Source organism: Nonomuraea sp. 3N208 (genome assembly GCF_052245935.1).
Taxonomy (GTDB): domain Bacteria; phylum Actinomycetota; class Actinomycetes; order Streptosporangiales; family Streptosporangiaceae; genus Nonomuraea.
This window is the reverse complement of the sequence record NZ_JBQQBR010000006.1, coordinates 286,529-391,079: the sequence shown is the minus strand read 5'-3', so window position 1 is coordinate 391,079 and position 104,551 is coordinate 286,529. Positions and strand designations below refer to the sequence as shown.

Genomic DNA, 104,551 nt, shown 5'->3' with positions numbered 1-104,551 from the left:
CGGTGAGGGCAACGGTCTGTCCACAGGACTCGAAGATCGGTCCAGCGTCCGGGAGTGCTCACTCACCAGCGGCCACCAGGCACCGAGTCTGCCCGATCAGCGGACTCGGTGGTTCCCATTAGCGTCCCCCAGGGGGCTCCGCCCCCCTCTGGTGCCCACCCGTTGCCTGGCGAGGTAGTCGAATACCCAGCCGGCCTCTGAGGAACACATCACCATCAACCGTGCGGGTAAGACACCCGTCAAGCGCCGCTCACCCCGAGGAGCCCCTGCCTAGATCAGCCCACGCAGCTCATGAGATCTCGAATTGTTGTGCCGTCAAAAGCCATCGGACCACGTCCGCGCTCACCGATATCCCCTTCTCCCGAGGATCGTCGGGACCGCGAAACTCCTGCACTACGATCAGCGACGCCTCCCAGCCCTGGTCTCTGCCGAGACCGCACAACGGCGGAGATATACGTGAAACATGCCGACATTCTCATCCAGGGGAGACACCGTCCGCCCGGGAGCGCAGGGCAATATGGATCATGCCCGTGATCCGTGCGATGCTCGGCGGCATGACCTTACCGAGTCAGCGCACCTACGCGGTGGGATTCCTCGGCACGGCAAGCATGTTCCTCGGCGTCCTCGCGCTGTCGGCCTCCGGCGGCCAGAGCCACTATCTGGCGTTCAGCGCGTCCCTGTGCACGGGGGGTGTGGTCCTCGCCTGGCTCGGCTTCACCGGCCGCCGGGCCGGCTGGGCGGCCTGGTCTGTCACGGCGGCCCTCGGTACGGCCGGCTTGTTCCTTAGTCTGTTGGTGGTACGCGAAACCGTGTGCTGCATGTTCGGCTACCACCGCGGAATGGGCTATCCGTGGGGCTGGCTGGACAGCGGCGCCTCCGCGGAGACCATGGAGCAGATCGACGCACTGCGGGCGCATCCCTGGCGGCTGGAGAAAACGGTCGACTGGCCGAAGGTAGTACTGGACGGCCTGTTCTGGTGGCACATCGCGGTCGCGGTCACCATGCCCCTCTCCCAGGCCTCTTCACTGGTTGCGCAGTGGCGGTCCAGGCGGGAGGCGCGGATGGCATCCTAGAACGACGGCGATCACGAGGAGATCATCAAATGCCCCACAATTTCGGCACACAGCCCGCGCCCCAGCGCACCCCTCTCAGCCCGGAAGAGAAGGTCCGGGCCGAGGCGAACTTCTCCCCCTTGGTCGCCGAGCAACTCCTCGCCAACGGCCGGTTCAGGGTGTCCGCCGACACCCCGGAGATGGTGGAGCTGTTCCAGGGGGTCGCTCGCAGGGTGGGTGACCTGCTCGGGCGGCCGGTGGTCAGCTACGCCAACGGCAGGTACATCGTGATCACCTTCGGCCAGGAGGAGGCCCCCGTCCTCACCGGCTGAGGTCTCCGCTCCAGGCCGACCCAGTAGGACGTACCCGCCTCATCGTTGGTGGCGCAGGGTGGCCTCGGCGAGGCGGTGGGGCGTGAAGGTCGCCGCCGCCACCCGAAATTGCGGATCGAGTGCCTCCCATAGCTCGTCCAGCAGTTCGCCCTGGTCAGCGGCCGTGGTCAGGCCTTCGAGGAAAGGCTCTCTTGTGACGATGCGGTGGCCGTCGGAGATGTACGTGGTCATCAGCACGGCATCACCGGGGGCCAGGTCCCGGACGGAGAGGGTGAGCACGTTGGCCGATGTTCTGTCGCTGAGGCTCCGGCGGGCCGCCCCGAACCAGGCGTCCGTAGGAGAGTTCACGTCCACGATCACGGTGATCCGCGGCGTGAAGATCGGCGGGTCGGGCTCGTAGTCCAGGCCGTCCAGCGCGACGGCTGCCGACTGCCCCTCCAGCAGGCGGTCCGCGACGGTGGCCACCTGCTCGCCGTTGCCGAACACCAGCCAGCCGTCACGTTGCATGGCGGCGACGTAGTGACGCAGCGGATCATTCTCGGCTGGACCGGTCGGGCCGACGATGAGCTCCTGATCGCTCAGACGCAGGGCTCGTTCCCGCGATGCCTGGCTGCGGCCGGTCAGCAGGTAGCCGCCGCACATCGCGCCGTCGAGCGTTCTCGCCCACACCACACTCCGGCCTGGATAGCGGTTGGCCTGGAAAAGGTTACGTAGCGACGGCACGGACATCCTCATCGGCAGGGCGTTCCACTCTGACATATGTCGTCATGCGGGGCGGTGGAAGGTGGCGCGCCAGCGGTGCCGTTCCCCGTCACGCAGGTCCTCGATGGTCCCCTTCTCCAGCCCGTCCGTCGCGAACGCCGCGATCTCGGACGGGGTCAGCGGCCACGGCGGCGCGAACACCGGCCCGTCTTCCTCCCGGCCGGAGGCGATCACCAGCAACGTGCCTCCAGGCCGGACGAACTCGGCGATCCGCGCGCTGGCCGCGGCGTGCAGCTGCTCGGGCAGCGCCTGCACGGTCATGATCTCAACGACCAGGTCGAAGGCCTGCCGCCACTCCGCGGGCGGGTCCAGCAGGTCCGCGGCCTCATACCGCACCGCGCTCTCCGGAAAGCGTTCCTGCGCCAGCCGTACGGCCGACTCACTCACGTCGAACGCCACCGTCTCGTAGCCGAGCCCCGCCACGTATTCGGCGTCGTCCCCCAGCCCGACCCCCACGACCAGCGCCCGTCCCGTCCCGAGGACGCCCCACTCGGCCAGCAGGAAGTGCGGCGACCGCGAGTCCCACGGCACGATCGCGTCCCCGTTCGCCGATTCGGCGTAAAGCCGCTCGAACCAGCCCACCGGATCTCCGGAAGCCAGCGACTCGGCGGCCAGCCTGATGGCGTCCTCGTCCGGGTCTCTCCCCGTCATCCATGCCCCCAGCAGGATCCCGTACGGTTCGCCACGCTCCGCTTTCGCTGCCAGTTCTACCAGATTGACCCGATCGCCCAGCGGGCCGACCAGCTCTCGCTGGGCGAACGGGTGGGCGTGCACATATCCCTTGCGCCGCAGGGCCACGTCGAGCATCCGCGGGCCGCCCTGAACGAGTCATAGGACCGTTGCGGTCATACCTTGAAGATGGAGGTGTCCAGCTCGGAATCGACCGGGGCGGGCAGCTTGATCGGTGTTCCCATGTCCACCTTGAGGATCGTCCTATAGGTGTCGTCCTTGATGTCACTGAACACGGTGACGGCTGGAGTCTTGCTGACGGGATCGATCAACAGGTAGATCGGCACTTGACCCACCGCATAGAGGCGAACCTTCTCCTCACGATCGGTGTGTACGCTGCCGGGCGAGACCACCTCGGCAACCATCAGCACCCCGGACGACAGCAGCTCCCCCGCGCCCCACCGCGGGCAATCAGGGGGCGCGAGGACGAAGTCGGGCACGAGAGAATCTCGGGGGCCCTCGATGCAGATGTTCAGGCCGCCGGGGGCTCCACGCCATCCTCGCTCTCGGTAGACGGGGAAAAGGGCATGATCCAGTTCTACTGCCATCCAGGTGTGTTCCGGACTGCCCATCGGACTTACAAGCAGGTTCCCTTCGACGACCTCAACCCGGAGACCGGGGAGGGGGGGCAAGGCATCGAACAGCTCACGAGCGGTCTGCGGTAGGTGCGAGAAGCTCGCTTGGATTGATTCCGTGTGGTGCTCTTCTTCCACCATGGCGACCATGGAATCTTTCCCTTCGTATTCGAACGGACACGCTAAGTATTCCAGCTTTCGAGCACGCCCGCCACAGAAAACCGATAGCCGCAGCCGACGCGGGCGGTCCACTCACCCGCCAATCGACCGGGTAGGAACCCTACGCGTGGAAGGTGTCCTTAGTCAGGCGCCGCAGCCGCGTCTCGTCGACGTCGTGGCCGAGGCCGGACTGGGTCAGGGGGACGGCGATGACGCCGGCGTTGGCGCCCACGATCGGGGAGACGATCTGGTTCTGGCGGGGCGGCTGCGTCACGTCGCACGGCAGGGTGCAGCCCGGCAGGCTGGCGACGGCCACGGTCGCCGCCCTGGCCAGCCCCGCGCCCTGGCCGCCCGTGCACTGGATGTCCCAGCCCGCCGCCGCGGCGCGGTCGTGCGCCCGGCGGGCCTCGCTCAGCGACGGGAACGACGCCGGCCGCAGCAGCAGGACGCGCCCGGCCCGCAGCGTCAGGTAGTCGTCCAGCTCGGCGGTCGAGCCGACCTCGACCGCGATCGACGCGGCCACCTGGTCCTGCAGCGCGGCGTGCGCGTAGGCGTCGCCGGCGGCGAAGGGCCGCTCGATCACCTCCAGGCCGTAGGAGTCGAGCGCGACGAGCTGGCCGAGGTCGGTGTAGGAGTTGCCGCAGTCGACGGCGAGGGTCAGCGCCGGGTACGCCTGCCGCACCGCCCGCACCGGCTCCACGTCCCAGCCGGGCCTGATGTCGAGCGTGACGTGCCCGTATCCGGCGCAGACCTGCTGGTTGACCCGGGAGACGAGGCTCTCGGGCGACGGGTCGGGCGTCAGGCGCACGGTGGCCATGAGCGAAGTGCGGGTGCCGCCGATCGCCTCCGCGAGCGGCACCCCCCGCATCCTGGTCCACAGGTCCCAACAGGCCATGTCCACCGCGGCGTCGCCGCTCGGCACCGTGTCGGGGTGCTCCCAGTCGACCCCGATCAGCAGGGCGGCCAGCGTCTCCTCGAGCCTCGACCAGGTCTTGGGCTGAGGGGAGACCGCCTCGCCCCAGCCGGTCATGCCGCCCTGGTCGGTGAGCTTCACGAGCAGGGTCTCCGACCTCTTGCCGAACGGCAGGACCAGCCGGAAGACCTCAAGCTCCCGCACTCGCGGCATGTACCCCCCTTTTATGACGCGGTTACCTCCATACTGCCTGCTCGTGCCGAACGCACCAAACGCGGGGCCAGGAGGAAGGCCAGGAACGCGAGCGCGACGGTGGAGGCCAGGCCGATGGCGTAGTTCTCGGCGGTGGCGGTGAACAGGGCGCCGCTGCCCGCCACGGCCACCACGGTGAACACCGACTCCCCCACGCCCACGGCCGCGCTGTTCTGGCCTTCCTCGCCCTGCGGCGACATCTCCAGCACCAGAACGGACACCGTCGGGTGCAACGCGCCGATGCCGAGCCCGGCCACGGGCATGGCCACGTACGCGAGCGCGATCGGAACCGCGTCGATCAGCACGAGCGTCACCAGCGCGAGCCCGAGCGTGAGCAGGGCGGCGCCGCCGCGGATGGCTGTCATGTGGCTCATGCGGCCGCGGCCCTTGATCCAGGAGCCGGTGGACCAGCCGAGCGCGCCGACGGTGAGAACGACGCCCGCCCCCGTGGCGCTGAGCCCGCGCTCGTTCATCAGCATGAGCGGGATGAGCACCTGGGCCGCGGTGAGCGAGCCGAACGCGAGGCCGCGCAGCACGGGCGCGGTGGGCAGGCCGGGGGCGGCCCTGAGCGAGCCCGGCAGGAGCAGCTTGGGCAGGACCACGGCCAGCAGGACGACGCCGGCGGCGAGGAGCGGCAGGCCTGCGAGCTTCAGCGCGCTGCCGTACTGGATGAGGGCGGCGGCGACGGCGGTCAGCGAGGCCCAGACGAGCTTGCGACCGAGGCCGGGGGCCGGCTCGGCGCTGCCGCCACTCAGCTCACGGCCGGCGGTGCCGCCGCCCAGCTCACGGCCGGTGGTACCGCGCCAGAGCAGCAGCGCCGCCGGGACGACGATCAGCGAGACGCCGAGGAAGATCCATCGCCAGTCGGCGTTCTCGACCACGAAGCCGGCGATCGCGGGCCCGACCATGGACGGCACCACCCACGCGGCCGAGAACAGGGCGAACACCTTGGGATGCAGCGCGCCCGGATAGACCCGCGCGACCAGCACGTACAGCGCGACCTGGGTCGCCCCGGCCCCGAGCCCCTGCACGAACCGGCCGGCGACGAACATCTCCATGTTCGGCGCGAACCCGGCCAGCAGCAGCCCGGCCACGAAGGTCACCACGCCGGCCGCGATCGGCTCCACCGGGCCCCGCCGGTCGCTCCACCGCCCGCCCAGCACCGTCGCGATCACGCTGGCCGCCAGGGTGGCGCTGAAGGCCAGGTTGTACAGGTGCATGCCGCGCAGCTCGCGGGCCACCACGGGCATGGCCGTCGCCACCGCCATCGCCTCGAACGCGAGCAACGTCACGATCGCGACCAGCCCGAAGCTCAGCGCCCGGTACGGGGCGGACACCACGCCCGCCGTTTCCGATCTCTCAACAGTCGTCGTCATGGCGGGCACGCTATGGCCAGGCCACGGGCCGGCACATCGGGCGCGGGACCTAGACAGTCCTGGGCCATTAGCCCTACGGCATGCGGGCCGCGATCTACGGCATGCGCGCCTCGATGCCGTCCAGCAGCAGCTCCAGCCCGTAACGGAAGCGGTCCTCGCCGTCGTCGGCGATCAGCTCGTCGACGAACTTGCTCACGGTCGGGAACCGCTCCACCGGCAGCTCCCGGTAGTAGGCGGCGATCTGCCCGGCGAAGTGCTCGAAGTACTCCCTGGGGTCCGTCAGCCCGGCCGCCCGCATCCGCGCGTAGTGAACGGTGCCCTCGTAGGCGTCGCCGACGACGTACAGGGAGAGCCGGTCCATCGCCAGGGACGCCTGGCGCGGCGCCATGCCGGCCTCGATCAGGAGCCCGAAAACGAACTCGCCGATGCGGACCGAGTTCTCGCCCGTGGGGATGTTGGCCAGCGCGATCCTTGCCACGTCGGCGTGGGCGGCGAGCACGTTGTGCACCTCCATGGCGTACGCGCGTAGTTGCTCCTTCCACCGCGCCGGATCGCGTTCGGGCAGCCGGACCTCGCCGAGCACCCGGTCGTAGACGAGCTCCAGCAGCTCGTCCTTGTTGGCGACGTGCGCGTAGAGCGAGGCGGGGCCGGTGTCGAGCTCCTGGGCGACGCGTCTCATGCTGAGCGCGTCGAGCCCTTCGGCGTCCATGATCCGGAGCCCGGTCTCGACGATCAGCTCCTGGCTCAGCTGCCGCTTGGGCGGCGCCGGCGTGCGTGACTTGCGCCAGGGCGGCGCCGGCACGCTTTCTGTCCTCTCGCGATCCATACGAACAGCGTACTTGACACGAACGGCGTTCGTCACTAAAACAGTGTTCGTAACGAACAGCGTTCGCCCATAGAACACCGTTTTGACGAAGGAGTCCCCATGACGACCACCGCCTCTGTGGCGGCGACCGAGGTCCAGCCCTACCGCTGGCGCTGGGTCGCGCTCTTCGTGATCCTGGCCGCCGAGGTGATGGACTTACTCGACGCGCTCGTGACCACGATCGCCGCCCCTACCATCCAGAAGGAGCTCGGCGGCTCCGACAGCCTCGTGCAGTGGCTGGGCGCCGGCTACACGCTGGCCATGGCCGTCGGCCTGATCACCGGCGGCCGGCTCGGCGACCTGTACGGCAGGAAGCGCATGTTCCTGATCGGCGCGTTCGGCTTCACCGCCGCCTCGCTGCTGTGCGGGGTCGCGGTCAGCCCGGCGATGCTGGTCGGCAGCCGGGTGTTGCAGGGCCTGTTCGGGGCTGTGATGATCCCGCAGGGCCTGGGCCTGATCAAGGAGATGTTCCCGCCGCGCGAGCTGGGCAAGGCGTTCGGCATGTTCGGCCCGGTCATGACGATCTCGGCCGTCGGCGGTCCCGTGCTGGCCGGCTGGCTGGTCGACGCCGACTTCTTCGGCACCGGCTGGCGCATGATCTTCCTCATCAACTTGCCGATCGGCCTGGCCGCCGCGCTGGCCGCGATCCGGTTCCTGCCCGAGTTCCGCCTCTCCAACGCCACCAAGCTCGACCTCGGCGGCGTGGCGCTGGTGTCGGTGGCCGCGTTCCTGCTGATCTACCCGCTCATCCAGGGCCGCGAGCTGGGCTGGCCCGCGTGGACGTTCGCGTCGATCGCCGCCTCGATCGTCATGTTCGCGGTGTTCGGCCGCTACGAGTCCCGCCGCGTCTCGGCGGGCAAGGACCCGCTGGTCACGCCCGGGCTGTTCCGCAAGCGGGCCTTCACCGGCGGACTGGTCGCCGGACTGGCGTTCTTCTCCGGCATGATGGGCTTCGGCCTGGTCTTCAGCCTCTACACGCAGATGGGACTCGGGTTCACGCCGCTGCAGGCCGGGCTGGCCGGGCTGCCGCAGGCGGTGGGCGGCGTGCTCGGCTTCGGCCTGGCGATGTCCGGCCTGCAGGAGAAGCTCGGCCGGGGCCTGCTGCAGATCGGCGCCGTCGTCATGGCGGCCGGTGCGGCCGTGCTCGCCCTGACCATCCACCTGGCCGGCGTCGACGTCACCGGCTGGCAGCTGGCCCCCGGTCTCGGCCTCGTCGGCATCGGGATGGGCCTGACCATGGCGCCGTTCTTCGACATCGTGCTCGCCGGCGTCGAGCCGCACGAGTCCGGCTCGGCCTCCGGCACGCTGACCGCGATCCAGCAGCTGGGCGGCGCGCTCGGCACCGCCGTGCTGGGGACGTTGTTCTTCAACCTGCTCGCCAGCGAGTGGAGCTTCGGAGCGGCGATGCAGGTCACGGTGTGGGTCGAGGTCGGGCTGCTGGTGCTGACGCTCCTCCTGTCGTTCCTGCTGCCCCGCCGGGCCCGGCCAGAACAGGCCGCCCACTGAGCGTCACGAGACCGCGGCCCCGATGCGGGGCCGCGGTCTCACGCGTTCATGTGCCGCTCGGCCCACTGCGCGATGTCCCGCCGCTCGATGGCCGCCGCCATCAGGTCGGGGAACGCGTCCGGCGTGCACGCGAAGGCGGGCACCCCCATCGCCGCCAGCGCGGCGGCGTTGTCGTGGTCGTAGAACGGCGCGCCCTCGTCGGACAACGCAAGCAGCACGATCACCTGCACACCGGCCTGCGTCATCGCGGCCACCCTGCGTAGCATCTCCTGCCGGACGCCGCCCTCGTACAGGTCGCTGATCAGGATGAAGATCGAGTTGGCCGGCCTCGTGACGAGCCCCTGGCAATAGGCGATGGCCCGGTTGATGTCGGTGCCACCGCCGAGCTGGGTGCCGAACAGCAGCTCGACCGGATCGTGCAGCCGCTCGGTGAGATCCACCACCGCCGTGTCGAATACCACCAGCGACGTCTTGAGCGAGCGCATCGACGCCAGCACCGCCCCGAACACGCTCGAATACACCACCGAGGCCGCCATCGACCCGCTCTGGTCGATGCACAGGACCACCTCGCGCTGCACCGACCGCTGCCTGCGGGCATAGCCGACGAGCCGCGACGGGACGACGGTGTTGCGCTCCGGAAGGTAGTTCTTGAGGTTCGCCCTGATCGTCCGGTCCCAGTCGATGTCGGCCACCCGCTTGGGCCGGTGCGTCCTGGCCGCGCGGTCGAGCGCGCCCGTCACGGCCGCCCTGGTCTTCTGCGCGAGCCTGCGCTCGAGCTCCGCCACCACCCTGCGCACCACCGCCCTGGCCGACTCCCGAGCCTGGTCGGGCATGACCTTGTTGAGCGCGAGCAGAGTGCCGACCAGATGCACGTCCGGTTCCACCGCCTCGAGCATCTCCGGCTCCAGCAGGAGCCTGGTGAGGTTCAGCTTCTCGATCGCGTCCTTCTGCATGACCTGGACGACCGTGGAGGGAAAGTACGTCCTGATGTCGCCCAGCCAGCGCGCCACCCGCGGCGCCGACGCGCCCAGCCCTCCCTCCCTGCCGCCCTCGTCGTAGACCGCGGCCAGAGCCGAGTCCATCTGCAGGTCGGCGCCCTGCAGGCCGACCCCGGTGCCGTCCGCGTCGCCACCGCCCAGCACCAGCCGCCACCGCCGCATCCGCTCACCGGCCGCGCCCATCCCGTCGGATTGTTCCAGCGATGCGCTCATCCACCCGCCTCCCTGCCGGACGTGCTCCCGATGATCGTCAGCACGGTGGCGACGGCCGCCGCGGCGCGCCGCTCGTCCACGTCCTGCTCCCCTTCCGCTTCCACCTGCCCGGCCGAGCGGACGCGCTCGCCGATGGCCCGGCGCTCCGGTACGGCGAAGCTCCCGAACGTACGGCGCAACAGCGGCAGCACGTCGGTGAACTGGTCATCGGACAGCCCGGTGAGCCAGCCGTCGACCAGGGCCAGCAGCCGCTGGTCGTGCACCAGCAGCAGCCCGCCCCCTGCCAGGAATCCCTCGACCCAGGCCGCCGCCCTGGCCGGCGTCTGGCCCCGGGACATGGCCCTGGACATGCGGTCACCGGCGTCCTGGAGCTCGCCCGAGTCCAGCAGGATCCTGGTCAGCCGGCCTTCGATGAGCCCGTGCAGGTCCTGCCGGTCGCTGATCCCGCGCAGCGTGACCAGCCACCGGCTCCGCGGCGCCGCCCCGGTTTCACCGCCCTCGGATGACACGCCTTCAACGGCAGGCGGGGCCGTCTCGGCGGGTGGAGGCGGGTCGGGGAGGAGGGCGACGGCGGCGTGTACCGCGTCCACGTGCTTGAGCAGGTCGGCCGCCGCGTCGTCGTCCAGCCCGGCCACCGCCACCGGCAGCCCGACGCAGATCCGGTCCAGCATCGAGCGCACGATCACCGCCAGTCCCTCGGCCGAGGTGCCGCGCACGTCGCCGTACCGGTGGGCACGCACCATCGCGGGCAGGGCCGCCATCAGGTGCGTGACGTCGGTGTCCAGCGCCGCCTTGGCCGACAGCGCCGCCAGCACCTCGGGCAGCGCCGCTGACAGCTCGGCCAGCAGGCACTGCTCGACCAGCGACGTCAGATCCGCCAGCGCCGCCACCGGCGCGCCCGCCAGGTCCCTGGCCCGCTGCGCGGCGGCGGCCCCCACGGTGGTGCCGAGGGCGGCGTGCTCGATGAGGGCGAGGTCGTGCTCCGGCCGCCACTGCAGTGTCCACGTCTCCCTGAACGTCCCCTTGCCGCGCGCCTGTCCCGGTGTGCCCCAGCCGACGCCGAGCAGCCGCAACCGGTGCAGCAGGTGGCTGCGATCGAGGTCGAGGGGCTTGCGCAGGTCGAGGTCGATCTCGCGGTCGAGCGCCTCCGGCTTGAGTTTCAATCGCCGCTGCTGCTCGCGCAGGTCACGCTGGAGCGGCACCATCGGCGTGCCGTCGGAGACGTGTCCCAGCCGGTCGCCCACGACCATGCGCCGCTGGATCAGCTCCACGGCCAGGTCGTCGCCTTCGCACAGCACGGCCCTGGCCGCCTCGGTGACCTCGCTCAACCCCGCCAGCGGGCGGCCGCGCAGCGCGGCGAGGCCGGCGGCGAGGCGTACGGACTCGATGACGTGCGCGGACGACACCGCCAGCCCTTCGTCGCGGAGCACCGCGGCGGCCGCGGCCAGCCATCGCTCCACGGGCCGGTCGGGCGCGGTGAACAGGTGGTGGTACCAGCCCGGCGAGGTGATGCCCGCGCCGTAGCCGCTCCACGAGGCCAGCCGCCCGTACGTCCACGGCACCCAGGTCAGCTCGGCCTTCACCTTCGGCAGCCCACGCAGGAGCGCGTTGTCCGCCGTCGCGGGCGGCAGCGGCCCGGCCAGCGCCGGAACGTGCCAGGCCCCGCAGACCACCGCGATCTTGCCGTAGCCCTGCTTGAGCGCCGCGCGGAGGGTCTTGCGCATGTGCGCCTCGCGCCTGGCCTCCCCTTCGTCCGGCTCGTAGCCCTCGCGTACGGCGGCCATGGCCTCGGCGATCACCTCGAAGGGTGTGTCGCCGCGGTGCTCGACGACGTCCTCCCACCAGCGTTCGGGATCGTCGTATCCGGCGGCCGTGGCGAGCGAGCCGATCGGGTCGGCGCGCAAAGCGGATATTTCCCGATCCCGGTCATCGGCCAGCGAGTGGGCCGCAGGCAGGTCGCAGAAGCGTACGGGGACGCCGGCAGAGGTGCCGTACAGGATGGCCTGCCATTCCGGCGAGAACCCGGCGAACGGCCAGAAAGCGGCATTGGCGGGTGCGCCCGGCACGTGCGCGAGCAGCGCGACAGGCGGCTCCAGCTCCTGGGCGAGCGGGATGAGCGGGTCGGCCTCGGGCGGGCCCTCGATGAGGATCACGTCGGGGCGCAGGCGCTCCAGCTCCACCCGGACGGCCCGTGCCGAGCCCGGCCCGTGGTGCCGCACGCCCAGAACATGAACACTCATGAGACCTCGCGGCACGCGCGGTAGAAGTCGCGCCAGTCGGAACGCTCCCTGACCACGGTCTCCAGGTATTCGCGCCACACCACCCGATCCGACACCGGCTCCTGCACCACCGCGCCCACGATGCCGGCGGCCACGTCGGACGGGCGCAGGACGCCGTCGCCGAAGTGGGCGGCCAGTGCGATGCCGTTGGTGAGGACCGAGATCGCCTCGGCCGTGGACAGGGTCCCGCTGGGCGACTTCACCTTGGTCCTGCCGTCCTCGGTGACGCCCGTACGCAGCTCGCGGAACACCGTCACGACCCGCCGGATCTCCTCCAGGCCGGTCGTGGTCTCGGGCAGCTCCAGCGCCCGGCCGAGCTGGGTGACGCGGCGGGCCACGATGTCCACCTCCTCCTCGGCGGTGGCGGGGACGGGCAGCACCACGGTGTTGAAGCGGCGGCGCAGCGCGCTGGACAGCTCGTTGACGCCCCGGTCGCGGTCGTTGGCGGTGGCGATGACGTTGAAGCCGCGCTCGGCCTGCACCTCCCGGTTGAGCTCGGGAATCGGCAGCGTCTTCTCCGACAGGACGGTGATCAGCGCGTCCTGGACGTCCGACGGCATGCGGGTCAGCTCCTCGACCCTGGCGATGCGGCCCTCGGCCATCGCCCGCATCACCGGCGACGGGGTCAGCGCCTCGAACGAGGGGCCCTCGGCCAGCAGTCTGGCGTAGTTCCAGCCGTACCTGATGGCCTCTTCCGCGGTGCCGGCGGTCCCCTGCACGAGCAGCGTCGAGTCGCCGCTGATGGCGGCGGCCAGGTGCTCGGACAGCCACGTCTTGGCCGTGCCGGGCACGCCGAGCAGCAGCAGCGCGCGATCGGTGGCCAGCGTGGCGACGGCCACCTCGACGATGCGGCGCGCGCCGACGTATTTGGGGCTGACGCGGTCGCCGTCGCCCAGGATGTAGGTGGTGACGGCCCACGGCGACAGCTTCCATCCCGGCGGTCTGAGCCGGTCGTCGTCCTTGGCCAGGAGGGCCAGCTCCTCGGCGTACTGGTCCTCCGCGTGCGGGCGCAGAACGGTCATGCGGTCTCCTTCAATTCCCTGTACATGTCGGTACGGAACCGCAGCAGCGCGGCGACCTGCTGGATGGACTCGACCGGCGAGTAGCTCTCGGCCAGCGGGAACAGGGCCGGGTCGATGTGCTCGCCGGCCAGCTTGACCAGCTCGCCGAGGTTCCACGGCTGCGTGGTGGCCACCTTCACGATCTTGCGGAGAACGGCGGTGGCCAGCCCTTCGCGCCAGTGGGACGACACGCCGCCGAGGACCATGATGAGCTGGCTGTCCAGGTCGTGCGTGCGGACGAAATCGGCGGCGAGCTCCTGCTGCTCCTCCGGCGGGAGGGACTCCAGGAGGTCCGCGATCGGGTCCCACCCGAACATCGCGCGCGCCCACTCCGGGTCCTTCTGCAGCACGGCGGCGCGTACCCAGGCGGCCTTCACGTCGGCGTCCCAGTCCGGGATCCTCATCCGGAGCAACCGGGCGGGCGGGTGGCCCCACACCGTGAGCGGCGCGCGGGCGATGACCTGCTGGAGCCACCAGGCCCGCTCGCCGAGGCCTCTGGGCGGTTTGGGCCGGACGCCGTCGCGTTCCATGGCCTTGTCGCACTCGCGGGGGGTCTCGATGGCGATGACGTTGCCGGCGATGGTGACGCATGCCCGCACCCGCTCGGCCATCCGCTGGGACAGGCGCGAGCCGGGGAGGCGGGCGAGCAGGTTGGCGGCGGCCTGGCGCACCTCTCTGCGGCGGTCGTCCAGCGCCGACTCCAGGAACGGCTCGTCGGCCATGCTCAGCCCGTCGGCCAGCAGGTCCACGAACTCGGCGCGGTCGTCGGGCGTCTCACGCTCCCACGTGCTCTCCAGCAGCCGCCTGGCCTGGGCGGGGTCCGCCGCTCTGAGCTCGCGCAGGTGTGCCCGCCGATCGGCCGCGCCGCCCAGCTCCCACGTCTCCCCGGTCGGCTCCTCCAGCAGGTACGCCCACCCGGGGTTCTGCCCGGCCAGCCACCTGCCGCGTTGCCCGGCCAGCACGCCGAGGTGGATCCGGATCGAGCGGTCGCGGCGGCCGCGTTCGAGCAGCTCGGGCAGCACGTAAGGAGGCACCCGCCGACCGGTCCCGGCCGCCGCGGCCAGCCATTCGGGCAGCAGCCTCTCGTGCTCGCCACCCATGATCCTGACCAGGCGCTCGGCCGCCCGCCTGGCGACGGCGGGGCGCTCCTCCTCGGGCGCGGGCGGCGCCACCTCGCTCAGGCGCCGGAGCCCTCGCCCGGCCCGCCGCCTGGCCACCGCGACGGCCGCGTCCTCCAGCAGCACGCCGTGGTACGGCCTGCGGTCAGTGCCCACGAGCGCCGCCGACGCCAGCTTCTCCCACGTGCTCATCAAAGGATCACCGCCGTTCCTTCGTCGTCCCAGGTGGTCAGGGGGCGCAGGCCTTGTGGAGTCCACTCGGCGACGACCGTGAGCGGGTGTCCACCCGAGACGGCGATCAACCGCCATGGGTCACGGGACCTGGGGTGCAGCGGAAGGCCCCCGAGCGAGGTCCGCTCGGGCACCACCCGTGCGAGCACGAGCGGCCAGGACTCGGTCCACGGATCCTCGGCCAGCGCCCCTGCGACCTCATCGAGCGCCTTCTCCGGCGACATGCCAGGAGGAACGGCGGCCTCAGAAGCGGCGCCATGAGCTGCGAGGGTGCCGTGGCGGGTGGCGACCAGGCCGCGCAAGGGGGCCGCGCCCGGGTAGAAGGTCACGTCGGCGTCGATGGTGGTGCCGGTGACCAGGGAAGCGTCCAAGGGCTGGCCCTGCGGGGCGAAGGACAGGATCAGCGCCGGCCGGCCGGTGCGGCGGCCGCGGAGCCAGACGCGGCGGGCCGTCAGCCGGTCCTGCATCTCGTCGCGCCCGCCCAGCACGTCCCACTGGTCGCGTACCGCGGGCCCGGCCAGCACCTCTTCCCTCGTGATCGGAAAGCCGGTGCGGATGAGGACGGTCTGGGCCAGCGGGCCGGGCAGCTCGGCTCGCCGCCGGTAGGCGACGGCGAGCAGATTGATCAGGGCGTATTCCTCTAGGAGCCGCCCCGGCCAATCGTCCTCCGCCCGCACCCGGGCAAGGCGGGAGACGATGCCCGCGACCCCGGGCGCCTGGGCGTCGATGAGGCGCTTGGCCAGGCCGTCCCAGTCGTGCTCGGCAGCCCCCGCCAAGCCCTGCCGCACCTGGTCGGCCAGCCATCGCTCCACTTCGGCCAGCCCGGACGCGACCCGCGCGTGGCGCGGCGACTCCGCGCCCGAGGCGCCCGGCCCTGCGGCAGCCTGCCCATCGGCCGGAGTGGAGCCGGCGGGCTTGGCACGGGCGGCATCGAGGCGGGCCGCCGCCTTGGCCGCGCGGTCCGCCCGCGCCTCCTGCCACTCCGTCACCCACTGCGGCGCCACCTGCGTGTCCGGTACCCCGTCGGCGGACCACATGAGCAGCAGCCCGAGCGCATGCTTGCAGGGGAACTTCCGGCTCGGGCAGCTGCACCGGTACGCGGGCTCGGTCAGGTCGACGCACGCCAGGTAGGGCTTGGCCCCGCTGCCCTTGCACTCGCCGTACACGACCGTGCCCGTCGTGCCGCGCGACGACCACTTCCCTGGCGCCGCGATCCCCTGGGCAGCCTTCTGGGAGGAGGCGTCAGGGGCGAGGGCGAGCACCTGATCCCGGCTCCACCGTTCGATCACCTGCTGCAGACTAGCCAGCCCGACCGACATTTCGCCGCGAGTCGTGGAGATCACCGGACGGGTTGCCATCGTTCCCGATCTCTATCCCTAGAATCGGCCGAGTGGAGTTGAAGATCTATCCCGACGGCCCGTCGATCCAGGTGCCCGACGAGGCCGCGGCCCTGGCCAGCCCTCTGGAGGGGCAACTCGTCCTCGACGGCACCCGCTTCCTGCGCCGCGACGTCACGGGTGCCCCGGTCGCGTTTGTCGAACGCCCGCCCGTCGCCGCCGCCCTCGATCTGCTCCCCCACCCGGAAGGCGGCTGGTTCAGGGAGACGTGGCGCTCGGCGGTGACGTTCCAGCCGGACGGGTACGACGGGCCGCGGGCCAGCGCCACCGGCATCTACTTCCTGCTGAACCCGGGCGAGGAGTCGGTGCCGCACATGGTCAGGTCGGACGAGGTGTGGTTGTGGCACCGCGGCGGCCCACTCAGCCTGACGATCGGCGACGCCACGATCATGCTGGGCCCGCACGTGGAGGACGGACAGGTGCCGCAGGCGGTCGTCCCCGGCGGGATATGGCAGTCGGCCCGCCCGGCAGGCGACGAGCCCGTCCTGGTGAGCTGCATCGTGTCCCCGGGCTTCGATTTTGCCGATTTCACCGCATGACCGGGGGGCCGTAGGGAAGCGCGTGTGGCCATGGAAGCAAAAGAATGGAACGTGCGCATCCTGCTGACCGAGGACGGCGACGACACAGCGGCGCGGGCGGCGCTCACCACCGACGACGACACCGTCATCACGGGCAACGGGCGTGCCAGGCGCAACCCGTCCGACCCATCGGTGCCCGAGATCGGGGACGAGCTGGCGGCCTCACGCGCCCTGGCCGACCTGGCCGAACGGCTGGCGGTCATCACCCAGCGGGACATCGCGAGCTCTGCGGACTCTCCCGCCCCGAGCCGCTCTTGGTGAGCACGTTCCCGCCCCCGGCGCCGGGTCGCCGAGCTCATCCTGCTCAACGAATAACGAGTTGACGGGCGACCTGCAGGAACGCTGGTATGGCGGTCCATGGGCAAGATGCACGACGACGAGGTGGAGACCGACGAGACCCTCGTCCGCCGGTTGGTGGGCGCGCAGTTCCCGCATTGGGCGGACCTGCCGATCGAGCGCTTCCCCTCGCCGGGCACGGTCAACGCCGTCTACCGGCTCGGCGACGACCTGTCCGTACGGCTCCCCCTCGTCGAGTGGGGCGTGGGCGACGTGGAGAAGGAGCAGCGCTGGCTGCCGCGGCTGGCCCCGCTGCTGCCGGTCGCCATTCCTGAGGTGCTCGGCGCGGGCGTACCCGGTGCGGGCTTCCCGTGGCCGTGGTCGGTGTGCCGATGGCTGCCCGGCGCCAACCCCGAGAGCGCGGACGAGCCCCTCGCCAACGATCTGGCGGCGTTCGTGGCCGCGTTCCGGCAGGTGGATCTGCCGGACGGTCCGACAGCGTACCGGGCAGGGCCGCTCAGCAAGCTGGACAAGGCGACCCGGCACGCGATCGGCGAGCTGGACGGGCTGATCGACACGACTGCGGCGACGGCCATCTGGGACGCGGCAGTACGCACGCCGGAGTGGGCGGGCCCGCCCGTGTGGACGCACTCCGACCTGATGCCAGGCAACCTGCTGGTCGAGAACGGCCGGCTCACCGGCGTGATCGACTTCGCCACGGCCGGCGTAGGCGACCCGGCCTGTGACCTGATCCTCGCGTGGAACCTGCTCACACCGGACGCCAGAGACGTCTTCCGCGCCGGTCTCGACGTGGACGACGACACCTGGGCGCGGGGCCGTGGCTGGGCGCTGTCCATGGCGGTCGGCCAGCTCGACTACTACCAGCACACGAACCAGGCGATGGCGTCCAACGCGCGGCACACGATCCATGCGGTGATCGCCGAAACCGCCTGAGGTAACGTCGGCACTCTCCCATCACGTCGATCAAGGAGTGTCGCATGGTCCGCAAGGCCGTGATCCCGGTGGCCGGCCTGGGCACCCGGCTGCTGCCCCTGACGAAGGCCCTGCCGAAGGAGATGCTGCCCATCGGCGACAAACCCGTCATCGAGCACACCATCCGCGAACTCGTGGACTCCGGCATTGACGAGATCACCATCGTCACCTCGGCCCGCAAGGACCTCGTGCAGCGGCACTTCGCGCCGGACGCCGACCTGGAGCTGCAGCTGCGCGCCGCCGGCAAGGACGACCTGGCCGATGCGGTGGCGGAGCTGTCGTCGCTGGCCCACATCACGTACCTGTACCAGAACGGCCCCTACGGCAACGGCACGCCCGTGCTCAACGCCGCTCGCGTCATCGGCGACGAGCCGTTCATGGTGCTCTGGGCCGACGACGTGTTCGTGGCCGAGGTGCCGCGGGCCAAGCAGCTCAAGAGCGCGTACGAGGCCACGAAGGCCCCGGTCCTGGCCCTGATGCCGATGGCGGTCGAGGACGCCTCCCGCTACGGCGTGCCCGTCGTCGAGGAGGACCTGGGCGGCGGCCGGTTGCGGATCTCGGGCCTGGTGGAGAAGCCGTCCCCAGAGCAGGCCCCGTCCCGGTACGCCGCCATCGGCGGCTACGTCGTCACGCCCGGCGTCGTCGAAGAGCTGGAGGCCGCGACACGCAGGTGGCACGAGAAACCCGAAGGCGAGGTCTACCTCACCGACGCCCTGCACCGCCACGCCGCCGGCAACCCGGTGTTCGGGCAGGTCATCGACGGCACCTGGTGGGACACGGGCTCGCCGCTCAACTACCTCAAGGCGCAGTTCGCCGCGGCCCTCGCCGATCCGGCCTACGGCCCGGAGCTGCGTAGGCTGGCCATGGAGAGCGGCTGAAAGTTGGGTTTCTTGCGGCGGGATGATTGTCTGTCCCGGAGAACCTATGAGGAGGGCCCCGGTGAGCCGACAAATCGTTTCCATCGTGGGCGGCAAGGACGCCGCCGCCACGACCACGTACGAATCGACCAACCCCGCCCGGCCGCGCGAGGTCGTGGCACGGGTCGGCATGGCCGACGCCGTCGCCTTCGCCGCCGCCTGCCGCACCGCCAAGGAGGCCCAGCGCGAGTGGGCCAGGGTGCCCGCCCCCGTGCGCGGCCGGGTCATCGCCTCCATCGGGCGGCTGGTCGAGGCCAACACCGAGCGGCTGGCCAGGCTGGTGACCGAGGAGATCGGCAAGCCGTACGCCGAGGCGCTGGGCGAGGTCCGGGAGATCGTGGACACCTGCGACTTCTTCCTCGGCGAGGGCCGCAGGCTCTATGGGCAGACGGTGCCGTCGGAGATGCCGGACAAGAACCTCTTCACCTTCCGCAACCCGGTCGGCGTGGCGGCGGTCGTCACCGCGGGCAACTTCCCCGTCGCCGTGCCGTCGTGGTACCTGGTGCCGGCCCTGCTGTGCGGCAACGCCGTCGTCTGGAAGCCCGCCGAATACGCCGCCGCCTCCGCGCACGCCATGTTCCAGCTCTTCGTGGCGGCCGGGCTGCCCGACGGCGTGCTGAACGTCGTCTTCGCCGACGGCGCCGAGACCTTCCGCGGCCTGGAACTGGCCCTGGAGGAGGGCAGCGTGAACAAGGTCGGCTTCACCGGCTCCAGCGAGGTGGGCAAGAAGATCGGCGAGCTGACCGGGCGGCACCTCCAGTCGGCCTGCCTGGAGCTGGGCGGCAAGAACCCGATGGTGATCATGCCGGACGCCGACCTGGACCTGGCCGTCGAGGGCGCGTTGTTCTCCGGCTTCGGCACCGCCGGCCAGCGCTGCACCAGCCTCGGCACGGTCATCGTGCACGAGAGCGTGCACGACGAGTTCGTCGAGCGGTTCGCGCGGGCGGTGGGTGCGGCCAGGGTGGGCGACCCCACGCAGGACGTGCTGGCCGGCCCGCTGCTGGACCAGAAGTTCGCCGACCGGTACGAGGAGTACTTGGCCTGGATCCAGCCCCACCACAAGGTCGTGTCCGGAAATACCGGAAAAATCACTAGGGACAACCCGCGAGGCGACTTCGACGGTGAGGGCGGCCTCTACTACCACCCGGTCGTCGTGGACGGCGTCAAGCCCGGCGACCGCCTCTTCATGGAGGAGACGTTCGGCCCGATCGTGGGCGTGACCACGTTCGGGACCCTGGACGAGGCCGTCGACCTGGCCAACCTGCCCGGCTACGGCCTGTCGAGCTCGATCTACACCACGAACCCGAAGAACGCCTTCCACTTCCGCGAGGGCATCTCGGCCGGCATGGTCAGCGTCAACAACTCCACCTCGGGCGCGGAGGCGCACCTGCCGTTCGGCGGCAACGGCAAGTCCGGCAACGGCAGCCGCCAGTCGGGCGTGTGGGTGCTCGACCAGTTCACCCGCTGGCAGGCCATGAACTGGGACCACTCCGGCCGCCTGCAGAAGGCGCAGATGGACGTCGCGGAGATCGTTCCGGACCTCGGCTTCCGCCTCTCATGACGAAAGGGGGCCCCGTGGGGCCCCCTTGGTCACAGCAGCGGTCAGACCTGGCCGGCCTTCTCCAGGGCGGAGCAGCAGGTGTTCACCAGCAGGCGGGTGACGACGTACGGGTCCATGTTGGCGTTCGGGCGGCGGTCCTCGATGTAGCCCTTCTTGTCCACCTCGACCTGCCAGGGGATACGCACGGAGGCGCCGCGGTCGGAGACGCCGTAGCTGTACTTGTTCCACGGGGCGGTCTCGTGAGCGCCGGTCAGGCGGGCCTCGACGCCGGCGCCGTACTGGGAGATGTGCTCCAACGGCTTGTCACCCTCGCCGAGCGACTCACAGGCGGTGATGATGGCTTCGTAGCCCTCGCGCATGGCCTTCGTGGAGAAGTTGGTGTGCGCGCCGGCGCCGTTCCAGTCGCCGCGGGCGGGCTTGGGGTCGAGCGTGGCCTCCACGCCGAACTCCTCGGCGGTGCGGTAGAGCAGCCAGCGGGCCACCCACATGTGGTCGGCGACCTCGACGGGGCCGGCCGGGCCGACCTGGAATTCCCACTGGCCGGGCATGACCTCGGCATTGATGCCGGAGATCTTCAGGCCGGCGGCGAGGCAGCGGTCGAGGTGGAGCTCGACGATGTCGCGGCCGAAGATGGCGTCGGCGCCGACACCGCAGTAGTACGGGCCCTGCGGGGCGGGGAAGCCACCCTCGGGGAAGCCGAGCGGGCGGCTGCCCTTGAAGAAGGTGTACTCCTGCTCGATGCCGAACCAGGATTCCTGGTCGGCGAACTGCTCGGCGATCGGGCGCAGCAGGGCGCGGGTGTTGCTGACGTGCGGGTCGCCGTTGATCTCCTCGACCTCGGACAGGACGAGGACGTTGTCCCCGCCGCGGATCGGGTCGGGACAGACGAACACCGGGCGGAGCACGCGGTCCGACGAGTGCCCCTCGGCCTGGTTGGTGCTGGAGCCGTCGAAGCCCCACACCGGAGGCTCAGCCCCGTCGGCAAGGATCTTGGTCTTCGAGCGCAGCAGAGCCGTGGGCTCGGTGCCGTCGATCCAGATGTACTCAGCCTTGTAGCTCACGGCGGTCCTTTCAGGGTTCCTTCAGCCACGCCGAGTCTTATGGACAGCCGTTTCCCGGTTTTTGCCCGCATGTGAACGCCGTGTTAATCAGCGAAGGTTTTACCAAGCCAAACGCCTGTGCCCGTCATGAAGCCGTCACGATGCCGTCGCCTTCCATGGTCAGCACGGGTTCGGCCCGCCCGCGCCGCAGTCGGGCCCGTTGGGGTAGTGCAGGCGCGGGGTGACCTCAAGCATACGTTCCAGGACCTGCTCCCCCTCGGCGTCCTGCAGTGCCGGCCGCACCCGCACCGGCCAGGGTGCCGGCGGCCCTGCAGACCCGATCGGCCGAGCAGCAGGTGAGCAGGGCGCACGCCAGGGCGAGCCAGACGAGCCGATGCATGACCCGTAAGACGCGGGTCATGCGTACCGGGTCGGCCCCGCCATGCGACCATCTACTCAGGGGGATGACTCATGCACGCTCTGTATGACAAGGACAGCCGGCCCGGGACGGGCGTGTGATGGGAGTCTCGCAGCTGGTGTGGTGGCTGACGATCGCGGGGATCATCGGGCTGCTGCTGTTCGACTTCGTCTTCCATGTACGCCGGGCGCACGTCCCCTCGCTGCGCGAGGCCGCGATCTGGTCGGCGCTGTACATCGGCATCGCCCTGGTGTTCGGCGTCGGCGTGTGGATCTTCGGCGGCCCCGGTCCAGGGACGGAGTATTTCGCCGGCTACATCACGGAGAAGGCGCTCTCGGTCGACAACCTCTTCGTGTTCCTCGTCATCATGTCGAGCTTCAAGGTGCCGCGCGCCAACCAGCAGAAGGCGCTGCTGTTCGGCATCGTGTTCTCACTGCTGGCCAGGACCGGGTTCATCCTGCTCGGCGCGGCGCTGATCAACTCCTTCGCCTGGGCGTTCTACCTGTTCGGCCTGATCCTGCTGGTCACGGCGGGGCACCTGCTCAAACCGGAGAGCGAGGAGAGCCACGACACGGACAACGTCATGGTGCGCCTGGCCCGCCGCCTCCTCCCGGCCACCGAGGCCTACGACGGCGACCGCCTGTTCACCGTCCAGGACGGCAAGCGGGTCGTGACGCCGATGTCGCTCGTCATGATCGCCATCGGCGGGACGGACATCATGTTCGCCCTCGACTCCATCCCGGCCATCTTCGGCCTCACCCAGAACATCTACATCGTCTTCACCGCCACCGCGTTCTCCCTGCTGGGGCTGCGGCAGCTGTACTTCCTCCTCGACGACCTGCTCGACCGGCTGATCTACCTCGCCTTCGGCCTCGCAGCCATCCTGGGCTTCATCGGGGTCAAGCTCGTCCTGCACGCGCTGCACGAGAACAACGTGCCGTTCATCAACGACGGCGAGCCGGTGCCGGTCACCGAGATCAGCACCGGCCTGTCCTTGTCCGTGATCGTCGGCGTTCTCTTCGTCACCGTGATCGCCTCGCTGACCAGCGCCAAGGGCCGCGCGCAGAACGCCGTCTCGGCGGCGCGGCGGCACGCCCAGGCGTACCTGGAGGTCGAGCACGACCCGGAGCTGCGCGAGGAGCTGTTCGGGAAGTTGTGCGCCGAGGAGGAGGCACTGAAGAAGCTGCCCGAGAAATACCGCAGGCGCATCCGCGAAGAGGAGAAGCTGATGACCCTGCTGCGCAGGGTCCACGAGGAGCACGGCCGGCGCTGACCACACGCCGGTCGTGCGCCACGCTCAGGTACGGCCGTCGCGCCCGTTGCCGTCGTAGCCGAGCAGCCGCATGGCGGTGTCCGGGTCCATGGCCGCCGCCAGGAGCTGGGCCCGGGCGTGCGCCTCGTCGCGCTCGCGTTCGGCCTTGGCCTGCGCCGCGCGTACCCCCTTGATCGCCACCAGCGCGAGGCCGGCGCCCACGATCACCGCGACGATCACGACGAACAGCAGGAACAGCAGGCCCGGCGAGGCCACCATGGACGAGCCCGCCGCGTTGGCGCCGTTGCCGCCCGTCACCGCCAGCGCGGCGATGATGGACAGCACCACGAGCCCGAGCAGGCTGGCGATGACCAGCCAGACCCGGCCCGGGCTGCGCCGCTTCGGTGGCGGCGGCGCGGCCGGCTCGACCACGACGGGCATCGGCGGCGGCACGGGCGCCCGCGGCGGCTCGGGCGCCCACGGCACGAATTCCGGCCGATCGGCCTGATCGGCGGCCGAGGCCGGGGTGACCGCCGCGGGCGGCGGCGCGATCACCGGTGGCTGGATGGTGGTGACCGGCGGCGAGGACGGAGGGCCGAGCTGGACGGCGTTGACGCCGGGAACGCTGTAGGAGGCGAGCACCGGCTCGGCCTCCTGCTCCACGACGCCCGGCAGGTCACGCTCGACGCGGCTGTGCTCCTTGTGTGCCCTGGCCGCGTCCCGGTGGTACTCCTCCAGCTCCTGGTAGAGCTCGTCGGAGGCGTAGATCGTGCCGTCGATGAGCGGCCCCGGCTCCCGCCGGATGATCGCCACCACGTCGTCGCCGTTGAGCGTCTTGTGCGTCTCCAGCGCATGCGCCACGCAGAGCACGTCCCTGCGGTGCTCCAGTAGCAGTTCCCCGGTCTTCTCCAGCAGCCGCACCAGGTTGAACTCGATCCGCTCCCCCAGCACGTCGGGGGTGAGGTCCGGCTCCTTTTTGCTGGGCTCCCTTTCGGTGATGCCGATCGAGCCGCCGCCGGGGAGTGGCTTGCGCACGGCCTTGCCGCCCATGATCTCCAGCTCCTGGAGCGCGGGCAGCGAGGTGACGCCGGAGCCCATGCCCCAGTACGACTCCATCATCGCGGTGAGGTACGTCGCGGAGAACAGGTCGCCGGACACGCCCGAGGAGTTGTCCTCGCCGAAGAACATTCGCTCCCCGGCCAGCGACGCCAGCGAGACCATGATGTCGGCCTCGTGCTCCGACTTCCACCGGGTGAACTGGTCCTCTGGCTTGATCGAGGCGACCATGCCCAGATAGTCGGCGCCCTTCTCGATGGTGGCGATGTCGATCTCGAGGTGGAAGCGGGTCACGTACGCCACGACGGCGTGGCAGGCCTCGTGCACGGCCACGGCATGCCGCTCGCGCTCGATGTACTCGACGTCCTCGGGCGGGCCGAGCTGCTTGAGCCGCTTGGCGCGCAGCACGTCCGACCAGGTGATGATCTCGCGCCCGTCCCTGATGGCGGTGATCAGCGACTCGTTGACGAGGTCCTTGATCGTGGCGCCGGTCGCGTAGGGGGTGATCGTGGCCAGCTTGTCGACCTGCTCCGCGGTGAGCGCGTGGTCGACCTTGTCGAAGTAGCCCTGGTAGGTGCGCACCCGCCCGGCCTTGGACGGGTAGCCGACCTTGTAGATGCGGTCGATGCGGCCCGGCCGCAGCAGCGCCTCGTCCAGCGCGTCCGGCCGGTTGGTGGCCATCATGACGAGGATGCGGTATTTGGGCGGCGGCTTGGGCCGCATCCCGAGCAACCGCCTGACCAGACGGTTGAAGAACCCGCGCGGCTTCTTGAGCCCGGACAGCTCGGTGAGCAGCGCCTGCAGGGTGCCGGGGTCGCCGCTGCTGTTCATGCCGCCGCCCATGAAGAAGCGGTTGCGCGTCTGCTCCGGCTCCTCGCGCCGGGCGCGGAAGGCCAGCACCTGGCGGGTCTCCTCGGACAGGTAGCTGAACCCGTGGCAGCCGTGGACATCGGACATCCCGGAGAAGCCACCGCCCGGCACGTTCGGGCCCTGCTGGGCCAGCCTCCCCCGCTTGCCCAGGGAGTCGGCCTCGTCGAAGAAGACGATCACGCCGCCGTACCGGAGCGCCAGCTTGCGCAGCTTCCTGAACAGCCCCTTCACCTTCAGGATGCCGATGCCCATGAACATGTTCGTGAACGCGCCCGGATCCACGAACACGTACGGCTTGCCGGTCTCACCGGCCACGGCCTCGGCCATGAGGGTCTTGCCGGTGCCCGGCGGACCCCACAGCAGCAGGCCGCTGGGGACGTACCCGCCGCGCTTCTCGATCTCGTCGGGCTTCTCCAGGAAGACGATGTTCTCCCTGACCCGCTCGACCACGTGGTCCTGCCCCCACACGTCGCGGAAGCGGGTCTTGATGTCGTCGGGGAAATACGTCTCGACGCCGCCCCTGGACAGGAACCAGAACAGGCCGACGAACTGGATGATGATGAAGAAGAACAGGAAGATGATCTGGAGGAAGAACGGCAGCGCCTGCCAGATCAGCGCGGGCACCTGGAACAACGCCTGGAACGGGCTGACGTCCAGCACCGCCCCCAGCACCAGGGCGATCAGCACGACGAAGAAAGCGATCTTGAGTGCCCGCGAGAGCCGGTACCTCGTCCAGTCGTCGAAACGCCGGTGCGTCCAGTGTTCGAAGCCGCCGAAGACCTTCTGTTTCCAGAAGCGGTGGTAGGCCGACCAATGCTCACTGATGAGGAAGTGCAGCTGGCGGACGACCTCCACGCCGAGCAACCAGAAGATCCACTGGTACTCCTGCGCGATGGCCCGTGCGGCCTCGGGGAAGGTGACGATGCCCTCGTAGTCGGCCATCACCTTCCAGGTGAGGATGAGGTAGGCCGCCAGCAGAGCGATGAGGAATTTGCTCCGATCCCAGAACTGCATCTTCTTCCTGGTCACGGATTCGGGGTCGGAGGGCCCGCTGCCAGGGGCACGCAGCCCTTCATGGTGAATGGTCGTGGTCAATGGTGCTCCCTCATCCAGGCAGCCGGAGCAGCTTGAAAGAACTGGCGATCTTGTCGAACTCGCCGGCGCGCTTCCTGAAGCAGAGCGACTGGCAGCCGATGAGCATGACGGAGACCGTGGCACCCTTCTCGTCGAGAATGGCGGTGTGGTCGAACGTCTGGACGTCGTTGCCGATCTGGTAGTTGAAGCGGACCCGGACGCCCCGGGCGCCGGCGTCCAAGGCCAGGACCTCGTCGCTGAGGAGCTCGAAGTGGTGGAAGGTCGGCGGCTGGCCGGTCGCCACCGACTGTTGCGTGTAGGCCTCGCGCATCTGCTCGGTGACCGGCAGGACGAAGTCGCGCAGCCTGTTGAGCGAGATCGTGTCCCGCTGTTCCTCGGTCAGCTGGTGCACGGTGGCGTAGACGAAAGGATCCGCCGAGCCCAGGAGATGGTTGACCGACGGTTCCGTGGACTGGTCGAAGGCCGTCGACCAGACCTGCTGCGCCCGCAGCTGCGCCGCCTGCGAGTTGGGGTGGTCGCCGGACAGATACATCTCGATGTCGCTCGCGTTGAGCTGTGTGAACGAGGCCGGCACCTTGAAGTACGTAGTGCCCGTCCGGTCCCGGACGTAGGTGAATTCCGGCTGTCCGCACGCCGACAGCATGAAGATCGCGACTAGGAGCGCGATCGAAGCCCGTGTCTTTTTCACCAGGGCTTACCTCCGCATTTACGGACCAACGGAGTTGTTGTGCCCGCTTTCAGGCGGAATGAGCCCCTTGCAGGGTGAGAAATCTTGACCAAATCTTGGCCAAGGGTTGGCTTTACTTGTTACAGATCAAAAAGCCGCACGTCCGGGGGTCGTCTCTCCGCGCGTCGCTCGCCCGTACAACGTTCATGCAACCCCCATTGGTTCAACTCAGGAAGTAGCTAAAGATATGAGGATCCGTATCGACATCGGAGCATGCGATGACAGAACCCGCTATGGAGACCGTGGACTCCTTCGGCATGTCGGCCGAGCGCCAGTTCGCCGACCTCTGGTCGAGGACGGTCCTGTCGGTCAGGGAGCGCCGCCTGCTCCTGCTCGGGCTGCTCGTGGGCCAGGGCCTCGACCAGTTGACGGAAATCCAGCTCGACCTCGCCCTGCGGGCCGGCGAGCTCAGTGAGACCGAATTGCGAGAAGTGGTGGTCTTTCTCGCGCACTACGCGGGCTGGGCCCGCGGGGCGATGCTGAACGACCAGGTGGAAAGCTTGATCGAGCGCGTCAGGCAGGCTCGATCCGATACAGCGGGCCCGCCAGGCTGAGCGCGTAGAGCTCGCCGTCGTGCCCTTGGCCGAACGATGACAGCTGCTCCACCTCTCCGATCTCGGCCGCCTTCTCCAGCTCGTCGACGGGGGCGGCTTTGATCCATCCGGCGCAGAAGTCGCCGTACAGGAACTGGCCCTGCAGCCACTGGATCTTCTCACCCCGGTAGACGTGCCCGGCGATCACCGAGCAGTTGCCGCCCTGGTTGAGCGGGTAGACGATCACCGGGTCGACCAGCTCGCGCCCCTTCTCGCCGCGGAAGGACTTGTCGCCTTCGCGCAGGCTCCAGCCGTAGTTCTCGCCACCTTCGGAGCCCGCCGGCTGGTAGTCGACCTCCTCCCACGCGTTCTGCCCGACGTCGCCGATCCACAGGTCGCCGGTTTCGCGGTCGAAGGTGAACCTCCACGGGTTGCGCAACCCGTACGCCCAGATCTCGGTCTTCGCGCCCTCCTTGCCGACGAACGGGTTGTCCTCGGGCACCTTGTAGGGCCGTCCGCCCCGTGAATCAACCCGCGGGTCGATGCGCAGGATCTTGCCGAGCAGCGTGCCGAGGTCCTGGCCGTTGCCCTCGGGGTCGCCCGCGCCGCCGCCGTCGCCGAGCGCGATGTAGAGGTAGCCGTCGGGGCCGAAGGCGAGCTGGCCGCCGTTGTGGTTGGGGAAGGGCTGGTCCTGGGTGAGCACGTCGCGCCGGCCCGTCGCCTTCGAGCCGTCGTAGGCCCACTCGGTGACGTGAGTGCGGCCCTGGGCGTCGGTCCAGTCGAGGTAGACCCACCGGCCGGACGGGTGGAACGCCACGCCCAGCAGGCCCTGCTCGTTGCCGCCGCTCACCTCGCCCGACAGGTCGATCACCGTCTTGCCGCCGGAGGTCCGCAGCCGGCCTGTCTGCTCGGCGACGTACATACGGTCATCGCCCTCGCGTACGGCGAACGCCACCGGCTGCTCGAACTCGCCGATCTTCCTGAACCGCAGCTCGCCCCGCTCGGCCGGGGTGGTCCGGGAGGTCTCCGGGGCGGCGGTCGTCGCCTCGGAGCCGGTCGTCGCTTCGGCACCGGTCGTCGCTTCGGCACCGGTCGTCGCTTCGGCACGGGGCGTGAGCGGCCCGGCGGGCGGCGGAGCCTCGGGGGAGCAGGCGGTGACAATCACCACGAAAAGGAGCACAGCCACGACGAGGCGCACGTCGTCCATCCTGCCACGGGCGCTAGGGTTCAGGCATGCCCACCGCATTGATCACCGGCGCCACCGCCGGCCTCGGCGCCGCCTTCGCCCGGCGCCTGGCCGCCGAGGCTTACTCGCTCGTCCTGGTGTCGCGGGACGAGAGCCGGCTGGCCGAGGCCGCCGGCCAGCTCAAGCTCAGGTACGGCGTGAGCGTCGAGGTGCTGCCCGCCGACCTCGCCACCGACGACGGGATCGCCGCGGTCGAATCCCGCCTGCGCGACGGCGTCGACCTGCTGATCAACAACGCCGGATTCGGCCACCCTGGCCGCTTCCCCGACGTGCCGGTCGCGGACGAGGTCCGCATGCTCAAGGTGCACTGCGAGGCCGTGCTCCGGCTCACGCTGGCCGCGCTGCCCGGGATGCAAGAGCGCGACCGGGGCGCGGTGATCAACGTGGCGTCCGTGGCGGCGTTCTTCACGCGCGGCACCTACAGCGCGTCCAAGGCGTGGGTGGTGAACTTCAGCGAGTCCGCCGCGGCCGAGGTCGGGAACCCGCGCATCAAGATCATGGCGCTGTGCCCCGGCTTCGTGCGGACCGAGTTCCACCAGCGAGCCTTCATGGACACCTCCGGCATTCCCGGCTTCCTGTGGTTGAAGGCCGACAACGTGGTACGGGACGCGCTGCAGGATCTGGCGCTCGGCAAGCGGGTGTCGGTGCCGGACGTCCGTTACAAGGCCATCGTGGCGATCGGCAGGCTGGTGCCGCGCGGCCTGCAGAGCCTCGTGTCGGGCAAGATCGGACGCTGACGGTCCGCGCCCGCGGGCAACCGGCCGGACAAGGCGTCCCCTGAAATGGAAGGGCCCCCGCCGCGGGAGGGGGTCGCGGTGGGGGCCCAGCGGTCGTGAGCGGGGCTCACGACCGAGAACTGCGGCTTGGCCGTCAGCGGTTGGCCTCGTGGCCGATCGCGAGGCCGGAGGCCGGGTCGAAGAAGTGCAGGTTGTGCGTGTCGACGACCAGGTCGATGTTCTGGCCGGGACGGACGTGGCTGCGGGCGTTGACGCGCGCGGTCCACAGGGACTTGTCACCCACGAGCGGCAGCGCCGACTCGTCCTCGTCGCCCGTGTCAGCGGCGGCGACGGTGTCCTTGTGCTCGACCGGCGGGGCGTCGATCAGGAACAGCACGTTGATCTCGGAGCCCAGCTCCTCGGTGACCTCCGCCTTGACCGGCAGCGTGGCCCAGCCGTTGGCGTGGGTGCCGGCGGAGGTGGCGTCCTCGAAGTCCGACGGGCGGATACCGAGGATGATCTTCTTGCCGATGAACTGGTCGAGGCCCGGCTTGTCGGAGAAGGTCGAGTCGGGGATCGGCAACTTGATGTCGGCGAAGGTGACGGCGGCGCCGCCGTCGCGGACGAGCTCGGCGGTGACGAAGTTCATCGAGGGCGAGCCCATGAACCCGGCCACGAACAGGTTGACCGGCTTGTCGAACAGGTTCTGCGGGGTGTCGACCTGCTGGAGCAGGCCGTCGCGCAGCACGCAGACGCGGTCGCCGAGGGTCATGGCCTCGACCTGGTCGTGGGTGACGTACACGGTGGTGACGCCGAGGCGCTCGTGCAGCGTGTTGAGCGAGGCGCGCATGGAGACACGGAGCTTGGCGTCCAGGTTGGACAGCGGCTCGTCCATGAGGAAGGCCTGCGGCTCACGCACGATGGCGCGGCCCATGGCGACACGCTGGCGCTGACCACCGGACAGGGCGGCCGGCTTGCGCTTGAGGTACTGCTCCAGGCCGAGCATCTTGGCGGCGTCGTTGACCCGCTTCTGGATCTCCGCCTTGGGCATCTTACGAAGCTTGAGGCCGAAGGCGAGGTTCTCCTCGACCGTCATGTGCGGGTAGAGCGCATAGTTCTGGAAGACCATCGCGATGTCGCGGTCCTTGGGCGGAAGGTGGTTGACGACCTTCTCGCCGATGGAGATCTCGCCGCCGCTGATGTCCTCCAGGCCCGCGATCATCCGGAGCGCGGTCGACTTACCGCAACCGGAGGGGCCGACCAGGACCATGAACTCGCCGTCCTTGATCTCAAGGTTGAGCCCGTTCACGGCCTTTACGCCACCGGCGTAGACCTTGTCGACGTTCGTCAGAACGATGGATGCCATGACATTCCTTCGCGCTCCAGGGCGGTAGCCCGGACGTTATTACCGTGTGCCCACTCACGTGGATACGTTTTCAAGCATCTCACCCGAAACGGACATCGGTGTCAAGGGCTACCGTGTGACCAGCCCTTGTCGCGGTGCACGTCTTCCCCTCCGGTGAAAACCATGATGGAATCGTTTCCATGGACAGGCGCGCGACGATCAAGGATGTGGCCGAGGCGGCCGGCGTGGGCGTCGCGACCGTGTCCAGGGTGCTGTCGGGCGGCTCAGCCAGTCCGCAGACCAGGGACCGTGTCCTGGCCGTCGCCGCGCAGCTCGACTACCGCCCCAGTGCGCTTGGCCGCAATCTGCGCCAGCGCCGTACCGGCGGCATGGGGCTGCTCATCCCCGACCTGACCGACACCTTCTACGGCCAGCTGGCGGAAGGCGTGCTCGCCTGCGCCCGCTCGGCCGGCGAGCCGGTCATGCTCGGCTCGACCGGTGGCGATCCCGAGCAGGAGTCCGAGCTGATCGGCATGCTGCTGGAGCAGAGCGTGGACCGCCTGATCGCCGTGCCGTCGGGCGACGCGGAAACCTGGGCCCCGGCGATCCGCGCGGGCATGACCGTGATCTTCGCCGACCGCCTTCCCTCCCATGCCACCGAGGAGGACACCAGGGCGGCGGCCCTGGCGGATCTTCTGGCCATGGACGGCCTCTCCCCCGCTGCGCAGCCCCGCCCGCTGGACGTGCCCGCCGTGGTGGCCGACGACCGGGCCGGCATTCGCACGGCCGTCCGCTACCTGCGGGGCCTGGGCCACAAGCGCATCGCCTTCCTGGGCGGCCCCGGCCACGACCGCCGGGCGGCGGCCTTCAGGGACGCGGTGGGGGCGCCGGTGGACGAGGAGCTGGTGGTGTTCGGCACCGGCAGCCGCGACTCCGCCTACGCGGCCGCCTCCGGCCTGTTCCAGAGCCGCCCCGACCTGTCGGCCGTGGTGGCTGGGGGGAACGTGCTCGGGGAGGCGGCGGTGCTGGCGGCCAGAGAGCTGGACCTGCGGGTGCCGCGGGACGTGTCGCTGGTGATGTACGACGACGTGCCCTGGGCCGAACTGTGCTCACCGCCCCTGACGGTGATCGCCCAGCCGGGACGGGACATGGGGTATCGGGCGGCGGAGCTGGTGCTGCGCGCCGGAAGCAGAAAACCGCGCAGCGTGGTCCTGCCCACCGAGCTGATCATCAGGGGGAGCTGCGGGCCGCGCCGCTGACGGGGTCAGCGGGGCACGATGCCGAGTTCCGCCAAGAGCCGCCACACATCCGTCGAAGGAACACGATCGAGCACCTTGCACTGTGGCCCATGCCCATGTTTTGCATCGCAGACCATGCTCGCACAGTTGTTGATCAGCGACCTCGCCCGGCCGGCGGCCCCGGTCTCGTTGCCGTTCAGCGCCGCCAGATGGACGGCGTCGAGACGCTTGTCGAAGGTCTGAAAGGCCCGGTGTGCCGCTCTCAACCGCTCCTGTACGCTCTTCGAGTTCTGCGCGCCCGAGAGCGCCGCCGTGAAATGGAGCAGCAACCAGAGCTCGAAGCACGGGTGTGAGAGGGCCACGTTCACTCCCGCAGCCTCGGCTCGCGTATAGGACTCCTCGACCCGGCTGTGATCGTCCCTGTCGAAGAGCGCCCACACCTGCTCCCGCCGTGGATCGTCTATCTCACGGAGCTTGTCCAGCGCCCAGTCCACCACCTCGTGCGGCTTCAGGCCTCTCCGCTTCCACAGAACATGGATTTCGAACGCGGGCGGGTCGCCGCCGAACCGATCCTCCAGGTAGCCCAAATAGTCGCGTTCGGTGCTCTCTCCTTCGACCACGGCATAAACGACCTTGCGCTTGCGGCCTTCACTCACCGCACGCGGCACGCGGGCGCCTCCGCTAGGTGGGCCTTTCTTTCGTACGCGACTCACGCGTCGCCCCCCGGGGCATGCCTTTCAACCTCCAAAGCCATGCCTCCGAGCCCGATGCGGGGCACGCCTCCGTACCGTCCGCGCAAGTATCCACGTTCAAGGCTCTCGTCCGCGCGAACGCCCACCGACGTCAGCGGATAGAGCTCCGACTCGCCGATCTTCCGCTTTTCGGTGATCCACACCTGCTCGCGGTCCAGCGGGCGCTCGACGTGCGCCTTGCTGAGCAAGGTCACGTCGTGTCCGGTGAAGACGAGCTGCGCTCCGCGCGCATTCGCGACCGGATCCTCAAAGAGCCGGACGACCTCCGCCACCAGCAACGGATGGAGGCTGGAGTCGAGCTCGTCGACGAGCAACATCGCTCCATCGTCGAGCGCTTCGATGAGCGGCCCCAGGAAGGCGAACCAGGCAAGTGTGCCGAAGGACTCCTGTTGACGCATGTCAAACGGAACGGGCCCATCCTTGCCGAGGTGAATGAGGGAGACCTCCGGTGTCTCCTCACCTCTGTCCTGGACTTCCAATCCGATGATCCCGAGATCGGCGACGGTCAGCAGCCCTTCGACGCGCTCGCGGAATCCCGGGCGCAGCAGCGCCCATCTCATGCGGGTGTCACGCTGCAGCAGGTCATCCCCCAGCCTGACGAGCCAGAGATTGTGCTTGAACCAGTCATGCAACGGCGCCAGTTGCTTCATCTGAAGCGATCCCGCCGCCGTAAGGAACAGCGCGTTCGGTCTGGTGTAGTCGATCAAAGGCCGCTTCGCGCCCTTCAGCCAGTCGCTGGGAAAGCGGTATTCCGGCTGACCGTGCTCCGGCCGTTCGGCGTCTCGCTCGAACCAGACCTGCCGGCGACGGCTTCCGCCCGGATAGATGTGAAGCCATTCGGTCTCCACCCGCACGTCCGACACCTCGAAGCCGTAGACGTACCTGTCCCGCCCGAGGACGACGTCCACCTCGAACAGGGAGGTTTCGTTCGCGGCTTCACGCTCCAGAGCGAAAGGCCGTCTGGGCACGCCTTCGACACGCGCCCAGTCGGCCACCGAGTCCAGCACCGCGTGGCGCATCCAACGCATCGCCTCAAGAACATTGGTCTTGCCAGAGGCGTTGGCCCCGAAGACCGCGGCCACTGGAGAGATGCTCAAACCCGCGGCCGTGCGCGCCGCACGATCGCTCCCGTCCGGAGCAAGGAGCGACAGCTCCAGCTCTCCGCGAAACGACAGCACATTAGCGGCCCGAAATCCCACCAGCATGCCGAGTCCCCTACCTACACAGGATCTGGGACCCTACTTTACGCCCACTTCGGAGAAAAACCCACTCGAACGGCCCTGAAATCCGGGCTACCTGCTGATCACTTCATGCGGGCGCCGGTGTAGCGGCGAGGCAGGATCATGACGGGGTTGTCGTCGAGGATCACCTCCGGTGGCCCGAACGCGGCGGCGACCTCGCGGATCTCCGGCTCATCGAGCATCAGCAGCCGCCCGCGCTCGACGAACAACTCATCGTCCACCAGCACGGTGGGCCGGTCGACCTGGCAGTCGCAATGCGCGAACCCGGGTCCCGTCGTGACCGGCACCCCGTCCGTCAGCCCATCGAGGCCGCAGTAGAAGGCCCCTGCATGCTTCTCCCGCTCGAACTGCGTCCCTCCGGACACTCGGACCTTCGGGTTGAGCCCGAACAGGCCGTGCCGCATGTAGTAGCCGCCAGGTGCGTACCGTCGCAGTTGCGCGGCGGCCGCCCCGCCCTCGATCTTGCGGACCAGGTTGCCCTCCAGGGTGACCCGGACGAGTTCCTCCGGCACTCCGGTGACCGTGCAGTCTTCGATGACGAGGACGCCCTCGGTGTCGGTCGGCCAGAAGTTGGCGCCCCCGTACGGGAAGGGCCGCCAGTCGCCGGGCCGCAACGCGCCACCCGGATTGGACTCGAACGTCAGCCCGGAGAACGTCACGTCGGTTCCCCGCTCGGAGGTCACCCGAATCGACCGGGCTCCCGACAACTGCCGCAGCGCGCGGCCCAGCAGCGCATAGAAGACCTCCGTGGGCAGCCGTCCTCCGGTGAGCAGTGCTCCGGCCGTGGCTGTCATGTGCAGGGACAGGAACCGGGCGGAGCGGGACTTGATCTGGTCGAAGAAGAGCGGCGCCGTGTGCACTTCACCCCACCACGTGCCGCTGATCACGACGTCGGCCTCCTGGAACGCGGCCGTCTCAATCTGCAGCGGCGCCTCCCTGTCCCACCCACCAGGGCTGAACGGCGCCACCGACAGGATCCGCACGTCGGCGTCCCGGTACGCGGCCGCCGCGGCGATCGCCTGGACGACGACCGGGTCGACGGTGTGCTCCATGAGCAGCAGCACCCGCTCCCGGGCCCGCAACCCGACGTACTCCAGCAGGTTGCGAACCCCGGGCATCAGCTCGACGATCGAATACGGCGCCGCGGCCGGCTCGGCGACGTAGCTGAATGGCGATCCTGCGTACGGGTTGATCGTCATGCCGGAGCTGATACCCAACGTCACACATTGTATGCAATTGATTACTCTTTGATGGTCAGGCCCATGGACCGGGCAGTACCGGCGACGATCTTGACCGCCTGGTCCAGATCCGTGGTGTTGAGGTCGGCCAGCTTGGCCGCCGCCACCTCTTTGAGTTGTGCCATGGTCACGACACCGCCACTCTGGTGCCCCGGCCGCGGGCTCCCGCCGTTCAGGCCGGCCACCCTGCGAATGAGCGACGCCGTCGTCGGCTGCTTGACGCGGACCTCGAAGGACCGGTCCTCGAAGACGGTCACCACGGCGGGGACGACATGTCCCCGCAAATTCGCGCTGAGCGCGTTGTACTGCTTGCAGAACTCCATGAGGTTGATGCCGAGCGGGCCGAGGTCCTTGCCGACGTTCGCCGGGTTCGCCTCCCCGGCGGCCAGATGCAGCGTGACGGTCCTGGCGACCTTGTTCTTTGCCATGCGCGGTACGCTAAAGTCTCCCGTTACTGGAGACTCAAGTGCATTATTCGATCGGCCAGCTGGCCGCCCTCACCGGGCTGCCGGTCAAGACGATCCGCTTCTACTCGGACGAAGGCGTCCTGCCCGCCCCCGACCGCACCCCCTCCGGCTACCGCCGCTACACCGAGGAGCACCGGGCCCACCTGGAACTCGTACGCACCCTGCGCGAGATCGGCCTCGACCTGGCGACCATCCGCTCCCTGGGACACCGCCGCCTCAAGGACGTCCTGGCCCTGCACCTGAAGGTGGTCGAGACCCAGATCGGCGCGCTTCAGCGGACCAGGGCCGTCCTACGCGCCACCCTGGACAAGGACGACCCGGCCGAAGAGGACCTGCGAAGGCTGCACGCGCTCGGTCGGGTGGGCAAGGCCGAGATGGCCAGGCTGCTCGACGCGTTCATCGACGAGGTCGGCGGCAACGTCGCGGCACGCCGCGAGTGGCTGGCCGGCATGCGCGAGGCCATGCTGCCCGACCTCCCCGAAGAGCCCACCACCGCGCAACTCGACGCCTGGCTCGAACTCGCCAGCCTCCTGGCCGACCCCGGCTTCCAGGAGAACCTGCGCACGATGAGCGAGGACTTCTGGGCGCGGCCGCGCGAGGACCTCGACGCCTGGCGGCGCGCCACGGCCACGCTGCTCAACGAGGTCGCCGCCGCCCTCGCCGCGGGCATCGCCCCCGACTCCACCGAGGCCGACCCCATGCTCGAACGCGTCCTGGAACTGACCGGGCAGAGCGGTGAGGAGATGCTGCGCGGGTTCGACGAGCATGATCCGCGGTCGGAGCGGTTGTGGGAGCTGGTGGCGATCGTCCGCGGCATGGAGCGGCCATGGCCCCAGGCGGCCGCCTACGCGTGGATCGAGCAGGCCCTGCGCGCCCGGCTCTGACGGCGTGAGACCTCGGTCAGAGGAGCTTTTCGATGGCCGCGGTGATCGACGGGTCTTCTGGCGTGGTGCGGGGGCGGAAGCGGGCAACCAGATTGCCCTCCCCGTCCACCAGGAACTTCTCGAAGTTCCACTGGATGTCCCCGGCCTCGCCGCCAGTGTCCGGCAGCTGCGTCAGCTCGGCGTAGAGCGGGTGCCGGTCGGGGCCGTTGACGTCGGTCTTCTCCAGGAGCGGGAAGTCGACGCCGTACGTCGCCGAGCAGAACTCCTGGATCTCCTCCGGCGAGCCGGGCTCCTGCCCGGCGAACTGGTTGCACGGGACGCCGATCACCGTGAAACCGCGCGGGCCGTACCGTTCCTGCAGCTTGACCAGGCCCTCGTACTGCGGGGTGAGGCCGCAGCGGGAGGCGACGTTCACGATGAGGACGGCCTTGCCGGCCGACAGCTCGCCCAGGGTGGTCGGGGCGTCCGTGAGGGTGCGGAGAGGGATCTCGCTAAGGGTCATGAGGAGACCTTACAGAACGAGTTGCGTCGAAAATGAGACGCAGACCACATTTATCCGACAAAACCCCAGAAACAGCTATATATCGGAATCTTTACTGACGATCTTCATTCTCATGGTCAATTCACTGTAAAGCGATCCTATCGGGCACGGTGGCGCGGTCCATGTCCCCCTTCGAAAGGGAACCCGCATGCCCATGCTCCGCCGTACCGGCGTCCTGGTCCTGACCGCCACGCTCGTGGCGGCAGGCGGCGCCTCGGCCGCACAGGCGCAGAGCTCCCAGACGAGCGCGAGCAGCAGGAACAAGTCGATCGCCAAGCCCATGGTGGCGGCGCGCGGCTGGAACAAGGCCCAGTTCAGGTGCCTGGAGAGGCTCTGGGCCCGCGAGAGCGGCTGGAATCACCGCGCCGGCAACCGCTCGTCGGGCGCCTACGGCATCCCTCAGGCGCTCCCCGCCCACAAGATGGCCTCATCCGGCCGCGACTGGCGCACGAACCCCCGCACCCAGATCAAGTGGGGCCTGTCCTACATCAAGAAGAGGTATGGCACGCCGTGTCGCGCGTGGGCGCACTTCCAATCCCACCGTTGGTACTGAGCCAAACCTCAGACTTGCCTGATTCTTACGGCAAACGCAGGCCATATGCCCGGCGGGCCGGGCAATCCCGGCCCAGCGGGCGGGCCTTATATCCGCAACGATCACACAAACACCTGTCCTTCGCGTGTCGAGATGTATGACCCACGGTGACAGCGCGTAATAGGAATCGTGCTAAAGGACACGTCGCGGAGCCCTCCGGGCCGCCCAGCACGATCGGGCGGAGCAGGATCCCGGAGGGCCGGGCGGACCCTCCACGTCCGAGCCACGGACGCGGACGAGCAGGGCGCGAAGGCTTCTGCGCCTGTCCGCACGCGACCCGACAGCAAGGATCGTTTTGGACAGCAAACGTGTACTCAGCGGCACTCTCATCTCCATCACCGCGTTCACCGCGTTCGGCGCAACCACGACCGCTTGGGCGGAGTCGGCACCGTCGATCAGGACCGGGACCTGGACCACATCAGCGAAACCGGACATCCCGGCCATCCGGCCGGACAACAGGAACAAGAAGATCGCCCTGGACCACGTCGTCCAGCGATCATGGAACCTTCAGGAGTTCCGCTGTCTGGACAACCTGTGGACCAGGGAGAGCAACTGGAACCACCGCGCGCTCAACCGCTCATCGGGCGCATACGGCATCCCACAGGCCCTGCCCGCGGGCAAGATGAGCGGCGCGGGCCGCGACTGGAGGTCCAACCCGGAGACGCAGATCCGGTGGGGCCTGGCCTACATCAAGGGAAGGTACGGCAGGCCGTGCGGTGCCTGGGGCCACTTCAGGTCGCACAATTGGTACTGAGCCTCATCGGCTGCGCGCCGAGTGCGCCACGATGGCCTGGATCAGCAACTCGAGCCCGAATTCGAACTCGGCCTCGTGGTCGCACTCGTCCAGCAGCGGCGCCAGCGCGCTGACCTCAGGAAACAGAGCGGCATCGACGCTGTCGGCCTTGATCGTGCTGGTGTGGACGGGCGCGAACGTCGGGGTCACCCCGACCTCGCGCAGCAGCGAGCCCACGATGTACGCGATGAACATCCGCAAGATCCTGACCGCGTCCGCCCCTCCGAACCCGGCGCTGCGCAGCGTGGCCAGCGCCCGCTCGACGGGGAGCAGGCCGGCCGCGGAATGGAGCTGGCGGCTGACCACCACCATGGTCGACCGCGGGTAATGGTGGGCGATCTGCCGGAACGCCCGCGCCTGCATCCGCACCCGTTCGGTCCAGTGCGCGTCGGGGTCGTCGGTGAACTCGATCTTGCTCAGCACCGACTCGGCCACACCTTCGAGCAGAGCGTTCTTGCTGGGCACGTGGTTGTAGAGGGACATCACGCCGACGCCCAGGTCGGCCGCGATGCGCCGCATGGAGATCGCGTCGGCGCCCTCGCGCTCGATGAGGCCGATGGCCGCGGCGACGATCCGGCCGCGCGAGAGAGGCTCCGTGGGCATAGCTCATTCTATTGACGGACGTACGCCGTACGTGCAAGCTCGAACCATGGACGTACGGTGTACGTAACCCCCTGCGGAGGTCCGATGTCGACGCACGATCTCTACACCATCCCCGCCGAGCTCTCCACGTGGGACGTTCAGATGGCCGGCAGCAGCCGGTTCAGCTGGGAGTACGACGACGGCCGAGATCGCATGCTGGCCCTGTACCAGAAGGGCAAGGACAAGCAGTGGGACTCGACCAAGCGCATCGATTGGGACCTGGAGGTCGATCCGTACAACGTGCTCGGGATCCCCGACCAGACGATCGCCATTTACGGCACCCCGTTATGGGAGCGGATGAGCGAGCAGACCCGCCAGGAGGTCCGCCGGCACGGCGCGGCCTGGCAGTTCTCCCAGTTCCTGCACGGTGAGCAGGGCGCGATGATCTGCTCTGCCAAGATCGTGGAGTCGGTCCCCGACCTGGACTCCAAGTTCTACGCGGCCACGCAGACCATGGACGAGGCCCGCCACGCCGAAACCTATGCCCGGTTCCTGCAGGAGAAGGTGGGCCTGGCGTACCCGATCAACGAGCATCTCAAGGTGCTGCTGGACAGCACGCTGACCGACTCGCGCTGGGACATGCCGTACCTGGGCATGCAGGTCCTCATCGAAGGGCTGGCGCTGGCGGCGTTCGGGGTGATGCGGGACATCACGGCCAAGCCGCTGCCCAAGCAGATCCTCGCGTACGTGATGCAGGACGAGGCCAGGCACGTCGCCTTCGGCCGGATGGCGCTGCGCGACTACTACAGCAGCCTGTCGGAGACGGAGCTGCGCGAGCGCGAGGACTTCGTCATCGAGGGCTGCTACTTAATGCGCGACCGGCTGCGCGGCAAGGAGACCTGGGAGAACCTCGGCCTGTCGAAATCCGAGGTCGACGAGGCCATGGAGGCCACCGAGCACTCGGAGTACCTGAGGTTGTTCCGGTCGCTGCTGTTCAGCAGGATCGTGCCGTGCGTCAAGGACATCGGGCTGTGGAGCCCGCGGCTGCAGCAGGCGTACGCGGAGATGGGCGTGCTGGAGATGGCCGGCCAGTCGCTCGAGGCGCTGATGAACCAGGACGAGGAGATCGCCGACAAGCTCGACGCCGAGCGCTTCGCGCAGGAGGAGACCGAGCGGCACAGCGAGGTCGCCGACACGATCGCCCTCGGCAAGGAATCCTGATCAGCCCGTCGGCCGCTCGCCGATTTCGGCAGACTACTTCGTGTGCGGCCATTACTCAGCTACCGCGATGCCGTCGCCCTGCTCGGCGGCGGCAGCGCGCTCACCGATGTCCTGGACAAGGCGTCGTCCTTGGCGCTGTTCGGACTGGGCGGCATCGACCTGTTCGACGCGCGCGCGGAGGCGGTGCGGCTGGGTGACGGGCTGATCCGCCGCCTGCGCGACCAGGTCAAGGGCCTGAGCCGGTACGACACTACGCAGCGGCTGGCGGCTGCACACGCGGTCATCGTCATCAGCGCGTACCTCGAGGTGCTGGGCGAGGTGGGCGTGCTGCGCGAGCTGACCCGCGAGGACCAGGCACGGCTGACCGGGCTGGGCGACGGCCCTCTCACATCGAGCCTGCTCAGCCTGCCCCTGCCCATGCCGACGCCGCAACACCCGCACGAAGCCGTGATCGAGGCCCTGACAGACCGCTATGTGTGGATCACCGAATCACTCGTCGATCTCCTCGGCGGGCTGGCGTGCTGGGACGACTGGGACGAGACCGAACGGACCCGCCTGATCCGTGACGTGCCGGAGCGGGCGCTGCGCCGTTACGAGGAGCTGTTCCGCCGGCTCGTCGCCGACTTCCCGGAGGTCGCGTGCTGGTCCGATCTCGTCGGACACCAGGCCACGAGGGCGGAGGTCAGGCGACTCGCCCAGGGCCTGACGGGAGTCCAGGAGCAGCTGTCCGTGATCGTCTCCAATCGCGGGCCGTCCGACCGGCTGAGCGCGCTCATCCAGGCGAACCGGGCCGCGCTCGCCGCCCCGATCGTCGCGGCGGCCGACGTGTCGCGCGGGATGGACATCCCATCACTGGCGCAGGGGTACGTCGACCCCGCCTTCCGCGTGCTCCCGGCGGAGGACGGCCTCCAGGTGACCTCGGAGCAGGGGTGGGCAACGCTCGCCCGCCGTAACGACCTTGCCGCCTTCTTGTCAGGGCACCTCACGTTGCCGCAGGCCACCGAGGCGCCGCTGCTCGTGCTCGGCCAGCCGGGCGCGGGCAAATCGGTGCTGACGCGCGTGCTCGCCGCCCGCCTGCCCGCCGCCGAGTTCCTCCCGATCAGAGTGGAGCTGCGCGGCGTGCGGGCGGACGCCGACGTGCTGGAGCAGATCGAGCACGGCATCAAGGACGCGCTGGACGAGAAGATGTCCTGGCCGGAGCTCGTGCACGCGGCGCAGGGGGCGCTCCCGGTGGTCGTGCTCGACGGCTTCGACGAGCTGCTCCAGGCGACCGGGGTGAACCAGACCGACTACCTCGAGAAGGTCGCCCAGTTCCAGCGCCGGCAGGCCGAGCGAGGCCGGGCGCTGGCGGTCATCCTCACCTCGCGGACGGCAGTGGCGGATCGGGCGCGGATTCCCGACAAGTCGATCGTGCTCCGGCTGGAGCCGTTCGACCAGGACCGGGTGCGGCAGTGGGTCACCATCTGGAACCACGGCAATCAGCGCTTCTTCCAGGAACGTGGCCTCGAACCGCTGTCCGTGGAGAGTGTGCTGACCGTGCCCCACCTGGCTGAACAGCCTCTGCTCCTCCTCATGCTGGCCCTGTACGACGCGGACGCGAACGCCATCCGCCTCGTGCGGGAGGAGATCCACGAGGCGGACCTGTACGAGCGGCTGCTGCACGGCTTCGCCACCCGCGAAGTGCGGAAGAGCGGCGATGGGCGCTCCGACGCCGACCTGGCGCGGGCGGTGGAAGACGAGTTACTGCGGCTGTCGGTCACAGCGTGCGCCATGTTCAACCGCGGCCTGCAATGGGTCCGTGAGCACGACCTGGAATCCGACCTTCGGGCGCTCCTCCCGCAGACCGACCAACCGGCACATGGCCTGCGCCGCGCATTGACGCGCGCGGAAGGCGTGATCGGGCGTTTCTACTTCGTGCACACGACGCAGGCACTGCGGGAGGAGGAGCGGCTCAAGACCTACGAATTCCTGCACGCCACGTTCGGCGAATATCTGGTGGCCCGCCTCGTGGTGCGGGAGCTGGCCGACATGGCGGACGAGCTGGCCTTCGCCGCCTCTCGTCATCGTCCCGCGAAACCGGACGACGCGTTTCTCCACGCGTGTCTCTCCTTCGCGTCGTTGGCCGTCCGCGGCTCCGTCGTCACGTTCCTCGAGTACGGCATCAGGAAGCACACGCCGCCGGACCGGCGCCCCCTGCTCACGCGGCACCTGTGCGAATTGTTCTCCGGGTCGCTGATGTCCAGGCCAGGGTCGAAGTATGACGGCTATCAGCCGGTGGCGGCGGAGGCGCCGACCCGCTACGCCGCCTACAGCGCCAACCTGCTGCTGTTGGCGGTGCTCTCGTCGGACGAGCCGATCCCGAGCACCGATCTGTTCGCCACCGATCAGCCGGAGAAGGCGAACGAGCTGTGGCGCAGGATTTCCCGGCTGTGGCACTCCCAGCTCACCAGGGCCGAGTGGAGTGCGCTCATCAACACGGTACGGGTCCGCCACTTTCTCCGTGACGGAAGCCGGAGGATGGAAGCATGGCTCGACGGCGGGGAGCCCTTCGTTCTGAAGGACCTGGTCTTCTTCACGTGGCCCGAAGAGCGGGTGACGGACCATCCCTACGATGATCTGCGAATTACGGGCGATGGACCGATGGCGACCTTGATGCGCGAGATCGCCTTTCGCGACGACACCACGCTCGGGCACCTCTTCGTCGATCTGCTTCCCTACATGATGGAGGTCGAGGAAACACTCGAGGCCCATCCAACGGCCCCGGTCGCCGACCTACTGACGATCATGCTGAGTGCCGATCGCCAGATGCCCGCCTACAGAAACGCCTTGCGTCGTTGGGTGCCCGCCGGGTTGTACTCGGCACACGTATTGAGGCGGCTCGAAGCCGACTGCCACAGGCTGCCGGCGGACGACGTGCTCGAGCTTCTCGATATCGCCGCCAAGCGATGGCCCGATCCCAACGCTCTCGAGCGTATCCTCCGCAGCCTGGACGGCAGTCCCGAGGTCACTCCCATGGCTTACGAGGAAATGGCGGAGCGCATCGCGTCGATGAAGGCTCAACCGCCACCGTAGAAGCGGCGGTGCAACTCGTGCACCTCGTCCGCCAGCTCCGGCACCGGCCCCTCCACCACGACACCAGGCGCGACGTCGTTGACCGGCAGCGTGCGGACCGGCGGCGCGGGCACGCCCAGCTCGGACAGCCAGGCGCCGAGCTGCTCCGACGACGCCACGTACACGATCCGTCCCAGCCCCACCCAGGCGTGGGCGGCCGCGCACATCGGGCAGTGCTCACCAGAGGTGTAGACGGTGGCCGCGGCCCGCTCCTCCGGGGTCAGGTGCGCCGCCGACCAGCGGGCCAGCGCGAACTCCGGATGCTGGGTGCGGTCCCCGGACGCCACCCGGTTGTGGTCCTCGGCCAGGACCGCGCCGTCGCCGGAGACGAGCACGGAGCCGAACGGCTCGTCTCCCACTTCCAGCGCCCGCGTGGCCAGCTCGACACAGCGGCGCAGGTGCGGCATGTCTGATTCGTAGATCATGAGTTCATCATCCTAGGCCTCATCACCATGAGCGTAACGGCCCGCCCGAAAGAGCATGATTTCTCACGTTTTCCCACGTCAGGCACGGGAAACGCACCTCCGCGCCACCAAAAATGGGTTGATCTCACGTACTAATCTAGAAGCGATGCCTCCCGATACGCACATACCTCGCCGTCCCCTGCTGTCTTCCCACTCCCTGTGGCGGATGAAGTCCTACCTCCGCCCCTACGTCACCAGATTGGTCTTCATCTGGCTGGCCGCGATCGTCGGCATCGGAGCCGGCATCGCCCTCCCTCTGATCATCGAGCAGGTCATCGACGGCCCCATCGCCGACGGCGACTCCGCCGGGCTGCTCCCGCTCGGGCTGCTCGCGATCGGCGTAGGCGTCGTCGAGGCCCTGCTGATCCTGCTCAGACGGTGGGCCCAGGTCAAACCGGTGCTCGGCCTGGAAACCGCCATCCGCGACGACCTCTACGAGCATCTGCAGCGCCTGCCCATGGGCTTCCACGGAGAGTGGCAGTCCGGCCAGCTGTTATCTCGGGCCACGACCGACCTGTCCACGATCCGCCGCTTCCTCGGCTTCGGGATGCTGTTCCTGGTCATGAACATCCTGCAGCTGATCACGGTGACCGTGCTGCTGCTCAACAAGTACTGGCCGCTCGGGCTGCTGGTGCTGGCCTCATCCGTGCCGATCGTGTGGACGTCGCTGCGGTTCGAGAAGCGCTACATCAGGATCTCCCGCCAGGTGCAGGACGAGCAGGGCGACCTCGCCACGCTCGTCGAGGAGTCCGCGCTCGGCATCCGCACGATCAAGGCGTTCGGCCGCCGCCACCACGTCTATGACCGCTACGACGACGCCGCGCTCAAGGTGTACGGCACGTCGATGGACAAGGCGCGCCTGTCGGCGAAGTTCTTCGCCTTCCTCGAGGTGATCCCCAACATCACGCTGGCCATGGTGCTGCTGCTCGGCGCGCTGGCCGTCGGTTCGGGCGCGCTGACGCTGGGCGCGCTGGTCGCGTTCACCACGCTGATGTTGCAGCTGGTGTGGCCGATCGCCAGCCTCGGCTACATCCTGGCCATGGGCCAGGAGGCCATGACCTCTGCCGACCGCCTCATGGAGGTCATGGACACCGTCCCGGCCATCGAAGGCGGGACGGACACGATCGACAAGCCGCGCGGCTTCCTGCGCTTCGAAGGCGTCGGGTTCCGCTTCCCCGGCGCGGACCGGCCGGTGCTGCGCGACGTCTGGCTGGACGTGCGCCCCGGCGAGACGGTGGCGATCGTGGGCGCGACCGGCGCGGGCAAAACCACGCTGACGGCGCTGGTGCCGCGGCTGATCGACCCCACCGAGGGCCGCGTCACGATCGACGGGCACGACGTGCGCGACCTGGAGCTCACCACGCTGCGGTCGGTGGTGGCCACCGCGTTCGAAGAGCCGACGCTGTTCTCGATGAGCGTGCGCGAGAACCTCACGCTCGGCCGGCTCGACGCCACCGAGGAGGAGTTGGCCGACGCCGTCCAGACGGCGCAGGCCATGTTCGTGTACGACCTGCCATGGGGCCTCGACACCCGCATCGGCGAGCAGGGCCTGTCCCTGTCCGGCGGCCAGCGGCAGCGCCTGGCCCTGGCCCGGGCCGTGCTCAGCAAGCCGCGCATCCTCGTGCTCGACGACACCCTGTCCGCCCTCGACGTGGAAACCGAGGCGCTGGTGGAGGAGGCGCTGCGGCACGTGCTGCGCGACGCCACCGGCATCGTGGTCGCCCACCGCGCCTCCACCGTGCTGCTGGCCGACAAGGTGGCGCTGCTGCGCGACGGCACGATCACGCACGTCGGGCAGCACCACGAACTGCTGGCCGAGGTGCCCGAATACCGGCAGCTGCTGGCCCAGGACGCCGACCTGGACGACGCGTCGGAAGGAGCATTGCGATGACCGCGGCGACATCACCGACTGCGCCGACGAAGACGGCGTCCTGGCGCGGCGTCGCCTCCGAGGACCAGGACGAGGTGCCGGAGAAGGTCTCCATCCTGCTGCGGGAGCGCTCCCGCAGGTTGCTCGGCGACCTGCTCAGGCCGTACCGGAAGAAGATCGCGCTGCTCGTGGCGATCATCGTGGTGTCGAACGCGGCCGGGCTCGCCATCCCCTATCTGGTGTCGGTCGGCATCGACCAGGGCATCCCGCCGATCACCCGTGGGTCGGGCCCTGCGGTCCTGCTGACCGTGGTCGGGGTGATCCTGGCCGCGGCCGTGACGCAGGCGCTGACCCGGCAGGCATTCCTGCGGCTGTCGGGCACGATCGGCCAGAGCACCCTGCTGGAGCTGCGCAGGAGGGTGTTCGACCACTTCCAGCGGCTGTCGCTGAGCTTCCACGAGCGATACACCTCCGGCCGCGTCATCTCACGGCTGACCTCGGACATCGAGGCCATCGCCGAGCTGCTGCAGTCCGGGTTCGACGCGCTGGTCAAGGCTGTGCTGACCATGGTGGGCACGGCCGTGCTGCTGCTGATCCTGGACGTGCACCTGGGCCTGGTTGCGCTGATTCCGCTGCCGCTGCTGCTGTTGTTCACGCGGTGGTTCCGGCGGCAGTCGGCGATCGTCTACCGGCGTACACGGGAGACGGTGGCGCTGGTGATCGTGCACTTCGTGGAGTCGATGACCGGCATCCGCGCGGTGCAGGCCTTCCGCAGGGAGCCGCGCAACCAGGAGATCTTCCAGCAGCTGAACGACGACTACCGGGGCGCGAACGCCAGCGGCATGCGGCTCGGCGCGACGTTCATGACCGGCATCAAGCTGATCGGCAACCTGACGATCGGCGGGGTGCTGCTCTACGGCGGCTGGCTGGCGCTCCAGGATGAGGTCAAGGTGGGCGTGCTGGCCGCGTTCCTGCTCTACCTGCGCCAGTTCTACGAGCCGATGCAGGAGGTCAGCCAGTTCTACAACACGCTGCAGTCGGCGGGGGCGGCGCTGGAGAAGTTGTCCGGCGTGCTGGAGGAGGAGCCGGCGGTGCCCGAGCCGCGCAAGCCTCAGCCGCTGCCGCAGGGCAGGGCGCGCGGCAAGGTGCGCTTCGAGGGCGTCAGGTTCGCCTACGTCGAGGAGATGCCGATCCTGCCGGGCCTCGACCTGACGATCCCGGCCGGGCAGAGCGTGGCGCTGGTCGGGGCGACGGGCGCGGGCAAGACGACGCTGGCCAAGCTGATCTCCCGCTTCTACGACCCGACCGAGGGCCGAGTGTTGCTGGACGGTGTGGACCTGCGGACGCTGGACGAGCCGACGCTGCGCCAGGCGGTGGTCATGGTGACGCAGGAGAACTTCCTGTTCAGCGGCACGGTCGCGGACAACATCAGGTTCGGCAAGCCGGACGCGACCGACCGGCAGGTGCGCGAGGCGGCCAAGGCGATCGGCGCCCACGAGTTCATCTCGGGACTGCCCGACGGGTACGACACCGAGGTCGGCAAGCGCGGTGGCCGCATGTCCGCCGGCCAGCGGCAGCTGGTCGCGTTCGCCCGGGCGTTCCTGGCCGATCCGGCCGTGCTGATCCTGGACGAGGCGACCTCCAGCCTCGACGTGCCGAGCGAGCGCCTGGTGCAACGCGCGCTGCGGACGATTCTGGCCGACCGCACGGCATTGATCATCGCGCACCGGCTGTCCACCGTGGAGATCGCCGACCGCGTGCTCGTCATGGACCGGGGCGAGATCGTCGAGGACGGGCCGCCGGCCCGGCTCATCGCCGCCTCGGGCCGCTTCGCCGGCCTGCACCAGGCCTGGCTGGACAGCCTCAGCAGCTAGTGGTGCGGGTTGGCCGCGGCCACGATGCTCGCGTACAGCTCATACCCGACGAATAACGCCACCGGCACCCCGATCGCGACCAGCAGCCGGCCGGTCAGCGGCGTCCCCTCAGCGGGCGCCCTGTCCGGCTCGGCCGCCGGCGGCAGGCACGGTTCGGGCTCCGGGTCCGGCACGGGCACCAGCTCGCGATGGCGATCCAAATACCCGGGCGGGAACGAGGTCGCATGGTAGGCGCCGCAGCCGGGGCAGCAGGTCCCCGACCACGGCGGCTGCACCACCACTCCCGAACTGAGCCAGATCTGCCTCTCGTCGCCGTGGGCGTCGATGAGAGTGCGGACGACGAAGTCCGCCTCCCACACGTGCAGGCAACGCAGGCATTCGTAAGGCCATGACACACGGGTTTCGAGCCAATCGGGCACGAGGACCACCCCCGGCTGCGGATCGAGGTTCGACCCGAGTGTCCGCCCGGCCGCGCATTTCCTCGCAAGACGAGCTTGCGACACTCGCCGTTAGGCAATCCTTACCGTGTGTCAGGTTGCCAGTAGACTGGACGCGGCACCGGGCTGAGCAGCGGGGTCGGATCGGGCGCCGCCGGGTTCTCCGGCGGGATCAGCTCCGGATGGCGCGACAGGTAGCCCTCAGGGAAAGTCGTGCTGTCCTGGTGGCGGCACCGCGGGCAGATGGCGCCCGGCGACGGCGGCGGCACGGGCACCCGATTGCGCATCCAGACCTCCGCTTCGTTGCCGTGCTGGTCCTCGACCCGCCTGACCAGGTATTCCTCTTCCCAGACGTGCCAGCAACTACGGCACTCGAACGGCACGATCCTGCGTTCTTCTTCCAACGAGGTCACCCCCTTGCTTCGAGTTTCCGCCTGCTTGCCGGAATCTCGCAAGCGGACTCACCGAACGGTGAACACAAAGGTCAGGGCACCCGCGACCACGCTGAGCGTGCCCAGCCAGGCGAGGACCACGTCGAGCCGGGCGTCCAGCGGCCTGCCGCCGTGCAGTGCTGTCTGCACCCGCCGGAACCGGGTCCTGGTCCTGATGAGCAGCACGCCGCCGCACAGCGCGGCCAGCGCGAAGACCACCACCGCGAGGGCGGGCAGGCCGTGCCTGGCCGCCAGCCCGGTCGCGCCGAGTCCGCCGGTGGCCAGTGCCACGGCCGTACGCACCCACGCGAGCCTGGTGCGCTCGCTCTGTAGCCCACGATCCCAGACCTCCTCTTCAGGAGTCATCCTCACCGCCTCATGCTGAGAGGATGATGAGAATCAGGGCGATCACGGCCACGGCTGCCACACCGTACCCGAACACGGCGGCGAGCGCGGGCGGTGGCAGCGGTGCCTGGTTGCGCAGCGCCCGCTGGATGTTGCGCCAGCGCGGGTAGGCCATGCCTGCGGCCAGCGCGGAGAGCGTGACGAGCACGACGGCGAGTGTGGTGCGAATCCATGGCACGAACACGTCGGCCGGCACCGCCGCCATGGCCACCCCACCCGCGCTGAGCGCCAGCGCCGTGCTCAGCCAGGTGAGGAACGTGCGTTCATTGGCCAAGGTGAAACGCGGGTCGGGTTCCATGGGAAAAACAATATTTCGTCCCCATTTCCCCTAGAGAAGTCGGGGATCAGCCGGTGCAGGCCTTGGTGACTTTCTCCACGTACGCGGCGCCCTCGGCGGTGACCTTCTGTGCCGCGTCGACGGCGTCGTTGGCGTCGTTGACGGTGATGCCGCTCAGGGTCTTGGCGAGGTCGTCGGAGGCTTCCTTGATCGTGGTATTGGCAGCCTTGTCGGCCACGTCGTTGAGCTTGGCGGCGGCGTCGTCCAGGGCCTTGTCCATGGCCTGGGGGTCGTTGGTGAGCTGGGCGATCTGTGCGCCGAGCTCGCTGATGATCTTCGGTGCCTCCAGGCACGCCTGGGCCTTGTCGATGGTCTGGTTGACCTCGCCGCAACCGGCCACGACGACGCAGAGGGCGAAGGCGGCGAGGGGCGTGAACCGGCTCTTGTGGAGTCGCATACTTCGACCCTACCCAAGAGTCCCAGTTCAGCCGGGTGAGCGACGCGACTGATCACATCCGCACGATCGGCGTGCGGTTCCGCGTGGACGAGTTCGGCGCGGACGGCACCACGCGATCGCGGGTGCATCATCCGATGATCACCTCGGAAGTCCTCGACATGACGGCCGCGGTGCCCACCGGCGGACGTTCCACCTACCTGCGGCCGTGACCTGCACTGATACCGGAATCCATATCATTCGATTTCCGATATCGCTATTAGACATACGGAGATCTCATCTGCTTTGCTCCTGACCTCTGACAGGCGAGAGCAAGGACCCATGACATGCGAAATCTCCGCGCCCGGCGGCTGGCGGCGGCCACCACTCTGGCGATCTCTCTTCTGGCGGGCGGCACCACCCTCGGCACGAGCCCGGCCTCCGCGACAGCCGTGGCGGCGGTGGTCTCCAGCGAGGCCCAGGTCAGTGTCAGGAAGGAGTTGCGGGCGCTGGAGAAGGCCTTCAACGGCCGCATCGGCGCGTACGCCGTCGACACCGCCACGGGCAAGACCGTGACGTACCGGGCGGGTGAACGCTTCCCGCTGCTGTCCACGTTCAAGGCCATGGCCTGCGCGGCCGTGCTGCACAAGGCCCGCACCTCGGAACCGGGGCTGATGGACAAAGTGATCCGCTGGTCGGCCGACGAGGTGCTGGATTACTCCCCGGTCACCGAGAAGCACGTCAAGGACGGGCTGACCGTGGCCCAGCTGTGCGAGGCGACCATCACGCTGAGCGACAACACCGCGGGCAACCTGATTCTGAAGCAGATCGGCGGCCCTGCCGGTCTGACCAAGTACTTCCGGTCGCTCAAGGACCCGATCTCCCGCCTGGACCGCTACGAGCCCGGGTTGAACGACTGGACGCCGAAGGACAAGCGCGACACCACGACCCCCGCGGCCATCAGCCGTGACCTGCGCGTGCTGACGAGCGGCACCGCGCTGCACGCCAAGGATCGCGAGCAGCTCAACGCCTGGCTGATCGCCACCAAGACCGGCGACAAGCGCATCCGGGCCGGCCTGCCCAAGACCTGGACGATCGGCGACAAGACCGGCACCAACTCCACGGGATTCGGCGGTGGGAACGACATCGCCGTCATCTGGCCCGAGAAGGGCGCCGCTCCCATCATCATGGCGATCTACACCAACCGCTCCCCCGGTCTCGCCACCGACGACAAGACGATCGCCAAGACCGCAACGGTCCTGGCCCGCGGGCTCGGCAAGCTCTGATGTCCGGTCGGGGGACGAAGATCGTACGTCTCGCCGCCGCGGGCGCGGCGGCGGGCGTGCTCATGGCCGGGATCGCGGTCCCGGCCGTCGGGGGCGCGGGCTTCGGGCTGGTGGCGGCAGCCGGGGAGGTCGATCTCGCGCCGGCCGACCTGGTGGAGCCGCCGCCGGCCGAGGTCACGATCGTGCGTGACGCCAAGGGGAACGTGATCGCGCGGTTCTACGAGGAGTACCGCGAGATCGTCGGTCTCGACGACATCGCCGAGGTCATGAAGACCGCGATCGTCGCGATCGAGGACTACCGCTTCTACGAACACGGCGCCATCGACATCGAGGGCACGCTCCGCGCGCTGGCCACGAACCTGCAGGCGGGCCGGGTGAGCCAGGGCGGTTCGAGCATCACGCAGCAGTACGTCAAGCAGGTGCTGCTCAACTCCGCCGGCACCGAGCAGGAACGGAACGCGGCGCTGGAGGCCAGCTACGCGCGCAAGCTGAACGAGCTCCGGTACGCCATGGGGGTGGAGAAAAAGTACACCAAGGACCAGATTCTCGAGAAATATCTGAACATCGCGTACTTCGGCGCCGGCGCGTACGGGGTCGAGGCCGCGGCCAGGCGCTTCTTCGGCGTACAGGCGGCGGACCTGACGTTACCGCAGGCCGCGGCGCTGGCCGGGGCCGTGCAGGACCCGAACGCCACCGACCCCAACCTTGGCAGGAAGCACCGCGAACGCCTGCGGAACCGCCGCGACGTCGTACTCGACCGCATGGCCGAGCTCGGCAAGATCACCCCCGCCGAGGCGGCGAAGGCCAAGGCCACCAAGCTCGGCTACAGAGGCACAGAGCTGCCCGGCGGCTGCGAATCCAGCAAATATCCCTATTTTTGCTTGTACGTTCGCCAGGAGATCCTCCACAATCCCGACTTCGGAAAGACCGCGAAGGCCCGCCTGGCAGCACTCAACCGCGGTGGCCTGACGATCACCACCACGATCGACCCGGCCATGCAGGCGGCCGCGGACCGGGCGGTCCGGAGTCATGTCCACGCCTCCGACGGCCCGGTCGCCGCCGAGGCGCTGGTCCAGCCGGGCACCGGTGCGATCAAGGCCATGGCCGCCAGCAAGCCGTACGGGCGGCGCGCGGCCAGGGACGAGATCTCGTACAACGTGGTGGCGGACGCCGCGCACGGCGGCGGGATCGGATTCCAGGCCGGGTCCACGTTCAAGACGTTCACCCTGATCAGCGCGCTGAAGCAGGGCATGAAGGTGGACGACGGGCTCACCGCGGGCGCCGGCTACCGCGCGCCGGGCTACGCGACGTTCACGAACTGCGCCGGCGAGAACGTCGGCGATCCCACCCACACGGTCACCAACGACGAGGGCTCGCCCGGGTGGAAGACGTTGCGAACCGGCACGTGGGGCTCGGTGAACACGTTCTTCATGGAGCTGGAGCGGCGGGTCGGTCTCTGCGAGACCGTCGAGACGGCCAGGTCCCTGGGCATCCGCCGCGCGGACGGGCGCAAGCTGCAGGAGTACGAGACGTTCACGCTCGGCATCAACGAAATGGACCCGGTGACGGTGGCCAACGCGTACGCGGCCATCGGGGCGCGCGGCACGTACTGCAGGCCGATGGCGATCACCCGGATCACCGACCGGGACGGAAGGAGCACGACGTACCGGCCGGCGTGCCGCCAGGCGCTCGACCTGGCGATCGCGGACGCGACGGCAGACGTGTTGTCCGGCGTGTTCACCAAGGGCACCATGCGGAGTGTCGGCGGGATCGGACGCGACGCGGCCGGCAAGACCGGCACCACGGACGACTATGCCACCGCCTGGTTCGCCGGGTTCACGCCTGACCTGGCGGGGGCGGTGAGCATCGGCGACCCGCGCGGCTCGCAGCAGCACAAGCTGGTCGGCGTGACGATCGGCGGCCGGTACTACGGGGCGGTGGCCGGGGCGAGTCTGCCCGGGCCGATCTGGCGGGACACCATGATGGCCGCGCTCGAGGACGTGCCGCCGTCGTCGTTCACGCCCATCGATGCGGTGCGGTTCGGCGGTTGTGATCGATTCTGCCGCCGGCAGTAAGGGTCGCATGGTGTAGGTGGGCCGGACCTCACCCACCGTGACCCGATTACGTGGTCGGCTGACGGGATCCCGCCCCGAGAGGTGCTCGCTCCGCTCGCGCTCCCTCCCAGGCGGGCTGCCTGCCCGCCCCCTGTTCGTCCTCGCTGTCGCTCGGGCGCCTTTCCAGGACGCTTCGCCGGCTCCTGGACCATCTCCGCCGGGTTCAATCTGGGACGGTCACAGATCATGCAGCAGATCGACACTGCGACCTTCGGCGGCGAATGTCGTTGACGACTGTCGGTTGCAGATGAAGCTGTCGGTGTCCGCGTGTTGTTGTCGGTGCTCGTGTCGGTGTCCAGCGTGAGTTGTCGGATTCGGCTTTCGGCTTCGATCTTGGTGGTGCAGAATGCTCGGCCCCTCGGCGTGCTGCGCGGCGATGTCGGCCTTTGTCGTGCCCGCGGCCATGGCAGGCGCCCGGTTGACCGCGTACGCCAGGAAATGCCGCCCGACGGCTCTCCCATCGTCCCGGGCTCTATGCGAGCGCCTATCCCGCGGGGTTGACGTGCTCCGTGCTGGACCACCGCAGCACCAGCAGCGGCTTTCCCGCGCCCGCCGTGTTGTACGGCAGGCCGTTCTTGAGCGTGCCTTTCTCCATCGCTCACCTCATTTCGTACCTGACTGCCTATTCACCCGCGCCGGGCGCCGATCGGAACACGTACCGCCCCCTGTCGAAGTCCAGCGTCCATGCGTACGCCTTGAGGAAGCCGTGCGACAGCAGGCCGTCGACGCATACGCCGCCGAAGGACTGCCACGGCGTCGTCCGGGACCTCGCGACGGCCACGAGCGGGTCCCGCTGGGTGAGCGGGCCGAGTGACACCGGCTCGGGGCTGTCGAAGTGCGGGCGGCCCGTCAGGTGGCGCGGGACGCCCCAGGCGCGGTAGTGGCGGGGCGTGGTCAGCAGGCAGGCCTGACGTGGCGGCTCCACGGCGTCGTCCACGTAAACCAGGCCCGAGTCGATGAAGAAGGTGAGGTCGTCGCGTGGGCCGAAGCCGCCGCGCGCGAACATGAAGTGATCCGCCCACAGGTAGAAGCCGAACTCCGCCGCCACGGGGCTGTCCGCGAGGAGTCGGGAGTGTTCGGCGGCGGCGTCGGGGTGGCGCCTCGGGGAGAGTATGAGGCGGTTGTGGGGGTGGTCGACGGTGGACAGGAACTGTTCCAGGATGTTGGTGCCGATGATCACCAGGTCCTGGGGGCCGACGAGGGTGGAAAGCACCTCGACCGGCACGTTGGTCAGCGACGCGGCGCCCAGGCGCAGCTCGGCGATGGTGCCGTGACGTAGCTCGGCGCGCTGCAGCCCGTGAGAGCTGGTGCCCCCCGGAGTGGTCACCACGCCTGCCTCCGTAGCGCGTCGTGGTCCCATGACGACGAAGGTGCCGCCGGTGTCGAGATGCGCCAGTACGTCGACGCCGTCGATGGTCGCCGCCACGGCCGGAAGGTAGGGCGCGAGCTCGTGGTCGGCGAACGGAAGCGCGGTGGCGCCGTCGAGCCGCACCCCCAGCGGGCGGGTCAGCCTCGGGTCGAGCACGCGCAGCGCCTGCTCGACGGCCCGCGGCCGGGCGTCATGGCGCCGCCGTACGTGCTCGACAGCCCGATCGGGGCGGCCCAGGTGCAGCCAGGCCTCAACGACCAGCTCGTCCAGCGCCCTCGGCGCGCGGCCGACCGCGGCGAGGGCGTCGTAGTGGGACAACGCCTTCTCGTAGGACTGCTTCACGGAGTGGCACAGGAAGAGCAGGTGATCCCGGGAAGGGCCGGACAAGGTCTCGGCGTGGCGCTCGCAGCCCTCCACATCGCCCCTCGACCAGGCCCGCCACACCGGCCGTGAAGGGGCGTCCAGTAATCCGCCCAGAGCGCTTCTCATTCGGCTTCCTCCTGGGGTGACTCGGCGGTGCCGAGATCCATGGCGACGGCGACGATCGTCATCAGCGGCACGACGGCGTGGGGCGCGATCGCGTACTCGCCGCGCCGCGGCTGGATGAGCAGGCCCGCGCTCTGCAGGTCCTTGAGGTGGTGGTACAGGTGCCCGGTCGACGTCTCACCGAGTGCCTCCTGAAGCTCCCTGCGCGTCCGCGGCTCCTTGAGGAGGGCGGCGAGCAGGGCCAGACGCGGCCCGCTGCCGAGGCGTTCGAGCAGGGCCGCGGCCCGGGCCCAGTGCGCGTCCGCCACCTCGCCGGCCGCGTGCTCCATCGCCCACATGTAGTGGCGGTCCTCGAAGGTCACCGCGCCGCCGTACATGACCGTGTCTGGTCGGGCCTCCCCTCCGGCCCTGGACCGGATCAGATCGAGCAGGTCGAGCGGCGCGTCGGCGATGGGGCGCGGTGGAGCGTCCGCGGGCGGTGGCCGGCGGGCGGGCGCCTCCTCCAGGAGGGCGACCCGGCGCTCAAGCTCCGCGATCCGTTCTTCGATCAGTCCCATGGGCATCCCAGCTCTCGTTATTCCGCATTTCCGGAATAACCGAACTATATCCGCCCCGGGAGCTTCATGCAGTAACCCCTGAGTTCCTCCAACTGTCTTCGGCCTCTCTAGCCGTGTTGAGCGGCATGATCGGCCCCGCCGACAGGTAGATCTGAACAACGTCACCTGCAACCGTCCGGAACAAGATGTCGTCCCCAGGTCAGCGCGCGCCCCTTCCGACAACTTCATACCAGCGACTTTCACGGACTGTCGCTGGCGTGCCTGGTAGCCGCCGACCGGTTCCATCACCTGGCGGAGGAGATCCAGCCCGCGCTGGCTCGTGGCGGGCTCGTGCTGTGCGACCGGTACGTGCCCTCCTCCTACGTCTTACAGGTGCTCGACGGCGTGCCGCTGGAGTACGTCCGCCACCTCTACGCGCCCGCGCAGCGCCTTGACCTGGCGGTGATCCTTACCGCCGCTCCGCACGTGCTGGAGGCCAGGCTGCGCGAGCGGGGCACGCACTCCCGATTCGAGCACGACGGCTCCAGCGACCCGGAGGTGCGCCTGTACGACGAGTTGGCCAGCGTGCTGGCCGAGGACGGCTTCCCCACGTTCAGATTGGACACCGGGGAGTTTTCACCGCAAGCCGCCGTCCAGGCCATCAACTGCCGCGCCAGTGCGCTACTGTCACGCAACCAAGCGGAGTAGCTCACAGAGGTGATTAGCCATGACGCAGCGGTACAAGGTGGTCGTCGATGTCCACGTGATCCTCGAGCGCGGCAGCGACATCCTGCTGTGCCTCCGAGATGGCACTGGATACCGCGACGGCTGGTACTGCCTGCCCTCGGGTCACCTGGAAGAGGGTGAGACGGTGGTGGACTGCGCGGTCCGCGAGGCTCGAGAGGAGGTCGGCGTCCACCTGGATCCGGCCTCCTTGCAGCCTGCCACCGTGGTCCACCACCTGTCGCCAGAAGGAAAGCCGCGCATGGGCGTGTTCTTCGCCGTCGACTCCTGGAATGGCGAGGTGTTCAACGCCGAGCCGACCAAGTGCGCCGAGCTGCGCTGGGTCCCCGCCAAGCAACTGCCGGACAACACCGTCCCCTACACGGCAGCTGGAATCAGCCTCTACCTCGACAGCGTAGGCATCGGCCTGCATGGCTGGCCCGAGCTCGCCTCCCAGTAGACACGCGCCAATGGTCTAACACAACACACGACCCGCTGCACTACCCCTCGGTGCACTTCGACGTCGAACACGGGAAAGCGAACCTGTACATCGACGGCATCTTCACCGCTCACAAGATCAGCAAACTCTCTCACGACATGGCGAACCAGATCATCTGCGATGTGGCAGGTGAAGGACGCGAATGCCTCGCGGGCAGAAACGTGTGGGGTGTCTTCGGCATCCCCACAGACAAGGCCGACGAGCTAGCGCGGCGCCTGGTCCACCTCTGGCGCGCCGATTCGGGGGTTGGAGCAGCCGGACCCTCAGCCGCAGGGGGGAAAGGCTCGCACGGCCAGCTCGCTGGTGTCGAGCGGATCGACCAGTATGCACAGGTCTGGGTCATCTCCAATGACCTGGGAGTCGGCCCCCGGAGGCGTGACGTAGGACGGGATGATCTCGCTCAGCAGTTCCCGGTAGCGCGCGTGCATCCACAGGTCGCACTCCGACAGGAAGTTGTCGGAGTGACGCAGGTGGCACTCTCGGAGCGGTTGCACGAAAGCGCGGCCTGAATCAGCCGGGGCCGGATCTTACTGAGCACCTGGGCGACCAACTTGGCGAGGCTATTGGCAAGGCCGGGGGAGGGAGAGGTTGTCACGTTGGGCCGCCGTGCTACTCTGCGAAGCTCTAGGGCGGCTCGGTCCAGGGCCGAAGCGTTCTCACGTGGTGAAACCGAGTAGCTGAAGACCGTCTGAGGGATGGCTGCGGTAGTGGGTCGGCGGCTGCGGCGATGTTGGTCCAGCCGATCAAACGCTCCGAACGCTAGCCTGGAACGTCCTGGTACATCACCGCAGGAGCCCAGCTGTGACGTGCGGAAATCGGGCTGCCGGCACTCAAAGCATGCCATAGCCACTTAAAGCGATCTCTCGATTACTCTCCGCGCAGGATGGCTTTAGTATCCGCGAGCATGAAGTGGTTCGGGCGAACGATCAAGATCGCCAATGACGAGATACTCACGGAGTACGGAGACAGTGAGCGGCCGATCAACGGCAAACCATTCAAGGACCGTCCGGTCCGTCCACATATCGCCAACGCCGTCTCACTGATGCGAGGCAAGCTCACGGTCGATGAAGCTGTAGCGAACTTCCCAAATCGGACAGCGAGTGCCCATAAGGGCGAAGGTGTCCGCTACACGACGGCGGGCAGATTACGCGAGCAGGGCTCTCGGGTCACATACACGCCGAGCAGGTGGAACGAGCTCCACGTTTCGGTGGAGAATCTAGACGCGAAGCGGGAATGGACTAGCGATGACAGCGTCCGTTTCAATGGATGCTTCGGCCAGCCCGAGTGGAAGGAGGGCGGGGATGAGTGATCAGATCCATCTGCGGATCGGTGCCGAACCGTGGTGTCCAGCCGACACTGCGAAGATCGACAAGATCCTCAACCACTACGACGTTCCACTCGCCGGGATCATCCAACAGCACCGCAGGTACTACATTTTCGAGTGCCTGGATGGCCACGGGAACACCTCGAGCCTGTGGGCCTATGCGGAGATCAGCCGACAGGAACGACGCCAACTCCTCAAGGCGAGAGGCCCGGGCGAACTCTCGCGCCTGTTCGCCTCGATCCTCAAGTCCCGGTCCTTCACCGCTGCCGTGGCCATCGACCACGGACTGGAGATGGCGGCGACCGTCGATCAACACGATCGTGCGCCAGTGAAGGCAGCATCGACGGCGATCACGCGTAAAGCCGACATCGTTCGTGCCGTGGATGGCCTCGCCGCTTGCTGACCGAGTGCACTTGCATGTCGGACGCCTGATCTGCGCCCGGGCGAGTGTGCGAACGCTGGCCTAGGAGGTCCCTGTAACTATTGCGGGAGCCACACCTTGAGGTGCGGAAACCAGGCAACGTCCCTGAGGTCTGGGGATCGGAAGATCCCCAGCCTGGGGGTGTGGGGGCGGGGCCCCCACACAGCGCAGCCCGAGCTCCCGTCGCGCGAAGCGCGCCCCCGTGAGGCCCGCTCGGGGCGGGCTCCCGTCAGCCCACTCGGTAATCGGGTCCCGGGTGGGTGCTTGTCGGGGGGTCGAAGGGGAGCGCGAGCCCCTCTGGGAGGCGCTGCCCGGAGCCCAATAGCGCGCAGCGCCCCCTGCGGAGGACCTTGCAGTTGGCCCCCCGGACCCCGGGCTACAGCTTGGTGAAGCAGGGCCCGTCGAAGGTGTACGACTTCGCGGTCTCGCCCGTGAAGAAGTCCTTGACGATCGAGACGCCGGTCGGCGCCTGGTCGTCAACCTTGTTGATCAACGTTTGGCGGAAGGTCGCCGTGTTGGCGTCGTCCGCGAAGTTTCCGGCCTCCGGGGGCAGCATGCCCTCGTAGTCCACCGTCTTCAGCGTCTTCACGGCCGCCAGCAGGCCCTTCCTGCTCACGTCGCCGCTGGCCACCATCTTGTCCAGGGCCGCCTTCAGCGGGTACGCCCAGGCCCAGCCCGAGGTGTAGCCGTCATTGGCGGTCACGTTCGGGAACGCCTCGCGCATGGCCTTGTGGCCCGGTGTGTCGGCGGCCCAGGGCTTGCCGGGGGCGGACTGCTCGTACAGGGCCTTCAGGGCCGGTGCGGCGGGCGACTTCAGCAACGCGGGGTTCCAGGTGGGGCCGGTGCCGATGAAGCGGCCCTTGTAGCCGGCCGCGGCGGCCTGTCCGATGATCGTCGCGGCGTCGGCCGGGCCCGTCGTGAGGATGACCAGGTCTGGTTTGTTCTTGGTGATCTCGGTGATGGCGCGGCCCTGTTCGTTCGCGCCGCTCGGGGTCTCGACGCTGGTGAAGGTCAGGCCGTTGCGCTCGGCGGCGATCTTGGCGCCGGCGGCGGCGTCCGCGCCGTAGTCGCCGGCCAGATGGACGGCCATGACCGACTTCGGCTTGTACGTCTCCATCGCGTAGTCCACGGAGTTCATGGCCTCGACGCAGTAGTTCGACCCGGATTCGATGATCACGTCCTCGAATTCCCAGGCCGAGGTCCAGGAGGCTGGGGCGGCGACGATGTTGTTGGCCTTGAGGTCGCCGATGATGGCGGCGGTCGTGGGTGAGCCAAGCGTCTGGGCCAGGCCGAGCACCTGGTCCTTGATCTCGTTGTAGACCTGCCGGTGTACTTCGGGGTTGTACTTGTTGTCGCGGACGTAGCGGGTCACGTCCACCTCGTACTTGCCGCCGACGCCGCCCGCCTTGTTGACACGGGCCCAGAACGCCTTCTGCGCGTCGGTGATGGGGACGGCGAGCGCGGCGAACGGGCCCGAGGTGAGGTCGGAGATGGAGCCGAGGTAGATGCAGCCCTTGTTGCGGTCGACCGCGTTCGGGCAGGGCTCCGCGGTGACACCTGGAGCCTGGGCGCCGGCCTTGCTGCCCTCGTCGTCCCCCCGGAAGACGCCGCATGCGGACAGAAGTGCCACCAACGCGGTGAACGCCACCACACAGCGACTCTTCATGAAAAATCCCTTCTCAGTATGAAAAAGGCCAGGATTTCCAGTAGTTGCGGATCCGGATCCACAGACCGAACAGGCCGCGCGGCTCGAAGATGAGGAACAGCACGATCAGCAGCCCGTACAGGACGGTCTCGACCTGGAACACGTTGGGGGTCTGCGTGGTGTCGCCGCTGACGAACGGCACCAGCGAGGGCAGCGACCTGGTGAGGGGCTGCAACAGCGAGATGAACAACGCGCCCGCGATGGCTCCCGAAACGGTGGCCACGCCGCCGATCAGGACCATCGCGATGAACTGCACCGACATGAGCAGGCTGAACGAGCCCGGCTCGACGTACCCGGAGATCGTGTAGAGCAGGCCGCCCGCGCACCCGGCGTAGAAGGACGAGATCCCGAACGCCAGCACCTTGTTCCGCGTCAGCGGCACCCCGATGACCTCGGCCGCGATGTCGCGGTCGCGGATGGCGGCGAAGGCGCGGCCGATGCGTGAGCGGGCCAGGTTGCGGGCGGCGACGGCGAAGGCGATGAGCAGCACCAGCATGAGGACGTACAGGGTCTGCTCCTTGGTGCCGAGCGGGCCGTCCTGGTCCAGGCGGGTGCCGAAGAGCTGCGGGATCGCGGCCTCCCGCCCCACCCCGGGGCCTCCCGTGAGCTCCTGCCACTCCTTGAAGACGTGCTCGCCGAGGAAGACCAGGCCGAGCGTGACGACGGCCAGGTAGAGGCCGCGCAGGCGGGTGGCCAGCGGCGCGACGAGCACCCCGGCCGCGGCGGCGACCAGCCCGGCGGCGGGCAGCCAGATCCAGATCTCCGCGATCCCGTAGCCGAGCCGCTCGCCATCGACAGGTCCGGACAGGGCTGCCGCCGTGTAGGCGCCGATGGCGACGAAGAAGGCGTGGCCGAGGGAGACCTGGCCGGCGTACCCGGTGACGATGTTGAGCCCGATCGCCCCGATGGCCAGCACGTACGCCCCCGCCAGCACCTCCAGCGACCGGTCCTGCAGCAGCACCGCCAGCGCGAACGCGAGCAGCACCAGCACCCCGGTCCACACTCGCTTGGCCCGGGTGTCGAGCAGCGCCATGTCCTGCGCGTAGGAGGTGTAGAGCAGCGGTCGGCCCCGCACCTTTCGAGACCGGCCGGTCGGTATGTCAGGGGCGGCAGGGGCCGCCGCGGAACGCGTCTCGGTCATACCCGCTCGACCTCCCGGGTCCCGAACAGGCCGTACGGCCTGACCAGCAACACGATCAGCATCACCATGTAGGGCGAGACAACCGCTACGTTCTGCCCCAACCACGGCGCGAACTCACCCTGGTACGACTGGAACAGCGACTCCACCACCCCCACCACCAGCCCGCCCACGACGGCGCCACCGAGCGAGTCGAGCCCGCCGACGATGATCGCCGGCAGCGCCTTCAACGCGATCACCCAGGTCAGCTGCTCGATGCCCTGCCCGGTGCCGACGAACATCCCGGCGATCGCCGCCAGGAACCCGGCCAGCCCCCAGGACAGCGCGAACACCGTGCCGACCGACACGCCCTGCGCCAGCGCGGTCTCCTGGTCGAAGGCCGCCGCCCGCATGGCCAGGCCGTACTTCGTGAAGCGGAAGAACGCGAACAGCAACCCGACCAGCACGGCGGTGACCAGCAGCATGGCCAGCCAGCGCGACTGCACGACCAGAGGCCCGAGCGAGACCTGCGTGAACCCCCACGGATCGCCCATCTGCCGCACGTCCCTGCCGATGAAGCCGTTGACCACCACCCGCACGACCACGTCGATGCCGAGCGTGATGATCGCCACCACGAACACCGGTCGCCCCACCATGGGGCGGATCGCGACCCGCTCGATGCCCAGCGCCACCCCCGCGATGAGCAACGCCGACAGCAGCACGGCCACGTAGAACCCGGTCACCTCGGCCAGGTAGCTCACCGCGACGGCGCCGGCCAGCATCAGCGCGGGCTGCGCGAAGCTGATCACCCGCGTGGCCTTGTAGATGATCACGAACCCGAGCGCGAGCAACGCGTACACCGACCCGTTGCCCAGGCCCCTGATGACCGACTCCAGCAGCCCCTTCACCGGGCATACATCCCTTCCACCAGGTCCTCGAACAGCTTGGCGATGGCACTGCGCTTGACCTTCTGCGTGGCGGTCAGCTCGCCGTCCTCGTGGTCGAGCTCTTTCGGCAGGAACGCGAACCGCTTGACCTGCTCGACCGACGCGAACCGTTCGTTCACCTCGTTGACGATCCCCCGGACGAGATCCCGTGTCTCCGGCTTCTCCGACAGATCCCGATAGGTGGTGTACGGCAGTCCGCGCTGCCGCGCCCACTCCCCCACCGTGTCCGGCTCGATCCCGATCAACGCCACCAGGTACGGCCGCTGATCCCCGATGACGACGGCCTCCTTCAGGTACGGCGACGCCTTCAGCGCGTTCTCGATCTCGCTGGGCGCGACGTTCTTGCCGCCGGCCGTGATGATGATGTCCTTCATCCGGTCGGTGATCCGCACGTGCGTGCCGTCCACCCACTCGCCCACGTCGCCGGTGTGCAGCCAGCCGTCGGGGTCGAGCACGTCGGCGGTGGCGCGCGGGTTGCGCCAGTAGCCGGCGAAGTTGCCGGGATGCCTGGTCATGATCTCGCCGGTGGCCTCGTCGATCTTCAGCTCGATGCCGGGGTGCGGCTCGCCGACCGTGCCGAGGCGCACCCGGCCTGGGCGGTTGGCGGTGGCGATGGCGGTGTTCTCGCTCATCCCGTACACCTCGTGCATGGGGATGCCGATCCCCATGTAGAACTTGAGCACGTCGGGCGCGATGGGCGCGGCGCCGGAGGCGGCGTAGCGCACGCGCCGCATGCCGAGCCGCTCGCGTAGCGCGCGGTAGCAGAACACCCAGCCGATCCCGTACGCCAGCCGCGTCCCTGCCGTGTGTCTGCCCCCGGTGCGTACGAGCGTGTCGCCGATCCGGTCGGCCACCCGCAGCCAGAACCGGGTCGTCGCCCGCTTCACCGGCGAGGCCGACTCCAGCTTGATGTTGACCTGGGCGAGCACCTTCTCCCAGATGCGCGGCACCCCGAACAGGATCGTGGGCTGTACCTCGCGCAGGTTGGCCTGGACGGTGTCGATGGACTCGGCGAAGTTCACCTGCACGCCGGCCGCCGAGTTGAACCACACGGTGAACGCCCGCTCGGCGACGTGGCACAGCGGCAGGTACGACAGCGCGAGGTCGCGTTCCGACGGTGGCGGCGAGGTGAAGCCGCCGCCCGTGACGAGGGTGTCGACGGCGAACTCGACATTGCGGAGGGTGAGCATGACGCCCTTGGGCGGTCCGGTGGTGCCCGAGGTGTAGATGAGCGTCGCCACGTCGTCGGACGCCGCTTCGGCCATGCGGCGTTCCACCGCGTCCGGGTGCGCGGCCCGGTGCTCGGCGCCGAGGGCGAGCAGCTCCGGCCAGGACATCAGGACCTCGTCGTCGTAGCGGCCGCGGATGCCGCGCGGCTCGATGTAGACGATGCGCCGCAGGTCGGGGCATTCGTCCAGAACGGCCAGGGCCTTGTCGACCTGCTCCTGGTCCTCGGCGATGAGGATCTTGGCGCCGGAGTCCGCCAGCAGGTAGGCGACCTCGGCGGGCGGGTTCGTGGGGTAGAGGCCGACCGTGATGCCGCGCACGGCGACCGTGCCGAGGTCGCCGTACAGCCATTCCGGACGGTTCTCCGAGTGGACGGCCACCCGGTCGCCGGGCTCGACGCCGAGCGCGAGCAGGGCGTGCGCGACCAGCTCGACGTGCGTCCAGTACGCCGCCCAGGTGACCTCCTGCCAGATGCCGAAGTCCTTGTGCCGCATGGCGACCGCGTCAGGCGTCGTTCTGGCCCGCTCCCACACCCTGTCCACGATCGTCGTCATGCCGTGCCTCCCAGGTACGCCTCGATCACCTTGGGGTCCCGCTGCACCTCGGCCGGGCTGCCGAGCGCGACGGGGCGGCCGAAGTCCAGCACGAGCACCCGGTCGGCCAGGTCCATGACGAGCCCCATGTCGTGGTCCACGAGCACGATCGGAATGCCCAGCTCGTCACGGATGTCCAGGACGAACCTGGCCATATCCTCGGTCTCCTCCAGGTTCATGCCGGCCACCGGCTCGTCGAGCAGCAGCAGCCGCGGCTCCATGGCCAGCGCCCGGCCCAGCTCCACCCGCTTCTGGATCCCGTACGGGAGCAGCCGCACGGGATGGCGGCGCCAGGCCTCCAGCTCGAGGAAGTCGATGATGTCCTCGACCTTGGCGCGGGCGGCCAGTTCCGCGCGCCGGGTGCGCCCGTACCAGAGGAGGGCGGAGAACGCGCCGTAGCGGAAGTGGTGGTGGCGGCCGAGCATGAGGTTGTCCAGGACGGTGAGGTTGTGGAACAGCTCAACGTTCTGGAACGTCCTGGCCAGGCCCATCGCGGCGATCTCGTGCGGCCGCTTGAGCAGCAGGTCCTCGCCGAGGAACGTGACCCGGCCGCGCTGGGGCCGGTAGACGCCGGAGAGCACGTTGAAGATCGAGGTCTTGCCGGCGCCGTTCGGCCCGATGACGGCCAGCAGCTCCGCCTGTCTCACCTCGAAGGAGACGCCGTCCACCGCCTTGACGCCGGCGAAGCTCAGGTGCACGTCCTCGAACGTCAGGAGAGCCATCGTTTCCTCCGCTTGTAGTGCTTGACCTCGCGGAAGGACCGGACGGCCCCGAGGTAGAACTCCTTGATGTCCTCGTCGGCGAGCAGCTCCTGCGACGGCTTGTCCATGACGATCTTCCCGGTCTCCATGACGTAGCCGTGGGAGGCGATGGACAGGGCCATGGTGGCGTTCTGCTCGACCAGCAGGACCGTGGTGCCCTGCCGGTTGATCTCGACGATGAGGTCGCGTACCTGGCCGACCAGGGACGGTGCCAGGCCCAGGCTGGGCTCGTCGAGCAGCAGGTACTTCGGGCCCGCCATGAGGGCGCGGCCCACGGCCAGCATCTGCTGCTCGCCGCCCGACAGGTAACCGGCCACGCTCTTGCGCCGCTCCTGTAGGAGGGGGAACAGACCGTACACGCGGTCCAGGTGGGAGGCGGTCGCGGTGTGGCCGCCGACCTTGAGGTTCTCCTCGACGGTCAGCTCGGACAGGATGCGGCGGCCCTCCATCACCTGGCTCACTCCGCGCCGGACGATCTGGGCGGGTTTGAGATGGTGGATGGGCTCGCCCTCCAGCGTGACGCTGCCCTTGGTGATCTCGCCGTCGTGCACGTCGAGCAGCCCGGACAGGGCACGCAGCAGCGTGGTCTTACCCGCGCCGTTCGCGCCGAGCAGGGCCACGATCGATCCAGGGGGGACGATGAGGCTCACGCCACGCAGCACGAGCATCACGTCGTCGTAGACGACCTCGAGGTTGCGGACCTCCAGCAAGCGCGGCTCCTCGGGACAGTGTGGCCTATGTCACTCCCCCCGCCTGACCACAATGTCCACGTTCGCCCGGCAACCGACAAGAGGCCCGGCCGAAATTAGACGGGACACTGGCCCTAAGATTGCTGTTATGGCAATCTGCGAGCATCTTTCCCGGGCGGGCGACCCCTCGGCGAACACGCCGGAGGGCTGCGAGGAGTGCCTGGCCGACGGCGGCCGGTGGGTGCACCTGCGCCGCTGTCTGGAATGCGGCCACATCGGGTGCTGCGACTCCTCGCCCGCCAAGCACGCCACCGCTCACTTCCACGCGACGAACCATCCGGTGATCCAGTCGTTCGAGCGTGGCGAGGACTGGCGGTGGTGCTTCGTGGACAGTCAGATGGGCTAGCGCTGGCGACCGCGGCCCGGGGCGGCTCGGGCTAGCGTTCCAGGATGGCCTCCTCGAAGTCGAGTTGGGCCATCACCTCGCGCAGGACCTCGTCGTCGAGGCGGCGCTCGTCGCGCAGGCGCACGAAGACCTGGCGTTCGGCCTGCAGCATGTCGCGGCGCAGCCGGCGGTAGAGCGAGCTCGGGGTCTCCGCGCCGCCCGATCCCGTGCCGCCGCCCAGGCGCTCCCAGGCGGTCAGCGAACGGCGCCACGACTTCTCCCTCAGCTGGTCGATGACCTGCTTCTGGATCTCGTCGGGCTCGCCCTCCTCGGCGACGAGCCGCTCCAACTCGGCCAGTCCGGCCTCCAGCGCCGCCTGCTGAGCCGCCGCCTCGGCCAGGCGGTCCTCGTAGCGCTCCCGCTCGGTCGTCACGCCCAGCCGCCTGATCAGCGCGGGGAACGTGGTGCCCTGGATGAGCAGCGTGCCGATCACGGTCGTGAACGTCAGGAACAACAACATGGCGCGGTCACGGGGAGGGACCTCCGGCGGGATGGCGAACGCCGCCGCCAGCGACACCACGCCCCGCATGCCCGCCCAGCTCAGGATCACCGCCTGCTTCGTCGTGGGCACCGGCTGCCTGGTGTTCTTGGCGACCAGCCCGATCAGCCAGGTCGCGACGAACACCCAGACGAACCTGGTGAGGATCGTCGCCGCGAGCACCGCCCCCGCGTATCCGGCGACCGCCCACGCGCTGTAACCGGAGATGCCCTGGATCACGGTCACGAGCTGCAGCCCGATCAGCACGAACACGATCGTCTCGAGGAAGAAGTCGGTGACCTTCCACACCGCGTCCGACACCAGCCGGGTGCCGAACCCCCGCAGATGCATCCGGTGGCCCAGGTAGAGGCCGATGATCACCACCGCGATCACGCCGGAGGCGTGCACGGTCTCGGCCGCGGCGAACGCGGCGAACGGGATCAACAACATCAGCGTGTTCTCGACCAGCGAGTCGCGCGTGTGCTCGAACACCCAGGCGAACACGAACGCCAGCGCCAGCCCGATCGCCACCCCGCCCGCCGCCGCGAGTAGGAACGTTCCGACGCTCTGGAACAGGTCCACGGTGCCGCCCACAGCCGCACCGATCGCCACCCGGTAGGCCGTCAGCGCCGTGGCGTCGTTGAACAGGCTCTCCCCGATCAGGATCGTCAGCGTCCTGCGCGGCAGGCCGAGCCGCCGGCCGACCGCGACGGCGGCCACCGCGTCGGGCGGCGCGATGATGGCGCCGAGCGCGAACGCCAGTGCCAGCGGCAAGTCCGGCAGCAGCAGGTGCACGAGCAACCCGACCACGGCCGTCGTGAACAGCACCAGCCCGATCGACAGCAGCAGCACGGCCCGCTTGACGTCACGCAGGCGCAGGTAGGAGCTGTCGAGCGCAGCCGAGTAGAGCAGCGGCGGCAGGAACACGAACAACACCAGCTCGGGATCCAGCGGCACCGCCGGCACCAGCGGCGAGGCCAGCAGCCCCGCGGCCACCAGCAGCAGCGGGGCCGGCCATCCCTTGCGCCGCGCCACGGCGGCGACCGCGATACCGCTGGCGGCCACCAGCAGCAGTTGCAAGCCCAGGATGGGACTCACGGCGCTCCTTCTCCCTCGGCCCGATCACCTCGCGGAGAGCGTACCTGGGCGCGCCGGGTGAATCACCACTCCCTGCGGTCGCTCCGCTGGTGGTAGTCCGGATGCTGCTGCTCGGGACGTAGGCGCTCGCCGGTAGAGAACATGGGATCCCCGACGTACGGGCGGGACATGCCCGCATCCGGCTGCTGGGGCTCCTGCCGGCCGAGGGCCAGCAGCGGATCCACCGGGTTGGCCTGCGGCGCCTGCTGGTAGCCGGCGTAGTCATCGCGGGCGGGCTGCTGGGGGGCGTGGCGCCGCCCTGCGCCCGGGATGCCGTGCATGGGCGTGCCCAGGCCGGCGGCGCTCTGACTCTGCGGCTGCGGCTGGGGCTGATGCTGGGGCTGCTGGTAAGTCTCCTGATGCCGCCCAAAGGAATCAGACGCGTAGGACTCGGACGAGTACGGGTCGGAGTGGTACGGCTCGGACCGGTGCTGAGGGGCCGCCGCATAGGGGTCGGCAGCCTGGGAGGGGAAGCCGAGGGGGTCGGTGCTCAGCGGCGCCGGACGGCGCTGTTCCTCGGGCATCTGGTAGACGGGCTGGTTGTCCGCATACTGGGGACCGCCGAAGCGATCGGGTTGCTGCTGGTACTGGGCCTCGGCGGTGTACTGAGGGCCGCTGAAGGGATCGCCGGTGTACTGAGGGCCGCTGAAGGGGTCGCCGGTGTACTGGGGCTGGGGTGCGGTCGAGTCGATGTACTGGGGCCCAGTGAAGGGCGCCGCCCCCCGCTCGCCGTAAGCCGGGGTGGTGTCCCTGGGCGCTGCGGTCTCGCCGTACGAGGCGACGAGCTTGTCCTGCGGCGCCGGGCCCCTGGCCACGAGGACGTCATTGGGCGACAACGCGGCAGTGGGACGTTCGTCGAGCTGATGGTGGGCCGGCTGCTGAGCAGCGGGCTGCGGCGGCCGCTGGTACTGGCCTGTGCCCGGCATGACTTCGGTGCCCGGATCGTGCGCGGGCACGGCGGGCTGCTCGCCCGTGGCCTCGGCATAGCCCCCGTCAAGGGTGTCGAGCAGCCGGCCGACGTCCTCCATCGGCATGCGGAAGCTCGCTGTGCACATCTCCCCCCGCCACAGGCTGAGCACCAAGGTGCCCTCGTGCCACGTGACCCGGAGACACCGCTCCTGACCTCGGGCATCGAAGAAGACTTCGCCGAACGACGGCAACGGGACAACTTCCGACATGGCAGACATACTGCTTTAACCAGCCTTTATTCGTCCACTCAACCCCGGAAAACCCTACAGAACCGGCCTTCCCCTATACACCGCGAATCCCTCTGATCACACTCCGGAAGATCTGTTTGACCAGTTGGAGTCCCGATCGCCCAGTGTGCCATGCGCCCCGCCGAAAGGATTCAGGAATGTCGGGATGCGCATGGCCGATCACACCGCGTTCGGCACGGCGACCCGGAAAATGCGGGTAGCGTTTACTGCCGTGCCGGACTCCCATCTCCCGCCAGTGGACCAACTCCTCAGCATCGCGGTCGGCGCTCTCGGAGGGAGCGAACGGCAGGGCCAGATCACGATGGTCCGCGCCGTGCAGCAGGCCATCGACGACGAGGAACACCTGGCGGTCCAGGCCGGCACGGGGACCGGGAAGTCCCTGGCGTACCTCGTGCCGTCGATCCGCCACGCCATGGACAGCGACAAGCCGGTCGTGGTGTCCACGGCCACGATCGCGCTGCAGCGCCAGCTCGTGGACCGCGATCTGCCCAGGCTGGCCGAGACGCTGAGCAAGGAGCTGCCGCACGAGCCCACGTTCGCGATCTTGAAGGGCCGCCGCAACTACCTGTGCCGTTACAAAGCCACGGCGGGCTGGCCCGAGGAGGACGAGCAGGACCAGCTGTTCGACCCGCGCGAGGTGAGCGCGACGGGCCGCATGGTGCAGCGCATCCAGGAGTGGGCCGAGGAGACCGAGACCGGCGACCGGGACGAGCTGGTGCCGGGAGTGAGCGAGCAGGCGTGGCGGCAGTTCTCGGTGAGCGCGCAGGAGTGCCTGGGGGCCAACCGCTGCCCGAGCGGCGCCGAATGCTTCGCCGAGCTGGCCAGGGCCCGCGCGGGCGAGGTCGATGTGGTGGTGACCAACCACGCGCTGCTGGCCATCGACGCCATGGGTGACCTGCCGGTGCTGCCCGAGCACGAGGTCGTGGTCGTGGACGAGGCGCACGAGCTGGTCGACCGCGTGACGTCAGTGGTGACCGGCGAGTTGTCGGAGCTGACGGTGTCGCTGTCGGTCCGCCGGGTGGGCAGGCTGATCGAGCAGACGGTCGCCGACCAGCTCCAGGAGGCCGGAGAGGACCTCAAGGCGCTGCTGGCCGCCGCCCCGCCCGGCCGCATCGACGAAATGCCGCAGGTGCTCGGCCTGACGTTGCAGCTGATCCGCGACACCGCCTGGCGCTGCATCACGGCCATGGGGCCACGCGGCGCCGACAAGGACGACCCGGACAAAGCCGGGCAGCGCAAGGCGGCGTTCACGGCCCTGGACGAGGTCCACGACACGACCGTACGCATGCTGGAGGCCTACGGGCACGACTCCGAGGCCGACCGGGCGGAGGTCGTGTGGCTCGACGCCGGCACCGACCGGCGTCCCCCCGCGCTGCGAGTGGCGCCGCTGACGGTCAGCGGCATGCTGCGTGACAAGCTGTTCGGCGAGCGTACGGTGATCCTGACCTCCGCGACCCTGGCGCTGGGCGGCACGTTCGACGGGCTGGCCGGGCAGTGGGGGCTCGGCGACGCCAAGGGCTGGCAGGGCATCGACGTCGGCTCGCCGTTCGATCACCCCCGCGCCGGGATCCTGTACGTCGCCAAGCACCTGCCCCAGCCGGGCCGCGACGGGCTGCCGCAACAGTATCTGGACGAGATCGCCGAGCTGATCGAGGCTGCCGGGGGGCGCACGCTGGGGCTGTTCTCGTCGATGCGCGCGGCCAAGGCGGCAACGGAAGCGCTGCGGGAGCGGCTGGAAGTGCCGCTGCTGTGCCAGGGTGACGACTCGACGATGCTGCTGGTCAAGCAGTTCGCCGAGGACGAGCCGACCTGCCTGTTCGGCACGCTGTCGCTGTGGCAGGGCGTGGACGTGCCCGGACCGTCGCTGCGGCTGGTCATCATCGACCGGGTGCCGTTCCCACGCCCGGACGACCCGCTGACGTCGGCCAGGCAGCGCCATGTAGCGGCGCGGGGCGGCAACGGCTTCATGGCGGTGGCCGCCAACCACGCCGCCCTGCTGCTGGCCCAGGGCGCCGGCCGCCTCCTGCGCGCCCAGAACGACAAGGGCGTGATCGCCGTCCTCGACCCCCGCCTCGCCACCGCCCGCTACAGCGGCTTCCTCCTGGGCTCCCTCCCCCCGTTCTGGCGCACCACGGACCCCTCCGTCCCCCGCGCCGCCCTAAAACGCCTAGCAGCCGAACCAACCGCATAACACCCTCCCGCCTTCTCGTCGCCCGCAGGCCCGTGACCCGGACGTCCCGGGTCAGAGCCTCCCGGAGGGCACCTCCCCGTCGTCCGGGATCGGAGGCGTCCCGCGGTGGGGGCGCCCCGGTCGGAAGCGTCCCAGTCGGAGGCGTCCCGCGGTGGGGGCGTCCTGAGGCGGGGAGCCGTCCCGGGTGGGGGCGTTGGGGCGGGTCCTGCCGCCACCGCGCGCGTCGCAAGTCGTGGGCCGCCGGCGGTGTGGCCGCCTTCGGTTGGGGACGCCGGGTCCGGGGCCCTGTGGCCGTCGTGCATCCAGAGAAGGGCAGCCTACGGAGCCGATCCAGCCTTCGAACCACGGAGCCGGTCCAGAAGACGCTCGCGTAACGGTGGCCCACCGGTGAAGGGTCAGAGGCCGTTTCCTGGAGGGCCCTCAGCCGAAGTACGGCGGGTGGCAAACCACGGCAACGCGTAACAGATAATCACCCAAACGGCGTGAGGTCGGGGCGCTTGGGGGGGATGCCATCGCCGGAAGACACCCCCCGGAGGCGGCGCGCCACCCACGGGACGAGATACTCGCGCATCCATTGGGCATCCTCGCGCCGCCGCGAACGCGGATCCACCACGCGCGCGGGCCAGTCCTTGCGCCAGTCCTCGAACGGCACCCCCAGCACGTCCAGCACCCGCGCCGCCACCAGCCGATGCCCGTCCTCGTTCATGTGCAGCCGGTCGGCGCTCCACGCCCGCCAGTCCCGCAGCCCCTGCATCGACCACTGGTCCACGAGCCGGCACCCGTACAGGTCGGCGATGGACCGCACGTGCAAGTAGAAGATCGCGAACCGCCCGCGCAGCCGCCGCATCAGCGGCGTGTCCCGCGGATCCACCCCCGTGAACAGCAGCACGTCCGCCCCGCCCGCCCGCAGGTCCCGCACGGCCCGCGCGACCTTCTTGGCCATCACGTCCGGGTCGCTGCCCGGCCTGAGCAGGTCGTTGCCCCCGGCGCAGAAGCTGACCAGGTCGGGCGCCATCTCGACGGCCAGCGGCACCTGCTCGGCGACGATCTGGTCGATCAGCTTGCCGCGGACGGCCAGGTTGGCGTAGCGGAAGGACGGGTCGTCGGCGGCGAGCCGCTCGGCCACCCGGTCGGCCCAGCCGCGGTAGTGGCCGTTGACGCCGGGGTCGTTCAGTCCTTCTGTGAAGCTGTCGCCGAGCGCGACGAAGGACTTGTAGTGCCTCATGAGGTGGTGTTCATCTCCGAAATAGCCTGCAGCGCAAGGACGTACGACTGTAGTCCGAACCCGGCGATGGTGCCCGTCGCCACCCCGGCCACGACGGAGGTATGGCGAAACTCTTCCCTGGCGGCCGGATTGCTGATGTGCACCTCGACGAGCGGGGCGGTGCGCTGGGCGATGGCGTCGCGCAGGGCGTAGGAGTAGTGGGTGAACGCGGCGGGGTTGAGCACGACGGGGATGCGACCGTCGCAGGCCTCGTGGATCCAGCCGATCATCTCGGCCTCGTCGTCGGTCTGGCGCACTTCGACGTGCTCGCCGAGCTTGCGCCCGGTGTCGCGGCAGAGCTCGGCCAGGTCCTCGAACGTTTCGGCGCCGTAGACGTCGGGCTCACGGGTGCCGAGCCTGCGCAGATTGGGCCCGTTGAGCACGAGGATCATGCCGAGATCTCCTTGTAGGCGGCGTCGAGCAGCTCTTCCGAGGGGTCTTCGAGGCGGCCGGGCTTGGCCAGGTCGTCGAGCACCACGAACCGCTGCTTGGCGCCGCGGTTCTTCTTGTCCAGCCGCATGTGGTCGCGCAGCTGCGGCCACGCGTCGGCGCGGTAGGAGATGGGCAGGCCCACGCTGGTGAGGATCTCGCGGGTGCGATCCACCAGGTCGGCGCGGCCGGAGAGCCGGGACAGCTCGGCGGCGTAGACCATGCCGATGGCGACGGCCTCGCCGTGGCGGATGCCGTAGTGCTCGTTGCGCTCGATGGCGTGGGCGAGCGTGTGGCCGTAGTTGAGGATCTCGCGCAGCCCCGCCTCACGCAGGTCGGCGCCCACCACGTCGGCCTTGACCTGGATCTTGCGCTCGATCAGCTCGCGGGTGTGGGGGCCGTCGGGGCGGGTGGCGGCCTCGGGGTCTTCTTCGATGAGGCGGAGGATCTCCGGGTCGGCGATGAAGCCGCCCTTGATGATCTCGGCCAGGCCTGCCACGTAGTCCTGCCGCGGCATGCCGTCCAGCGTGGACAGCTCGCACAACACGCCCGCGGGCGGCAGGAACGTGCCGACGAGGTTTTTGCCCTCGGGCGTGTCGATGCCGTTCTTGCCGCCGACCGCCGCGTCGACCATGGCCAGCAGGGTCGTGGGCACGAGCACCACCTGCACGCCGCGCAGCCACGTGCCGGCGACGAACCCGGCCAGGTCGGTCGTCGCGCCTCCGCCCACGCCGACGACGGCGTCGGAGCGGGTCACGCCGTGACGGCCGAGCGCCGACCACAGCCCGGCGGCCACCTCGACGGTCTTGGCCTGCTCGCCGTCCGGCACGGGCAGCTCGACCACGTCGTAGCCGGCGCCGGACAGCGCCGCGCAGACCGGCCGGGAGATCTGCGGCAGGGTCTCCGGGCAGATCACGGCGACCGTGCGCACGCCCGGCTTGAGCAGCGTGGTCAGCTCGGCCAGCACACCTGTGCCGACCACCACGTCGTACGGGCTGTCGCCGCGTACGGTGATCCTGGTCGCGGCGGTCATGCGGGCAGCCCCTTCACGATCTCGTCGGCGAGCTCGGCCGGCTCGCGCTTGTCCGTCACCACGGTCACCACGGCCAGCCGCTCGTAGACCGGCCGCCGCTCCTCCATGAGCTTCTTCAGCTGGCTGCGCGGGTTGAGCACGAGCAGCGGCCGGGCGGAGGCGAGCCCGACCCGCTGGACCGCGTCCGACAGCCCCACCTGCAGGTAGACCACGTGGTGGCCGGCGAGCAGCGCCTGGGTCTCCTCGTTGAGCACGGCGCCGCCGCCGAGCGACAGGATGCCGTCGTGCTCGGCCAGCGCCCGGCGTACGGCCTCGTGCTCCAGCTCGCGGAAGCGGGCCTCCCCGTCTTCGACGAAGACATCGGAGACGGGCTTGCCCGCCACGGCCTCCACGTCTGCGTCGGTGTCGCGGAAGCCGACGCCGAGCCGCTCGGCGAGCAGCCGCCCGATGGTCGTCTTGCCGGACCCGGGAGGCCCGATCAGGACTACTGTCGTCATTTCACCCCTCCTCGTTCGCTCCACCGTGTCATTTGATCACCATGGAGGAGAGGTAGCCGGACAGGTTGCGCGCGACTTCCTCGACCGAGTCGCCGCCGAACTTCTCCAGCGCCGTGTCGGCCAGCACCAGCGCGACCATGGCCTCGGCCACGACGCCGGCCGCCGGCACGGCGCACACGTCGGAGCGCTCGTGGTGTGCCTTGGCCGCCTCGCCGGTCTTGACGTCGATCGTGGCCAGCGCCCTGGGCACGGTGGAGATCGGCTTCATGGCGGCGCTGACCCGCAGGATCTCGCCGTTGGTCATGCCGCCTTCGACGCCGCCCGCGCGGTTGGTGATGCGCTTGACGCCGTCCTCGGCGGTGTATTCGATCTCGTCGTGGGCGCGGGACCCGGGCCTGCGCGCGGTCTCGAAGCCGTCGCCGACCGCGACGCCCTTGATCGCCTGGATGCCCATGAGCGCCGCGGCGAGCCGGGAGTCGAGCCTGCGGTCCCAGTGCGTGTAGCTGCCCAGGCCCGGCGGCAGGCCGTAGGCGAGCACCTCGACGACGCCGCCGAGCGTGTCGCCGTCCTTGTGTGCCTTGTCGATCACGGCGATCATGGCGGCGCTGCCCTCGGGGTCGGAGCACCGCACCGGGTCCTCGTCGATCCTGGCCAGATCGCCGGGCCCCGGCAGCTCCTCCGTCGGGGTCCGGGCGCCGCCGATCTCAGTGACGTGGCTGACGATGTCGACGCCGAGGGCCTGCTTGAGGAAGCGCCTGGCGACCTCGCCGAGCGCGACGCGGGCGGCGGTCTCGCGGGCGCTGGCCCGGTCGAGCACCTGCCTGGCGTCGTCGAACCCGTATTTCTGCATGCCAGCCAGGTCGGCGTGGCCCGGGCGCGGGCGCGACCTGGGCGCGTTGCGCGCCAGGCCCTCCAGCTCGGCCGGGTCGACCGGATCGGCCGCCATGACCTTCTCCCACTTGGGCCACTCGGTGTTGCCGATGCGGATCGCGACCGGGCTGCCCATGGTCCGCCCGTGGCGTACGCCGCCGACGATGGTGACCTGGTCCTGCTCGAACTTCATCCGGGCGCCGCGGCCATAGCCGAGACGGCGGCGGCGCAGGGCCTCGTCGATCGCGGCCGTGGTCACTTCCACCCCGGCCGGGAGGCCTTCGAGGATGGCGACGAGTTCGGGCCCGTGGGACTCTCCGGCGGTCAACCAGCGCAACATGCGTACAAGTCTTCCATGCGCCGCCGAGTGGGATGTCCCACGTTCACGTGTCGAGACACAGCACGGTGAACGCCCCCAGCAGCATGAACGGCCCGAACGGGAACTGCGTGTGCCTGGTGCCGCGCCCGGTCACGAGCAGCGCCAGGGCGTAGAGCGCGCCGAGCAGCTGCCCGCAGAACGCCGCGACCACCCAGGCCTGCCAGCCCAGCGCGGCGCCCGCCATGCCGATGAGCCCGGCCAGCTTGACGTCTCCGAGCCCCAGCGCGTCCGGTCTGATGACCCACAGCAGCCCGTAGATCGCTGCCAGCGCCGCCCCTCCGGCCAACGCTCTCGGCAGCTCGCCGGTGGGCAGGAGGGCCAGTGCGGTGATCGGGTACGCGGGAAGCGTGATCGCGTCGGGCAGAATTGTCGTGCGCCAGTCGATGACGGCCAGAGCGACGCCGATCACGGCGAACGGCACGTAAGGGAGGCCGAGGCGCCAGGCGACGAGCGCGGTGACGGCGGCGGTCACCAGCTCGGACTTCGGCGGCCAGGGAAGCTCCGGGAGGCCGTCGTAGGAGTCGGCCAGGGTCCTGATGCGGTGTCCGCAGACGAGTCCGGCCAGCGCCATGAGTGCGACCACGAGCCGACCCTAGTGCGGGCCCCGGCCCTCCTGCGGCCGATCAACGGAGCCGGCATGGACCGGCCGGCCGGCGGGCGGGCCGGCATGGACCCGCCTGGCGCGCGAGCCGGCATGGATTCGCCGGCCGGCGCGGCGTTCGCCTTCCGCGGCCCGATCGAAGCGGACTGCGCCGTACAGTTCGAAAGCGGTGCTATTGCGGCGAGGGCCGACAATCACGGACACTTCCCTCGTGGACAGGGATCGGTTCGCCAGGATCGCGGTCGTCATCGCGACGTTCGTGCTCGCCCCTGTGTTACTGGAGATGCTGGCCTGGTACATCGAGGGTGAGGATTACAACGTGTCCCGCGCGCTCACCGTCCTCGCCGTGGTGGGCGGGCTGGCGGTGATCGCGCTCGTGGTCGGCCGGATCCGTGGCAGGCTGCCGGTCATGGTGGTCGGCGCGATGACGGTGGCCTCTGTGGGCGGGCTCATAATTAGAATCACGTCGAGGTACGCAGGCCAGAAGGAGGGGAGCTCGATGGTTCGGCACAGCCTCGTCTTTGTGGCTCCTCGACCCGATGGCCTCCAGTCGGGGTGTGGCGACTCTGCGGTGCTGGAGCCGCTGGAGCACCGGCCGATCGGGACGAACGGCTACGTCAGCACCTGGGGCGCGATCACGGGCGGGTCTCCGCCGAAGGCCGTCTGAGCCCTGCCGATCCCGGCGGGACACCGCCCGCCCGCACCGGCTCTCCCGGTCACCTCCCCATGCCCGCACACGGGCGGCACGGGCTCCCCCCTCGACGCCCTTCACCGACCCGTATCTGGAGTTTCCTTCGTGTCTGCCTTCGCGCGGATGACCGCTGCGCTGCGCTTGGACGTCGTCAGCGGTTCGCTGCTGATCGGTGCCGCCTTGATCGCGCTTACCTGGGCGAACTCGCCCCTGTCGGCCTCGTACGAGTCCTTGCGTTCTTTCCAGTTCGGGCCCGCCTTCCTTCACCTGGACCTGCCCGTGCACTCCTGGGCAGCGGACGGGCTGCTGGCGGTGTTCTTCTTCATCGTCGGCAACGAGCTGAAGCAGGAACTGGTCCACGGCGAGTTGCGCAACCCCCGCCGGGCCATCCTGCCGATCGTGGCCGCCCTGGGCGGCGTGCTGGTGCCGGCCGCGCTGTTCCTGGCCGTCATCGCCGGCACCGGCGGCGAGGCGAGCGGCGGGTGGGGCATCCCGATGGCCACCGACATCGCCTTCGCCATCGCCGTCCTGGCGGTGATCGGCCGGCACCTGCCAACCCCTTTGCGCACGTTCCTGCTCACGCTCGCCACGGTGGACGACATCTGCGCAGTCATTGTCATCGCCGTCGCCTACACCGGCGAGTTGTCCCTGGCCGCGCTCGGGCTCGCCGCCGCGGGCCTGGCCGTGTTCGGCTACCTGCAGAACGGGCGCGGCCGGGCCGTCACCCGGGTGCGGGCGACGGTGCCGGGATGGCTGCTGTTCGGGCCGCTCGCCCTGGTCATCTGGGCGCTGATGCATGCCTCCGGCATCCACGCCACGATCGCCGGAGTCGCGATGGGCCTGCTCATGCGCACCAGCGCACGCGAGGGCGAGAGGTCCAGTCCCTCGCACCGGGCCGAGGAAGTCCTGCGGCCGGTCTCGTCCGGGCTTGCGCTGCCGGTGTTCGCGCTGATGTCGGCGGGCGTCTCGGTATCCGGAGCGGGCGGGTTCTGGAGCAGCGCCATCACCTGGGGCATCCTCGCCGGCCTGGTCGGCGGCAAGCTGCTGGGCATCTTCGGCGCTACGTGGCTGACCGCTCGCTTCACCAGCGCGCATCTGAACCCGCAACTCGGCTGGGCCGACATCGCCGGCGTCGGGGTGCTCGGCGGCATCGGCTTCACCGTCTCCCTGTTGATCGCCGAGCTCTCCTACGCCGACGCGGCGCATCTCACCGACGCCAAGGGCGCCGTCCTGCTCGCCTCGGTGGTCTCCGCTGTGCTGGCCGCCGTGTTGCTGGGCGCTCGCAACCGCCACCACCGGCGCCTGCGCGCCCAGCGCTCCGATGCTCGCAGCGGGTGACGACCTCGCCCGGCGCTGACCCGCGACGGCCTGGCCGGGGCAGTTAGCGTTGAGCCTTTCGCGACCTGAGCTCGTCAAGGGCTGCGGCCAGTTGCTCGCGCAGGTCGGCTTTGTCTTTCGCCAGGGCGCGGATGCGCTCGTTGGCCGCCTGCAGGCGCTGACGCAGCGAGGCTTCGGAGGCCCGTTGCCGGGCCGGGACCTCGGCCCGGCCACCCGCGCCGCCGGAGGCGGTGCGAGTGGCCCGAGTCTGGCTCCTGATCCTCGTCCTGCTCGCAGGATGGGGCACCGCACGTCTCACCGGCATCGGCGATCTGGAGACGTCCGAGACGTACCTGCTGGCCAGTCAGCTGCTGCGGGCCATCGGCCTGTACGGGAGCACGCACGACATCGACAGAGCCGTGGCACGCGCCCATGCCCGGCTGATCGTGGCGGCGGTCACGGTCGGGGTGGTGCTGAAGGCGGCGTTCATCGCGAGCGTCCTCTACCTGTTCACCGGCGATCCACTCGCGGTGATGCTCGCGGTGGCGGTGGCGCAGATCGACCCGCTGTCCGTGGCGTCCGTCATGGGCGACTCGCGGCTCTCGCCCAAGGCCCGCACGACCCTGGCGGCGTGGGCATCGTTCGACGATCCGGTGACGGTCGTCCTGTCGGTGTACGCGGCCACGCTGGCGTTCTCGTCCGACGGGATCTCCGTGTCCCATCTGGCCGATCTGGGATGGAACGCGTTGTTCGCCGCGGTGGCGTACGTGGTGTGGCGGCTGGTGCGGCGCGGCCCGGCCTGGCTGATCAACGCGGCGGCCGTCGCCCACTTGCGCAGCAGAACGGGGTCACGGCCGTGATCCTGGCGCTGGTGTTCGAGCGGTCGCTGGACGGATTCGTGGCGGTGGTGGCGCCGGCGGTCGTGACCGTCAATCTCCTTCACGCTCTGGCGAACCGCGCGGCAGACACCTGGGAACGGCGCCGCTCGTCCGTGCCCTGACCCCGGTCATCGCCGGGGAACCGACGCGTCCCCGGCTCAGCGCCGGGAGAACCAGCGGCGCCTGCGTACCAGCTCCACTTTGGCCACGGTCGCGCGCTCGAGCCGGTCGGCGGTGCCGGACTCGATCGCCGCCAGGGCCTCCAGCACCGCGCCCTCGATCACGAACTGCACCGGCCCGGCCACGTCCACCACGACCGCCGCCGCCTGCTCCTGCACGGCGGCCCGGCACACCTGCAGCGTGGTCGCCTGGATCGGCCGGGCGTCCGGCCGCCACCTGGCCAGCGCCTCCGCCCCGGTGAACGCCAGCACCGCCTGCCTGCCATCCTGCCCGACGAGCTTGGGGAGGGCCATCTCGCTCTCCTTCTCCTGCCGCAGCCCGTGCGCGCCGACCTCGGACTGGGTCAGCAGGGCGACCACAGGCACCAGGAGCCTGGCGCCGCTGAGGGCGTTGAGCACGTTGGTGGGCTCGGCCGTGCCCGCCTGGTAGGCGGCGAGAGCGGCGGCCACCGCGGGTGCGGCACGGCCGTCGTCGCCGGGGTCGAGTGGCTGCGGAATGCTGGGCACAGCCTACGAGCCTACCTGCGCCGAGCTTCGGTCCGGAGGGTGCGGGCCAGGCGCGGCATGCCGGCGATCAGCCGGACCGCGAACCCCAGCCTGGCCCGCCGGCCCGGCAACGCGTGCAGCTCCCCCAGCCACTCCTCCAGCCACCGGCCCCGGGCCTCAGCCGGGAGCATGATGGCACCGGCTGTGATGACACGGAAGGACGCTCCTATCCCGCCCCGCCCGGACAGCGTGGCGGTGGACAGCCGCCGCAGCTCCTCCTCGACCTGCACCAGGCCCAGCCGCCCGGCGATGGGCACCACGACGTCCAGCGTCTCCCGCGACTTCCGCCGCTGCTTCTCCTCAGGCAGGAAGCGCAGCGTCCGATGGTTGTGCAGGCGATCGGCCAGTTTCAGCGTCAGCACGCGCTCGTCGGTCGAGGTCTCCCAGTCGGGGGCCCGGCGCTCGGGGTCGTCGAGCGTCAGGAAAGCGCGCAGCAGCTCCACGACCGGCTCCCCGAATTCGGCGAGCAGCTCCTCCTCCGTGCAGGCGGTGTCTTCCAGCACGTCATGCAGCAGCCCCGCGCAGATCAGCTCGTGGTCCATGCCGAGCTCGGCCAGGATCGTGGCGACGGCGATCGGGTGGGTGATGTACGGGTCGCCGCTCTGCCGCAGCTGGTCGCGATGCCAGTAGGCGGCCACCAGGTGGGCGTGCTGGACCAGGTCCAGTCGCTCGCCGGTCAGCCTCTCGCCGGCGGCGTCCAGCACTGGCTGGAGCCGGCCGTACAGGTTCGGTCCCCTGTCGTCGGCCCCGTTCATGACGCGACCTCGGGAGGCGGCAGCCAGGCGGGGACGGGCTGGCGGCGCGAGCGGTAGGCGCGGGCGATCGCGTCACGGGCCTGCTCCGCGCCGTCCGCGGTGATCAGGTAGTAGCGGCGGCGCGGGCGTCCCTCCGCCACGTGCGTCTCAGGATCCTCCCACCGGCTCTCCACCCAGCCGATCTGCTCCAGCCTGGCCAGGATCGGGTACAGGGTGCCGCTCGGCATCCCGGCCAGCTCGCACAGCTCCAGCCCGTAGCGTTCGCGCCCTGGGTCGTGGAGCAGGGCACGGAGAACCGCCTGGGTCGGCATGGTCATCCGTGGGCTATTACTCTTCATATCTCGTACTCTACATAGCTAGAGATGTGGCCTGGCGGCCACATTCCCCCTACCCGAGGTCGGAGATGGCCGCCACCGGGCCGCCGCCCGACGGGCCCTGATGTACGGCGGCGACCGAGACGAACACCGCAGGGTCACCCGTGACCGAGGCCGCCACCCCGCCGACGGCCGCCTTGATCTGGCGGTGCCAGTGCACGTCGGAGTCGTCCAGCATGATGTTGCGCCGGCCCCGCACCCGCCCGGACGGGTCGGCCTCGCACTTCATGAAGACGTTCACCAGCCTGCCGCCGAGGTCCGACGGGCGGGGCCGCTCGGGCAGCGGCAGCCCCGAGTCCCTGATGGCCTCCCAGATGCCGTCGGCGTCCAGGGCGTCCTTCATGACGCTGTGGCCGATGCGGTAGCGCCCGCCGATCCCCCGTACGTTGCCCACCAGCACGATCTGCGCCCGGTCCAGCTCCACCCCGGACGAGCAGGACGCCACGGACGAGTACAGCGACAGGTCCTTGTGGATCTGGTCGGCGCTGGGCATGTCGATCTCGCCGAGCGCCACGGCGATGCCGAGGGCGGTGGTGGAGTTCGACAGGTCCATGGAGGGGCCGGTCTCCTCGATGGCGGTGTCCTGGCCGCGGCTCTTGGCGTCGGTGATGGTGGCCAGGGTGAGCAGCGGTGTCTTGGTCTGCACGTAGTGGACGTCGCGCGGGTCGTCGATGCCGGCGATCTTCATGGCCTCGCGTACCCCGGCGGCGACCTTCTCCACCATGGCGGGGCGGCCGATGTCCTCGGGAAGGATGACCTCGCTCATCGCCACGCCGACCGACAGTCGCGGCTCCTCGGTGGCGGGGGCGTTCGCGGTGGTGGCGAAGATGGTCGCGTGCGGGCTGAGCACGCCGTCGGTGCCCCCCGACCACACCAGCGGCACGCTCTCCGGCGCCGGATGCCCGTGCTCGGCCAGCACCTCGCGGAAGGCGCGGTCGGCCAGGATGCGGGTGTAGTCGTTGACGCCGCCGTTGCCCTCGGTCTTGCCGACGACGGCGAGCACCCGCTCGGCCACGATCACGCCGTCGGCGATGAGCCGCGACAGCCCGGAGGCGTCGGTGACGCTCTCGATCGGCACCTTACGCACTTCGATCGGTTCCGGCATGCGACGTCCCTTTCCTCTGCGCCCGTTGGTGACGCTAACCGAGCCGGTCAGCGGGGTTCATGGGCAATGTCTGCCCATGAACCCCGCCGACCATGTCAAGGTGCGCTGAGCGCCACGGTCGGGGACAGCCGGGCGGCGCGGGCCGCGGGATAGATCCCGGCCACCCCGCCGACCAGCAGTGTGGCGGCGGCGGCCCCGGCCAGGGCCCAGGCGTCCAGAGTGGGCGGGAAGGCGTGGCCGAGCGCGTACCCGGTGGTGACCAGGGCGCCCAGCACGACGCCGGCCAGCCCCCCGAGCGCGGACAGCAGTAGCGACTCGGTGAGGAACTGCAGGCGTACGTCGGTCCTGGTGGCGCCGAGCGCGCGGCGCAGCCCGATCTCCCTGCGGCGTTCGAGCACGGAGATCACCATCGTGTTCGCGATGCCCACCCCGCCGACCAGCAGGGCGACCGCGCCCAGTCCGAGCAGGAGGTTCGTGAACGCCCCCGCGGCCGCCGCCCGTGCCGCCAGCGCGTCGGACGGCCGGGCGATCGTGGTCTCCTCCGGGTGCTCGGGATTGACGGTACGGGCGAGCACCGCTGCCACGCTCTCCACCGACTCCGGATCGGCCCGTACGTAGACCGTGGTCGGATGCCCGTCGAAGCCCAGGAGCTCGGCGGCGGCCGGCCAGCCGACCAGTGCCGACCGGTCGATCTCCGGCGCCAGCGGGAGCGTGTCGAGCACGCCCAGCACGGTGAACCAGCGGCGGCCCAGCCACACCTGGTCGCCGCCGCGTGCTCCCAGCCGCTGGGCGGCGACCGCGCCGAGCACGACGGTCGGGTAGCGGCTCGTGGCCTGGCTGAACCAGGCGCCCGTGCCCTGGAGGGTGTTCAGCAGGTGCTCGGTGGCGGCCTGCACGGCGACGCCGCCGGTGCGTTCCTGCGGGATCAGGTCGCTGCGGTAGATCCTGGCCTCCAGCTGGGCCGTCGCGGCGGCAGACCGTACCGGGCCGATCTGGCCGGTCATGGCGACGGCGGTCTCGGGCAGGCTGGCCTGCTCGCCCCTGACCGTCTGGCCGGGGGTGACGGTGAGGAGGTTGGTGCCGAGGTTGTCGAGCTTGCGCAGGAGGTCGGCGCGGCTGGAGGCGGAGATGCCGATGACCGCCACCATGGTGGCGATGCCGATCGCGATGCCCAGGGCGGACAGCACGGCCCGGCTGGGCCTGGTCCGCAGCCCGATGACGCCGAGCCGGAAGAGGTCACGCGGGTTCATGAGCGGTCTCCTCCACGATCAGGCCGTCGCGCATGCGGAGGCGGCGCGGCAGGGCGGCGGCCAGGTCGGCGTCGTGGGTGATGATCACGAGTGTGGCCGCCACGGCGAACAACACCCGCAACACCTCCGCCCCTGAGGCCGAGTCCAGGTTGCCCGTGGGCTCGTCGGCCAGGAGGAGTGCGGGCTCGCCGACGATCGCCCGCGCCACGGCGACGCGTTGTTGCTCGCCGCCCGACAACTCGTGCGGGCGGTGGTGGACGCGGTGTGCCAGGCCTACCCGCTCCAAGGCTTGCGCCGCCCGGCGTCTCCGCTCGCTCATCGGGATCCGCGCATAGAGGAGGCCGTCGGCGACGTTCTCCAGAGCGGTCAGGCCGGGGGTGAGGTGGAAGTGCTGGAAGACGAAGCCGATCGTCGAGGCCCGCAGCGCGGAGAGCCTCCGGTCGGGGAGCCGGGCGACGTCGTGGCCGGCGACGCGTACGGTGCCCGACGAGGGGCGGTCGAGGGTGCCCAGCAGGTGGAGCAGGGTCGACTTGCCTGAGCCGGACGGACCGACGACCGCCACCGCCTCGCCCGTCTCGACCCTGAGATCCACACCTCGCAACGCCTCGACCCCGCCCGAGTACACCTTCGTGACCCCGAGCAGTTCCGCCACCGACGGCGGCTTTGCGGTGTCGGTCATGACGCCGGCACCTCCACCTTCATGCCCTCGCTCAGCCCGGCGCCCGTGACCTCGACCCGGCCTCCGGCGAACAGCCCGGGCTTGACGGCGATCACGGCGCCCTGCTGGGAGCGCACGCCGTACCCGCCCTCGCGCAGGGCCAGCAGGGCCTCCACCGGGACCGACAACACGTCCTCGCGAGTCTCGCTCCGCAGGTCCACCGTGACGGGCACCTCCCGCAGCGCTCCGGTCGCGCCGCGCGGGGCGACCTCGACGTCTACGGTGACGCTGTCCTCGGACACCTCCGCCACCACTCCGACCTTGCTGATCGTGCCCTTGAGCCGGGTGCCGTCGGGCAGCTCCATCTCGACCTCCGCCCCCTTCCTGGCCAGATGCTGGTCGGCGATGTCGAGGTCGATGGTCACGACCCGCCGGGTGCTGCGGACCACGAGGAGTTCGGCTCCGGCCGAGACCGGATCGCCCACTTGGGCTTTCGTCTGCTTCACCCAGGCCGGGCCGGGCAGTACGGCGACTTGGGCGGCGTCCACGGCGCCGGTGACCGGCAGTTTCCTGTCGGCCTGCCAGCCGGCGACGGCGGCGGCGGTGGCCGTGGTGAAGTGGTCGTCCACGGTCAGGCCGGCGGCATAGCCGAGGGCTTTGAGGTTGCGTTCGAGCTGGAGGACGTCCGCGCCGTTAACGCCCACGGACAGCTCCCGATAGATCGGCATTTTTCCGTAGAAGAGGGTGACCGGGCCGCGATCGACCGCGTACAAGGTCTGGCCGCGCTTGACCGAGGTGCCCTTGTCCTTGATCGCGGTCAGCGTGCCGGAGCGCCCGGCCCGGAGCACACGTTCGTCGGCGTAGGCCAGCATGCCGTCCACGGTCTCGGAGTCGGCCAGGTCCTCTCTCGTCACCTCGGCGTACGCGGGGGCGGTGGTCGGGGAAGGGGCGGCGGCGGGCTCGCCACCGCCGAGCGTGACGGCGAGCGCCGCCACCGACCCGGCGCTCACGACGGCTCCGGCCAGGACCGCGCGTCTCACTTGGTCCCCCCGGACTTCTTCTCGCCCAGCAGCGGCCGGCACTTCTCGTCGGCGGTCTTGAACTGGCTGGTGTTCCTGCCGGGCAGGTCGCCGCTGTCGGGCCAGCGGGCGTCGCCGTTCACGACGACGGGGTCGGGCCAGTTCAGGCCCTGCTCGCGCATGCAGCGCGCGTAGGCGAGCATGCCGTCAAGCGATTGCTGGTCGTTGTCGCGGTTCACGGTCTCGGCGGGCGCCAGCGACCGGCAGGCCGTCATGGCCTTCTCCATCAGCTCCCGCCCTGCCTGGTCGGCGTCGTCGACGTCGACCCGCTCCCCCGGGGCCGGGTCCTCGACCTTGAGCCCCTGGTCTCGCAGGCATTGCGCGAATTTCAGCACGTCCGCGCTCGCCGACGGCGACGACGTGGCGGACGCGGGCCCACCCACGGACGCGACACCGTCCCCGGGCGGGGCGGCGGCGCAGCCTGTCGTCACCGCAAGAAAGATCAGCGCCATCAAGCACCTGATCATGGTCGGTCACCTCCCGCGCGGGGAACGGTCGTCCCCGTGCGGACTCAGGTGTAGGCGGCGGGTCTAATCCGGGCTCAAACCCCGCCTGAGGGTTTTCTAAACAGCCCCGGAGCGGAGGCCAGAGGGGCTACTCGAGCGGGAGCCGGACGGAGAAGGTCGTGCCGCCGCCCGGAGTGGACGCGACGCCTGCGGAGCCTGCGTGGGCGGCCACGACTGCCTGGACGATCGCCAGCCCCAGCCCTGACCCCTCACGCGAGCGGGCTCCCGGCGCCCGGTAGAAGCGCTCGAACACCCTGGCCGCCTCGTCCTCGGCCAGCCCGGGGCCGTGGTCGGCGACCTCCAGCACAGCGTGCCCGTCCTGGTGCCGGACCCGTACCTCGACGGCGGTCCCCGGCGGGGTGTGCGTGAGCGCGTTGCGTACGAGATTGCGCAGTACCTGCCCCAGCTCGGCCGCATCCCCCAGGACCACGAACGCCGTGTCCTCGCCGAACGCGAAGGTGATGTCGCGATCGGGCGCCAGCACCCGCGCGTCGCGTACCACCTCGGCGGCCAGCGGCAGCAGGTCCACGGGCAAGCGTTCGCGCGGTCGCTCGGCGTCGAGCCGGGCGAGGACGAGCAGGTCGTCCACGAGCGCCCCCATCCGCCTGGCCTCCTCCTCGATCCGCCGCACCTGGTCACTGCCGGCGTGCCGCAGGAAGTGCTCGGCGTAGCCGCGGACGACGGCCACCGGGGTACGCAGCTCGTGGCTGGCGTCGGCCACGAAACGCCGCATCCGCTCCTCCGACTCCCGCCGGGCGGCGAAGGCGGCCTCGATCCTGGCCAGCATGTCGTTGAGCGCGGTCCCGAGCCGGCCGACCTCGGTACGGGGGTCCACGTGGGGCACGCGCCGCGACAGGTCGCCGTCGGCGATCTGCCGGGCCGCGTTCTCGATCTCGGCCAGCGGCCGCAGGCTCCGCCGTACGAAGACGAGCCCGGCCGCGGCCAGCACCACCACGACCACGCCCCCGGCGAGCAGCTCGATCATGCCGAGCAGCCCGATGGTGGCGTCGATCTCGCGCAGATCCATGGCGACGACGATCGACTGGCCGCCCGGCCGGGTGTCGACGAGCACGCGCCACTCGCCAGTCGTGTACGGCTCCCGCTCGGCCCGTGGCACCTCGGGCGGCCCGCCCGGGTCCCCGCTGATCACGGCCCCGGTGGCGTCGCGGATCTGGAAGACATAACCGGTGGGCCGCCGCGTCGGGCGGTCGTCGGCCGGGCTGGCCTGGGCGAGCGTCCTGAGCTGCAGGTCGGCCTTCTCCACGAGCTCGGCACGGAGCAGGACCAGGCTGGCCACGCCGATCGCGACCAGGGCGAGCACCACGAGGGCGACCGTCCCGGCGATCAGCCGCACCCGCAGGCTACGGAACGCGGAGAACATAGCCCACCGAGCGCACCGTGTGGATCAGCCGCGGCTGGATGGAGTCGACCTTCCTGCGCAGGAGCGACACGTACTGCTCGACGATGCCGGGATTGCCGCTGAAGTCGGGATCCCACACGTGCTCGAGGATCTGGGCGCGGGACAACACCCGGTTGTGGTTGATCATGAAGTATCGCAGCAGCTGGAACTCCGTCGCCGACAGATGGATCTGCCTGCCCGACCGCCACACGGTGTGCGCGGCCTGGTCGAGCTCCAGGTCGGCGACCGCCAGCCGGACCGGGGCCGCCGTGCTGCTCCGGCTGCGGCGCAGCAGCGCGTGGATGCGGGCGATCAGCTCCTCGAGGCTGAAGGGCTTGGTGACGTAGTCGTCGCCGCCGGCCGTCAGTCCGCGTACCTTGTCCGGGGTGGCGTCCCTGGCGGTCAGGAAGAGCACGGGGGTGCGGTCGCCGCCGCCGCGCAGCCGCCGCACCACGTCGAATCCGTCCAGGTCGGGCAGCATGACATCCAGCACGATCAGGTCGGGCGCGTGCCGCTGCGTGAGGCGTACCGCCTCGCGCCCGTCCGCGGCGGCCACCACCTCGAACCCCTCGCGCAGGCAGCCGACGAGCAGCTCGCGCAGGCTGGGTTCGTCCTCCACGACGAGCAACGTGTCCATGGCCGACAGGTTAGGCAGCAAAGCTCAACGTAATCTAAACGTGTGATTCGCGAAGCACACGTCAACGGGATCAAGCTCGTCTACCGGGAGGAGGGTGATCCCGCCGCTCCCGCGCTGCTGCTGATCCACGGCCGCACCGCGAACCACAATGACTGGAACGGCATCACCCAGCACTTCGCCGCCCGCTACCACGTGCTCGTCCCCGACCTGCGGGGGCACGGGGCCAGCGACCACCCGGGCGCGTACGCGCTGCCGGACCTGGCCCAGGACATCGCGGGCCTGCTCGATCACGTGAAGGTGGAACGGGCGACGGTGATCGGGCACTCGCTGGGCGGCATCGTGGCTTACCAACTGGCCATGAACCATCCCGACCGGGTCGAGCGGCTCGTCCTGGAGGACGTGCCGCCGCCGCTGCCGCTCGAGGGCCGTGCGCCCATCGTGGAGGACGGCTCAACGGGGTTCGACTGGCGCATGATGCACGACACCGAACGGCAGTTCCTCGACCCCGATCCCGCCTGGCTGGAGGGGCTGGCCAGGATCACCGCGCCGACGCTGGTGATCTCGGGCGGGGCGGCGAGCCCGTTCGACGCCGCGGGCCTGGCCGCGCGGATCCCGGGCGCGCGGCTGGTGACGATCGAGGCCGGGCACCTCGTCCACGCCACCGACCGGCGGTCGTTCCTGCGGGCGGTCGGCGACTTTGTGAACGACCGCCTCACCACGCCGTAACGCGCGCGTTACCCGCGGGGGCAAGGGTAGGGGGGTGGTCGAGATGCACGTGCACGAGCGCCTGAGCAGGTTGCGGCTGATGGCGCCGCCGATCGGCCAGTGTGCCGTGGCCGCCGCCCTCGCCTGGCTCGTGGCCAAGGACGTGCTCGGGCACGGCCGCCCGTTCTTCGCGCCCATCGCGGTCGTCGTGTGCATCGGCGTGGGGCTCGGGCAGCGGCTGCGGCGGGTGGTCGAACTCGTCGTCGGGGTCAGTGTGGGCGTCGGTGTGGGCGACCTGCTGGTGTCCTGGATCGGTTCGGGGGCGTGGCAGATCGCGCTGGTGGTGGGGCTGGCGATGGCGGCGGCGGTGCTGCTCGACAGCGGCTCGCTGATCGTGCTCCAGGCCGGGTCGTCGGCGGTCCTCGTGGCGACGCTGCTGCCGCCGAGCGGCACGGGAGGGATCGACCGGATGGCAGACGCCCTGGTGGGCGGCCTCATGGGGCTGGCCGCGGTGGCGCTGCTGTCGGCCAGCCCGTCGGCGCTGGCGCATCGGCACGCGGCGGGGATGTTCGACGCGCTCGCCGACGCCCTGCGGGGGATCGCGGAGGCCATCGAGAAGTCCCAGTCGGACCTGGCTGCCGAGGCGCTCGAGGCCGCGCGGGGCAGCCAGACGAACGTGGAGGAATTCAAGCAGGCGCTGGAGACCAGCCGGGAGATCGCCACCATCTCGCCCTTGCACCGGCACCGCCGTACCAAGCTGGAGGGGTACGAGAAGGCCGCCGTGCCGCTCGATCACGCGCTGCGCAACGCCAGGGTGCTGGCCAGGCGGGCCATCGTGGCGCTCGACGGCTCCAGCGCAATGCCGCCCTGGCTGCCGGGGTCACTGCGCGCGCTGGCCGACGCCACGCTGCTGCTCAGGGACGAGCTGGCCGACGGGCGCACACCGGAAGAGGCCCGTGATGCGATCCTGGCGGTGGCGACGCGGCAGGAGGCCGAGCGGTGGGGGTTCTCGGCGAACGTGATGATCGCGCAGGTGCGGTCGATCACCGTGGATCTGTTGCAGGCCACCGGCACCGAACGCGAGGAGGCGGTGGCCGCCCTGCCTCTGCTGGACGCCCCCAGCGAAAAGGACGTATCCGGGGGGACGTGACCTTAATGTCACAAACATCCGCCAAGGTAGAAGGGTGCGAAACTGGCTCAGCGATCACGTGAAGGACCGGCTGGGCACGTTCGGCCTCATGGTGCCGTCCATCGCACAGTGCGCGGTCGGCGCCGCGCTGGCCTGGATCATCGCCAGGGAGCTGCTCGGCCACCCGCAGCCGTTCTTCGCGCCGATCTCCGTACTGATCTGTGTGGGCATCGGCCTGGGACAGCGGCTGCGCCGGGTCGTCGAGCTGGTCGTGGGCGTCAGCCTCGGCGTCGGCGTGGGCGACCTGCTGGTGTCCGGGATCGGCTCGGGCCCGTGGCAGATCGCGCTGGTGGTGGCGCTGGCGATGACCATCGCGGGGCTGCTGGACAGCGGGGCGCTGTTCGTGGCCCAGGCCGGGTCGTCGGCGGTCCTGGTGGCCACGCTGGTGCCCGGCGCGGGCGCGGGCGGGCTGGACCGGATGCTCGACGCGCTGACCGGCGGCCTCATCGGGATCGCGGCGGTCGCGCTGCTGCCCGCGAGCCCTTTCGCGATCGCGGCCAAGCACCTGTCCGGGGTGCTCGACGCGCTGTCCACGGTGCTGGAGCGGGCCGCGGACGCCATCGAGAAGCGGGACGTGGACCTGGCTGCGGAGGCGCTGGAGGAGGCGCGCGGCACGCAGGCGGCGGTGGAGGAGTTCGAGCAGGCGCTGGAGACCAGCAAGGAGATCACCATGATCTCGCCGCTGCACTGGCACCGGCGGGCCCGGCTGGCCCGGTACGAGACCGCCGCCGTGCCCGTCGACCTGGCCCTGCGTAACGCCCGGGTGCTCAGCAGGCGCACGCTGGCCTCGCTCGGCGAGGCGAGCCCGCCCCCGGCCGCGCTGGCCGAGGCTATGCGTGAGGTGTCGGAGGCGGCCCTGCTGCTGCAGCTGGAGCTGGGGGCGGAGCGGGAGCCGACGCTGGCGCGGCAGGCGCTGCTGGCGGTGGCGGCGCGGGAGCGGCCGGAGCAGCTGGGCTTCTCAGCCCATGTGATCATCGCGCAGCTGCGGTCCGTGGTCGTGGATCTGCTGCAGGCGACCGGGATGGAGCACGTGGAGGCCACGGCGGCGCTGACGCCGCTCGACAAGCCCGACGAGGCGTGAGGCCGTTCAGGAGGGCGGGCTCTCGAGAGGGCGGAGTCGCGGGACGAGGGGTCTGACGGGGTCTCAGGATGACGGGATGAAGGTGCGCAGGACGTCGGCGATCTCGTCGACCTCGGTGATTTTGCCCGAGGCGACGGCGATGACGAGGTCATATGCCGAGTCGTCGTCGGTGTCGAGCACGACGCCGTTGAAGCGGAGGAAGACGTCCGTCGCCAGCCAGGACAGCCGTTTGTTGCCGTCGATGAGCGGGTGATTGACCGCCAACGACTGGAGCAGCGCCGCGGCCTTCGTCATGAGGTCGGGGTAGGCCTCGTGGCCGAACATGGCGGTGGTCGGCCGATGGACCGCCGAGTCGAGCAGGCCGAGGTCCCGAACCGCGAGCGCGTCGCCCAGCTCCGCCTCGGCCAGCTCGAGGACCTGCTCCAGCGTGAGATATCTGGTCATTCGCCCAGCCGATCGAGCACATTCCGCCAGCGCTCCCTGGACTTCGCGCCAAGGCGGCGGACCTCCTCGTCGGCGCTGTGCCTGGCCAGATAGTCGTCGACGGCCGCGAGCACCACTTGCTGCATGCTTCGCCCCTCCGCCTCCGCGCGCTTGCGAAGGGCCTCGGTCTGCTCGTCACTCAAGCGAAGGGTCATAGCCATATCCCCAGCGTAGGCGCGAGGCGGTATCACTGCGATACCGCATGCCGAGGTTTACTCTACGTGACGATGTGATGACCAACCGCAATACAAGCGGACTCAGGCCCCCGAGAGACGCTTGAGCCGGGTTACGGCCTCGTCGATGACCTCCTCCTTCTTGCAGAAGGCGAACCTGACGAAGTGCCGGCCGCGCTCGGGATGCTCGTAGAAAACTTGGGTGGGGATCGCCACCACCCCGGCCAGCTCCGGCAGCCTCCTCGTCAGGTCCAGCCCGTCGGCGAACCCGAGCGGCCTGATGTCGGTCTGCACGAAATAGGTGCCCGCCGGCTTGAGCACCTCGAACCCGGCCGCCGCCAGCCCCTCCATGAGCCGGTCACGCTTGTCCTGGAGCCCGGAGCGCAGCGCGGCCACCCACTCCAGCTCCTGCCGCAGACCGTACGCGACCGCCAGCTGCCACGGCGCGCTCGCGGTGAACGTGAGGAACTGCTTGACCGTCTGCACCGCCGTGACCAGCGGCGCGGGCGCACACACCCAGCCGGTCTTCCACCCGGTTACCGAGAACGTCTTGCCCGCCGAGGAGACCGCCACGGTGCGCTCCCGCATGCCGGGCAGCGTGGCCAGCGGAATGTGCTCGACTCCGTCGAACGTCAGGTGCTCGTACACCTCGTCGGTGATCGCCACCAGATCCCGCTCCTGGCAGAGCTCGGCGATGACGGTCAGCTCGGCGCGGGTGAACACGGTCCCCGTGGGGTTGTGCGGCGAGTTGACCAGGATGGCACGGGTGCGCGGCGTGACGGCGGCACGCAGCTCGTCCGGGTCGAAGGTGAAACGGCCCGCGACCGGCCGCAGCGTGACGGCCACCAGCCGGGCCTGGGCCAGCGCGATCGAGGCGGCGTAGGAGTCGTAGTAGGGCTCGAACGCGATCACCTCGTCGCCCGGCTCGCACAGTGCCAGCACGCTCGCCGCGATGGCCTCGGTAGCGCCCACGGTGACGAGGATCTCGCCGGCCGGATCGTAGGACAGCCCGTAATGCTCGGCCCGGTGCTCCGAGACGGCACGGCGCAGCTCGGGCATCCCGGGCCCCGGGGGATATTGGTTGGCGCCCGACGTGATCGCCTGGACCGCGCGATCGAGCATCGCCGCCGGCCCGTCGGTGTCGGGGAAGCCCTGACCGAGGTTGATCGACCCGGTCTGAACGGCGAGCGCGCTCATCTCGGCGAAAATCGTCGTCCCGAAGGCGCGCATCCTGGCCACAAGAGGTTCCGTCACAACGCCAGACTATTAGTCTTCCTTGCGTGATCGCTCGGGTCGTGCTCGCCCTCGCCCTGTCTGTGCCTGCCGTCATGACCTTCACCCCACCGTCCGCCGCGCCCCGGCTAGGCGGCTGCCCGGTCGCCATGCCGCCCCGCACCACCTGCGGGTTCCTCGTCGTCCCCGAGCGCAGGGACGCCCCGGACAGGAAGATCAAGGTCGGCTACGCCGTGCGCTCTTCGACCGCGAAGGGGCGCAAACCGGACCCGGTCGTGTATATGAGCGGCGGCCCGGGATCGGCGTCGATCCAGCTCACCGGTTTCCTGAGCGCGATGTTCCCGGACCGTGACGTGGTGACGATCGAGCAGCGCGGCGGCCCGCACTCCGAGCCCGTGCTGGGCTGCCCCGAGACGGCCGCGGCGCTGCTCGGGCAGCTGCGCACGCCGCCCGCCGACGTGGGCGCGGCCGCCGTCAAGTGCCGGGACCGGCTCCGCGAACAGGGCATCGACCTGCGGGGGTACAACACGAAGGAGATGGTGGCCGACGTCGTCGCGTTACGTCGGGAGCTCGGCTATGCGTCGTGGAACCTGTTCGGCGTCAGCTACTCGACGAGGGTCATGCTGGACGTGGCCGCGGCCGACCCGGAGGGCACCCGCACCGTGGTGCTGGACTCGTTCCTGCCGGAGCGCGTCGCCTGGTACGACGACGCCGAACGCAACCTCGCGGACACGATGACCCTGCTCGGCGTCCGGGACGAATCCGCGGCCATGACCGCCAGGCTGAACGCAGCACCGGCGCGGGTGCCGGTCCCCGACCCGGTGCTCGGCAGGGGGTTCACGGCGCGGATGACCGGCGACGACGTGGCCACGATCATGGCGGAGGCGCTGCACGAGGCTGACGTCGCCGCGGTGGCGCCGGCGCTGGTCCCGGCGCTGGCCGGCGGGCACGACGAGCTGCTGCGGCCGCTGGCGGACGCCGTGGGCGAAGGGCTGACCTCGCACGCGTTCGGGCTGTATCACGCGGTGCAGTGCCAGGACGAGGTCCCGTTCAACACCTTCACCGCCAAGTCCCGGCTCTTCACCGTGAACGCCGACAGAGCGGTGTGCGACGCGTGGCGGCTCCCCAAGTCCACGCCGGTCAACAGCGCTCCCAAGGGCCCGGTGCTCGTGCTCGGCGGCCGGTACGACCCCACCACCCCGCCCAGGACCAGCAGACCCGCCGCCGAGGCGCTGCCCGCCGGCCGCTTCGCCGAGATCCCCGGCGCCGCGCACGCCGTCTTCCTCACCAGTGCATGCGCCCGAAGGAAGATCGTCGACTTCGTGGCCGATCCGGTCTCCAACACCGCCGCGCCCTGCCTGGACGACGCCGACCGGCCTGGCGACCTGCACGTGACCGGCGCCCCCTACCAGATCTCCCGGTCGCCGTGGCTGGCCGCGCCGTTCGGGTTGTTCGCGCTCGCGGCACTGGTCCAGCTGGTGACGGGCGCGCTGAGGGGCCGGTCGGTGGCGGCCTTCGGCGGGCTGGCGGGCGTGGCGTTCGCCGGGCTGGTGGCGCAGTCCGTGTACGACCAGGCGGTCAGGAACGAGACGGCTCTGGCCGTCGGCGTCCCCGGCGTGGTCGGCATGTACACGTGGATCGCGGTCGCCTCGGCCGTGCTGACCGCGGCGGTCTTGCTCCGCGATCGCCGATGGCCGCAGATCGCCGCGACCGTCATCAGCGGCGGATTCCTCGTATGGTGGTTCACCTGGGTCCTATGACGCGCATCCGAGAGTTCGATGCCCTCCGCGGCTTCGCGGTGGGCGGCATCATGCTGGTCAACACCTGGCAGCACACCCCGCATGAGCCGCCGAACACCCTCGACTGGACCATCGAGGCGTTCCTCCAGAGCCGGTTCTACCCGATCTTCTCGTTTCTGTTCGGCATCAGCTTCATGCTCTTCCTGCGCGGCAACAGCCGGTGGGCGCTGCTGAGCCGGCTGTTCTGGTTGTTCTGCATCGGGCTGATCCAGCACACGTTCTACGAGGGCGAGGTGCTCACCGACTACGCCTTCTACGGGGCGGTGGTGCTGCTGCCCGCCACGTTCCTGGCGCCGGGGGCGCCGGTGCTGCTGCTGGGGCTGGCGACGATCACGTGGGCGTTGCTGGTGGGCGGGGGGCCGCTGCTGATCCCCGGACTGTTCCTTGTCGGCATGGCCCTGTGGGAGCTGCGGCCACCCAGGTGGCTGCTGCTGCCGGGGTTCGCGGCGGCAGCAGTGGCCACCGCGCTGCTGACCTCCGCGTGGGCCTTCACCAACGAGTGGCTCGCCTACAGCATGGCCGCGCTGGCCGGGGCGGCTGCGTACTCGCTGGGGCTGCTGCTGGCACTGCGGCCATGGTTGTCGGCGGTGCTGGAGCCCCTGGGGAAGATGGCGCTGACGAACTACGTCACAGGCACCGCGGTAATCGTCCTGACCGGGCCGGTGCGGGAGGCCGACCCGACCCGCTGGGCGGTGGTGGCCGTGGCGCTGGTGACCGTGGCCGTGCAGGTGGTGCTCAGCCGGTGGTGGCTGGCGCGGTTCAGGTACGGTCCGCTCGAGTGGGTCTGGCGGTGCCTGACCCGGTTCCGGCTGGTGCCCAACAAGCTAGAGTCGGGCCGTGACCACAATCGCCCTCTGCCAGATCCCGGTGTCACCTGACCCGTCGACGAACCTCAAGAGGGTCAGGGAGGCGCTCTCCCGAGCCGAAGGGGCCGACCTGGCCATCTTCCCCGAGGCCACGCTCACCCGCTACGGACGGCGCATCACGAGCCTGGCCGAGCCGCTGGACGGGCCGTTCGTGTCGGGCCTGGCCGAGGCGGCACGCGAGCACGGCACGGCGGTGATCGCCGGCGTGTTCTCGCCGGGCGAGGGACGCGTGCACAACACGGCCGTGGCCATCGACGCCCAGGGAGCCATTAAGGCGGCGTACCGGAAGATCCACCTGTTCGACTCGTTCGGTGCGAAGGAGTCGGACCTGGTCGCGCCCGGCGCCGAGCCGGTCGTCGTGGAGCTGGCCGGGCTCAGGGTGGGGCTGATCACCTGCTACGACATCCGTTTCCCCGAGCTGGCCAGGGCGCTGGTCGACAAGGGCGCGGAGCTGTTCGCGGTGATCGCGGCCTGGGGTTCCGGGCCGCTGAAGGAGGACCACTGGGTGACCCTCGTCAGGGCGCGGGCCTTGGAGAACACGACGTGGACCGCGGCCGTCGGCCAGGCGCCCAACCCGGCCGAGTCGTCCGACGGCTACGGCGTGGGCCGCAGCATGCTGGTGGACCCGCTGGGCGTGGTCCGCGCCGACCTCGGCACCGCGCCCGGCGTGCAGGTGGTGCGGGTGGACCCGGAATGGACCGCCACGGCCCGGGCCACGCTCCCGTGCTTGGAACACCGGGTTTTGTAGGGGTCAACCGATCGTAAAGTAGTACCGTGAGCGGAACGCAGATGCAGAAGGTCATCCCGCCGCGTCTGCTCGTGCCCTACCTGTCGGGCAAGCGCACGGTGATCTCCGGCTACGTCTATCGGGTGCAGGACTGCGTCAGGCTGACCACACCCGAGGCGCTCTACTGGGGGCTCGACCTGTCGTTCGACGGATCGGAGTTGTTCGCCGAGGTGCCCGAGCTATACGTGATGCGGTGGTATGCCCGCGATGTCGACACCTACGCGGTGCCGTACGGGCCCCACATGGGTGGCGACTGGAGCGACGCGCCGCCGTTCGCCGGCAACGGGTTCACGACCTCCCCCGACCACGTGGTGCCGCAGTTCCACACCGTGCCGATGCCGATCCCGGCCGGTGCGGAGATCGTCCACCTCACCCCGGACAGTGAGCGGCGCTTCGCCGACTACGACGGGCTGACCTGGCGGCCCGCCGCATGAGCGAGCGAACCAGTAGACACAGCCGAGTCTCGTTCATGCGCCCGACGAAGGAGGGCGTATGAACGAGGAGATCGCGCCGGTCGCCTCCGGCTTCGTGGCCCGCTACGGCGAGCGGACCCTGCCTGCCGCGCTCGGCCCCGACAACGACCAGGTGGTGTTGTTCAGCGAGGCCGAGCTGGAGGGCTTCGAGCCGGCGGCCGGCTACTGGCGGCGCACCGTGGCCAGGTCCGAGGTGGAGTGGCTGGTGCTGATCCGCACGGTGGGGGCGTTCGGCGGGGAGCCGTGCATCGTGCTGGACGAGGACGAGGACGGGCTGCACATCGCCTACACCGGGCACAGCGGGATGAAGGCGGAGGCGCTGGGCTACTGGATGGTGGACCACGGCGCCTACGAGGTCGTGGTGCCCCGCGAAGAGGTCTTCTCCATCCGGGTCGAACGCATCCCGGTTCCTTAGTCAACGAACACACGCCTGGTGTGTCTCTGAAGTGTGATCGACACAGCAACCATGGCGCAGCCGTCGTTCGCCGAGTTGTTCGCCGCCCAGTACCAAAGTCTGGTACGCCTGGCGGGCCTGCTCGGCGCCGACGACCCTGAGGACATCGCCCAGGAGGCGTTCGCCCGGCTGCACACCAGGCGGTTGCGCGACGACGGGGCCGCCCTGGCCTACCTGCGCGCGACCGTCTGCAACCTGACCCGCAACCGGCTGCGGCACCTCAGGCTCGTCCGGTTACGCCGCCCCGAGCCCCCCGAACCGGCGCGCAGCAGCGAGCACGACGTGCTCGTCGCCGAGGAGCACCGCGAGCTGCTCGCCGCCGTCGACCGCCTGCCGCGCCGCCAGCGCGAGGCCCTGGTCCTGCGCTACTGGCTGGACCTGTCCGAACGCGAGATCGCCGACGCCATGGGCGTGTCGCCCGGATCGGTGAAGACGCACGCCAGCAGGGCCCTGGCCGCCCTCGGCAAGGCGCTGAAGGAGGAGGACGCGTGATGGACCAGCTGGAAGAGCGCCTTCGTGCCGCGTTCGACGCGCACGCCCAGACCTACGAGGCGAGCCCGGACGCCTGGGCGCGGGTGCTGGCCCGCCGGCCGCGCCGCCGCCCCGGCCGGCTCCTCGTGGCCGCGCTGCCGGCGGCGCTGCTGGCCGTGTTCGTTCCCGTCCTGCTCAACGGGGGCCTGGGCAGGAACACCGCGGCCGACCCTGACGCGATCTACCGGCAGCTCATGCGGGATCGTACGCCCGCCGGCGAGCAGGTGACCGTGGACAATCCGACCGAGGGCAAGCCGCTGCGGCTCTGGTTCGCCAAGGCGCGGGCGGGCTATCCCGAGGTCTGCTACATCGCGGAGCGGGCCGCAGGGGACCCGTACGGCGGCTGCTCGGACGTGCCGGACCAGCAGGACGTCTGGTTCTCGGGCAGCACCCTGCGCGACGGGGCGGCGACAGCGTTGGACTGGGGCGTGGCGACGCCGAACATCGGCGCCGTCACCGGGATCACGACGTCCGGGCGGAAGATCACGGGCACGCTGGTGACCCCGGAGGGGGCGCCGTACCGGATCTGGACGGTGACCTATCCGGCCCAGGACGCGATGACCAGCGTCGAGTACGCCGACGAGCAGGGCAGGAGCATCGCGCGATCGTCCCGCGACATGCTCTCGCCGCCGTCCGGGCCGGCGATGGGCCCGGCCGTGGAGCTGTCCGACGGCATCACCGTGCGGCCGCACCGGACGAAGGACGGCGCCGAGCTGAACTGGTCGCGGAACGGCGCGCACCTCGGCGGGGGCCTGGCGACCACACGGGACGCGCCGGTGATCGTGAACGTGCGCGACGACGTCATCACCGGCTACGCCCGGGCCGGCGTGGCCAGGGTGGAGGTGTCCGTCAACGGCGGGGGCACCACCAGCCTGGAGACCCGGCCCGATCCGTGGGGCCTGGGCATCGTGTTGTTCGCCGACGCCGACGCCGACGCCGGCGTGGACGGCGACGGGTACCAGGGCTACCGCGCGGTCGCCTACGACACCACGGGCAAGGAGATCTGGCGGTACGAGGAACCGTCCAGGGAAAAGCCCGACCCAGACGCCCGGACCATCGGCCCCGTGATGGCCGTCCCCGGCACCGAGAGCTCCGGCCGGCCGATGCGCGTCTGGTTCTCCCAGCACGACGGCGACCCGCAGATGTTCTGCGCGTCCGGAGGCGCCTCACCGGCCGACCGGGGTGTGATGTGGTGCGCCGCCACCGGCCAGGAGCACTCCTTCCCGGTCCAGTCGACGACCGCCTACCTACCGGAGCCAGGAGCCGTCATCCACTTCGGCCCGGCCCGCGACGACTGGGAGTGGGTCGAGGCGGTGCTGTCCGACGGGCGGCGGGTGCGGGCCGAGTTCCTGCGCGGCGAGGGCACTCCGCTGCCGTTCTGGCACGTCTCGGTGCCGCTCGACGCCGAGGTCGGGGGTTACATCCTGAAGGTCCAGGGCCAGGCGGCCCGGCCGGTCGCCACCTTCGACAAGGCGTGTGGCAGGCAGGCTCCCACGTCCGAGGCCGACCGCCTGGCCCTGTCCGCGGGCATCACGGCGTACCTGAGCGGCAGCTGCATGACCTTCTGGGAGGACGGCGAGCTGGTGCCGGCCCTTCCCGGGCCGGTCCCCGGCGCGAAGCTGAGCGAGCAGTTCGACGCCCGGCGGCCGGCGTACTGGAGCCACGGCGACAACGCCTGGTACGGCTACGCGCCCGCCGGCACGGCCAAGGTCGTGATCACCCTGAAGGTCGGCGGGACCGCCACAGCCGCGGCCGTGCCCGATCCCTGGGGGCAGGGCGTGACGTTGTTCGCGGGCGTGACGCCCAAGGGGACCGACTTCGGCGAGGGAGCGACCCTCACGGGCTACGCCGCCGACGGCAAGGAGGTGTGGACCTACCGCTGACCCAGGGTGCGGTAGCGGGCCTGGCGGGCCGCGAGACGGTCCGCCGGGCTCATCGCCAGCAATCCCGCGATCTCGTGCTCCAGCGCCCGCCCCACCCGCTCGCAGAACTGCCGCGGCTCGTACGCGGCGTCCGGCAGCTCCGGGATCACCCGGTCCACGATGCCGTCGCTCCGCAGGTCGGTGGCGCGGATGCGCTGCGCCTGGGCGATCTCGGGAGCGAAGTCGACCGAGCGGTAGAGAATCGCCGAGGCGCCCTCGGGCGGCAGCGGCGACAACCAGGCGTGTTGCGCGCAGAGCACCCGGTCGGCGGGCAGCAGAGCCAGCGCCGCCCCGCCGGCGCCCTCGCCGAGCAGCAGGCAGACGGTCGGCGCGTCGAGCATGACGAGCTCGGCCAGGCAGCGGGCGATCTCGGCGGCCAGCCCGCCCTCCTCGGCCGACTTCGACAGGTCGGCGCCGGCCGTGTCCACCACCGTGATCAGCGGCAGGCCCAGCTCGGCGGCCAGCCGCATGCCGCGCCTGGCCACCCGGAGCCCGGCCGGGCCGAGCGGCGAGCTGGCACGCTGGACCCGCCGGTCCTGGCCGAGCACCACGGCCGGCGCGCTGCCGAACCTGGCCAGCGCCAGCAGCAGCCCCGGCTCGTTCTCCCCCTCCCCTGTGCCGCTGAGCGGGGTCACGTCGGTGGCGGCGAGCTTGAGCAGCGCACGCACGCCCGGCCGGTCGTCGCGCCGCGAGCGGGTGATCGCCTCCCACGCCTCCACGGGCCGCAGGTCCTCCTCCGGTGCCGGTCCCGCCTCGACGGCGGACCGGTCGGCGGCCAGCACGGCCAGCGCCCTGATCGCGATCGCCCGCAGGTCACCGGCCGAGACCACGGCGTCGAGCAGCCCCTTGCTGTGCAGGTTTTCAGCGACCTGCACGCCTTCGGGAAAGGGGTAGCCGTGCAGCGCCTCGAACACCCGCGGCCCCAGGAACCCGATCATCGCCCCGGGCTCGGCGGCGGCAACGTGTCCGAGCGATCCCCAGGACGCGAACACCCCGCCTGTCGTCGGATGCCGCAAATACACCAGGTAAGGAAGCGCGGCGAGCCGGTGCGCCTGGAGCGCCGCCGTGATCTTCACCAGCTGGACGAACGCGAGCGCGCCCTCCTGCATGCGCGTGCCCCCGGAGGCCGGCGCAGCCAGCAGCGGCAGCCGCTCGCGGGTGGCCCGCTCGACCGCCGACACGAACCGCTCGGCCGCCGCCACCCCGATCGAGCCGGCCATGAACGAGAACTCGCACGCCACCACCGCCACCCTGCGGCCGTCGAGCAGCCCTTCGCCGGTGACCACCGCCTCGTCGTAGCCGGACTTGACGCGGGCGGCGGCCAGCTCGTCGGCGTAGGAGGAGCCGGGCTCGGCCGGGTAGGCGGGCGGCGCGTCCCACGACTTCCACGATCCTCGGTCGAGGACCGTTTCGATCAGAGTGCGCGCGTCCGGACGGCTCACTATTGCTCCCCTAAATGTCTGCCGACGTTGCAATGTTGACGCGCGAGCGAGCTCGCCGGTGCCACTGATCGCGCATCATCGTTCGCGTTCCTCCAGCCAGGCCAGCACCGCATCGCCGTCCTGGCCGAGCATGGGCGGCGCGGTGTGCTCCACCCCGGTCGGCCCGTCGAAGCGCAGCGGCGGCCCGGGCAGCTCGATGCGGCCCAGCACCGGGTGCTCCACCTCGACGACCAGGCCCTGCGAGCGAGTCTGCTCCCAGGTGTAAACCTCGTCGAGCGATCTGATCGCGCCGGCCGGCACGCCGGCCGCGCCGAGCTCGGCCAGCCAGTGGGCTCGGTCGTGAGCGGCCAGGGCCTTCTCCATGTCGGCGATCAGCTCGTCGCGGTGGGCTCGCCTGTCCTTGTTGGTGGCGTAGCGGGGCGTGCCGGGGTCGATGCCGAGCAGGGTGGCGACCTTGCGCCACTGGCCCTCGTTGGCGGCGGCGATCTGCAGCATGCCGTCGGCGCAGCGGAAGGAGCCGTACGGGGTGATGGAGGCGTGGTGGTTGCCGCTGGCGGCGGGCACCTGGCCGCCCACCGTCCAGGCGGTGCCGTGGTAGGCGTGCACGCCGGTGACGGCGGCCAGCAGCGAGGTGCGGACGACGCGGCCCTTGCCGGTGCGCTCGCGCTCGTAGAGCGCGCCGGCCACGCCGTAGGCGCCGTGGATGCCGGCCAGCAGGTCGGAAATGGAGGCGCCGACGCGGTACGGCTCGTCGGGCGAGGGGCCGGTCAGCGACATCAGGCCGGCCTCGCCCTGGGCGATCTGGTCGTAGCCGGGGCGACCGCCCTCGGGGCCGTCGTGGCCGAACCCGGTGATCGACAGGATGACCAGGCGCGGGTTGAGCTCGTGCAGCCGCTCGACGGAGAAGCCGAGGCGGTCCAGCACGCCGGTACGGAAGTTCTCGACGAGGACGTCGCTCTGGCGGACGAGGCGCTCGATGAGCCGCTTGCCCTCGGGGGACTTCATGTCGACCGCGAGGGACTGCTTGTTGCGGTTGGCCGCCAGAAAATACGTCGAAATATCGTGATCCGGTCCGACGAACGGCGGCCCCCAGCCGCGCGACTCGTCGCCCCCCTCCGGATGCTCCACCTTGATCACCCGTGCGCCCAGGTCACCGAGCATCTGCGCCGCATGCGGCCCGGCCAGGGCCCTGGACAGGTCGAGCACGACGATGTCGCCGAGGGGTCCGAGCACGGTCAACCTCCTGCTTGCGTCCGGGCTGCTTGCGTTCGCGCTGCCTGCGGTCGGGGCGAAAGAACATTCTCTCAGTTACCCGCCTCAGGTCACCTACCCTGGGTCGGTGAATTCGCTGGCCGACCGCATCAGGAACCTGCCGCCCTCCTGCGGCCCGATCCGCCTGGTGGCCGTCGACGGGCCCGCCGGCGCGGGCAAGACCACGTTCGCGGAACGGCTGGGGGCGGCGCTCGCGTGCCAGGTGATCCACAGCGACGACTTCCCCGTGCCGTGGGAGGAGGGCCCTGGACGCTGGTTCCACGCTCTGGATGAGCAGGTGCTGCGCCCGCTCCAGCACGGTCAGCCTGGGAGGTTCCGCAGGTACGACTGGGTACGCGGCGAGTACGCAGAGCAGGTGACGGTCCCCGTCGCGCCGGTCCTGGTCATCGAGGGCGTCGGCACGGCCCGCGCCTCAGCGACGCCCCTGCTGGCGTACACCGTCTGGGTGGAGGCCGCCGATCCTGTCCGCTTCGCCCGCGTGCTGGAGCGGGACGGGCCCGAGCTGGAGCCCCGGTGGCGGGAGTGGTTCGCGGCGGAGAAGGCGTGGTTCGAAGGGGACCGCACCCGCGAGCGTGCCGATCTCGTCATCCGGACGTGAGGTGGGCGACGTCGTTGAAGCGGTCGAGCTCGAACCGGCCGGCGCCGGTGCGCCAGACGGACACGGACGCGTTCAGCACCGGCGCGAACGCCAGCACGGCCGCCAGCTCCTCGTCCGGGCCGCCCGCGATGACGTGGCGCAGCCCCAGCACCACCGAGTCGTGGGCGACGATCAGCACCCGCCGCCCGCCCGCGTGCCCGTCCAGGTCCTTCAGCCAGTCCCTGAGCCGGACGACGACGTCCGCCAGGGACTCGCCACCGGGCGGGCGGAAAGCGTAGGCGCCCTCCGCCTCCCGCCGCGCCATTTCCTCGGGGAACCGTTCCATGATCGCGGCCAGGTTGTAGTGCGCGAACGCCCCCGCTTCCTGGTCCCTGAGTCGCTCGTCCACGGTGACGGGAAGCGGGTCCACGCCCCACACGTGCTGCGCGGTCTTCCACGTGTCGAGCGCCCGCAGGTAGGGCGAGCACCACACCAGCTCGGGGGCGTCAGCGGCGGGCATGTCTGCCAGTAACCGCCCCAGCGCCGCGGCCTGCGCCCTGCCCAGCTCGGTCAGCGTGACCTCGTGGTCGCCTGGCTCGTAGCGCAGCGGCCTATCGCCTGCCTCCTCATGGGCGAGGTTGGCCTGGCTCTGTCCGTGTCGCACCGCCATGATCACCACCGGACCCATCCCACCATCTTGTCACGGAGCGGCTCGGCAAATTACGGTCAAGGCCGTTATTGCTTTCTAGGAGGTTATACGTGCGCATCATGGCAGCAGCAGCGCTCCTCATTGCCTTGTTACTCCCAACTCCGGTCCAGGCCGAATCCACCGCAGCACCACCGACCGGGTGCGGCTTCCACAACCTCGGCACGCTCCCGCTGACGGGCGCCACCACCGCGGGCACCGCGCTGGACGCCCGCCACCCGCAGGGCCCGCGCGTCTACTCCGTCACCTCCAGCGCCTCCGGCCCGGCGCTGCTCGGCATCAGGGACGCCCGCGACGGCCGCCTGATCGGCGAGCGGCCGCTCCCGCTGGCCCTCGGCTCCTGGGCCGTCACCGTCGCCCCGGACCACTCGGTGTACGTGGGCAGCTACAACGGCACGGCCGGGGCGATGGGCCGCCTCTTCCGCTACACCCCGTCCACCGACCAGGTGAGCGAGCTCGGCATCCCCATCGCGACCGAGACGTTCATCTGGACCGTCGCCGCCAGCCCTGACGGCTCGGCCGTCTACGGCGGCACCTCGCCTACGGGCAAGCTCTTCCGCTACGACACCGCGACCGGGGCGTACACCGACCTGGGCAGCCCGGTCCCGGGCGACCAGTTCGTCAGGGACCTGGCCGTGGGCGAGGACGGCACCGTGTACGCCGGCGTCGGCGCCGTCAGCATGAAGGTCGCGGTGCTCTCTCCTGACGGCACGCTCCAGCGGGTGATCGACCCGCCGATCGAGGGCAGCGGTTACGCCTACGACGTGGACGTGGCCGGACGTCACCTGCTCGTCCGCTTCGGCACCTCCACGGGAACCAACCCCATGGGCGTGTACGACCTGGACGAACGCAAGTGGAAGGACGTCGTGCCGGACGTCGACAGCCTCACCGTCGGCGGCGGCAAGCACGGCCACGACCTCTACCTGTTCCAGAACAGCGAGCTCGCCAGGTACGACCTCGAAACCGGGAAGATCACCAAGCTCGGCTTCACCGAGTACGGCGAAGGCGCCGCCCGCCCGCTCGGCTGGCTCGGGCACACGCTCGTCGGCACCAGCTCCACCGGCCGCATCTGGCACTTCGACCGCAAGACCGGGCAGGGCCGGCTGCTCGACGGCACGCTGACCGGCCAGCCCGTCAGCATCCGCTCGCTCGGCGCGGGCCCCGACGGCCGCATCTATGCGGGCGGCTTCTTCACCGGCGGCCTGGCCGCCTACGACCCCGCCACCGGCGAGGCCGCGTACTGGCCGAACGTCGGCCAGAGCGAGGGCATCGTCACCCACAAGGGCAAGCTCTACCTCGGCGTCTACCCCGGCGCCCGGATCTACGAGTTCGACGGGACGGCGCCCAGGCTCCTGCTCGACCTCGGTGGCCAGGAGCAGGACAGGCCCTTCGCGATGATCTCCGCGGGCGACTGGCTGGCGTTCGGCACGGTGCCCAAGTCCGGCACCCACGGCGGCGCGCTCGGCCTGCTCGATCCCGCCACCGGGCGCACGGTGATCAGACGGGACATCATCCCGGGCCACAGCATCATCGGGCTGGCCTACCGCGACGGGATCGTCTACGGCGCCACCTCGGCCTTCGGCGGCACCAGCACGCCGCGGGGCGAGGCCGTGGCGTTCGCGTACGACATCGCCACGGACTCGCTCCTCTGGCAGAGCACCCCCGTCCCCGGCGACCTGGCCCTCGGCTCGATCGCCTTCGACGGCGCCGGACGGCTGTGGGGGCTGACCCCGGACACCCTGTTCGAGCTGGACCCGGCCACCGGACGGACCGTCAGGAGCGTCAAGCACCAGACCTATCCCTGGTCCAGCGCCACCCAGGTCTGGCTGGACACCCACCTCGTCTTCCACAAGG

The 104,551-nt window shown here is 70.0% G+C and carries 105 protein-coding genes (1 of these 105 only partly in view); 45 read left to right on the top strand and 60 right to left on the bottom strand.

From position 1 onward, the window contains the following. Nucleotides 1–554 precede the first annotated feature (554 nt). Together ACTWPT_RS11845 and ACTWPT_RS11840 are read left to right on the top strand one after the other, a co-directional pair. Complete coding sequence (locus tag ACTWPT_RS11845) at nt 555–1,073, top strand: hypothetical protein (protein ID WP_443177339.1); 519 nt, start codon at nt 555–557, stop codon at nt 1,071–1,073. Nucleotides 1,074–1,102: 29 nt separating this feature from the next. Continuing rightward, nucleotides 1,103–1,384 carry a hypothetical protein gene (locus tag ACTWPT_RS11840; RefSeq protein ID WP_443177338.1) on the top strand — a complete coding sequence of 94 codons (282 nt, stop codon included), beginning with the start codon at nt 1,103–1,105 and terminating at the stop codon, nt 1,382–1,384. A 39-nt stretch (nt 1,385–1,423) separates the two neighbouring features. Here ACTWPT_RS11840 and ACTWPT_RS11835 read toward each other — a convergent pair whose 3' ends face one another. From ACTWPT_RS11835 to ACTWPT_RS11810, 6 genes are all read right to left on the bottom strand, one after another. Further along, a complete protein-coding gene (locus ACTWPT_RS11835) occupies nt 1,424–2,107 on the bottom strand; it encodes an IMP cyclohydrolase (protein WP_443177337.1) in 684 nt (227 codons plus the stop codon). 42 nt (nt 2,108–2,149) lie between these two features. Beyond that, on the bottom strand, nt 2,150–2,953 hold the full coding sequence (locus ACTWPT_RS11830; protein WP_443177336.1) for a class I SAM-dependent methyltransferase: 804 nt from the start codon (nt 2,951–2,953) through the stop codon (nt 2,150–2,152). A gap of 38 nt (nt 2,954–2,991) precedes the next feature. Then, nucleotides 2,992–3,600 carry a Uma2 family endonuclease gene (locus tag ACTWPT_RS11825; protein ID WP_443177335.1) on the bottom strand — a complete coding sequence of 203 codons (609 nt, stop codon included), beginning with the start codon at nt 3,598–3,600 and terminating at the stop codon, nt 2,992–2,994. Between the two features lie 130 nt (nt 3,601–3,730). Further along, nucleotides 3,731–4,735, bottom strand: a complete 1,005-nt coding sequence (locus ACTWPT_RS11820) for an enolase C-terminal domain-like protein (RefSeq protein WP_443177334.1) — start codon at nt 4,733–4,735, stop codon at nt 3,731–3,733. A gap of 11 nt (nt 4,736–4,746) precedes the next feature. Then, nucleotides 4,747–6,150, bottom strand: coding sequence for an MFS transporter (locus ACTWPT_RS11815; protein WP_443177333.1), 1,404 nt, complete (start codon nt 6,148–6,150; stop codon nt 4,747–4,749). Nucleotides 6,151–6,244: 94 nt separating this feature from the next. After that, nucleotides 6,245–6,976, bottom strand: a complete 732-nt coding sequence (locus ACTWPT_RS11810; protein WP_443177332.1) for a TetR/AcrR family transcriptional regulator — start codon at nt 6,974–6,976, stop codon at nt 6,245–6,247. Between the two features lie 99 nt (nt 6,977–7,075). Between ACTWPT_RS11810 and ACTWPT_RS11805 the strand changes: the two genes are divergently transcribed. Then, a complete protein-coding gene (locus ACTWPT_RS11805; RefSeq protein WP_443177331.1) occupies nt 7,076–8,521 on the top strand; it encodes an MFS transporter in 1,446 nt (481 codons plus the stop codon). Between the two features lie 38 nt (nt 8,522–8,559). On the opposite strand, the gene ACTWPT_RS11800 is transcribed toward ACTWPT_RS11805, so the two are convergent. From ACTWPT_RS11800 to ACTWPT_RS11780, 5 genes are read right to left on the bottom strand one after another with little or no spacing between them, the layout of a single operon-like run. After that, on the bottom strand, nt 8,560–9,702 hold the full coding sequence (locus tag ACTWPT_RS11800; RefSeq protein ID WP_443177355.1) for a VWA domain-containing protein: 1,143 nt from the start codon (nt 9,700–9,702) through the stop codon (nt 8,560–8,562). 26 nt (nt 9,703–9,728) lie between these two features. After that, nucleotides 9,729–11,972, bottom strand: coding sequence for a DUF5682 family protein (locus ACTWPT_RS11795; RefSeq protein ID WP_443177330.1), 2,244 nt, complete (start codon nt 11,970–11,972; stop codon nt 9,729–9,731). After that, a complete protein-coding gene (locus ACTWPT_RS11790) occupies nt 11,969–13,033 on the bottom strand; it encodes an ATP-binding protein (RefSeq protein ID WP_443177329.1) in 1,065 nt (354 codons plus the stop codon). The genes ACTWPT_RS11795 and ACTWPT_RS11790 overlap by 4 nt, the downstream gene beginning before the upstream one ends. Further along, complete coding sequence (locus ACTWPT_RS11785) at nt 13,030–14,382, bottom strand: DUF5691 domain-containing protein (RefSeq protein WP_443177328.1); 1,353 nt, start codon at nt 14,380–14,382, stop codon at nt 13,030–13,032. The genes ACTWPT_RS11790 and ACTWPT_RS11785 overlap by 4 nt, the downstream gene beginning before the upstream one ends. Beyond that, nucleotides 14,382–15,779: an SWIM zinc finger family protein gene (locus ACTWPT_RS11780; RefSeq protein ID WP_443177327.1), complete on the bottom strand. Its 1,398-nt coding sequence runs from the start codon at nt 15,777–15,779 to the stop codon at nt 14,382–14,384. The genes ACTWPT_RS11785 and ACTWPT_RS11780 overlap by 1 nt, the downstream gene beginning before the upstream one ends. A gap of 32 nt (nt 15,780–15,811) precedes the next feature. On the opposite strand from ACTWPT_RS11780, the gene ACTWPT_RS11775 reads away from it, so the two are divergent. The 5 genes from ACTWPT_RS11775 (at nt 15,812) to ACTWPT_RS11755 (ending at nt 20,143) form a co-directional block, all read left to right on the top strand. Further along, nucleotides 15,812–16,357: a cupin domain-containing protein gene (locus ACTWPT_RS11775; RefSeq protein ID WP_443177326.1), complete on the top strand. Its 546-nt coding sequence runs from the start codon at nt 15,812–15,814 to the stop codon at nt 16,355–16,357. A 30-nt stretch (nt 16,358–16,387) separates the two neighbouring features. Next, nucleotides 16,388–16,657 carry a DUF1876 domain-containing protein gene (locus ACTWPT_RS11770; RefSeq protein WP_443177325.1) on the top strand — a complete coding sequence of 90 codons (270 nt, stop codon included), beginning with the start codon at nt 16,388–16,390 and terminating at the stop codon, nt 16,655–16,657. A 96-nt stretch (nt 16,658–16,753) separates the two neighbouring features. Continuing rightward, the gene (locus tag ACTWPT_RS11765) at nt 16,754–17,626 is read left to right on the top strand and encodes an aminoglycoside phosphotransferase family protein (protein ID WP_443177324.1); all 873 of its coding nucleotides are present in this window, start codon (nt 16,754–16,756) and stop codon (nt 17,624–17,626) included. Between the two features lie 44 nt (nt 17,627–17,670). Further along, nucleotides 17,671–18,543 carry a UTP--glucose-1-phosphate uridylyltransferase gene (locus ACTWPT_RS11760; RefSeq protein WP_443177323.1) on the top strand — a complete coding sequence of 291 codons (873 nt, stop codon included), beginning with the start codon at nt 17,671–17,673 and terminating at the stop codon, nt 18,541–18,543. Between the two features lie 61 nt (nt 18,544–18,604). Beyond that, nucleotides 18,605–20,143, top strand: coding sequence for an aldehyde dehydrogenase family protein (locus ACTWPT_RS11755; RefSeq protein ID WP_443177322.1), 1,539 nt, complete (start codon nt 18,605–18,607; stop codon nt 20,141–20,143). Nucleotides 20,144–20,184: 41 nt separating this feature from the next. Here the strand turns inward: ACTWPT_RS11755 and glnII are convergent, their stop codons facing one another. Then, nucleotides 20,185–21,204 carry a glutamine synthetase gene (glnII, locus tag ACTWPT_RS11750; RefSeq protein ID WP_443177321.1) on the bottom strand — a complete coding sequence of 340 codons (1,020 nt, stop codon included), beginning with the start codon at nt 21,202–21,204 and terminating at the stop codon, nt 20,185–20,187. A gap of 497 nt (nt 21,205–21,701) precedes the next feature. Between glnII and ACTWPT_RS11745 the strand changes: the two genes are divergently transcribed. Continuing rightward, nucleotides 21,702–22,874, top strand: a complete 1,173-nt coding sequence (locus tag ACTWPT_RS11745; protein ID WP_443177320.1) for a TerC/Alx family metal homeostasis membrane protein — start codon at nt 21,702–21,704, stop codon at nt 22,872–22,874. Between the two features lie 24 nt (nt 22,875–22,898). Here the strand turns inward: ACTWPT_RS11745 and ACTWPT_RS11740 are convergent, their stop codons facing one another. Continuing rightward, the gene (locus tag ACTWPT_RS11740) at nt 22,899–25,874 is read right to left on the bottom strand and encodes an AAA family ATPase (RefSeq protein ID WP_443177319.1); all 2,976 of its coding nucleotides are present in this window, start codon (nt 25,872–25,874) and stop codon (nt 22,899–22,901) included. A 10-nt stretch (nt 25,875–25,884) separates the two neighbouring features. Continuing rightward, nucleotides 25,885–26,562 carry a hypothetical protein gene (locus ACTWPT_RS11735; protein WP_443177318.1) on the bottom strand — a complete coding sequence of 226 codons (678 nt, stop codon included), beginning with the start codon at nt 26,560–26,562 and terminating at the stop codon, nt 25,885–25,887. Between the two features lie 257 nt (nt 26,563–26,819). Between ACTWPT_RS11735 and ACTWPT_RS11730 the strand changes: the two genes are divergently transcribed. Then, nucleotides 26,820–27,155 (top strand): carboxymuconolactone decarboxylase family protein, encoded by a 336-nt coding sequence (locus ACTWPT_RS11730; RefSeq protein WP_443177317.1) that lies wholly within the window; start codon nt 26,820–26,822, stop codon nt 27,153–27,155. On the opposite strand, the gene ACTWPT_RS11725 is transcribed toward ACTWPT_RS11730, so the two are convergent. Beyond that, nucleotides 27,115–28,332, bottom strand: a complete 1,218-nt coding sequence (locus tag ACTWPT_RS11725; RefSeq protein ID WP_443177316.1) for a PQQ-dependent sugar dehydrogenase — start codon at nt 28,330–28,332, stop codon at nt 27,115–27,117. The two genes, ACTWPT_RS11730 and ACTWPT_RS11725, sit on opposite strands and share 41 nt — an antisense overlap. 35 nt (nt 28,333–28,367) lie before the next feature. Between ACTWPT_RS11725 and ACTWPT_RS11720 the strand changes: the two genes are divergently transcribed. Beyond that, nucleotides 28,368–29,117 (top strand): SDR family NAD(P)-dependent oxidoreductase, encoded by a 750-nt coding sequence (locus ACTWPT_RS11720; protein ID WP_443177315.1) that lies wholly within the window; start codon nt 28,368–28,370, stop codon nt 29,115–29,117. Nucleotides 29,118–29,250: 133 nt separating this feature from the next. Here the strand turns inward: ACTWPT_RS11720 and ACTWPT_RS11715 are convergent, their stop codons facing one another. Next, complete coding sequence (locus ACTWPT_RS11715) at nt 29,251–30,462, bottom strand: ABC transporter ATP-binding protein (RefSeq protein WP_443177314.1); 1,212 nt, start codon at nt 30,460–30,462, stop codon at nt 29,251–29,253. Between the two features lie 179 nt (nt 30,463–30,641). On the opposite strand from ACTWPT_RS11715, the gene ACTWPT_RS11710 reads away from it, so the two are divergent. After that, nucleotides 30,642–31,700 carry a LacI family DNA-binding transcriptional regulator gene (locus ACTWPT_RS11710; RefSeq protein ID WP_443177313.1) on the top strand — a complete coding sequence of 353 codons (1,059 nt, stop codon included), beginning with the start codon at nt 30,642–30,644 and terminating at the stop codon, nt 31,698–31,700. A 5-nt stretch (nt 31,701–31,705) separates the two neighbouring features. On the opposite strand, the gene ACTWPT_RS11705 is transcribed toward ACTWPT_RS11710, so the two are convergent. From ACTWPT_RS11705 to rplK, 4 genes are all read right to left on the bottom strand, one after another. Further along, nucleotides 31,706–32,347 (bottom strand): RloB family protein, encoded by a 642-nt coding sequence (locus ACTWPT_RS11705; protein WP_443177312.1) that lies wholly within the window; start codon nt 32,345–32,347, stop codon nt 31,706–31,708. Between the two features lie 41 nt (nt 32,348–32,388). Beyond that, nucleotides 32,389–33,636, bottom strand: coding sequence for an AAA family ATPase (locus ACTWPT_RS11700; protein WP_443177311.1), 1,248 nt, complete (start codon nt 33,634–33,636; stop codon nt 32,389–32,391). 98 nt (nt 33,637–33,734) lie between these two features. Next, nucleotides 33,735–34,889 carry a hypothetical protein gene (locus ACTWPT_RS11695; RefSeq protein ID WP_443177310.1) on the bottom strand — a complete coding sequence of 385 codons (1,155 nt, stop codon included), beginning with the start codon at nt 34,887–34,889 and terminating at the stop codon, nt 33,735–33,737. 23 nt (nt 34,890–34,912) lie between these two features. Then, on the bottom strand, nt 34,913–35,338 hold the full coding sequence (rplK, locus tag ACTWPT_RS11690; RefSeq protein WP_443177309.1) for a 50S ribosomal protein L11: 426 nt from the start codon (nt 35,336–35,338) through the stop codon (nt 34,913–34,915). Between the two features lie 38 nt (nt 35,339–35,376). On the opposite strand from rplK, the gene ACTWPT_RS11685 reads away from it, so the two are divergent. Then, entirely contained in the window at nt 35,377–36,261 is an 885-nt protein-coding gene (locus ACTWPT_RS11685) for a MerR family transcriptional regulator (protein ID WP_443177308.1), read from the top strand. Nucleotides 36,262–36,277: 16 nt separating this feature from the next. Here ACTWPT_RS11685 and ACTWPT_RS11680 read toward each other — a convergent pair whose 3' ends face one another. Then, complete coding sequence (locus ACTWPT_RS11680; RefSeq protein WP_443177307.1) at nt 36,278–36,763, bottom strand: glutathione peroxidase; 486 nt, start codon at nt 36,761–36,763, stop codon at nt 36,278–36,280. A 187-nt stretch (nt 36,764–36,950) separates the two neighbouring features. Between ACTWPT_RS11680 and ACTWPT_RS11675 the strand changes: the two genes are divergently transcribed. Next, nucleotides 36,951–37,355 (top strand): transglycosylase SLT domain-containing protein, encoded by a 405-nt coding sequence (locus tag ACTWPT_RS11675; RefSeq protein WP_443177306.1) that lies wholly within the window; start codon nt 36,951–36,953, stop codon nt 37,353–37,355. A 334-nt stretch (nt 37,356–37,689) separates the two neighbouring features. Further along, entirely contained in the window at nt 37,690–38,148 is a 459-nt protein-coding gene (locus ACTWPT_RS11670; RefSeq protein WP_443177305.1) for a transglycosylase SLT domain-containing protein, read from the top strand. Nucleotides 38,149–38,151: 3 nt separating this feature from the next. On the opposite strand, the gene ACTWPT_RS11665 is transcribed toward ACTWPT_RS11670, so the two are convergent. Beyond that, nucleotides 38,152–38,790, bottom strand: coding sequence for a TetR/AcrR family transcriptional regulator (locus tag ACTWPT_RS11665; protein WP_443177304.1), 639 nt, complete (start codon nt 38,788–38,790; stop codon nt 38,152–38,154). Nucleotides 38,791–38,874: 84 nt separating this feature from the next. On the opposite strand from ACTWPT_RS11665, the gene ACTWPT_RS11660 reads away from it, so the two are divergent. Both ACTWPT_RS11660 and ACTWPT_RS11655 read left to right on the top strand, forming a co-directional pair. Further along, nucleotides 38,875–39,990, top strand: coding sequence for a ferritin-like domain-containing protein (locus ACTWPT_RS11660; RefSeq protein ID WP_443177303.1), 1,116 nt, complete (start codon nt 38,875–38,877; stop codon nt 39,988–39,990). A gap of 42 nt (nt 39,991–40,032) precedes the next feature. Further along, nucleotides 40,033–43,062 carry an NACHT domain-containing protein gene (locus ACTWPT_RS11655; RefSeq protein ID WP_443177302.1) on the top strand — a complete coding sequence of 1,010 codons (3,030 nt, stop codon included), beginning with the start codon at nt 40,033–40,035 and terminating at the stop codon, nt 43,060–43,062. Here the strand turns inward: ACTWPT_RS11655 and ACTWPT_RS11650 are convergent. Next, on the bottom strand, nt 43,047–43,526 hold the full coding sequence (locus ACTWPT_RS11650) for a nucleoside deaminase (RefSeq protein ID WP_443177301.1): 480 nt from the start codon (nt 43,524–43,526) through the stop codon (nt 43,047–43,049). The two genes, ACTWPT_RS11655 and ACTWPT_RS11650, sit on opposite strands and share 16 nt — an antisense overlap. A gap of 205 nt (nt 43,527–43,731) precedes the next feature. Here ACTWPT_RS11650 and ACTWPT_RS11645 point away from each other — a divergent pair, with 205 nt between their 5' ends. Together ACTWPT_RS11645 and ACTWPT_RS11640 are read left to right on the top strand one after the other, a co-directional pair. Next, entirely contained in the window at nt 43,732–45,456 is a 1,725-nt protein-coding gene (locus ACTWPT_RS11645) for an ABC transporter ATP-binding protein (RefSeq protein WP_443177300.1), read from the top strand. Next, complete coding sequence (locus ACTWPT_RS11640) at nt 45,453–47,309, top strand: ABC transporter ATP-binding protein (RefSeq protein ID WP_443177299.1); 1,857 nt, start codon at nt 45,453–45,455, stop codon at nt 47,307–47,309. Before ACTWPT_RS11645 ends, ACTWPT_RS11640 begins: the two co-directional genes overlap by 4 nt. Here the strand turns inward: ACTWPT_RS11640 and ACTWPT_RS11635 are convergent. The 5 genes from ACTWPT_RS11635 to ACTWPT_RS11615 all read right to left on the bottom strand — a co-directional run bounded on the left by ACTWPT_RS11635 (nt 47,306) and on the right by ACTWPT_RS11615 (nt 49,316). Further along, nucleotides 47,306–47,728, bottom strand: a complete 423-nt coding sequence (locus ACTWPT_RS11635; protein ID WP_443177298.1) for a hypothetical protein — start codon at nt 47,726–47,728, stop codon at nt 47,306–47,308. The two genes, ACTWPT_RS11640 and ACTWPT_RS11635, sit on opposite strands and share 4 nt — an antisense overlap. Nucleotides 47,729–47,829: 101 nt before the next feature. Next, nucleotides 47,830–48,159, bottom strand: coding sequence for a hypothetical protein (locus ACTWPT_RS11630; RefSeq protein ID WP_443177297.1), 330 nt, complete (start codon nt 48,157–48,159; stop codon nt 47,830–47,832). 48 nt (nt 48,160–48,207) lie between these two features. Further along, nucleotides 48,208–48,543, bottom strand: coding sequence for a DUF202 domain-containing protein (locus tag ACTWPT_RS11625; RefSeq protein WP_443177296.1), 336 nt, complete (start codon nt 48,541–48,543; stop codon nt 48,208–48,210). A 10-nt stretch (nt 48,544–48,553) separates the two neighbouring features. After that, on the bottom strand, nt 48,554–48,880 hold the full coding sequence (locus tag ACTWPT_RS11620; RefSeq protein WP_443177295.1) for a YidH family protein: 327 nt from the start codon (nt 48,878–48,880) through the stop codon (nt 48,554–48,556). A gap of 46 nt (nt 48,881–48,926) precedes the next feature. Next, nucleotides 48,927–49,316: a hypothetical protein gene (locus tag ACTWPT_RS11615; protein WP_443177294.1), complete on the bottom strand. Its 390-nt coding sequence runs from the start codon at nt 49,314–49,316 to the stop codon at nt 48,927–48,929. A 35-nt stretch (nt 49,317–49,351) separates the two neighbouring features. Here ACTWPT_RS11615 and ACTWPT_RS11610 point away from each other — a divergent pair, with 35 nt between their 5' ends. From ACTWPT_RS11610 to ACTWPT_RS11600, 3 genes are all read left to right on the top strand, one after another. Then, nucleotides 49,352–49,525 (top strand): hypothetical protein, encoded by a 174-nt coding sequence (locus tag ACTWPT_RS11610; RefSeq protein WP_443177293.1) that lies wholly within the window; start codon nt 49,352–49,354, stop codon nt 49,523–49,525. Nucleotides 49,526–49,639: 114 nt separating this feature from the next. After that, nucleotides 49,640–50,578: a class A beta-lactamase gene (bla, locus tag ACTWPT_RS11605; RefSeq protein WP_443177292.1), complete on the top strand. Its 939-nt coding sequence runs from the start codon at nt 49,640–49,642 to the stop codon at nt 50,576–50,578. Continuing rightward, the gene (locus ACTWPT_RS11600; RefSeq protein ID WP_443177291.1) at nt 50,578–52,653 is read left to right on the top strand and encodes a transglycosylase domain-containing protein; all 2,076 of its coding nucleotides are present in this window, start codon (nt 50,578–50,580) and stop codon (nt 52,651–52,653) included. The genes bla and ACTWPT_RS11600 overlap by 1 nt, the downstream gene beginning before the upstream one ends. Before the next feature lie 661 nt (nt 52,654–53,314). On the opposite strand, the gene ACTWPT_RS11595 is transcribed toward ACTWPT_RS11600, so the two are convergent. Continuing rightward, the gene (locus ACTWPT_RS11595; RefSeq protein WP_443177290.1) at nt 53,315–54,550 is read right to left on the bottom strand and encodes a retropepsin-like aspartic protease; all 1,236 of its coding nucleotides are present in this window, start codon (nt 54,548–54,550) and stop codon (nt 53,315–53,317) included. Further along, the gene (locus ACTWPT_RS11590) at nt 54,547–55,110 is read right to left on the bottom strand and encodes a hypothetical protein (protein ID WP_443177289.1); all 564 of its coding nucleotides are present in this window, start codon (nt 55,108–55,110) and stop codon (nt 54,547–54,549) included. The genes ACTWPT_RS11595 and ACTWPT_RS11590 overlap by 4 nt, the downstream gene beginning before the upstream one ends. Nucleotides 55,111–55,269: 159 nt before the next feature. On the opposite strand from ACTWPT_RS11590, the gene ACTWPT_RS11585 reads away from it, so the two are divergent. The 5 genes from ACTWPT_RS11585 (at nt 55,270) to ACTWPT_RS11565 (ending at nt 58,032) form a co-directional block, all read left to right on the top strand. After that, nucleotides 55,270–55,791: a dTMP kinase gene (locus ACTWPT_RS11585; protein WP_443177354.1), complete on the top strand. Its 522-nt coding sequence runs from the start codon at nt 55,270–55,272 to the stop codon at nt 55,789–55,791. A gap of 19 nt (nt 55,792–55,810) precedes the next feature. Further along, nucleotides 55,811–56,266: an NUDIX hydrolase gene (locus ACTWPT_RS11580; protein ID WP_443177288.1), complete on the top strand. Its 456-nt coding sequence runs from the start codon at nt 55,811–55,813 to the stop codon at nt 56,264–56,266. Nucleotides 56,267–56,316: 50 nt separating this feature from the next. Continuing rightward, complete coding sequence (locus ACTWPT_RS11575) at nt 56,317–56,814, top strand: hypothetical protein (protein ID WP_443177287.1); 498 nt, start codon at nt 56,317–56,319, stop codon at nt 56,812–56,814. A gap of 395 nt (nt 56,815–57,209) precedes the next feature. Next, nucleotides 57,210–57,614: a hypothetical protein gene (locus ACTWPT_RS11570; RefSeq protein ID WP_443177286.1), complete on the top strand. Its 405-nt coding sequence runs from the start codon at nt 57,210–57,212 to the stop codon at nt 57,612–57,614. Next, nucleotides 57,607–58,032 (top strand): hypothetical protein, encoded by a 426-nt coding sequence (locus tag ACTWPT_RS11565; RefSeq protein WP_443177285.1) that lies wholly within the window; start codon nt 57,607–57,609, stop codon nt 58,030–58,032. Before ACTWPT_RS11570 ends, ACTWPT_RS11565 begins: the two co-directional genes overlap by 8 nt. Nucleotides 58,033–58,426: 394 nt before the next feature. Here ACTWPT_RS11565 and ACTWPT_RS11560 read toward each other — a convergent pair whose 3' ends face one another. Genes ACTWPT_RS11560 through ACTWPT_RS11535 form a run of 6 tightly spaced genes read right to left on the bottom strand, consistent with a single transcriptional unit; the run spans nt 58,427 to nt 65,110 of the window. After that, nucleotides 58,427–59,716, bottom strand: coding sequence for an ABC transporter substrate-binding protein (locus ACTWPT_RS11560; RefSeq protein WP_443177284.1), 1,290 nt, complete (start codon nt 59,714–59,716; stop codon nt 58,427–58,429). A gap of 13 nt (nt 59,717–59,729) precedes the next feature. Then, the gene (locus ACTWPT_RS11555) at nt 59,730–60,896 is read right to left on the bottom strand and encodes a branched-chain amino acid ABC transporter permease (RefSeq protein ID WP_443177283.1); all 1,167 of its coding nucleotides are present in this window, start codon (nt 60,894–60,896) and stop codon (nt 59,730–59,732) included. Beyond that, on the bottom strand, nt 60,893–61,780 hold the full coding sequence (locus ACTWPT_RS11550; RefSeq protein WP_443177282.1) for a branched-chain amino acid ABC transporter permease: 888 nt from the start codon (nt 61,778–61,780) through the stop codon (nt 60,893–60,895). Before ACTWPT_RS11550 ends, ACTWPT_RS11555 begins: the two co-directional genes overlap by 4 nt. Continuing rightward, nucleotides 61,777–63,600, bottom strand: a complete 1,824-nt coding sequence (locus ACTWPT_RS11545) for an AMP-dependent synthetase/ligase (protein ID WP_443177281.1) — start codon at nt 63,598–63,600, stop codon at nt 61,777–61,779. Before ACTWPT_RS11545 ends, ACTWPT_RS11550 begins: the two co-directional genes overlap by 4 nt. Continuing rightward, nucleotides 63,597–64,361: an ABC transporter ATP-binding protein gene (locus ACTWPT_RS11540; protein ID WP_443177280.1), complete on the bottom strand. Its 765-nt coding sequence runs from the start codon at nt 64,359–64,361 to the stop codon at nt 63,597–63,599. Before ACTWPT_RS11540 ends, ACTWPT_RS11545 begins: the two co-directional genes overlap by 4 nt. After that, complete coding sequence (locus ACTWPT_RS11535; RefSeq protein WP_443177279.1) at nt 64,349–65,110, bottom strand: ABC transporter ATP-binding protein; 762 nt, start codon at nt 65,108–65,110, stop codon at nt 64,349–64,351. The genes ACTWPT_RS11540 and ACTWPT_RS11535 overlap by 13 nt, the downstream gene beginning before the upstream one ends. A gap of 127 nt (nt 65,111–65,237) precedes the next feature. Between ACTWPT_RS11535 and ACTWPT_RS11530 the strand changes: the two genes are divergently transcribed. Continuing rightward, nucleotides 65,238–65,495 (top strand): UBP-type zinc finger domain-containing protein, encoded by a 258-nt coding sequence (locus ACTWPT_RS11530; protein WP_443177278.1) that lies wholly within the window; start codon nt 65,238–65,240, stop codon nt 65,493–65,495. A 31-nt stretch (nt 65,496–65,526) separates the two neighbouring features. On the opposite strand, the gene ACTWPT_RS11525 is transcribed toward ACTWPT_RS11530, so the two are convergent. Beyond that, nucleotides 65,527–67,110: a Na+/H+ antiporter gene (locus tag ACTWPT_RS11525; protein WP_443177277.1), complete on the bottom strand. Its 1,584-nt coding sequence runs from the start codon at nt 67,108–67,110 to the stop codon at nt 65,527–65,529. Nucleotides 67,111–67,172: 62 nt separating this feature from the next. Continuing rightward, nucleotides 67,173–68,327, bottom strand: a complete 1,155-nt coding sequence (locus ACTWPT_RS11520; protein ID WP_443177276.1) for a hypothetical protein — start codon at nt 68,325–68,327, stop codon at nt 67,173–67,175. Nucleotides 68,328–68,556: 229 nt separating this feature from the next. Here ACTWPT_RS11520 and ACTWPT_RS11515 point away from each other — a divergent pair, with 229 nt between their 5' ends. Beyond that, the gene (locus ACTWPT_RS11515) at nt 68,557–70,557 is read left to right on the top strand and encodes an ATP-dependent DNA helicase (RefSeq protein WP_443177353.1); all 2,001 of its coding nucleotides are present in this window, start codon (nt 68,557–68,559) and stop codon (nt 70,555–70,557) included. A 469-nt stretch (nt 70,558–71,026) separates the two neighbouring features. Here ACTWPT_RS11515 and ACTWPT_RS11510 read toward each other — a convergent pair whose 3' ends face one another. The 6 genes from ACTWPT_RS11510 to ACTWPT_RS11485 are packed head-to-tail and all read right to left on the bottom strand — an operon-like array spanning nt 71,027 to nt 75,612. Then, nucleotides 71,027–71,782, bottom strand: coding sequence for an SGNH/GDSL hydrolase family protein (locus ACTWPT_RS11510; protein ID WP_443177275.1), 756 nt, complete (start codon nt 71,780–71,782; stop codon nt 71,027–71,029). Continuing rightward, nucleotides 71,779–72,213 (bottom strand): type II 3-dehydroquinate dehydratase, encoded by a 435-nt coding sequence (aroQ, locus tag ACTWPT_RS11505; protein ID WP_443177274.1) that lies wholly within the window; start codon nt 72,211–72,213, stop codon nt 71,779–71,781. The genes ACTWPT_RS11510 and aroQ overlap by 4 nt, the downstream gene beginning before the upstream one ends. Continuing rightward, nucleotides 72,210–73,283 (bottom strand): 3-dehydroquinate synthase, encoded by a 1,074-nt coding sequence (aroB, locus tag ACTWPT_RS11500; protein WP_443177273.1) that lies wholly within the window; start codon nt 73,281–73,283, stop codon nt 72,210–72,212. The genes aroQ and aroB overlap by 4 nt, the downstream gene beginning before the upstream one ends. After that, complete coding sequence (locus ACTWPT_RS11495) at nt 73,280–73,780, bottom strand: shikimate kinase (RefSeq protein WP_443177272.1); 501 nt, start codon at nt 73,778–73,780, stop codon at nt 73,280–73,282. Before ACTWPT_RS11495 ends, aroB begins: the two co-directional genes overlap by 4 nt. 28 nt (nt 73,781–73,808) lie before the next feature. Further along, nucleotides 73,809–74,990 (bottom strand): chorismate synthase, encoded by a 1,182-nt coding sequence (gene aroC, locus ACTWPT_RS11490; protein ID WP_443177271.1) that lies wholly within the window; start codon nt 74,988–74,990, stop codon nt 73,809–73,811. Nucleotides 74,991–75,033: 43 nt separating this feature from the next. Beyond that, the gene (locus tag ACTWPT_RS11485) at nt 75,034–75,612 is read right to left on the bottom strand and encodes a prepilin peptidase (protein WP_443177270.1); all 579 of its coding nucleotides are present in this window, start codon (nt 75,610–75,612) and stop codon (nt 75,034–75,036) included. A 229-nt stretch (nt 75,613–75,841) separates the two neighbouring features. Here ACTWPT_RS11485 and ACTWPT_RS11480 point away from each other — a divergent pair, with 229 nt between their 5' ends. The 4 genes from ACTWPT_RS11480 (at nt 75,842) to ACTWPT_RS11465 (ending at nt 78,638) form a co-directional block, all read left to right on the top strand. Then, nucleotides 75,842–76,297, top strand: coding sequence for a hypothetical protein (locus tag ACTWPT_RS11480; RefSeq protein WP_443177269.1), 456 nt, complete (start codon nt 75,842–75,844; stop codon nt 76,295–76,297). 147 nt (nt 76,298–76,444) lie between these two features. Then, complete coding sequence (gene nhaA / locus ACTWPT_RS11475) at nt 76,445–77,659, top strand: Na+/H+ antiporter NhaA (protein ID WP_443177352.1); 1,215 nt, start codon at nt 76,445–76,447, stop codon at nt 77,657–77,659. A gap of 236 nt (nt 77,660–77,895) precedes the next feature. Then, on the top strand, nt 77,896–78,498 hold the full coding sequence (locus ACTWPT_RS11470; RefSeq protein WP_443177268.1) for a hypothetical protein: 603 nt from the start codon (nt 77,896–77,898) through the stop codon (nt 78,496–78,498). Then, the gene (locus ACTWPT_RS11465) at nt 78,495–78,638 is read left to right on the top strand and encodes a hypothetical protein (RefSeq protein ID WP_443177267.1); all 144 of its coding nucleotides are present in this window, start codon (nt 78,495–78,497) and stop codon (nt 78,636–78,638) included. The genes ACTWPT_RS11470 and ACTWPT_RS11465 overlap by 4 nt, the downstream gene beginning before the upstream one ends. A 36-nt stretch (nt 78,639–78,674) precedes the next feature. On the opposite strand, the gene ACTWPT_RS11460 is transcribed toward ACTWPT_RS11465, so the two are convergent. From ACTWPT_RS11460 to ACTWPT_RS11415, 10 genes are all read right to left on the bottom strand, one after another. Then, on the bottom strand, nt 78,675–79,202 hold the full coding sequence (locus ACTWPT_RS11460; protein WP_443177266.1) for an SseB family protein: 528 nt from the start codon (nt 79,200–79,202) through the stop codon (nt 78,675–78,677). Nucleotides 79,203–79,213: 11 nt separating this feature from the next. Then, a complete protein-coding gene (locus ACTWPT_RS11455) occupies nt 79,214–79,996 on the bottom strand; it encodes an HD domain-containing protein (protein ID WP_443177265.1) in 783 nt (260 codons plus the stop codon). Then, on the bottom strand, nt 79,993–80,334 hold the full coding sequence (locus tag ACTWPT_RS11450) for a PadR family transcriptional regulator (protein ID WP_443177264.1): 342 nt from the start codon (nt 80,332–80,334) through the stop codon (nt 79,993–79,995). Before ACTWPT_RS11450 ends, ACTWPT_RS11455 begins: the two co-directional genes overlap by 4 nt. Before the next feature lie 49 nt (nt 80,335–80,383). Then, on the bottom strand, nt 80,384–81,475 hold the full coding sequence (locus tag ACTWPT_RS11445) for a ring-opening amidohydrolase (RefSeq protein WP_443177263.1): 1,092 nt from the start codon (nt 81,473–81,475) through the stop codon (nt 80,384–80,386). Between the two features lie 95 nt (nt 81,476–81,570). Next, nucleotides 81,571–82,725 (bottom strand): ABC transporter permease, encoded by a 1,155-nt coding sequence (locus ACTWPT_RS11440; protein WP_443177262.1) that lies wholly within the window; start codon nt 82,723–82,725, stop codon nt 81,571–81,573. Next, nucleotides 82,712–83,404, bottom strand: a complete 693-nt coding sequence (locus ACTWPT_RS11435; protein ID WP_443177261.1) for an ABC transporter ATP-binding protein — start codon at nt 83,402–83,404, stop codon at nt 82,712–82,714. The genes ACTWPT_RS11440 and ACTWPT_RS11435 overlap by 14 nt, the downstream gene beginning before the upstream one ends. Further along, nucleotides 83,401–84,423, bottom strand: a complete 1,023-nt coding sequence (locus ACTWPT_RS11430) for a peptidoglycan-binding protein (RefSeq protein ID WP_443177260.1) — start codon at nt 84,421–84,423, stop codon at nt 83,401–83,403. The genes ACTWPT_RS11435 and ACTWPT_RS11430 overlap by 4 nt, the downstream gene beginning before the upstream one ends. Then, a complete protein-coding gene (locus tag ACTWPT_RS11425) occupies nt 84,420–84,929 on the bottom strand; it encodes a hypothetical protein (protein ID WP_443177259.1) in 510 nt (169 codons plus the stop codon). The genes ACTWPT_RS11430 and ACTWPT_RS11425 overlap by 4 nt, the downstream gene beginning before the upstream one ends. 127 nt (nt 84,930–85,056) lie before the next feature. Next, on the bottom strand, nt 85,057–86,349 hold the full coding sequence (locus ACTWPT_RS11420; RefSeq protein WP_443177258.1) for a sensor histidine kinase: 1,293 nt from the start codon (nt 86,347–86,349) through the stop codon (nt 85,057–85,059). After that, nucleotides 86,330–87,004 (bottom strand): response regulator transcription factor, encoded by a 675-nt coding sequence (locus ACTWPT_RS11415; RefSeq protein WP_443177257.1) that lies wholly within the window; start codon nt 87,002–87,004, stop codon nt 86,330–86,332. Before ACTWPT_RS11415 ends, ACTWPT_RS11420 begins: the two co-directional genes overlap by 20 nt. Before the next feature lie 42 nt (nt 87,005–87,046). Between ACTWPT_RS11415 and ACTWPT_RS11410 the strand changes: the two genes are divergently transcribed. The 3 genes from ACTWPT_RS11410 to ACTWPT_RS11400 are packed head-to-tail and all read left to right on the top strand — an operon-like array spanning nt 87,047 to nt 89,979. Next, nucleotides 87,047–87,730 carry an alpha/beta fold hydrolase gene (locus ACTWPT_RS11410; protein WP_443177256.1) on the top strand — a complete coding sequence of 228 codons (684 nt, stop codon included), beginning with the start codon at nt 87,047–87,049 and terminating at the stop codon, nt 87,728–87,730. Nucleotides 87,731–87,773: 43 nt separating this feature from the next. Continuing rightward, nucleotides 87,774–88,859: an FUSC family protein gene (locus tag ACTWPT_RS11405; RefSeq protein WP_443177255.1), complete on the top strand. Its 1,086-nt coding sequence runs from the start codon at nt 87,774–87,776 to the stop codon at nt 88,857–88,859. A 34-nt stretch (nt 88,860–88,893) separates the two neighbouring features. Continuing rightward, a complete protein-coding gene (locus ACTWPT_RS11400) occupies nt 88,894–89,979 on the top strand; it encodes an FUSC family protein (RefSeq protein ID WP_443177254.1) in 1,086 nt (361 codons plus the stop codon). Nucleotides 89,980–90,042: 63 nt separating this feature from the next. Here ACTWPT_RS11400 and ACTWPT_RS11395 read toward each other — a convergent pair whose 3' ends face one another. The 3 genes from ACTWPT_RS11395 to ACTWPT_RS11385 all read right to left on the bottom strand — a co-directional run bounded on the left by ACTWPT_RS11395 (nt 90,043) and on the right by ACTWPT_RS11385 (nt 91,889). Next, nucleotides 90,043–90,423, bottom strand: coding sequence for a type II toxin-antitoxin system death-on-curing family toxin (locus ACTWPT_RS11395; RefSeq protein ID WP_443177253.1), 381 nt, complete (start codon nt 90,421–90,423; stop codon nt 90,043–90,045). Then, nucleotides 90,420–90,617, bottom strand: coding sequence for a FitA-like ribbon-helix-helix domain-containing protein (locus tag ACTWPT_RS11390; RefSeq protein ID WP_443177252.1), 198 nt, complete (start codon nt 90,615–90,617; stop codon nt 90,420–90,422). The genes ACTWPT_RS11395 and ACTWPT_RS11390 overlap by 4 nt, the downstream gene beginning before the upstream one ends. Before the next feature lie 102 nt (nt 90,618–90,719). Next, nucleotides 90,720–91,889: a pyridoxal phosphate-dependent aminotransferase gene (locus ACTWPT_RS11385; protein ID WP_443177251.1), complete on the bottom strand. Its 1,170-nt coding sequence runs from the start codon at nt 91,887–91,889 to the stop codon at nt 90,720–90,722. 26 nt (nt 91,890–91,915) lie between these two features. Here ACTWPT_RS11385 and ACTWPT_RS11380 point away from each other — a divergent pair, with 26 nt between their 5' ends. Genes ACTWPT_RS11380 through ACTWPT_RS11350 form a run of 7 tightly spaced genes read left to right on the top strand, consistent with a single transcriptional unit; the run spans nt 91,916 to nt 98,661 of the window. Continuing rightward, entirely contained in the window at nt 91,916–93,628 is a 1,713-nt protein-coding gene (locus tag ACTWPT_RS11380) for an alpha/beta hydrolase (RefSeq protein WP_443177250.1), read from the top strand. Next, nucleotides 93,625–94,545, top strand: a complete 921-nt coding sequence (locus tag ACTWPT_RS11375) for a DUF418 domain-containing protein (protein WP_443177249.1) — start codon at nt 93,625–93,627, stop codon at nt 94,543–94,545. Before ACTWPT_RS11380 ends, ACTWPT_RS11375 begins: the two co-directional genes overlap by 4 nt. After that, nucleotides 94,505–95,281 carry a carbon-nitrogen hydrolase family protein gene (locus ACTWPT_RS11370; RefSeq protein WP_443177248.1) on the top strand — a complete coding sequence of 259 codons (777 nt, stop codon included), beginning with the start codon at nt 94,505–94,507 and terminating at the stop codon, nt 95,279–95,281. The genes ACTWPT_RS11375 and ACTWPT_RS11370 overlap by 41 nt, the downstream gene beginning before the upstream one ends. A 26-nt stretch (nt 95,282–95,307) precedes the next feature. Further along, nucleotides 95,308–95,754 carry a hypothetical protein gene (locus tag ACTWPT_RS11365; protein ID WP_305922763.1) on the top strand — a complete coding sequence of 149 codons (447 nt, stop codon included), beginning with the start codon at nt 95,308–95,310 and terminating at the stop codon, nt 95,752–95,754. A 58-nt stretch (nt 95,755–95,812) separates the two neighbouring features. Beyond that, entirely contained in the window at nt 95,813–96,208 is a 396-nt protein-coding gene (locus tag ACTWPT_RS11360) for a hypothetical protein (RefSeq protein WP_443177247.1), read from the top strand. Between the two features lie 33 nt (nt 96,209–96,241). After that, entirely contained in the window at nt 96,242–96,739 is a 498-nt protein-coding gene (locus tag ACTWPT_RS11355; protein ID WP_443177246.1) for a sigma-70 family RNA polymerase sigma factor, read from the top strand. After that, entirely contained in the window at nt 96,739–98,661 is a 1,923-nt protein-coding gene (locus ACTWPT_RS11350) for a hypothetical protein (RefSeq protein WP_443177245.1), read from the top strand. Before ACTWPT_RS11355 ends, ACTWPT_RS11350 begins: the two co-directional genes overlap by 1 nt. Here ACTWPT_RS11350 and ACTWPT_RS11345 read toward each other — a convergent pair. Beyond that, nucleotides 98,652–100,142: a carboxyl transferase domain-containing protein gene (locus ACTWPT_RS11345; protein ID WP_443177244.1), complete on the bottom strand. Its 1,491-nt coding sequence runs from the start codon at nt 100,140–100,142 to the stop codon at nt 98,652–98,654. The genes ACTWPT_RS11350 and ACTWPT_RS11345 overlap by 10 nt on opposite strands. A gap of 75 nt (nt 100,143–100,217) precedes the next feature. Continuing rightward, nucleotides 100,218–101,375, bottom strand: coding sequence for a CaiB/BaiF CoA transferase family protein (locus ACTWPT_RS11340; RefSeq protein WP_443177243.1), 1,158 nt, complete (start codon nt 101,373–101,375; stop codon nt 100,218–100,220). Between the two features lie 106 nt (nt 101,376–101,481). Here ACTWPT_RS11340 and ACTWPT_RS11335 point away from each other — a divergent pair, with 106 nt between their 5' ends. After that, nucleotides 101,482–102,012, top strand: coding sequence for a uridine kinase family protein (locus ACTWPT_RS11335; protein ID WP_443177242.1), 531 nt, complete (start codon nt 101,482–101,484; stop codon nt 102,010–102,012). Here ACTWPT_RS11335 and ACTWPT_RS11330 read toward each other — a convergent pair. Then, entirely contained in the window at nt 101,999–102,679 is a 681-nt protein-coding gene (locus ACTWPT_RS11330) for a histidine phosphatase family protein (RefSeq protein WP_443177241.1), read from the bottom strand. The genes ACTWPT_RS11335 and ACTWPT_RS11330 overlap by 14 nt on opposite strands. Nucleotides 102,680–102,750: 71 nt before the next feature. On the opposite strand from ACTWPT_RS11330, the gene ACTWPT_RS11325 reads away from it, so the two are divergent. Beyond that, a protein-coding gene (locus ACTWPT_RS11325; RefSeq protein WP_443177240.1) for a hypothetical protein crosses the window boundary here: on the top strand, nt 102,751–104,551 show its 5' portion. The gene runs 161 nt beyond the window's last position; only the first 1,801 of its 1,962 coding nucleotides appear in the window; it begins with the start codon at nt 102,751–102,753; its stop codon lies off the right edge, out of view.

What these genes read in the sequence shown, in the direction of transcription:
- ACTWPT_RS11845 (WP_443177339.1), top strand. Translation starts at nt 555, where the DNA reads ATGACCTTACCGAGTCAGCGCACCTACGCGGTGGGATTCCTCGGCACG.
- ACTWPT_RS11840 (WP_443177338.1), top strand. Translation starts at nt 1,103, where the DNA reads ATGCCCCACAATTTCGGCACACAGCCCGCGCCCCAGCGCACCCCTCTC.
- ACTWPT_RS11830 (WP_443177336.1), bottom strand. Translation starts at nt 2,953, where the DNA reads ATGCTCGACGTGGCCCTGCGGCGCAAGGGATATGTGCACGCCCACCCG.
- ACTWPT_RS11825 (WP_443177335.1), bottom strand. Translation starts at nt 3,600, where the DNA reads ATGGTCGCCATGGTGGAAGAAGAGCACCACACGGAATCAATCCAAGCG.
- ACTWPT_RS11820 (WP_443177334.1), bottom strand. Translation starts at nt 4,735, where the DNA reads ATGCCGCGAGTGCGGGAGCTTGAGGTCTTCCGGCTGGTCCTGCCGTTC.
- ACTWPT_RS11815 (WP_443177333.1), bottom strand. Translation starts at nt 6,150, where the DNA reads ATGACGACGACTGTTGAGAGATCGGAAACGGCGGGCGTGGTGTCCGCC.
- ACTWPT_RS11810 (WP_443177332.1), bottom strand. Translation starts at nt 6,976, where the DNA reads ATGGATCGCGAGAGGACAGAAAGCGTGCCGGCGCCGCCCTGGCGCAAG.
- ACTWPT_RS11805 (WP_443177331.1), top strand. Translation starts at nt 7,076, where the DNA reads ATGACGACCACCGCCTCTGTGGCGGCGACCGAGGTCCAGCCCTACCGC.
- ACTWPT_RS11800 (WP_443177355.1), bottom strand. Translation starts at nt 9,702, where the DNA reads ATGGGCGCGGCCGGTGAGCGGATGCGGCGGTGGCGGCTGGTGCTGGGC.
- ACTWPT_RS11795 (WP_443177330.1), bottom strand. Translation starts at nt 11,972, where the DNA reads ATGAGTGTTCATGTTCTGGGCGTGCGGCACCACGGGCCGGGCTCGGCA.
- ACTWPT_RS11790 (WP_443177329.1), bottom strand. Translation starts at nt 13,033, where the DNA reads ATGACCGTTCTGCGCCCGCACGCGGAGGACCAGTACGCCGAGGAGCTG.
- ACTWPT_RS11785 (WP_443177328.1), bottom strand. Translation starts at nt 14,382, where the DNA reads ATGAGCACGTGGGAGAAGCTGGCGTCGGCGGCGCTCGTGGGCACTGAC.
- ACTWPT_RS11780 (WP_443177327.1), bottom strand. Translation starts at nt 15,779, where the DNA reads ATGGCAACCCGTCCGGTGATCTCCACGACTCGCGGCGAAATGTCGGTC.
- ACTWPT_RS11770 (WP_443177325.1), top strand. Translation starts at nt 16,388, where the DNA reads ATGGAAGCAAAAGAATGGAACGTGCGCATCCTGCTGACCGAGGACGGC.
- ACTWPT_RS11765 (WP_443177324.1), top strand. Translation starts at nt 16,754, where the DNA reads ATGGGCAAGATGCACGACGACGAGGTGGAGACCGACGAGACCCTCGTC.
- ACTWPT_RS11760 (WP_443177323.1), top strand. Translation starts at nt 17,671, where the DNA reads ATGGTCCGCAAGGCCGTGATCCCGGTGGCCGGCCTGGGCACCCGGCTG.
- ACTWPT_RS11745 (WP_443177320.1), top strand. Translation starts at nt 21,702, where the DNA reads ATGGGAGTCTCGCAGCTGGTGTGGTGGCTGACGATCGCGGGGATCATC.
- ACTWPT_RS11730 (WP_443177317.1), top strand. Translation starts at nt 26,820, where the DNA reads ATGACAGAACCCGCTATGGAGACCGTGGACTCCTTCGGCATGTCGGCC.
- ACTWPT_RS11720 (WP_443177315.1), top strand. Translation starts at nt 28,368, where the DNA reads ATGCCCACCGCATTGATCACCGGCGCCACCGCCGGCCTCGGCGCCGCC.
- ACTWPT_RS11715 (WP_443177314.1), bottom strand. Translation starts at nt 30,462, where the DNA reads ATGGCATCCATCGTTCTGACGAACGTCGACAAGGTCTACGCCGGTGGC.
- ACTWPT_RS11710 (WP_443177313.1), top strand. Translation starts at nt 30,642, where the DNA reads ATGGACAGGCGCGCGACGATCAAGGATGTGGCCGAGGCGGCCGGCGTG.
- ACTWPT_RS11700 (WP_443177311.1), bottom strand. Translation starts at nt 33,636, where the DNA reads ATGCTGGTGGGATTTCGGGCCGCTAATGTGCTGTCGTTTCGCGGAGAG.
- rplK (WP_443177309.1), bottom strand. Translation starts at nt 35,338, where the DNA reads ATGGCAAAGAACAAGGTCGCCAGGACCGTCACGCTGCATCTGGCCGCC.
- ACTWPT_RS11680 (WP_443177307.1), bottom strand. Translation starts at nt 36,763, where the DNA reads ATGACCCTTAGCGAGATCCCTCTCCGCACCCTCACGGACGCCCCGACC.
- ACTWPT_RS11675 (WP_443177306.1), top strand. Translation starts at nt 36,951, where the DNA reads ATGCCCATGCTCCGCCGTACCGGCGTCCTGGTCCTGACCGCCACGCTC.
- ACTWPT_RS11665 (WP_443177304.1), bottom strand. Translation starts at nt 38,790, where the DNA reads ATGCCCACGGAGCCTCTCTCGCGCGGCCGGATCGTCGCCGCGGCCATC.
- ACTWPT_RS11660 (WP_443177303.1), top strand. Translation starts at nt 38,875, where the DNA reads ATGTCGACGCACGATCTCTACACCATCCCCGCCGAGCTCTCCACGTGG.
- ACTWPT_RS11650 (WP_443177301.1), bottom strand. Translation starts at nt 43,526, where the DNA reads ATGATCTACGAATCAGACATGCCGCACCTGCGCCGCTGTGTCGAGCTG.
- ACTWPT_RS11645 (WP_443177300.1), top strand. Translation starts at nt 43,732, where the DNA reads ATGAAGTCCTACCTCCGCCCCTACGTCACCAGATTGGTCTTCATCTGG.
- ACTWPT_RS11640 (WP_443177299.1), top strand. Translation starts at nt 45,453, where the DNA reads ATGACCGCGGCGACATCACCGACTGCGCCGACGAAGACGGCGTCCTGG.
- ACTWPT_RS11625 (WP_443177296.1), bottom strand. Translation starts at nt 48,543, where the DNA reads ATGACTCCTGAAGAGGAGGTCTGGGATCGTGGGCTACAGAGCGAGCGC.
- ACTWPT_RS11620 (WP_443177295.1), bottom strand. Translation starts at nt 48,880, where the DNA reads ATGGAACCCGACCCGCGTTTCACCTTGGCCAATGAACGCACGTTCCTC.
- ACTWPT_RS11615 (WP_443177294.1), bottom strand. Translation starts at nt 49,316, where the DNA reads ATGCGACTCCACAAGAGCCGGTTCACGCCCCTCGCCGCCTTCGCCCTC.
- bla (WP_443177292.1), top strand. Translation starts at nt 49,640, where the DNA reads ATGCGAAATCTCCGCGCCCGGCGGCTGGCGGCGGCCACCACTCTGGCG.
- ACTWPT_RS11600 (WP_443177291.1), top strand. Translation starts at nt 50,578, where the DNA reads ATGTCCGGTCGGGGGACGAAGATCGTACGTCTCGCCGCCGCGGGCGCG.
- ACTWPT_RS11595 (WP_443177290.1), bottom strand. Translation starts at nt 54,550, where the DNA reads ATGAGAAGCGCTCTGGGCGGATTACTGGACGCCCCTTCACGGCCGGTG.
- ACTWPT_RS11590 (WP_443177289.1), bottom strand. Translation starts at nt 55,110, where the DNA reads ATGCCCATGGGACTGATCGAAGAACGGATCGCGGAGCTTGAGCGCCGG.
- ACTWPT_RS11580 (WP_443177288.1), top strand. Translation starts at nt 55,811, where the DNA reads ATGACGCAGCGGTACAAGGTGGTCGTCGATGTCCACGTGATCCTCGAG.
- ACTWPT_RS11570 (WP_443177286.1), top strand. Translation starts at nt 57,210, where the DNA reads ATGAAGTGGTTCGGGCGAACGATCAAGATCGCCAATGACGAGATACTC.
- ACTWPT_RS11565 (WP_443177285.1), top strand. Translation starts at nt 57,607, where the DNA reads ATGAGTGATCAGATCCATCTGCGGATCGGTGCCGAACCGTGGTGTCCA.
- ACTWPT_RS11560 (WP_443177284.1), bottom strand. Translation starts at nt 59,716, where the DNA reads ATGAAGAGTCGCTGTGTGGTGGCGTTCACCGCGTTGGTGGCACTTCTG.
- ACTWPT_RS11555 (WP_443177283.1), bottom strand. Translation starts at nt 60,896, where the DNA reads ATGACCGAGACGCGTTCCGCGGCGGCCCCTGCCGCCCCTGACATACCG.
- ACTWPT_RS11545 (WP_443177281.1), bottom strand. Translation starts at nt 63,600, where the DNA reads ATGACGACGATCGTGGACAGGGTGTGGGAGCGGGCCAGAACGACGCCT.
- ACTWPT_RS11540 (WP_443177280.1), bottom strand. Translation starts at nt 64,361, where the DNA reads ATGGCTCTCCTGACGTTCGAGGACGTGCACCTGAGCTTCGCCGGCGTC.
- ACTWPT_RS11530 (WP_443177278.1), top strand. Translation starts at nt 65,238, where the DNA reads ATGGCAATCTGCGAGCATCTTTCCCGGGCGGGCGACCCCTCGGCGAAC.
- ACTWPT_RS11520 (WP_443177276.1), bottom strand. Translation starts at nt 68,327, where the DNA reads ATGTCGGAAGTTGTCCCGTTGCCGTCGTTCGGCGAAGTCTTCTTCGAT.
- ACTWPT_RS11515 (WP_443177353.1), top strand. Translation starts at nt 68,557, where the DNA reads ATGCGGGTAGCGTTTACTGCCGTGCCGGACTCCCATCTCCCGCCAGTG.
- ACTWPT_RS11510 (WP_443177275.1), bottom strand. Translation starts at nt 71,782, where the DNA reads ATGAGGCACTACAAGTCCTTCGTCGCGCTCGGCGACAGCTTCACAGAA.
- aroQ (WP_443177274.1), bottom strand. Translation starts at nt 72,213, where the DNA reads ATGATCCTCGTGCTCAACGGGCCCAATCTGCGCAGGCTCGGCACCCGT.
- aroB (WP_443177273.1), bottom strand. Translation starts at nt 73,283, where the DNA reads ATGACCGCCGCGACCAGGATCACCGTACGCGGCGACAGCCCGTACGAC.
- ACTWPT_RS11495 (WP_443177272.1), bottom strand. Translation starts at nt 73,780, where the DNA reads ATGACGACAGTAGTCCTGATCGGGCCTCCCGGGTCCGGCAAGACGACC.
- aroC (WP_443177271.1), bottom strand. Translation starts at nt 74,990, where the DNA reads ATGTTGCGCTGGTTGACCGCCGGAGAGTCCCACGGGCCCGAACTCGTC.
- nhaA (WP_443177352.1), top strand. Translation starts at nt 76,445, where the DNA reads ATGACCGCTGCGCTGCGCTTGGACGTCGTCAGCGGTTCGCTGCTGATC.
- ACTWPT_RS11455 (WP_443177265.1), bottom strand. Translation starts at nt 79,996, where the DNA reads ATGAACGGGGCCGACGACAGGGGACCGAACCTGTACGGCCGGCTCCAG.
- ACTWPT_RS11450 (WP_443177264.1), bottom strand. Translation starts at nt 80,334, where the DNA reads ATGAAGAGTAATAGCCCACGGATGACCATGCCGACCCAGGCGGTTCTC.
- ACTWPT_RS11445 (WP_443177263.1), bottom strand. Translation starts at nt 81,475, where the DNA reads ATGCCGGAACCGATCGAAGTGCGTAAGGTGCCGATCGAGAGCGTCACC.
- ACTWPT_RS11440 (WP_443177262.1), bottom strand. Translation starts at nt 82,725, where the DNA reads ATGAACCCGCGTGACCTCTTCCGGCTCGGCGTCATCGGGCTGCGGACC.
- ACTWPT_RS11435 (WP_443177261.1), bottom strand. Translation starts at nt 83,404, where the DNA reads ATGACCGACACCGCAAAGCCGCCGTCGGTGGCGGAACTGCTCGGGGTC.
- ACTWPT_RS11425 (WP_443177259.1), bottom strand. Translation starts at nt 84,929, where the DNA reads ATGATCAGGTGCTTGATGGCGCTGATCTTTCTTGCGGTGACGACAGGC.
- ACTWPT_RS11420 (WP_443177258.1), bottom strand. Translation starts at nt 86,349, where the DNA reads ATGTTCTCCGCGTTCCGTAGCCTGCGGGTGCGGCTGATCGCCGGGACG.
- ACTWPT_RS11415 (WP_443177257.1), bottom strand. Translation starts at nt 87,004, where the DNA reads ATGGACACGTTGCTCGTCGTGGAGGACGAACCCAGCCTGCGCGAGCTG.
- ACTWPT_RS11405 (WP_443177255.1), top strand. Translation starts at nt 87,774, where the DNA reads ATGCACGTGCACGAGCGCCTGAGCAGGTTGCGGCTGATGGCGCCGCCG.
- ACTWPT_RS11395 (WP_443177253.1), bottom strand. Translation starts at nt 90,423, where the DNA reads ATGACCAGATATCTCACGCTGGAGCAGGTCCTCGAGCTGGCCGAGGCG.
- ACTWPT_RS11390 (WP_443177252.1), bottom strand. Translation starts at nt 90,617, where the DNA reads ATGACCCTTCGCTTGAGTGACGAGCAGACCGAGGCCCTTCGCAAGCGC.
- ACTWPT_RS11375 (WP_443177249.1), top strand. Translation starts at nt 93,625, where the DNA reads ATGACGCGCATCCGAGAGTTCGATGCCCTCCGCGGCTTCGCGGTGGGC.
- ACTWPT_RS11360 (WP_443177247.1), top strand. Translation starts at nt 95,813, where the DNA reads ATGAACGAGGAGATCGCGCCGGTCGCCTCCGGCTTCGTGGCCCGCTAC.
- ACTWPT_RS11350 (WP_443177245.1), top strand. Translation starts at nt 96,739, where the DNA reads ATGGACCAGCTGGAAGAGCGCCTTCGTGCCGCGTTCGACGCGCACGCC.
- ACTWPT_RS11330 (WP_443177241.1), bottom strand. Translation starts at nt 102,679, where the DNA reads ATGGGTCCGGTGGTGATCATGGCGGTGCGACACGGACAGAGCCAGGCC.